Raw genomic sequence first — 115,343 nt, forward strand, 5'->3', positions numbered from 1 at the left:
AGATAACAATTCATCATCTATTGGCTTGGATAACCCACCTATTACAAGACGCGCTGCGCGTGTACCTGACGTTGCTCAAAATCATGATTCCGGCGTTGCTTATCGTCAAAGGATTAGAGCTCTTGGGTGTTATCGGCTGGCTGGGAATGGTATTAGCGCCATTAATGAGCATACTCGGCTTGCCCGAGCAGTTGGGCGTTGTGTGGGCGGCGGCGATCTTTACCAACTTGTACACCGCCATTGTGGTATTTCTTCAAGTAGCCGGTGATATGCACTTGAGTACCGAGCAAGTAACGGTGCTGGGTGCGTTGATGCTGGTAGGGCACTCGATTCCTGTTGAAGGGGCCGTCGCCAAGCGCGCTGGCGTACCGTGGTGGGCTACGTTAGTCCTGCGCGTAGGTGGCGCTTTGCTGCTTGCTTGGCTCTTGCACTGCTTCTATTCGTATTTTGGTTTGTTGCAAGCGCCAGTAGCATTGGTATGGCAACCAAGCTTGTCGACAGCTCCAACGCTAAGCAGTTGGGCTATTGCACAGCTTGAAACGCTAGCGCTTATCTTTGTGATTATTTTAGCGCTGATTGTGCTCCTAAAACTTCTGAAAGAGCTCGGCCTGGAGCGCTGGATTCATCTTGGTTTGCTACCGCTACTCAAGCTATTAGGTATTGGCCGTTCGGCAGCTAATGTAACGGTGATTGGTTTTACGTTGGGATTAAGCTACGGCGCAGGGCTGCTGATTCGGGATGTGCAAAACGGAGTTTTGAGTAAGCGTGATAGCACGCTTACACTGTGCTTTCTCGGCCTTTGCCATAGCGTTATAGAAGACACGCTGCTGATTTTGATGCTCGGGGCCGATATAGTGGGCATTTTATGGGCAAGGCTACTCTTTGCCGTTATTGTCACCGCTATGATTGCCCGCTGGCCTGGGCTAGTAGCTCAACTAGGTGAGCCGAGTTCCCAGTAAGCCCCACGCTTTGCTCTACGGGAAATTTGTGATTCTGTAATGGTGTTTTTGTCGGTTTTAAGTGGCGTGCTGAAAAAAAAATCATACATAGCCACTATCAAAGCGGTCTTTTATAAAGTTAATAAAAGCTTTTAGTTGGCTCGTCATATATTTTGACTGGGCGTATTGCGCAATTATTTTTCCTTGATAACTGCCGCTAATATGCCAGTCTTTCAAAAGCTCTGTGACTTCGTTTGACGCTAGATGTGCCGATATGACAAAGTCTGGAAATATAGATACCCCCCTGCCTTTTAATACAGCCTCTCTTCTTATTTCGCTATGATTAACGGTCAGCGTACCTTTGATATTTATAGGAATTTTTTGATTGTTGTTCTTAAAAACCCATACTCTGTCACGAGGAGTCTCTCCAAGGCTTAAACAGTTATGATTCAAGAGGTCTTCGGGTTGACTTGGTACACCAAATTCCTGGATGTAGCTAGTGCTGGCACATAATATGAGACGACAATTTCCAAGGTTTTTGGAAATAAGCCCTTCAATTGGGTTTTCTGTGATATGTATAAATACATCAACGTCATCTCCAACCGGGTCAACTGGATGATCTGTAACTTTAAGCTGAAATGATACCTTGGGATTTGCCTGAGTAAACTCTAGAATCATAGGCATCAATACTTGTTTAGAGAGCGCTTTTGGGGCAGCTACCCTTAAAGATCCCGATATCTCGTTTTTATCAGAATGGGCGGCGGAAACTGCCATTTGGGCTGACTCCAACATATTTCGACAGAGTATGAACACCTTTTGGCCTATAGGTGTTAAACGCATTTTCCTTGTGGTTCTTTCTAAGAGCTTTTCTTCTAAGGCGGCCTCTAGGCGAGTGATGGAACGGCTGATAGATGAGGGCGCTACGCCAAGCACTTTGGCCGTTTTTGAAAAACTGCCAGATTCGACTGTTTTTACGAATACTGCCATCTCAGTCAGTAGCGGTAGTAACTTATTCGTGTCCACAGCGCAATTTTCCTTTGCATTTTTCACGTATTGTTGTTTTTAAGTTACGTACGGATACTTGTCTTGTCAATGGATGAGGTCGGGAAGGGGTCAAAAATGAAAAAAATACAAAGCCTTGGTGATTTGTATGAGATGTCAAATAAAGTTCAGCATATTTTGACTTTGTTTAGTGGCGGTTTAGATAGTACATATGTTTTAGAGTCCTTAAAAGGAGTTAGTGCGAAAGTAACGGCTTTGGTGGTTGATGTTGGCGATACTGTTGATGAAGACGAGTTATATATGATAGCTCGTCATTATGATGTTGAATTGAAAATAGTTGATGCGAAAAAAGATTTTGCTGAACAGAGTTTGGTGCGAGCGATTCAATCACAAGCTTATTACTTTGGGGATTATCCAGTCAGCTCTTCATTGTCCAGGCCTATTTTAATTCAAAAAGCTGTAGAGCTTGCCAATGAATTAGGTTGCGATGCAATCATTCATACAGCTAACCAATCTCAAAACAGCTTGCGACGTTTGAATGGAGCCTTGGGTAAAAGTGATTTTAAAGGCTTTTATGGTTCACCATATCAGTTTAGTGCTTTGTCTAGAGAGAGTAAAAAAAGCGCACTTGTGAAATCAGGATTGAAGGGTTTTGAAAGTAGAGTTGCTAGTGGTGACTCAAACTTATGGTGCAGAGAATTTGAATCGGGAGTTTTGGATGATCCTGAAAATTTTGATGTGCCAGAGTCTTTGTTTATATGGTCTATATGGAATCCAGAGTTTCATTTGTTGAATAATGAAATTAAAGTTTCTTTTGAAAATGGCTGTCCAAAAAGTATAAATGGATTGCCTTTTGATATAGTAGATATGGTTGATTTTATTAACACTCATGTAGGATCTTATGAAATTGGTCGTTACATAGGGTTTGATCATCTTGAAGAAGATGAAAAAGTGCTAGAAGTTCGTGAAGCTCCTGCGGCAACTATTTTAATGAAAGCTTATAAGTTGCTAGAAATTTCTATTCTTCCTACTGATCTTTTGAAAATTAAAGCGATGCATAATGACTTATGGACTCAGGAAGCTGTCGAAGGTCGGTGGGATAGTATGTTGCAAAAAGCTAGTTACGCTTTTATTTCTAGTGCCGCTAAAGAAATAACGGGAAGTGTGAAGTTTAAACTTTCTCGAGGGCAAGCTTTAGCTAATAGTATTGTTGCCGAAAACCCTAAGTATATAAGGGATAGAGATGGTTGGGAGATTATGACTACGGAAGAACGTTGTGTGAATTTTAGTAATAGTGGTTTTAAGTTAACTGATTTTGCCTAAGGTAAATAGCATGCATTTCCTTGAAAATGATAAGAAAGTTGTTGCTGAATTGGCTGGAAGTCTTTCAAATAAAAATTATTCTTTTGTTTCAGGCGGGCAGATAGCTAAAATTGTCGATGCCAAAGAAAAAGAGGTTTTTGAGTTTAAAAGACACTGGGACTACTTAGTCCGTGATCGTTATATGGCGGATGGAGGTCAATATCGCTATCGCCGTTATGGACAATTTTCAAAATTAGCTAATAAAAATTTTCTTTTTAAGTTGCCACATGAAGCTTACGTTCAATCATCAGATGTTAATTCCTTAAATGGTGATGTTGAGCGTAATTTTGAACCATTACAAGATGATTTTATTAACTGTCCTTTGTTGGTTAATATCCTGATTTTATTGGCAGATATTTACGATGCAGTAGAAAAAGAATCTCGAAATTGGAATGTACGTTTGCACCCTTACCGAATCATTGCAAATGAACTTGAGACAGGGCAGCCAACTCCTGAAGGGCTGCATCGAGATGGTGTTACCTTTATTGCATCCTTGATGGTATGTAGACACAACATATCCGGTGGAACTACTAAGATTACCGACCAAAATAAAATTTTTCTCGAAGAGGTTTTGTTAAGTGAGTCATTAGATATTGTTATGGCCGATGATGAAAAAACAATGCATCAAGTTTCATCTATAAAGCCTATTGATTTAGAGGATGTCGCATATCGAGATGTTCTTGTGATCGCATTTAAACGTGAGGAGTAATAGAATGACTACGGTTGTGAGTGCTTTGAATAAGAAATTATTAAAAATTCCATTGACAGAGGTAATGTTGTTGATGGTTGCAATTTTCTGGGGAACCAGTTATGGGTTGACAAAAGATGCATTGATTTATACAAGTGTATTGCTTTTTATATCGATTCGATTTTCGATTACATTTTTATGTATGTTGCCAGTCATTATTAGAGACTTTCGCTGCGGGTTAAACGATGACTGGAAAGTTGCTATTCCGACAGGTACTGTACTATCGGCAATTTTTTTCTGCGAAGTTTATGGTGTCTTCCATACGTCTGCGTCTAATGCCGCTTTTCTAATCAGTTTGTCAGTGATTTTGACTGCTTTTGCGGAGCTAATTATTAACAAGAGACGGATAACGAACGCTCTGTTAGTAATGACACTAGTAAGCGTATTAGGTGTTCTTTTGCTAACAAGTTCAGAGGGATCCACTCTGGATTTAAATAAAGGGGACTACTTTATTTTAATGGCGGCGCTACTGCGGGCTTTGATGGTTACATTGACCAAGCGCATTGTGGRAGGGAAAGCAATAACAACATCCACCTTAACTGCCATTCAGTCATTGGTGGTTGCCACTGTCTCAATTTTGTTAGTGTTTATTTCTCGGCCTTTTTCAGATTTTGCGATACCTACTTCTCTAAGCTTCTGGTTGATAATGGCGTATTTAGTGGTATTTTGTACTCTTTTTGCTTTCTATGTGCAAAATTATGCAGTGCGTAAGACGTCTCCCACAAGAGTATCTCTGTTAATGGGGAGTGAGCCTTTATTCGGAGCTATATTTGCAGTTATATGGCTCAATGAATCTCTCTCAGCGGTACAGATGATTGGTGGTGGATTGATTTTAGTTAGCGTAGTCATCACATCCTTAAAGAAAGAGGGAGAAACGGTTAATCATATAAAGTCAACTATACCGGCTGCCGTAAACGCAAAATAGAGACACCCAATCCGATAAAAGCACTGCCCATAATGCGATTAACCCACTTCACCCGTGATGCACTGCTTAGCCAACGGGAGAGGTGTTTCGCTAGCCCACCATATAGCATTAAAACGGCGAAGGAGAGCGCCATAAAGGTGCCCACCATAATCGAGAATTGGGGAAGCAAGGCACGCTGTTTATCCAAGAATTGCGGAAACAGGGCGGTAAAAAACAGGATCGCTTTTGGGTTGCTCACGGCTACCAATGCGCCTTCACTAACGGTACGCCACCTGGGGGTTGGTTTAGTCGCTATGGTAGCGACCGCAAGGGAGGTCTTGCTCCGCCACTGACGAATGCCCAGGTAGATCAAGTAGGCTGCGCCGCCCAGTTTAAGCAGGTTGAACAGCACTTCCGAGGCGTTCAACACCACCCCCAGCCCCAAGACTGCTGCACTGGCCAGTATGAGTAGGCCAGTAATATTTCCCAGCGACGAAAGCGCTACGCGCTTGGCTCCTCCTGCCATGCCGTTGCGCACCGCGACTAGAAAAGCGGGCCCGGGGCTGGCAATGCTGACCAGTGCCACGGCAACAAAAAGCAACCAGGTGGAAAGCTGCATGGGCGCATCTCCGGACGGGGTTGAAATGACTCATCGCATTAATCCTAATGGATAACACCCGTGTAGACGACTCCTTATCAACCATTGGTAAGTTTATTGCCTCTCATTGCCTACCTGCTCTGCCATCAAACACAGCAGCTCGTACATAACGGTAGCGCCAAGCAGGGCCGTGTTACCGCTGGGGTCGAAGGGTGGGGAGACTTCCACTACATCGGCGCCGATAAGCGGTAAACCTCGAAAGCCGCGCACTAGTTGAAGTGCTTGCAGGCTGGTGAGGCCACCTACTTCAGGGGTGCCGGTGCCAGGGGCGAAGGCGGGGTCGATGCTGTCGATATCGAAGGATAGATATACTGGGCCACTGCCTACAACGCGGCGTGCTTCGGCGACCGTCGCTTCAATGCCAAGCGTATCCACTTCCTCCATAAACATCACCCGCATGCCACTGGCATCGGAGTAGTCCCAGCCTTGGGTGGTGTTTTGGGCGCCGCGAATGCCAATTTGCACCGTGCGTTTGGGGTCGATAAGGCCCTCTTCGCAGGCGAGCCGGAAGGGGCCGCCGTGGTGAAATTTGGAGCCCTGAAACTCGTCCCAGGTGTCGGTATGAGCATCGATATGAATCAAGCCTACCGGGCCATCGGCTGCCAAGCCGCGCAGGATGGGGTAGGTGATGGAGTGGTCGCCCCCGGCGCTTAGCGGAATAATGCCTGCTCGGTGAATGGCTGAGTAATAAGCGGCAATATCATCAGAGACCTGCTTAAGGTCGTAGATCGACGAAAAGCGCACATCCCCAATGTCGGCAATACGTGCCTGGGCAAACGGGTCCAGCCGGGTGACATGGTGCAGGCTGCGCATCATGCTTGACTGGTTGCGAATCTCCCGCGGGCCGTGGCGGGTACCGGGGCGATTACTCACGCCGCCATCAAACGGAATGCCGACCAGGGCAATATCAAGTTCCGCTAAGGAGTCGGCGAGCGGCGCACGCAAAAAGCTGGCTATTTCGCGATAGCGTGGTTCTTGGTGCGGTAGGTAGCTTTCGCCAGTGGCGGCATTGTGGCGAGTGCCGTCGGTGCCCTTGGTCATGTTGCTCTCCTTATCGGGTTAGGCTGGCCAAACTGGCGGCTAACAGTTGCGTGCCTGCCACGGCATCGGCGAGCTCGGTATGCTCATCTGGATGGTGGCTAAGACCGTCGCGGCAGGGCACAAACAGCATCGCCGTTGGGCAGTGGTTGGCAAGGTGAATAGCGTCGTGAAAGGCACCGGATACCAAGTGCGGTGCGCTAATGTCTAACTCCTGGGCGGCGTCATCTAGTAGGGCGGTAAGTGTTTCGGGAAACGCGACCGGCTCAACCCGCGAGAGCGGTGTCAGCGTTGCACGGCAACCTGCCCAGTTCTGCTGAGCGAGCTTATTGAATTCGGCTTCCAGCGCTTTGAGCGTTAGCGCTTCTGGGTGGCGTAAATCAATGCTGAAGGAGACGTGGTCAGGAATGGTGTTCACCGAGCCAGGACTAACGGTGAACTTGCCGATGGTAAAGCGCACCCGGTCTTCGTCATCTCTCGCGGCTTCCCTGAGCGCTGTTGCTAACGCGCAGGCGCCTTCAAATGCATCGCGACGCATGGCACGCGGGGTAGTGCCTGCGTGGTTGGCGCTGCCCGTTATCGTGACTTCAAACCAACTAACGCCCTGAATACCTTCAACCACGCCCACTGCAGCACCTGCACGCTCCAATATTGGGCCTTGCTCAATATGTAGTTCCAGGAAGGCGTGCATGGGCGTTGCCAATGGGCGGCGTGGCACACCTGCGGCGTCAAGCTCCGCCAAGCAGGTGTCTAATGCACTTCCCAGGCTGACGCCGTCGCTATCTTCAATCAAGCGCGTTTCATCCAGGCTGCGTACACCACAAAAGACCGCTGAGCCTGAAGTGCCCGGCGAGAAGCGTGCGCCTTCTTCATTTGTCCAGCTGACCAGTGATAACGGTCGGCGTGGGGTAAAACCAATGTCGTTAAGCGCGCGCAGCGCTTCAAGGCCTGCCAGCACACCCAGCGCACCATCGTACTTTCCCCCCGCGGGTTGGCTATCCAAATGGCTGCCGGTGACGACGGGCTCAAGCTCAGGGTCGCTGCCGGGAATGTCGAGAAACACGTTGCCGATGGCATCAACGCTCGCCTTTGCACCTAAGGCACTGGCCTGCTCAATCAGCCATAGCCTCGCGCGGGTATCGCTGTCATCAAGCGCGAGGCGTGCCACACCGCCATCCGAGCGAGCGCCAAATTGGGCTGCCGTTGCCAAGTCATTAGCTAAACGCGCCGGTTTTACCGCAGCGGCGATTGACGCCAGATCTGTGGGGGATCCATCGGTAGGGTGATTGGTGTGGCTCTGCATCAGGCTCTCCACAGGTGTTTGTTATTCGTAAACTTCGAAATGCAACTCGACAGGCACACAGTCCGCTCCGTTGATAGGGATTATGTCCTGTGGGCAGGCGGACATGACCACAATACAGTCCATCTCGGCGCGTAGTTCAACATAGTCGCCAGCGTTAGACACCGGCGGGCACCAGTCGACTTTCATCTGCTCATTAACGGGAATATTCATCCATAGATTGAGCGGCTGGGGCACCTCGGGGGTGTCAACGCCAATCGCCTTCATGGCTAAGCGCAGGTTGTCGGCGCAGCTATCATGATAGCCCTCGACACCCAGGGTCATATATCGGAACAGGTCGCAGGCCGCCATTAACGTGTCGTGAATACCCGGCGAGGTATCAGCTGTGAGGGTCATGATCGGGCGGCGGCGGTTACTGATTAGCGGATCGCCTACCTGGGGAATCAGCGCGCTCAACCAGGCGCGCCCGTGTTCCCAGGACATGAACTCGTTGGTGTTATCGGTGCTAAACGCCCAGGTGTCGCACACTTGAGTGCCATGGGTGTTAATAATGCGGATGGTTTGCCCTGCTTTTAAGCGTACCGCTCGCCCGCCACGGGCAGCAACTTCGTAGCGCTCGCCGAGCACTGGCGTGCCATCAGGGGAGATGGGGTTGTCTAAGCTGTGGTTGTGACCGCAGGGCTCGCTGTTACTGCGCGGCAGTTGCTCAATGCGAGCGTGGTCAAAGCGTGTGTCAGTACTCATTTGAATCTCCAGGTGTGTTGTCGTGGTGTTAGCTAATCGGTACATGTAAGTCGAATCAGTCAATATGGCGCTCGCGCCAGGTATTCAAAAACTGTTGCAGGCGCTCGCTTTTCGGCTGGCGAAACAGCGTGGCGGGCGGGCCGCTTTCGACTACCCGGCCTTGATCCATAAAGATCACTCGGTCGGCCACTTTGGCGGCGAAGCCCATTTCGTGGGTAACGATCACCATGGTCATGCCGTCGCTGGCCAGCGTTTTCATTACATCAAGCACTTCGCCCACTAGTTCTGGGTCAAGCGCCGAGGTGGGTTCATCAAAGAACATCACTCGGGGTTTCATAGCGAGCGCCCGGGCGATGGCCACACGTTGTTTCTGGCCACCGGAAAGGCTCTCAGGAAAGTGACCCGCGCGATCGGCAAGCCCAACCTGCTCGAGCATAGCCATGCCTTCAATGTCTGCATCTTGGCGTGACAGGCCATTCACCAAGCGCAGCGCTTCGGTGACGTTCTCCAGCGCGGTACGATGGGGCCAGAGATGAAAGTGTTGGAACACCATGCCCACCGGGGCGCGCACTTCATCGACGCGCTTTTCACTGGTACGAACGCGTTTACCGCCGCGGTCTTCATAGCCCAACAGCTGGCCGTCGATGTAGACGCTGCCGTGATCGTAGGGCTCTAAAAATGCCAGGCAGCGCAGCAGCGTTGATTTGCCGGAACCGGAAGGGCCAATGACGCAGACCACCTCGGACGGCGTAAGGCTGAAGTCGATGTTGGTCAGCACTTCCAAGTCGCCGAACTGTTTGCTGATGCCGTGTGCTTCAACCATCGCTTTTTGACGGGAAGAGGATGCGGGCAAGTGTGTTTCAGCCGTTGGCATGGGTCGCTCCTGGTTGGGCAGCTTGGCGCGGTTGACGATTGGCTAAGCGTTTTTCCAGCGCATAGCCTCCCCGGGCGATGAGTTCGATCATTAACCAATAGAGTAGGGCGACCGCCAGATAGGGCTCGATCACCTGAAAGGTTTGGTTAACGATGGTGGTAGCGTTTTTGGTGAGGTCGTCCACTGAGATGATTGAGATCAGGGCGGACTCTTTCACCAAAATAATCAGCTGGTTGGTACTCGGAGGAATGATTAAACGAGCCATTTGGGGAATCTGAATACGAATTAGCGTGTGCCAAGGGGAGATCCCCAGCATGCGTGCTGCCTCAAGTTGGCCTTTAGCAATCGACTTGAAGCCACCACGATAAATTTCCGCAAAGTATCCTGCGCCATACAAGCCAATGCCGGCGACTCCAGCAATCTCGGCATCCAACCGCAGGCCAATACTGGGGCCACCGTAATAAAGTAAAAACAGCAGGATCAGCAGCGGCGTGCCGCGGCAAACCTCCACATAACAGGCCACCGGGTAACCGAAAAGGCGTGGGTTAGCTAAGCGTAGCGCTGCGAGTACCAGACCGAGCGAAAGTGCCAGCAGGCAGCCTAAAAAACAGATCCATAGCGTATTCCACAAGCCTTGCAGAATCAGGCCACGTGCTTCCCATAGCAGGGCAATATCTAACATAGCGGACACTCCCCTATTCGGTGGCTAGGCCGCCGGCCATGCGGCGTTCTAAGTAAGCGCTGATTCGTGCCAGCACAAGATTGACGGCAAGATAAAGCACGGCAGCGGCAAGATAGGTTTCCAGTGGCTGAAAAGKGCGCGAAGCGATTTGCTCGCTCACCCGCATTAGCTCAGTAACCGCAATCACCGAGATCAGCGATGAATTTTTGAGAATGGTAATGATCTCGTTGGTTAACGGCGGCAAGGTAAGACGAAACACCTGGGGCATGATAATGCGCCTGCGGGTTTGCCATGCGGAGATACCCGCCATACGCGCTGCTTCGATTTGCCCAGCGGGAATATGGCTGATGCCACTGCGGAAAATTTCTGCCTGAAAGGCGGTGGTATTCAGCGTTAAGGTCAAAATGGCGGCTGAAATAGGCGCGATCTCAATGCCTATCTCGGGCAGCAAATAGTAGACCAGCAGTAGTTGCAGCAAGATGGGGGTGCCACGCCAAAAGCTGCGGTAAAGCCCACAGGGCCAGCGCACCAGGCGGTAGCGACTGGTTAAGCCAAAGGCCAGCAACACGCCTAATACCAAGCCCAGTGCGATGGCGCAAAGCGAGACCACCAAGGTGGTGGTCAAGCCCTTAAGCAGCACAGGGTAGTGGTTGAGTAAAATCTCAAACATGGTGCACCCTTAGAGAGAAGAGAATCGTCTTAGCGAACTGCGCGGCGTGTTACTCGGCCGCTGGCAGTTCTAAAGGCAGATCCATCGGGCCGCCGAACCATTTCTCTTGTAGCTCTTCCAGAGTGCCGTCTTCATTGAGGCGTTGAATTTGCTCATCCATAAAGGCATTTAGCGAGGCGCTCTCTTCGTCATTACGCCCTGCCCAACTAAAGTAAACCGGGTCACCAAAGGTGCCGACCACTTCAAATACCTCGGGGCGGGTGCGCTCGGCTTCGAGCAAATTGGGCAGGCTGTTAATCACCACATCAACGCGGCCGGTACCCAGCTCGGCGTAGGCTTCGTCAACGCCTGTGTAAGTGCGGATATCTTCAACGGGGGTGCCCGCTTCCTCAAGCTCGGCGGCCAATGCTTCTAGCGCCTCAAGTTGAGCAGAACCCGCTTGAGCGGCGGCTACCTTGCCGGCGATATCCTCAGGTGAGTTGATACCCTCTTCGCCCGCGCGTTTTAGAATTGCCATAGTGGCATCGGCAATCGGTGCGCTGAGGTGATACCGCTCCATGCGCTCAGGTGTGGCGGTGACCGAGGTGATCACGTAATCAAAGCGCTCGCGCTCAAGGCCCGGCAGAATACCTTGCCAGGGAAGATCCATACGGATCAGCTCGACCCCCTCAAGCTCGGGCATGATGTATTCCATGATATCGGCGGAGTAGCCGACAATCTCACCCTCTTCAATGTATTCAAACGGGGCGAAGCGCGCTTCAGTGCCGACAGTAAAAGTGCCGTCTGAGCGAATATCGTCAAGCAAATCACTGTGCGCAGTAGAGGCGAAGCTAACGCCAAGTAAGAGGCCTGCGGTAATCGTCGGGATGCGTTGCATGGGGATGCTCCTCGGGGTGGTGATACTCGAATCAAAAGGCGAAGGCCCGTTGAACAACAACCCCTTGAGTAAAGCAGGCGTTATGCAACAATAAAACTGCTATCTTTCGATGTTCGTACCCGTTTTATTGATGTGAATTGCACTAACGTAGAGCACTCTAATGAAACTCTCAGCTGCTGATCTTAAAAGCCTCTCTGTATTCCTTGCCGTGACTGAGCATCGCGGTTTTGCGGGCGCGCAAACGGCGCTGCATATGAGCCAGTCCGCTGTGAGCTTTCATATCCGGGCACTTGAAGAGCGGGTAGGCTTCACTGTATGCCGACGAGGGCGGCAGGGGTTTGAGCTCACTGAGCGGGGCACAATGGTGTATGAGCGTGCCAAGGTGTTGCTTGCCTCCGTTGATGATTTTGATAGCGAGATGAGCGAGCTGCGCAGCTCCGTTTACGGCACGCTGCGTTTAGGTGTTGTCGATAACACCATTATGGATGTGGATCTTGATCTGCAGGGGGTGATTGGCGAATTTCTGCGCAAGAACCCTAAAGCGCGTCTCAACATTACGGTAGGCAGTCCTGATCGCCTGATTGGTGAGATTGCCAATGGTGAAGTACAGCTCGGCATCTTACCGGAAATGGCACAAATTGAAGGCCTGCAGCATCGTCAGGTTTACACCGAAGTGCATGGAATCTATTGCGCAAAACGGCATCCGTTGTTTGCCCGTGATAGCGATCAGCTAACGATAGAAGAAGTGATCAATCACCCCTTTGTGGTGCGGCCCTATGCCAACCTGCAAGAGCTTAAGAGTTTTCCCAATGCCCAGGTGGGCGCCCATGCCTCCAATATGGAAGCCCAGGCTCTGCTGATATTGAGCGGCCACTTTATCGGTAATTTGCCCCGCTACTATGCCAACCACTGGGTGGAGCGGGGCGAGCTCAAAGCGCTGCTGCCAGATCAGGTCGAAATCGCGTCGCCGTTTTGTGTCGTTACTCGGGCGGGGCGCAGGCCATCCCTTATCGTGCGAACCTTTATTCAGGAACTGGTAGCAAGGCTTTGGCAGCAGTCACATTTGGTTGATGCGTACCAAGGAGATGAGTTGTTAGCAGTGGGTAAATCAATCAACGATAGCTGATAGGCACAGAGTAAGCTATCCCCGGTGCGCATGGCGAGAAAATTGGATTTTGTAAGACATTCGCTATTGGTTTTGTAAGAGATCTCTTAAAAACCGCTGACTGAATTGATTTTGCTAGGAAATACTGTAGGTTTTCTTGGCTTCGCTAACCGCGCTAAAGTCCCGAGCAATAAATAGCGTCGGGTGAAGACTTTTTTTTATATAAGAGCCCTTTCTCAGCAAAATGAAAAAAGGGTGATGACTCATGGCGGCATTCACTATTGATGGCGCTTATGTTTAGCCTTACTGGGTTTCAGGCGCATGCCTCTATTTATTTCGATTATTGCCAGCTTTCCTACCGTCATCTTTACAGTACTGCTAAGTGTCGCCGTTCTTTACTGGTTAGTTTCGCTATCGGGTTTAGTCGATAGCGACGTAGTCGAGGGTGATGTTGGCGAAGGAGGTTCGCTGGCATTGGGCGGTTTACTGGCAACGCTGGGCTTGCACGGCGTTCCCCTGCCGCTAGTGATTACGCTGCTGGCATTAACCGGCTGGCTGTTTAGCTATTTCGCAATGCTGTTGCTAGGAACACACCTAAACCCAGGCCTGTTGCTGTGGGTGTTTAATGGCGTCGTGCTGATATTAGGTTTTGTTGTCGCCACTATTATCACGTCCTTGCTGATTCGCCCTATGCGGCCCCTTTTTCGCCCCGCTCAGCACCTGCCTATTGAACAGCGTTTGACAGGTAAGCAATGCACGGTTCGCTCGGGAGAGGTGACAAAAGAGAAAGGCCGCGCCGATGCGCATATCGATGGTGACCATCTTATTTTGCAAGTGCGAAGCGACTCAGCGCTGGTGCGTGGTGAGCGCGCCATCATTATTCAGTACCTGTTGACTGAAGATGCGTACTGGGTGGTATCTGAAAAAGATTTTGAAGCCGGCTTAGCCGATTAATTGCCTTGGTGCAGGAGATAAAGATGGATTTGTCGTGGATCATGCCACTACTGGTTAGTGTCAGTGTGATTGTTATTGCACTGCTTGCAATACTGGCACTGTTTAAAGCCTTTTATCGAAAAATAGATCAAGGCCAGGCATTAATCGTCAATGACCTTTCCGCAACGCCCAAGGTTTACTTTACCGGGGCTATGGTGCTGCCCGTTGTTCACCGTTCCGAAACCATGAAGGTATCGGTGATCACCCTGGAGCTCAATCGTACCGGGAAAGAGGGGCTGATTTGCCGCGATAATTTGCGTGCCGACATTAGCGTAGCATTCTACCTACGCGTCAATGCCACTGCCGAAGACGTCTTGCGCGTTGCTAAATCCGTTGGCGTAGGCCGCGCCTCCGATCGCGATGCCGTTAATGAGTTATTTAACGCCAAGTTCAGCGAAGCATTGAAGACCGTCGGTAAAAAGATGGACTTCATGCAGCTCTTCGAAGAGCGCCAGCAGTTCCGCGACGCCATTGTTGAGACCATTGGCCAGGATCTTAATGGCTACATTCTCGAAGACGTTGCCATTGATTATTTAGAGCAAACGCCGAAAAGCTCGCTGGATCCGAACAACATCCTGGATTCAGAAGGTATCAAATGTATCACCGAGATTACCGCCCGGCACAATGTTGAGACCAACCGCCTGGAGCGCGACCAAGAGCTGGAAATTCAGCGCAAGAATGTATCCGCACGTGAAGCCGCATTAGAGCTTGAGCGAACTCAGGCCGATGCCGAGGCGCGTCAGCGTCGTGAAATCGAAAGCCTGGAGTCTCGTGAGCAGTCCGAAGCCGAGCAGGTGCTTCAGCAAGAACGTGCGAAAAGCGAAGCCGCGCGGATTAAAACCGATGAAGAGCTGGCGATTGCCGAAGAGAACAAGCAGCGCCAGATTGAAATGGCCACCAAGGCCCGCGAGCGTGCCGTCCAGATCGAAGAGGTGCGCATTCGTCAGGCGAAAGAGCTTGAGGATGTAACCCGTGAGCGTGCGGTAGAAATTGAACGAATCGGTATGGAAAAAGCGCTGGAAGAAGAGCGCAAAGAGATTGCCGACATTACCAGCCAGCGTATTGCGGTTGAACGCAGCGTGGCGGAAGAAGAAGAGAATATTAACGATGTGCGCAACCGCGCCGAGGCGGAGCGCCAGAAGGTCACTCGCTTGACCGCCGCACAAGCCGAAGCGGAAGAGCGCAAGCTCAAAGAGGTGCGCGCCGCGGAAGCTGTCTTCGAGCGCTCCAAGCTGGAAGCGGAAGAGGCGGTTATTCGCGCCCAAGCCGATTTGGATGCGGCTGAGAAGAAATCCGCCGCAGAAGAGAAACAGGCACGTGGCCAGCAGGCGCTTGCCGCGGCAGACGGGCTGGCAGAAGCGCAAGTGCTGGAAGCGCGTGCTCACGCCCAGCGCAGCGAAGGCTTTGCCCTTGCCGAGGTTAAAACGGCCAATGCGAAAGCTGATGAAGATGCCGGACTAGCGGAAGTGCGTATTCTTGAACAGCGCCTTGAAGCCGAGGCCATGGGCGAGGAGAAACTGGGCACCGCAAAAGCACAGGCCCGGGAAGCAATGGCCAAAGCCGAAGCCAATGGCTTGGTCGAGAAGCTGCGCGCTTACGACAATATGTCCGAAGAGGCTCGCCACTTCGAAGAGTTCCGTATGAACCTGGAAGTCCACGAGAAAGAAGTCATGGCGCAAATCGAAGCTCAGCGCATCGGTATGCTCGAAAATGGCAAGGTAATGGCTGCCGCGATGCACAATGCCAAGTTCGAGCTAATTGGTGGCGACAGCGATGTGTTTGAAAAACTCACCGCCGGGCTAGGCTACGGTAAAGCAGTACAAGGTGTGCTCGATAAGTCACCAGCGCTGCAAGCTACCCTGGCGGGCTTGGCGAATCGTGCCCTGAACGCTGACGCTGGCAAAGCCTCCGAATCTGCCTAAAGGGTAGGGTGACTCTCTATGCAGAGAGTCTCGGCCTACGTCGTTACAAGCGGCCGGTGACACCTTTCCAAGACCGCAATCGTCACCCCATTGCGGTCTTTGCTATTTCTAGTGAGCACTTTTCAGGATGAATACCTATGTCGAAGGAGCATGCTTCGGTTGAAAATATCGTCAGAGAAAGCACCGCGTTCGAGACGATACAGCGGCGGTTGAGAACCCAGGGCGGCGAACTGGGCGCGTCGATCAGTAAACTGAATGACGCCCGCGCTGACGTTTTCGGTAGCAGTAGCATGGCGCTTTTGGGTAGGGCCCGTGTTCGAACCGAAAATAACGCCATTGCTCGCGATATGGTACGCATTGGCGAGCAAATTTTGTTTGGCTTTAATGTTCAATTAGGGCTGCGCAAAGAACTGGAAGCGAGCGATATTTTTGCGCTCTACCACCTCAAAGATGATGAAGAGGGGCTTGAGTTAAGTGAAGCGCCAACGGCGAATAGCTTCCTCACCGAGAGCCGCTTTGTTCAGGATTTCAAAGAACTCCAGAAATACTACAGCCATGCCACGCTGGTTCAACTGGTCACCCTTAACAATAAGCTGCTAATTGCTTTTCAAATCGGTGAAAAACTTAGCGACCTGCGCGTCTTCCGTTGGGATTTAGCCGCCAGCGGTGAGGTGAGCCGCTATATCGATAATCGCGGCGAGCGCGACCTGATCTTTCCTGACCGCTTTGCTTTCTCCTGGCAAACCGCAGGCCGGGATATGCAGGAGCAGGGTCGCGCGCCCCATCTGAATATCCTTGATACCGTCTTCGTGGACAACCTGCGCGGACACATTACCTTCAAGATTGAGAACAACACCAGCAGCGGCGAAGGTGTCTTTAGCGACCCAGTGGAGTCAGACTCCCAGTCGCTGGACGATGCCAGCTTTGAATATGCTGATCTTGGTGCGGTGGTGCTGATTCGTATTTTGCCCTTCAATGAGCAACAGTGGCGCTACTACCTTTTCAACCGTGCTGAGCAGCACGTTAAACGTGTCGATGCCATGGCGGGCTCCGTCGTTGAGCTGCCGGAAAACCACGGCCTGATTTTTCCCTCAGGCTACTACTTAAATACGGGTGAGTTGACCACCTACGAAGTACCCGAGGAAGACCTGCGCTTCAAACGTATGGTGCGCTCGCCAAACGGCGAAGATGTTCTCTACACTTTTTATGCGCCGCAAACCGGGCAGGTAGTGCTTTATCGCTACAACTTGATCCGCAAGCAGGTCGATACCCCCATGGTGGGGCACGGGGCGGCGATACTTGAAAACGGTCACCTAGCGATTTTTTACGCTGAAGACGAGCCTACGCTGGTTCATCCTATCCAGGTATGGGCGACGCCCTTTATGTCGGAGCGCTTCCATGCCCAGGATGCGGTGCGTAACGACACGCCACTAGGCCGAATTGGTAACCCGGATCTAGTACGCGGCATTGCCGAGCTCAATAGCATCGTGCAGCTCGCTAACGAGCAGCAGGCATCAGAACGCCACTTTAACGCCATCATCCGGCGGGTTGACCGCACGCTGAACCAGTTCCACTGGATTGGTGAAGCTGACTTTGAAACCATTCACGCCGCGCTTGAACAGCTAAAGCACACCGCTGAACTGATGCTCGATGAGTATGAGAAAGTCCAGGCGATTCGTGCCCAGACAGCCCAGGCGCTAGACGAGGTTGAAAAACAGCAGGCGACGCTGCTGCGGGAGCTCAAGCCCAGTAGTTGGAAAACCCCCGACCTATTCGTTACCTACCTGAAACATTTACGCGACCATCGTGGGCGGCTAATGGCGCTGCGTGAGCGACGCTATCTGGATGAAGAGCGCCTGCAAACGTTAGAGCAAGCGCTGGATAAAGCGGAACAATCGCTGACCCAGCAGACCTTTAGCTTTCTTGCTCAGCCAGAAGCGCTGGATGGCTACCGGGAAACCCTGGCGACGTTGAAAGAGCAGGTGGGTGAGGCAGAGAATCGCCAGCAGTTGGCGGAGTGCGTGGAGCGTTATCGCGAATTAACCGCGGGCCTGGATATGATTCAAGGGCTGCTGTCGTCGATGTCCGGCGGCGATGCTATTGAGCAGACGCGGATTACCGAGAACATCTCCAGCATCTACGCCTCGATTAATCAGCAGCGCTCCGAAGCGGAGATCCGTTTAAGAGAGCAGGGGAGCGCAGAGGCTCAGGCGCAGTTTGCGGCCCAGATTCGCTTGTTTGAGCAGAGCCTGGCTAATGGTGTTGGCGCGCTGCGGGAACCTGATGACTGCGACCAGCTGATGACGCGTATCCTCGATCAACTCCAGGAACTGGAGAGTCAGTTCGGCGAATTTGATGAATTTTTAACCACCATTCTTGAGCAGCGTGAAAGTGCCCACGAGAGCATCGAAGCACGCCGCCAGCAGCTGCAGGATGAGCGTCAACGTCGCGTCTCTACCCTAACGGACGCCAGCCAGCGGATTCTGGCCAATGTGGAGCGCCGCACAGAGCGCTTTGAAACCCTCGAAGAGCTGCATAGCTTCTTCGCGGCGGATGCCATGGTCGGCAAAGTGCGCAGCATGATCGATGAGCTGCGCAATATGGGCGGCAATCTTGAGGCGGACGATATCGCCGGACGCCTGCGCTCCTCCCAAGACGCCGCCATGCGTAGCGTGCGTGACCGTTCCGATATTTATGAATCCGGTGGTGATGTTATACGCCTGGGGCCACGCCACCGCTTCAGCGTCAACCAGCAGCATCTCGACTTAACCCTGGTGCCTCGCCAAGAGCGCATCATGCTGCATCTGACGGGCACGCAGTATTACGAGCCGCTTGAGGATGAGAGGCTGACCGAGCTGCAAGACTACTGGAGTATGCTGCTGCCTTCGGAAAGCCCCGCAGTCTATCGCGCCGAGTATCTTGCTTATCGCTTTATGGACGAGTTGGCGAAGCCCGGTGCTAAGCCGATTAATGTGGAAGATTTCAGCGAGCTTCAGCGTCAGATTGCCAATTTTGCCTCGCCGCGCTACCGCGAAAGCTACGAAAAAGGCATTCACGATCACGACGCTGCACTGATCGTACGCACCTTGTGGCCAGCCCGCCAAAGTGCTGGTTTGCTAGGGTTTGGGCCGCTGCCCCGGGCGCTGGCGATGCTGTTCTGGGCCGATCGCATTCACGATGAAGACGCGACCCGTAACCTGCGCGCTCGCTGTCTATCGGCAGGCATTCTATGCCGCATTATKAATAACGACGATCTGCTAAACGCCTTGATCCAGGAAGTACAGCCGCAGCTTGATGCTTTTGTATCGGCCCAACAGATCAAGTGCTCGGTGAGTCAGATAAGCAGTGCCACTGACTTTCTGGTGCGCCAGTTGGCTGAAGAGGGCGAACGTTTTCCGGTCACCCAGTACGCCGCCAGCCTGGTGGAGAGCTTTACCACCTCCATGCAGCAGCAGGGCCACTACGTACACTTTCAAGAGGCCTTGGCGGTGGTTGCGGGTAACCCCGGCGCCCGCTGGGTGATCACTTCCCACTGGCTGCAGGCCCACGCGGGGCAGGCCAAGCAAGAGGCGCTGCTGCACTACCTGCCTGAAGCGATTGCCATGCTCAACACGGCTGACCGGCTAAGCACCGCCACCCATAATGTTGAGCTAGCCTTCATCATTATCGGCTTGCTGGGCCAGCACGGACGTCTTGAACAGCAAGAGCTCACGCTTCAGCTCGACGACTTTCAGGAGCGGCTGCGCCACCACGAGCAGGTCGTTATACGCGACTGGACGGCGTTACAAGAGCGTCGCCAGCTGATTTTACGCGAGCAGCGGGAGCGGTTGCGGCTCGAAGAGTACCTGCCGAAGCCACTCAACTCGTTTGTGCGCAATAAGCTGATTACCGAAAGCTACTTACCCATCATTGGCGATAACCTAGCCAAACAGATGGGCACGGTAGGTGATACGCGGCGCACGGATAATAGCGGTTTGCTGATGATGATCTCCCCGCCCGGCTACGGTAAAACCACGCTTATGGAGTATGTGGCGAACCGCTTGGGGCTGATCTTTATGAAGATTAACTGCCCCAGCCTTGGTCACGATGTGACCTCGCTGGATCCTGAGGCCGCCACGCACTCCACTGCCCGGGCCGAACTGATCAAGCTGAATCTGGCGTTTGAAATGGGCAACAACGTCATGCTCTATCTGGATGATATCCAGCATACGCATCCGGAGTTTTTGCAGAAGTTTATCTCGCTATGCGACGGCAGCCGGCGGGTTGACGGTATCTGGAACGGGCGCACCAAGACCTACGATATGCGCGGTAAGCGCTTCTGCATCGCCATGGCGGGTAACCCCTACACCGAAAGCGGCGACGTGTTCAAAGTGCCCGATATGCTGGCCAACCGCGCCGATGTTTATAACCTGGGCGATGTGTTGAGTGGCATGGAGGAGGTATTTGCGCTCTCCTACATCGAGAATGCCATGAGTGCCAATACGGTGCTCGCCTCTTTGGCCACACGCGGCATGGACGATTTCTACCGCTTTGTGGATATCGCCATGGGCCGCGAGGTGCCAAGCACCGACTTTGAACACGACTATAGCGCCGCAGAGCGTGAAGAGATCGTCGCGGTGCTGAAGAATATGTTTAAAGCCCGAGAAGTGGTGCTGCGCGTGAATCAGCAGTATATCGCCTCCAGCGCCCAGGCTGACGAGTACCGCACCGAGCCGCCGTTCCGCCTACAGGGCAGCTACCGCAATATGAATCGGTTGGCTGAAAAAATGTCGCCGATACTTAGCAACGACGAGCTTGAAGCCATTATTGACGACCACTATGTCGGCGAAGCGCAACTACTCACCCAGGGTGCCGAAGAGAATCTACTCAAGCTGAAAGAGCTTAGAGGCACCTTGAGCGAGGAAGAAAAACAGCGCTGGGAAGCGATTAAGCGTGAGTTCCAACGTCGGCAACTAACCGGAGGCAATGAAGAGACCGGTGCCCTAGTGGTGCGTCAATTAAGCTTAATTGCGGAGGGGGTTGGTCAATGGGGGAAGGTAAGGTCGGAGGATGGTTAATGTTGCTGGAAGAACTACCCGAACATTAATCATGAGTTATTGATTGGAGATACTTAATTGTTAAAAATCAGCCGCTGGTTATCAGCGGCTGACTAATCATTTATCTAAAAGCACTCACTCAACAGCCGAGTAAGGGTTTTCTGCCATTAAGAAAGCGCGTAAGTCGGCTTTTTGAGAGTGGTTGTGCAGCCACTCACGCACGTCACAGGCCTTTTGGTAGTCAGCATCACCAAACTTGCTGCGATAGAGCTGCTCAAAGGTGTCACTGGTTTTTTCCTGACGTATCCGCTTTTGCCAGGAGTCTGTCAGTATGCTGTTAAGGTTACCCGCAAGCCCTTCGGCGATCAGCATTTCCCACTCGCCTTTATTCAGCCACACACCGCCTACACGAGCGCTATAGTCGATCCGATGAGCATTATCTTTGGCGATTCGAAACTTGCTCATAATGCCGCCGGTCACCGGGCAAATCAGTGCGCCTACCGTATCTTCCGCCTCAACGCTCTCGACACCAGTATCATCAAATACATGTTCGGGGTGACGTTCTTTCCAGCTAATGTAATCTTCAATCAAGATCCAGTTGCCGCCGCAGTTATTGCAAGTATGACTACGGAAAAGGGCATCAAGAAAGCTGGGGACTAAGTTCCCTTGCTGGCATGCGGTACATTTCATCGGCGCGTTCCTAGTGTTAAGTTCATGATATCTTTCTCATATATAAAAGTTGTCACAAAGATTAATTAAGAGCAAGTTGTTGCGCCGAGAAAATAATACTTAAAACCTTACCGACGCTAGAAGGCTAACTTCCAGCGGGTCGCCGACCACTACCCGCGTACTGCCTCCGCTGGAGGGATAGTAAGTAGTGTCGAACAGGTTCTTGGCGTTGAGCTGCAGGTGTAAGTTGTCGCCCAGCCAGGGGGTATCCCAGCCGATAAAGGTATCGGCGACGGTGTAGGCGTCTAACTGGAAGCTGTTGTCAGCGTCGCCTTCGCGCTCACCCACATAACGAACCCCGCCGCCCAGGCGCCAGTTGCCCAGTGCCGGGCTGGTATTCAGGTCGTGAGCCAAATAAAGGCTTGCGGTATGCCGTGCGGCGTTGGTCAGCCGGTTGCCCTGGGTGCCTTCGGTATCTTTGAGCACTTCGGTGTCTGTGTAGGCGTAAGCACCCAGTAGCGAAAGCTGATCGGTCAACTGGCCGGAAACCGTTAGCTCCACACCCTGTGAGCCCGCTTCGCCTACTGTGCGGGTGACGCCGTTGTCGGAAACAGCGACATTCTCTTTACGGATATCAAATAGCGCAGCGGCTAACGAGAACTGGTCGTTCCACAGGTGCTTCACACCAATTTCGCTGCCCATACTGTGCTCGGGATCCAACGTCTTACCGGTATCACTGTCGGCGCCATTGGGCACAAAAGCCTCGCTATAGCTGGCATAAACCGACGTATTCGGAGTCAGGCGATGCAGCAAACTGACCGAAGGCAGAAAAATATCGTCGCTGATATCGGTGGCGGTTACGAAGGGTCGGCCACGGCCACCAAACTGCTCGTAGTGGGTGTAGCGCCCGCCTAGCCCCAGCGTCCAGCGGTCATTGAAGTGCCAGCGGTCATTGAGATAAACGCCGGTCGTATTAATCTCATCCAAGCGGTTGCTTCGCGAGGTGTTAAGGCTATCGCTATCCAGATTTAGACCGCCGTAGCTCATCTCGTATACATTTTGGTCGGTGACCGCTGTACCGCGATACACCTCGGCCAGATAATCCCGCTGGCGTTCATGATCCACACCGATAGTGAGATCGTGGCGCATGCCTGCCAGGGTGGCGGTGCCGGTAGTATCCCAGGCGGTATATTGCACGCGGCGGTCAAAGCCGTAGTTAGCATCGGCACGGCGGGTTAGCGCGCCGGTGTCTTCATTCACACGCAGTACCCGCGGCTGACCATCGCTGTACTGGCGGCGGTTCCAGCCGTAGGTCAATCTTGTTGACCAGTCGTCGTTGATATCCYGTTCCCACCAGGCGGTGACGGCTTCGTCGTGACCGAATACCCGTGACCAGGATTCATCAAGGCGCTGCTTACGGGATATATTGGCGGGTTCGCCGTCAATGATCACCGTGCCGCGATCCAAGTCTAAGTCGTAGTCGCGATACTCATAGGAGATCTGCGCACGACTGTCGCTACCTTCCCAGCGCAGCGAAGGGGCAATAATCGTACGTCGATCATTGCCAAAAGCGCGTGAGGAGTCTTCATCTTCATGATGGACGATAAACCGGAAGGCCAGCCCGGTATCGGCAAGCGGGCCGGTGACATCCACGCTGGCATTGCCGCCGCCCAAGGAGGTGGCTTCGGCGCTGATTTCGCGCTGCCACTCGTACTCAGGGCGTTTGGTGACCAGATTGATCACCCCGCCAGGATCCTGCTGGCCTTGAAAGAGCGAGGCTGGCCCCTTGAGTACTTCGACATGGTCCACCGTTGCCATGGAGAAGGTGCCCCGGGGCTGGCGAATGCCGTCGATCAACGTCGAACCATCGCTGTTGCTGCCGAAACCGCGTTTGATAAAGCCGTCTTCGGTGCCACCCATATTGTTGCCTTCGGTGACCCCTGCGACCATCGCCATCGCCTCAGTGAGGCTGTCGATATTATGATCGGCCATCACCTGGGCGGTGACTGTCTCTACGGTGCGGGCTTCTTCCAGAAACGACACCGGCTGTTTGCTGGCCAAACTAGAACGCTGGGCACGATAACTCTGCGGGGCCACGTCAGTGAGGCGATCCGAAGTGACGATCAGTGTTTCTGAAACTGTTTCTGAAGTGATCTCGTTGGCTTGTTGCGCGAAGGCATAGGGCAGCGGGTTCAGCAGTAGCAGCGGCGAAAACAGKGCAATGGTTCGAGAGCGGAGCATGGGCGGTATCGATCCTTTTTGTCGTCAGTGGGTGGAATGAGCAAGCGTTATTGCGCGTTGAGTGCGCCCCAGAAATGTCCCTCGCGGCTTAGCGCTGGTGGGGCGGGCAGCAGCGCGTCGAAGGTAGCGGCCGGGTCGAGGTCGGCGAAGCGTTCGGGGTAGAGCCATTGGGCAATGCGTTCTAGTGCCACAATGGCAAAGGGGCCTTGGTGGAAGCCGTGCCAGAGCGCGTAGAACTGACCTTGCTGAACGGCGTCGAGATGCTGCCAGCCGGGCAGTTCGTGGCTAAGCGAGCGCAGGTCTTGGGCAATCTCCGCATCGCTAATCCCAAGTCCCACGCTGATGCCATCTCCTGCTGTCCATTGCCCCGCGGTATTGATCACGACCTCGGGCGGGTGGCTCAGTACCCACTCGTTGCTTAGCGTCGCCGATGCGCCAGGGGCTAAGGCATCGGCAATATTATCGCCGCCCGCCCGGGCCACTAAGTCGGCAAGTCCGTTGCGTAGATTGGTGCGGCAGCAGTCAACTTTCACCCCAGGGGCGACATTGATGAGGACGGTGGGTGGGGATGCAGGAAGGTCTGCCAAGCGCCGGTCGATACGCGCCAAGCGCTGCTCAATCAGGGCAATCATCGCGCTGGCCCTGGGCGTTGCGTTTAATACCTGGCCTAAAAGGGCAAGGCTTTTGGGCGTGTTCTCCAGCGGATGACGGTTAAAGTCGATAAACAGGTAGGCAATGCCCAATTCGTCCAGTAACTGCGCCAGGGGCGAGCCTTCCACGCTGCTAGCGCGTGAGAGATCAAACAGCACCAGGTCCGGGGCCAGATTCAGTAACGCTTCGCTATCGAGCAGAGGTGTCGGTGCGCTTGAGAGCGCTGGCAGTCGGTCTAGCGCAGGCCACTGGGAGGCAAAGCGTTGTGCCATGGCGGGGTCAAACACGGTAAGGGGATAAGCCCAGCCCGCCAAGCGTGGGGTCGGGTCATCCAGTAGCGTTGCCAAGGCATACAGCTGGCGCGGTTGGGTAAGAAATAGGCGAGTTGGCGGGGCTGAGAGCGTCACCTGACGGCCTGCTAAATCGGTGACGTGTTTAGGGAAGTTCCCCGGAGGCTCACCTGCCGGGCATGTGGCAGCGCTTAACAAACTCATCCAACACAGCAAATTAATAGCCAAGCGGCGCATGTCGGTCTCCTAGGGGGTGTTCGCAGAGAGATGACTGACGCGATCGCTTAGTACCACCGGACGCCCCAGCGAGCAGCGTTCGACCCGCGCCTCTACGCCATAGGCGGCGTGCAGTACGTCGGGGGTAATCACCGTGTGAGGGTCGCCGGCAGCCAGCAGACCGCCGTTGCCAAACAGCAGCACCTGGTCGCAGAAGCGCAGTGCCAGATTGATATCGTGGATAGCCATCAGGCATACCGCCTGACGCTCTGCAATCACTGCGCGCACGGTATCGATCAGTGCCAGCTGCCAGCGCAGATCCAGCGCGCTGGTGGGCTCATCCAACAGTAATAGCGCGGGCTGGCGGGCAATCGCCTGGGCCAGGCCCMCCATCTGGCGCTGGCCACCGGAGAGKTCGCTCAACGGGCGCAGGGCGAGTGAACGAATGGCCAGGGCATCGAAAACGCGCTCGATTAATGCGTCTATTTCTGTACGGCTTAGGTCGGGGCGTACGGCACGGCAGGCGCTTAGCACAGCTTCGTAGGCCACTAACGTGGTGGCCTGAGGGAGCGTTTGCGGTAGATAGCTCACATGGCGCATCCGCGCGGCGCCGCTGAGGGTGGCGAGGTCGATATCATTAAGCTGCATTTGTCCGGTGGCTGGCTGTAAGCCCGCGATGGCCTTTAGCAGGGTCGATTTACCCACCGCATTGGGCCCCAGCACCGCGACCAGCGAACCGGGTGGCAGGGTGGGTAGATTTAGCTGCTCGAAGACGCGTCGTTTGCGGTAGCCCGTCGTGACGTTGCTGAGTGTAAAACCTGCCTTCATCGTGCTCGCCCCTGCAGCATGATCAACGCCATAAAGAAGGGAATGCCCACCAGCGAGGTCACCAGCCCCACCGGCAACACCAGCCCATCGACCAGCGTTTTACTGGCGATAGAAGCAAGTGAAAGCACCAGTGCACCGGCCAGGGCGCTGCCCGGCAGGKAGAAACGGTGATCTTCACCCAGCGCCAGCCGGGCCATATGTGGGCCCACCAGCCCAATAAAGCCAATGGTGCCCACAAACGCCACCGCGGCAGCAGCAAGTAGGCTCACTCTAAGCAGCGAGATAAGGCGCAACCGCTCAACCGCAATGCCGAAGCTGCGGGCGTGTTCATCGCCCGAACGCAGTGCCGTCATTGCCCAGGCGCTGCGCAGCGAGAAGGGCAGGCAAACGGCCAGCACCGCCGCCACAATGGCTACCGTCTCCCAGGAAGCGCGGGATAGGCTGCCCATCGTCCAGAAGACTAGTTGTTGTAAAGCATCAGGGCTGGCGATGAGCTGCAAAAGCGCGACCAGAGCGTTTAGTACAAAGACCAGCGCAATACCGAATAGCACGATAATCTCGCGGCTGGCCCCATAAAGGCGCGACAGCGCATTGATGGTCAAAATCGMCGCCGCCGCAAACACAAACGCCATTAAGGCGGTGGCGTAGTGGGCATTTAAACCAAACAGGGTGAGGTTAAAAACAATCACCAGCGATGCCCCGAGCGTGGCCGCTGCGCCAACGCCCAGGGTAAATGGGCTGGCCAAGGGGTTATTCAGTACCGTTTGCATTTCCGCACCGGCCAGGCCCAGGGTGGCGCCTACTAGCACTGCCATTAGCGCCGCAGGCATACGGATTTCCCAGACAATGGCCTGCTGAATGGGCTCTTGGGCATGGGCATCCAACAGCAGCGCGATTAAATCAGTAAGCGGAATATGCGCTGGGCCGCTGGCGATATCAGCGAGCAGCGATATCGCTAACGCTATGGCTAACCCTGCGACAATCAGCAAACGGGTAACAATAAAGCGCCGATAGGTGGATGCCAACGGAGCAGCAAGCGGCGAAGAGGCGGGCATTGTGAAGGTATTTCCAGGTGAGAACGCAAAGTTAACAGGCTTAGTCTTGTTTGCGACTAAAACTCATTCGTGATTGTATTTTCATCCTTTAGTCGTAGTTTTGTCAACCGCAGTGAAACCTAGCGTCGCCTGATTGCTGTGCTGCTTCCTCTATGTTCTATTGAAGGAATAGGGTTCTATTGAAGGGCTAGGGTTCTGCTGAAGGAATAGGTTTTATTTAAGCGATAGACGCTATTGACGCAGTATTTGGCCTACACTTACCTTTTGTTACAGACAAGTATCAAGGAGTTCACCATGACCGATATAGCCGCTCTGCTAGGCAGTGACGCTGATAGTTTGCTTAACCACACTTGCCAGGGTGTTAGTCGTGAGGACTTGCATCTGCCGGGCCCGGATTTTATCGACCGTGTCATGGCTGATAGCGACCGCAGTCCAGCGGTATTACGCAATATGCAGAGCTTTTTTAACCATGGTCGCTTAGCGGGTACTGGCTATCTCAGCCTGTTGCCGGTGGATCAGGGGATTGAGCACTCGGCGGGCGCCTCCTTCGCGCCTAACCCGCGCTACTTCGACCCAGCTAATATCGTTGAACTGGCCCTCGAAGGGGGTTGCAACGGCGTCGCCTCGACGCTTGGAGTTCTCTCTTCCGTGGCGCGACGCTACGCCCACAAAATCCCGATGATGTTGAAGCTGAATCATAACGAGACCCTGAGTTACCCGGCGATATACGACCAGACGCTATTTGCCGATGTGGAGCAAGCCCACGATATGGGCTGCGTGGCGGTGGGGGCGACGATTTACTTTGGCTCCCATGAAAGTCGTCGGCAAATCATGGAGATCAGCGAGGCCTTTGAGCGGGCCCACCAGTTGGGTATGGTCACAGTGCTGTGGGCCTATCTGCGCAACCCGGCCTTCAAGCAGGATGGTACCGATTATCATGCCTCCGCCGACCTCACCAGCCAAGCCAACCACATGGCTGCAACCCTTAAAGCGGATATCGTCAAACAGAAACTGCCTGAGAATAACGGCGGCTACAAAGCGGTCGGTTTCGGGCATACCCACGATAACGTCTATAGCAAGCTGACGACGGATCACCCCATCGATCTGGCCCGCTACCAGGTCGCTAACTGCTTTATGGGTCGCGCGGGTTTGATTAACTCCGGCGGTGGCTCCAAAGGGCACTCCGATCTTGGCGAAGCGGTTCGCACGGCGGTGATCAATAAACGGGCTGGTGGTATGGGCTTGATCTCGGGGCGTAAGGCGTTCCAGAAACCGATACAGGAAGGCGTGGAGCTGCTGCATGCGATTCAGGATGTCTATCTCTCTACCGACGTTACGGTTGCTTGACCGCTGTGAGCATCGGTTTTTAAAGCGGCCTTAATGTGCTGTCCTTGGCAGGTTAAAAAGCCCAAAAAATTTGCCATCCAGGCCCTTGAAAATTGATTGACCGCTCCTATTTTGCAAACTGTAGAGGCTGCTTCGGTGGAGTGGATAAGAGGCCGCCTCTTATCTCAAGTCTCACAGTCTGCTTAACGTAGGAGTGTTCGATATGTTCGATGATCTCAAGCGTTTTGAAACCGGTTCGCCTCGACAGTTTGACTGGTTTAGTCAACTGCTGGACGGCTTCTTCCCCGACGGCAATGCGATGGATATTCGCGCGGTGCCGCGAGGTAGTTTCCCCATGATCAACGTGGCGCGTAGCGATGACACCGTGCGTGTCTACGTGTTTGCGGCAGGGCTGGCACCTTCGGATCTCACTATTGATGTTCAAGATAATGTGCTGACGCTGCGTGGCAAGCGTGATGCTGTAACGGGAAGCAATGAGGATGGCAGCTCGCGCCCGATATTTCGCCGTGAGCGCGCCAGCGGTGAGTTCGTAAGGGCGATTGCGCTCCCCGACGGTTTAGATGCCGAGCGGGCTGAGGCCCGCCATGCCCATGGGGTGTTTGAGATCGTGCTGCCTAAGCGTGAAGAGCTCAAGCCGCGACGTATTGATGTTCAGGCGGCGTAAATCATGTTTGTTAACCTTGAATAAGGAGGAATAAATCATGAATAACGTTGTTCGTTCATCCAACCACTCCCCGCTTTTACAGCGTGGTGAGGAGCAACATTCTCAAGAAACCCTGCTGCCAGCGGTGGATATTATTGAGGAGTCTAACGCGCTCAAACTGGTGGCGGATATGCCCGGCGTGACTAATGAAACGCTGAAAATAGAGCTCGACAACAATGTGCTGAGCTTGGAGGGTGAGATAGCGCTGAGTATGCCCGAAGGGCTGAGCGCGCTGCACGCCGAGGTTCGCGGCCAGCGTTTTGCGCGGCGTTTTAACCTCAGTCACGAAGTGGACAGCGATGCCATTAGCGCCACTCTCGTCAACGGCGTATTGACGCTAACGCTGCCCAAGAAAGATAGCCACCGCACACGCCGTATCGAAGTGCAGGCGGCCTGAGGCCTGGCCTCCGAGTAAAAACTGAGCAAAAAGCCGAGTGTCCGCAAAATGGCGGGCACTCTTTTTTGTGAGGCGGTTGGCTATCGTTCCAGGTAAAACTCGCCTTTGCCCACCACTTTTGCATTACCGCCCACCGTCACAAGGCCGGGCTTGATCTCGCCATTGGCGGCGGTATGGATAACGCTGGGCCGCCCCATTTCAACACCCTGATGAATCTTGCAGTGCAAGGCGTCTGGCTGCAGTGACGCCAGGTAGCCCGTCAACGCTGCGGCGGCGCTACCGGTAGCGGGGTCTTCGCAGATACTGGCGTGCATACAGAACATGCGACTGCGAACCACCGTCTCTGCCCCGTCGTGTTGTTCAATCACATACAGGTAAATCTGCTCTGCACTGCTAGGCACAACAGCACTCGCCCAGGTGGTGGTTGAGATGTGTACGCTCTCTAACGCTGCCACGTCAGTTAATTCAATTAAATGAAAGGGCAGTCCGAAGGAAGCAATTACCGGATCACCCATTACCTGGTGAATGTCTAGTCCAAGTAGTTCAACGGCAGTGATACGGTCAATCGTGCTGTCTTTCAATATTGCGGGCTGGGCGGTGGTAAACGTCGCTCTTCCGTGGTCATAACTAACCGCCAGTTCGCCGATAGGGGGTTGTAGCACAACGCCTTGTTCGCGGTTTACTAGTCTCAGTTCCGCGAGCAAATGCGCGGTACCTACCGTGGGGTGGCCTGCAAAAGGCAGCTCGCGTGTCGGCGTGAAAATCCGCATCGAGTAGTGATTTGGGCCAGTGGCGGCGCTCAAAAACACCGTTTCGGCCAGGTTAAGCTCATTAGCCAGCGCTTGCATGGTACTGGCTGCCAACCCATCAGCCTCTAGAAAAACGGCCAATGGGTTGCCAGTAAACGGCTGGTCGGTAAAGACGTCGAGTAGGTAATACTCAGCGGTTTTCATAAGGCCCCTTATCTAGTGGTGTATGCTTCCAAAACGCTTTATGTCCCTCTTTGAGCGCCTGTGTACGGTCAATGCCGATATCGTCAAGTAGCCTGTCATCAAGCGCCAGTAACTGGCGGCGACTACGGCGGTAGTGACGGTACTGACGCAGTTGAGATCTTAGCTGATAGCGAAGCTGGGTGAGGCTGAAGCGTGGCATGGCTAATCCTCCGTGTTATATGCCCAACCAGATTACTCAGTGCTATCATTTGAATACAGATATAGAGTTTAATGTTTTTAGAATACAGAAGGGCGTGTTATGCCTCTGTATGGCCGATGTGGAGGTCATCTGTATCGTTATCAGGCTGCATTAGGATGAGTGTCATGACGCGCTATGAAGAAGTCGCCAGCATTTTGCGGGAGCGTATCGAGCACGGTATTTACCGTGTGGGCGATCGCCTGCCGTCTATTCGCGCGGTGTGCCAGGAACTGGACGTTAGCATTTCGACGGCCCAGGAGGCTTACCGCCAACTGATGGACGTGGCGTTGATCGAGTCTCGACCAAAATCGGGCTACTTCGTGCTACCTAGCCGCGTACCATCGGTGCTGCCGTCGGTCTCACGCCCCGCACAGCGCCCGCTGGATATTTCCCAATGGGATCAAGTGTTGGAGCTGGTAGCGACACACCGCGATGAGAGTCGACTTCTTTTAGGGCGTGGCGCGCCAAATGTAGAGTATGAATCGCTACGTCCGCTGTCGAAAATTCTTGCAGGCCTACATCGCAGTCATGACCTTGTTGGGTTTAATTACGACAAACTGAGTGGTCGACTTGAGCTTCGTCAACAGGTAGCCCGGTTGGCCATCGCTTCCGGCTGTTTGCTGCACCCAGACGACATCATGGTAACTACGGGCTGCCAGGAAGCGCTATCCATCTCGCTGCGCACGCTAACCCAGCCAGGTGATGTAGTCGCCATTGATTCGCCGAGCTTTTACGGCACCATGCAAATCCTTAAAGCCAACGGCTTAAAAGCACTGGAAATTCCCACCGACCCGCAAACGGGCATCAGCCTGGAAGCCCTGGAACTAGCGTTAGAGCAGTGGCCAATCCGTGCGATACAGGTCACGCCTACCTACAACAATCCGCTAGGCTATACCATGCCAGAAGCGCGCAAGCGGGCGCTGTTTCAGCTCGCCCAACGCTTCGATGTGGCCATTATCGAAGACGATATCTACGGCGATTTATCATTTACCCTGCCCAGGCCGCGCACCATTAAATCCTTCGATGACGATGGGCGCGTGATGCTGTGCAGTGGCTTTTCCAAAACGGTGGGGCCAGGTCTTCGGGTGGGCTGGCTGGCCCCGGGCCGCTATCGTGATCAGGCAATGCATATGAAGTACGTCTCCACCGGCGCCTCGGCGACGTTGCCGCAGCTAGCAGTAGCGGAGTTCGTCGCMAAAGGGCACTACGAGCGTCACCTTCGCTACGCCACCCGCCAGTATCAGCGCCAAAGGGATATCATGATCAGTTGGGTACAGCGCTACTTCCCCAAGGGTGCAGGCATTAGCTACCCACAAGGCAGTTTTTTGCTATGGGTGGAGCTCCCCGCCGCCGTGGACTGTGTGCGCCTCAATGAGCGCTTGGTCCTGCATGCCATTCATGTGGCACCGGGCTCGCTGTTTTCAGCCTCGGGCAAGTTCCGTCAGTGCCTGCGTCTGAGCTATGCCTTTACGTTAACGCCCGCGATTGAAGCGGCTGTACGTACGGTGGGTGAGCTGGCTACTGAGATGGTAGAGGAAGCGCAGGCGCATGAGGTGGGTATCACCTAGTTCATTCTTCATTCGAGGTACTCATGCGTCGTCATGCTCTCACCTATCGATCGTTCGGAAAGCCGCTTGAAAAATTGAGCATGGAGACAACTGACGTTCCAAGCAGGGCCAAAGGCAAGCTCAGGGTGAGGATGTTGTGTGCCCCAGTTAATCCGTCTGATTTGATTCCCATCACAGGTGCCTACTCTCATCGTATAAAGCTCCCCGCTGTCGCTGGGTACGAAGGGGTTGGCCGGGTCATTGAGGCCCCGCGAAAATACGCCTACTTGATCGGAAAGCGAGTTCTCCCATTACGAGGCGATGGCACTTGGCAGACCATTTTGGATTGTGATCCTGCTCTCGCAGTGCCCGTCCCAGATGCCATTCCTGATGTGGTCGCAGCACGTGCCTACATTAACCCTTTAGCTGCCCTAACAATACTTGAGACTTGGCCTGTAAAGGGGAAGCGTGTTCTTCTAAGTGGAGCTGGGTCGAATTGCGCTGATTATCTTGGAGCATGGGCATATCAGCACGGCGCCAGGGAAGTTGCTGGCATATACCGCTCCGAGAGTCGAGTTGCCCGCCTGGAACAGCTCGGTATCAAACCGGTGTCGATTCGAGATGCGTCGAAGATCTCGGATGTTGCGCGGGAGYCTGAGTTGGTATTTGATTCTTTGGGCGGCCCAGTGGCATCGAATATCCTGCAGTTAATGGCGCCTAACGCGATGTTTATTGCCTATGGATTATTGACCGGGCAGGCCATTCAGTTGGATACCAAACCTAGGGCTCACTATAGAAGGTTTCATCTACGCGACAGTTTAGCCAGGATGTCTGCCGAGGCTTGGCAGCATAAGTTCTCCCATATCTGGCGACTTTTGAGCCAGGCAGGTATGCCTAATTATCAAGTATTTCCTAGCCAAGGCTGGCGGCAAGCTGTCGAAAGGGCGCTTTGCCCAAGCGGCCAGAAGGTGCTTCTGGACTTCACTCTACACTTGCATGATTAGCGTCCAACCTTAGCGTTCGCCTTAAAGAGGGTGGGCGCGTCTTTATAGCGTGAGGTTGTCTGGACGCACATCCAACTGCTCTAGACGCTGCTGTAATAGACCTGGGAAACGAGCATACCAGTTCTGGTTGAGCGGAGAGGGGTGAGGAAGCGGATAAAGGGTAAAGGTCTCTGCCTCGCCCCGATCATCCTCCAGCGTCACTTCGATACTGCTTTCAAAGCGATCCTCGCGCTTCCAGAAGGTTTCCAGGCGTGCGCGTTCCTCTTTTGAGCGGCCGATACCAAACCACAGGAAGGCTTCGCGTCCTAACGTAATGAGGGTTCGTCCTTCCCAGCGGGAGATCAGAACCTCGTTCACCAGGCCGTGGAAGTGGCGTTTGACCTTCATCGACCACGCCTTGTTGCCGACGGGCTTGTAGGGCACGGTATTGATCCAGAAAAAGTGCTCGCCTACGGCTTTTGATGCTACGAAATCCGGCATTTTCTCATCATAAAGGTGCTCATACAGCGCCTTTCTGACCAATTGCCCACCAGCGCCGATAAAGGGTTCGCCATGGCGTACCTCATCGCGCCCTGGGTCGCGCCCGAAAAAGCCAATGCGCAGATTGCGTTGCCCAAGACCGATGATCGGCTCTAGGGGACCGCGCTCAAAGCGCTTGTAGACCTCGACATCGATTCCTTCGATTTCTGCCGCCAGTGCTCTGAATTTTTCCTGTTGCCTTGGGGTCAGTGACATCTTCCATGCTCCTTGCTGCAGCCGTTCGGCTGGTTCAATCAAACCACTCTTGCGCCGTACGCCATAGACACATGCCGGCGAAGTAAGCAGAGGCAATGCCCCATCCCCATAGTGCCCAGGCGGCGTGCTCAGGACTGGAAAGTATCAGTGATGCAGCACACACGCACCATAGCAGTGTGACTGCGATATTGAGTGGCATGAACAGGCGCACGCGAAAGGGGTGCAGGAACTTCATTTTAGTCACGGTGAGAATGGCTAAAACGACGATAGCGGCAAAGGTGATAAAAGGCGGTAAATCAAGAATATAAAAATAAGCGGCGGTGATGTTCCAAGCAGCAGGAAAGCCAACGAAGTAGTTGTCTTGGCTTTTCATATCGACGTTGCAGAAACAGAACATTGATGACAGCAGAACAATGAACACTGATGGCAGTGCTAAATAGGGCGGTAGTTCAATAAAGTAGTAGATAAAAAGGGCGGGAATAAAGGCCCAGGTCAGGTAATCAATCMCCATATCAAGGGTCGAACCATCGAAATGGGGCAGTATCATTTTTACTTCATACTTGCGCGCCAGCGTGCCATCGATACCATCAATCATCATCGCAGCACCCAGCCATAGGAGGCAGGCGACAGGATTATTGTCGACCAGTGCAAGCAGCGCCATTGTACCGAGCAGCACACCGCTGGCGGTGAATATATGCACACTCCAAGCTTTACATCGTGAGGCGCGGGATTCTGTAGGTGAAGAGAACGATTGAACCACGTTGACCCCATTGGGAACGTGTTGTCCCCTTGCTGTTCGGTTTATTGATAAGTGCTTAAAGAACCATACCTTACTACAGGAAGATGCCCAGATAATACGCAGGTAGGTCATCTGTCTATGGCGTCTTTTGCCAAGCATGCAAGAAGTATAGTGCCTTACCCCTTTTTTGTTACACCGGTCGCTGAAACCGCTGTCTTGCCTGTTCGACCCGATCGCGGGTGATGCAACTTAGCGAGTGATCATTAAGTAGCCCCATTGCCTGCATAAAGGCAAAAGCGGTCGTTGGGCCAACGAATTTCCAGCCGCGCTTTTTCAACTCTTTGGAAAGTGCGATGGATTCAGGCGAGGTGGTCTGGGTTTGCGGCGCGGCGATTGAATCGGCGCCTGGCTCGTAACGCCAGAAGAAGGCGGCCAGCGAGCCTTCCTGTTCCACCATTGCTTGCGCCCGCTGGGCATTATTAATGACGGCTTCGATTTTACCCCGGTGGCGAATAATACCCGCGTCGTGTAGCAAGCGTTGCACGTCATCTTCGCTAAAGTGGGCAACCTGATGAAAATCGAAGTGGTGAAATGCAGTGCGGAAGTTCTCGCGTTTATTGAGAATAGTGCGCCAGCTCAAGCCCGACTGAAAACTCTCTAAGCAAAGCTTCTCAAATAGCCGCTGATCATTGTCTACTGGAAAGCCCCACTCGTTATCGTGGTAGGGAAGAAACTCAGGCGCGCCGCCACACCATTGGCAGCGAGGGTGACTATCGGGGGCAATAAAATCGGGCATTGAGCGCTCCTAAATGTGTGGTCTGAGATGTTGGTGGCTTAAGCTTAACCATGTATCGCAAAGCCACTCGCCTGCAGCTAAAAGCTCGGTTTCTGTTGAGCCCGCATAGCCGAGCACTAACCCTGGGCGCTTGTTCTCGGAAAGGTAATAGCGTGAAAGTGGAGAAAGCGTGATGCCCGCTTCACTGGCGTGTTTAACGAGCATCCCCTCTTCCTCAATAGTATCGAGTTCAGCTAAAAGATGCATACCCGCATGGCCGTCAGAAAGCTTAAGCCCGTTGGCTACCGCAGGTGTTAACGCGGTGCGTAAGCAGGCTTGGCGCTGGCGATAAGCGGCCCGCATACGGGTGATGTGGCGAGTAAAATGCCCGCTGGTAATAAATTCTGCAAGCGCCGATTGGACGGGATAGTTACCTTCACGGTGCAGTCGGGCATGGGCACGTCTGAAGTCGTGGGCAAGTGTATCAGGCAGCACCAAATAGCCTAAGCGTAAGCCGGGATAGAGCACTTTACTAAAGGTACCGACATAAATAACCGATGCCTGTTCGGCAAGACCCTGTAGAGACGGCGTTGGTGGCGTGTCGTAACGAAATTCGCTGTCGTAATCGTCTTCAATGATCCAACTACCAGCGTAAGAAGCATACTCAAGTAACGCCAGTCGCCTGGGGACTGGCATGGTAACGCCGCTGGGATATTGGTGGGAGGGTGTCACGTAAATTAGCCGAGGTGCTGGCGCCTTCTCAGGGGCAAGTGACGGGTTTAACCCTTCTTTATCGACGGGGATGGGCGTTACCGTTAATCCTGMCGCCMGAAAACAGGCCTGGGCGCCGCCGTAACCCGGCTCCTCCATCCAAACCGAATCCCCATGATCGGTGAGTAGTTGAGTAATCAGTTCAAACGCCTGCTGGGCGCCTTGGGTAATCACAATCTGTTCTGGTTGGCAGCGCACCGCGCGGGAGAGTCTTAGATAGTCACAAAGAGCCGCTTTGAGTACAGGTAGACCACCGCTGGTTTGATAATCCATCCATGCCATTTCCGCGTGATAATAGTGACGCCGTAAAAGGCGCTGCCACTGCTCGCGGGGAAACAGGTCGAGCGCCGGGACGCCTGGGGCAAAGGCGCGATGGTCGTGGCTCAACGTTCCGCTTAGTGTTAATAGCTTGTTACCCCGGCTTGAGTAGCGAACAGGCAAAGGTGGCGGAAGCTCTGCTCGGGTTAACAGCGCGGGGAGGTTCGCCACATAGAGTCCTGCTCCCTGGCGGGCAATCAGTAACCCTTCCGCCAGTAGCCGATCCATGGTGGCCAGCACCGTATTACGGCTGATACCCAAAGCGCGAGCCAAGTAGCGGGAAGAGGGAAGCGCATCGCCAGCCGTCAGCTCACCGTGCTGAATCCACTCCTTAAGCGAGCAGTAAAGCTGCTGAACCAGCGTGGTGGCATCATGTGGGTTTAGCCTTAGCGCTAGCGCCTCCGCAATCCAGTCGCTGGCAGCGTCACGTCTTTTCACTGGTTCCCTCAATTTGGCGATAAGTGGCTCTTTATCATAGACCACTATAGCGGCAAGCTTTGTTGAATCACCACCCAAATGGAGCAGTCCTTATGGTTAACGTTCGTTCGGCAGTACTCAATGACTTGGAACCACTTAGTGGTTTACTCGATGGCTATCGTCAGTTTTATAAGCAACCGAGTGATATTCAGGCGGCGCGTGATTTTTTCGAGCAGCGCATGGGGCTAGGGGATTCATTCATTCTGGTTAGCGAGAGCAGTGAAGGTGCGCTCACTGGGTTTGTGCAGCTCTACCCTGGGGTTTCCACGGTGGGGTTAAATGCGCGCTGGACGCTAAACGATCTCTTCGTGTTGCCGGAGTGTCGCGATAAAGGCACCGGAAGGGCATTGATGGAAGCCGCCACCCAGCTTGCCCATGATCACGGCGTTGCACGTTTGATATTAATGACGCAGGTAGAGAACGAACGCGCCCAACACCTTTATGAATCACTGGGCTGGCAGCGTAACACCGCTTTTTACGGCTATTTACTGGACGTTAAATAATAAAAGGTTATAGATGCGTGCTTAAGTGGCATTTTCTGGCAACTTACACACATCCACCCACTCGGCATTGACCAGTTCGGCTAGGCGCTTTGGGCTTAGGCGCACGGCGCTGGTGGGTGAGCCTGCGGCGGGTAGCACTTCGTCATAGGCGTGGAGCGATTCATCGCAGTAAACCGGCAGGTCGGTGGCGAGGCCAAAGGGACAAACGCCGCCGATGGGGTGGCTGGTGAGTTCCATCACCGTCTCGGCGTCGAGCATTTTGGCCTTGCCGCCGAAGGTATCGCGAATTTTGCGATTGTCGATACGCGCATCGCCGCTGGCCACAATGAGTAGCGGCTTTTCACCGACTTTGAATGCCAGGGTTTTGGCAATTTGCCCTGGTGCTACGCCATGGGCATCAGCGGCCAATTGCACCGTTGCGGTGCTGGTTTCAAGCTTCTCAATTTTCACATCCGGTGCATGCTCGGCAAAAAACTGGCGAACGGTTTCGATGCCCATCGTGGCCTTCCTTAGTCGGTAACTTTGGTCGATTAAATGATTAATCTAACGTGCTTTTAGTGCTTTAGCCAAGCCACTGTGGCGTAGTGATCTTGCTCGGCTCACGCTGCATGATGATCTCGCCGTGGCGTACGGAAAGCAGCACTTCGCCCTGATTGCGCAGCACGCTGTAATCATCCTCGCCCTCCAACAGGTTGAAGCTGGCGGGTTTGCCGACCTCAATGCCATAACGCTCTTCAATATTGAGCGTGCGGGCGCTGTTATCGGTAATTAGTGAAAGCGCCTGGCTGAAATCTTGGTAGCCCATCATTTGGCAGATATGCAGGCCAAAATCCAGCGTGCGCAGCAGCTTGCCGTTACCCAAGGAGTACCAGGGATCGAAGATGGAGTCCTCGGCAAAGCAGACGTTAATGCCTGCTGCATTTAGCTCCTTAACACGCGTCACGCCGCGCCGCTTGGGGTAAGTGTCAAAGCGCCCCTGCAGGTGGATGCTTTCGGTAGGGCAGGAGACAAAGTTAATACCCGAGCGTTTTAGCAGCAGAAACAGCTTGGAGCAGTAGGCGTTGTCGTAGGAGKGCATCGCCGTGGTGTGGCTGGCGGTAACGCGACTGCCCAGATCGTTGAACAGTGCTTCACAGGCCAACACTTCGAGAAAGCGCGAGTTGGGATCGTCGATTTCATCGCAGTGTACGTCCACCAAACGGTCATACTTGATCGCCAGCTCGATCACCCGCTTCATGGAGGCCACGCCCAGCTCGCGGGTGTATTCAAAGTGAGGAATGCCACCGACCACGTCGGCGCCGATTTCCAGTGCTTCTTCCAGTAGTTTATCGCCACCTGGGTAGGAGAGCAGGCCATCCTGAGGGAAGGCGACCACCTGAATATCTATTTTATCCTTCAATTCATCGCGCAAGGCGCACAGGGTTTTGATGCCGATGAGGCTGGGGTCGCTGGTATCGGCGTGGGTGCGCACAAACTGAACGCCGTTGCCGATTAGCAGGTTTAGGGTTTTAAGCGTGCGCTCGCGAATATCCGCTTCGGTGAGCATGGACTTGCGTTCACCCCAGCGCTCAATGCCTTCAAACAGCGTGCCACTCTGGTTCCAGCTTGGCTCACCTGCCGTAAGGGCGGCGTCCAAATGGATATGGGGCTCAATAAACGGCGCACAAACGAGCTTGGCGCCCGCATCAATCTGGCCATTGCTCGCGGTTAGCGGCGCGTCCTGGGCGGTAATCGCTGTAAATTCGCCGTTCTCAATCTCAATACGGTAAAGCTCGGGGCGTTGGCGTAGGCGGGCGTTGATAATTTGCATGCTCATATAAAACAGGGGCTCACTTATTGTTTGGCAGTTGATGGGAGGCTATCACCCAGCGTAGCGTGCTTTAGGCGCAGCAGCACGGCGTAGCTGCCCGCGGCCACCGCCACGCCCACCAGCGGGGGCAATAACGGTGAAAAATAGGCGGCTCCGGCGCCCAGCGCATAGGCAGCTAAGCCTCGGCGGTTGAAGTCTGGTAGCTGGGCGGTCGCTAGCGCGGGATAACGGCCTTTATGCTTAAGCCAAAAGTCTGCCATGATCACCCCGCCCATGGGGGGTATAAAGGTGCCCAGCAGCACCAGAAAGGGAATCAGTAAGTTATACATGCCACCGACCGCCAGTACGGTACCTATCGCCGCACCACCTACCGTGACTAAACGGCGTTTTTCGGTACGTAGCAAATTGCAGCCCGCCACGGCGAAGTTGTAAATGGTGTTGTCCTGGGTGGTCCAGATGTTTAGAAACAGCATCAGCACGGCGATGGTGACAAAGCCCTGTGCGATCAATACATCAACAATATCCGCCTGCTGGTAGATCATGGTGCCCAGGGCACCGGTAAGCACCATTAAGCCGTTACCCACAAAGAAGGCCGCCATCGTGGCGATCACAGCAATTTTGGGTGACTGGGCGAAGCGACTCCAGTTAGTCGCTTGGGTGCCGCCGCTGATAAAGGTGCCGATAATGACGGTAATCGCCGCTGCCACGCTCATGCTCTCCGTGGGCGTTTGCTGGCTCAACCCCGCAAAGCCGCGCGCATCCACCAGCCCGGTGAAAAGGCTGATCAGGATAAACAGCATCATGGCGGGGACGGCAAAGCGTGAAAGCCAGTCCATTCCCTTGTAGCCGATCATGGCGGTGATGCAGAAACCAAAGCCAAACAGCACCATTAAGGGGATTTCCAGCCATTCAGGCATCCCGGTGGTGCGTACCAATACCAGGGCGATAGTCGCCGTGCCCCAGGCGTACCAGCCGATTTGGGTAAAGCCGAGAATAAAATCGGAGAGCTTGCTGCCTTTTTCGCCGAAGCAAAAGCGCCCCATCAGCACTGAATTGAGTCCGCTTTTACAAGCGATATAAGCAAGTGCTGCCGCGTAAGCCCCCAGTAGCAGGTTGCCAATCAGTATGATCCACAGCAGTTGGCCAATCGAGAAGGCCTGACCCAGCGTGCCGCCCGCCCACATGGTGGCGGTGAAAAACGTAAACCCAAGCAGTACTGCCGAGGTAGAAAGCAGGCCCTTGCGGGCGCTGGTAGGGACTTCACTTAAGGGATAGTCAGAGTGGTGCATGGCAAGCTCCAGGTAATATTCTCCTGTTGATATAAGCAACCCGCGTGCCAAGTCATACTCAACGTTTCACAGCGTGTTTTCCACCAATAAACCACGCATTAACGTTTCCACGATGCCGCTACTCTCATCCGCAAGAGAATGCTGCTGAGGATCCKGCAGCCAGTCGAAACAGACGCCAATCAAAAAGCCGTGAAATTGGCGTCGAGCGCTGGCCGGGGTAAGGTCGGCGCGTAGATTGCCTTCTTGTTGGGCCTGTTCAAACAATTGCTCTACTCGTGCCTCGGCGTTCTCAGAGAGTCGAGTGATCATGCAAATCCGTGGGTGCTCCTCTTCCAGTTTCTCGCAGCGGTGCAGCACGATGGTGGCTGCCCTCTGCAGTGGCAGGTCGTGGGAAATGGCTGCCAGCGAGCGTAGAGCAATCTCGCGTAAGCAGTCTGCCGGTGCTGAGCCTAGGCGTTCCACCACCTCATCGACAATTTCATCCAGAGGGACACGCACGCGTTCCAAGAGTGCATCGAACAATGCAGCTTTGTCTTCAAAGTGCCAATAAATGGCCCCACGTGTCACGCCTGCTGCCTGGGCGATGTGCGCCAAGGTGGTACGCGAAACGCCTTGGGCTAAAAAGGTGGTCTCTGCCGCGTCCAGAATGATTTCTCGGGTACGTTCGGCGTCGGCCTTACGACGGGACATAGCGGCTCCTATTATTAAAATAAGCGGTATTTTGGCAGTGATGGATAGCAAAGTCGCCAGTTGGTGATTATTATACACTTCACTGACATTCATGAATGTCAGTGAAGTGACTATATTATTCAACTCGTGTTCTGAATGCAGGTTTAAAAATCCTCACTGACCGCCATCAAGGAGCCTCTCGTGGCCGTTACTCTTCTACGTTCATTGCCCGTCATACTGGCCCTGCTCGTGCTAACGGGCTGCGAGCAACCCCAGGCGCAGTCAACTGATGCAACTCGGCCAGTAAAGTTGATCACCTTGCAGTCAGCCAATGCCGCCGCCTTGCGGCAGTTTCCGGCGCGGGTGGAAGCCTCTACGCGCAGCAATTTGTCATTTCGTATGGCCGGGGAGCTGCTAGAGCTCAATGTGAGTCCTGGCCAGCGAGTGAGCGAAGGCGAAGTGATCGCACGCATTGATGATCGCAATGTCCAGAGCGAGCTCGATAGCGCTCGCTCGCGCTTGGAGCTAGCTGAGGCAACGCTGGAACGCATGCGCTATACCCTGCAACGCGGGGCGGTGAGTCAATCCCAGTTTGATGAGTCGGAGAGTGAGTGGCGGGCCGCCCGGGCCACTTTTGAGCAGGCCCAAGAACAGGTAGAGCATACCCAACTGCGCGCCCCTTACGATGGCGTGATTGCCCAAGTCCCGGTGGATAACCGCCAGATTGTTCAGGTGCAGGAAACGGTTGCGGTGATCCAGCAGCCAGGGCAGCTAGACGTGGTATTTCATCTTCCCGAGCAGATCGTGCAGCGCATGCCACGCAGCAATGGAGCGCCCTTCGGGGATGCGTTGGCGTTCGAAGTGCGCTTTGGTAATAGCGACAAGCCTTACCTCGCCCAGTTGTCTTCCTACACCACCCAGGCAAGTGCGCAGAGCTTGGCTTACGAAGTCACGCTCACGCTGCCCCAGCCGGACGATATCACTCTGCTAGATGGCATGAGCGCCAATGTACGCTTGGATTTAAGCGCGCTGCAAACCGATCAAGCTGTCCCGCTATGGCGCCTTCCTCCGGACGCCGTAAGCTATTCGGGTGACAACCCCGAACAGGCCCAAGTCTGGCGCTTTATTGAACCCCAAAGCGTAGAGGCGGTGCCGGTTGAGGTAGGCACCTTAACCTCTCAGGGGCTTGAAGTTACGGGTAATTTATCAGCGGGGAACCGTATTGTGGCGGCGGGTGCTCACCGTTTAACCGCGGACACCAAGGTGACGCCGTGGGAAAAAGAGCAGGGGCTTTAATATGGTCGACTACTTCTTACGCCACCGCGCCGCCAGCTATTTAATGACCGTGGTGCTGCTAGCGGGCGGCGCGCTATCGTTTTTAGGCATGGGCCAGCTGGAGTTCCCCGAATTTACCATTCGCAATGCCATTATCACTACACAGTACCCCGGCGCAACGCCTGAAGAAGTCGAGCAGGAAGTCACCTCGACGCTGGAAGAGTCGATCCAGGCGATGTCATCAATCAAGCGTATTAGTTCGGTAAGCTCTGATGGCCTCTCGCAGATTACCGTCGAACTTGAAAGCACGGTACAAAACGAAGAATTGCAGCAACTGTGGGATTCGCTGCGCCGTAAAGTGCAGGATGCCCAGGCCTCGCTACCACCAGGGGCGAGTCAATCCCGCGTTAACGACGACTTTGGCGATGTATTTGGCTTTATGGTCAACCTGACCGGCGATGGTTATAGCATGCCGGATCTGGCTGACCACGCTGACTTTCTCAAGCGCGAACTTGCCCTGGTTAATGGGGTCGCGAAGGTATCGCTGAGCGGGGAGCACGAAGAGCGCATCTATATCGAAGTTGATCGCGAACGCCTGCGTGCGCTCAATATTCCGCTTTCTCGCCTACAGCAACTGCTTGAGACTCAAAATGCAGTGGCGGACTCAGGGCACCTTAAACAGGATGGCCGTCGTTTTCGCATCACGCCCACGGGCAGTGCAGCGAATATTGAAGATCTGCGCGCCCTGATTGTCAGCGAGGGCGATGGCGAGTTGGTACGGCTGAGCGATATTGCCGATGTGAGCCGTGAGCTGGCGGAGCAGCCCCAGCAGCTTTACCGCGATATGGGTCGACCGGCGATCTCGCTGGGTGTCTCTTTTGAAAGTGGTGTAAATGTGGTCGAGGTGGGCGAACGGCTAGAGCAGCGTTTGGATGAACTGCAAAACCGCACACCACTGGGCATGGAGCTAAACGTCGTTTACAACCAACCCCAGGTGGTCGATGACGCGGTATCCGGTTTCCTGGTCAGCTTGATCCAGGCGGTGGCCATCGTCATCGTGGTGCTGATGCTGTTTATGGGATGGCGCAGTGGGCTGTTAATGGGCTTTATCCTACTGATCACCATTATCGGCACCTTTATGTTGATGCGCTTTCACGGGTTACAGCTGGAAAAGATCTCGCTGGGGGCGCTGATTATCGCCCTCGGGATGCTGGTGGATAACGCCATTGTGGTCACCGAAGGTATGCTGGTGGGGTTAAAGCGCGGCAGCACTATTCGTGATTCGGCACACCAAGTGATTCGCCAAAACGCCTGGCCCTTGCTGGCGGCCACGCTAATCGCGATTGCCGCCTTTGCGCCCATCGGTTTATCGCCCGACACCACCGGTGAGTTCATCGGCTCGCTATTTTTCGTGCTGCTCTACTCTCTGCTGCTGAGCTGGATTACGGCGCTGACGTTAACACCCTTCTACTTCAAGCTGTTTTTCCGCAACGTTGCCCCCGGCGATGGTCAGGAGGATCCCTACAAAGGCGTGGTTTACCGTTTCGTAGGCCGCGTCATTATCGCCGGTATTCGTTGGCGCTGGCTAACCTTGGCGCTGATGGTAGCGGTGTTGGCGGGTGCGGTGGTCGGCTTTGGTTCGGTTAAAAATGCCTTTTTCCCGGCCTCGAATACACCGATCTTTTTTGTCGATTACCGCACACCGGAAGGTAGCGATATTCTCGAAACCCAGCGCCGCGTTAGCGAGTTGGAAGAGAGCGTGATGGAGATGCCGGGGGTTCGCCACCTGACCACCACCGTGGGCGGCGGGGCACAGCGCTTTACCCTCACCTATTCGCCGGAAGACCGCTACGCAAGCTATGCGCAGTTGATAGTCGAAACTGATGATAAAGCGACCCAGCATGACCGCATGGCCGACGTTGAGAAAGTGCTTGAGCGCGACCATAGCGATATTGACTATAAAATCGCTCCGTTGGAAGTGGGCCCCGCACCGAAAGCCAAACTAGAGGCACGCTTCTACGGCAGCGACCCGGTGGTGCTACGCCAGTTGGGCGACCAGGTGGAGGCCATGTTCCGCGATACGCCGAATATGACCAGCGTGCGCACCAGTTGGCGTAACCGCGTGCAGGCGATTGAGCCTGTCTTTCTTGAGGATACCGCGCGTAGGCTGGGTGTCTCCCGTGAAGACCTGGCCAGCACCCTTGCGCTGAGTACCAGTGGCAGTCAGGTGGGTGTTTACCGCGACGGCAGCGATCTGATTCCGATAGTGGCGCGGGCAATTCCTGAGCAGCGCCACGATGTGGATAACCTTGGCTCACTTAACGTATGGAGCGCAGAGCAAAGCCGCTACATTACCGCCGATCAAGTCATCAGCGATATCACCACACAGGTGGCGGATCCGCTGATTATGCGCCGCAATCGCGAACGCATGCTGGCGGTATACGGCGAGCCTGATCCGTTAAGCGGGGTGACCGCCGCCAGCGTATTGGCCGAGATTCGCCCAAGGGTGGAAGCGTTAGATCTGCCCTCGGGTTATCGGCTGGAATGGGGCGGTGAGTACGAGACCGCTGGTGAAGCGCAAAGTGGGCTGTTTGCTTCGCTGCCGCTGGGGATAGTGATGATGTTTATTCTCACTGTGGTGCTGTTCAATAACTTCCGTCAGCCGCTGGCTATTTGGTCGCTGGTGCCATTAACCATTATTGGCGTAGTCGGCGCGTTGTTGCTCACCGGTATGCCTTTCTCGTTTATGGCGTTGCTGGGCACACTTAGCTTGATCGGCATGGTGATCAAAAATGCTATCGTGCTGGTGGAAGAGATCAACGTGCAATTGCCGCTGCATCAGGATCGCTACCATGCGGTAGTGCGGGCAGCGGTCAGCAGAGTGAGACCGGTGTCGATGGCCGCGTTGACCACCATGCTGGGAATGATTCCGCTGATTGGCGACGCCTTCTTCGCCAGCATGGCGGTAGCGCTGATTGGTGGTTTGGGTGTGGCCACGCTGTTAACCCTGGTCGTGTTGCCGGTGGTCTACTGCGTGCTTTATCGGATTCGCGTACACCCCGATAAATAATCCTGAGAAGATTCTCTGCATCTTAGCCGTGGGCTTGATCAAGCCACGGCTAAGATATTCTTTTTACCGATATATTTTGCATGATCTCGTTGCTATATCTGCCGATGTTCAATGCTTCCGCCATTTACTCCCGCTCGCAAATAGTTTCTATTCTCATTAGTGAAAATAATTCTCAAATTAGACTAAAGTATATGTCTTTCAGGCCGATAGCAGTATCTCTTAAAAAATAATGGTCGATTTAAGTTAATCTAAAGCCGCTGGAAGTGCTCTAGCTAGATTATATAAATTGCCAAAAGCTAATGGATCTGGCCTGGAGGCATTCCGCACATGAATCGTTTACTTAGTAATCTATCAGTCAAATTGGGTCTAACCCTTGTTTTAGCCATATTTGCATTATTAATAATAATTATTGCGTTTCTCGGTCATCGAGGCGGAGAAGAAGGAAGCTCATCCCTTAGAGAGGTCGACCGTGCAGCAGACCAAATGCGGTCAGTTAGCCGAGGGCAGCTATCAATTGCGAACGCTCAACTTTTTTACTTGAATAGCTATGTCGCGGCTTATGAAGGTGATACTCGCGCAGCGCGTGATTACCTGACTGAAGCACAGAGCATGCAACAGGATGCTCAGGAGTACTTTTCGAGATTTGAGTCAATCGCTATTCAGACGCCCTTTGTAGAAACTTTAATAGCCAATTTCCAGAGCTTGACGGAACAGGGGTTGAGGCCCCAAGAAGTGGCGTTGGCAGCAGGTGATGAAGCACAGTTTCGCAACGCCAGAGAGACTGCCAGTGATTTAAATCAGCAGTTTATCGATGCGAGCATTGCCTATAACGATTACATGGCTGAACAAAATAAATTAATGGTTGCCGATTATGAAAACGATATGCAATTGATTGCCTATATTGATATCGCCGTACTCATAATTGCAGCATTAATGGTGCTGTTTGTGCGCATCGCTATGGTGGGGTCGATTGTAAAACCACTGAACGAGGCGGTAGGGCACTTCGAACGTATCGCCCAAAATGATCTTTCCGGCAAGGTCAACGCGCGGGGCCGGAATGAAATTGGCAAACTGTTTAGTGCCATGCAACATATGCAGGGCAATTTAGTTAAAACGGTTTCGGAAGTACGTAATAGTAGCGGCTCGATTCATATCGGCGCGCGTGAAATTGCCAGTGGCAATGCCGATCTATCGTCGCGTACCGAGCAGCAGGCCTCGTCGTTGCAGGAGACAGCCGCCAGCATGGAGCAGTTAACCGCGACCGTTAAACAAAACGCCGATAATGCCCGTCAGGCCAGTCAGCTGGCGAACGACGCCTCAAGCACCGCAAGTAACGGTGGCGAAGTGGTTGAGAAAGTTATTACCACCATGCACGGTATTACTGATAGTTCGCAAAAAGTGGCGGATATTATTACCGTTATCGACTCTATCGCCTTCCAAACCAATATCCTGGCGCTTAACGCCTCCGTGGAAGCTGCGCGGGCAGGCGAACAGGGTCGTGGTTTTGCCGTGGTGGCGAGTGAAGTGCGTAACCTGGCAAGCCGCAGTGCCGATGCCGCCAAAGAGATCAAAGCACTGATTGAGGCGTCATCAACCCAGGTGAAAGAGGGCTCGGTATTAGTCGAAAGCGCCGGTGTGACAATGCGAGATGTGGTCTCCTCGGTGCGCCGCGTGACCGATATTATGGATGAAATCTCAGCAGCGTCCCAAGAGCAGAGTTCGGGGATTGAGCAGGTCAACCAAGCGGTTGCCCAGATGGACGAGGTCACCCAGCAGAACGCGGCCCTGGTTCAAGAAGCTTCTTCGGCGGCGAGCTCACTTGAAGATCAGGCAGCGCGACTTGAAAGCGTTGTGTCGGCCTTCCGTTTAGCCGAAGGGGAGAGTCATACGCAGCATGCTCCACTAACCTCGCCGCGTTTATCCTCACAACACTCTTCACAACAGCCTGCGCTTATGCGGCCAGCACTGAGTAGCCAAAAAACGAATAGCGCTGACCAGGATTGGGAAGCTTTTTAAGCCCCAGGCTTTATTTAGCTTTCAATAGCTCAACGGCCGTTCTGCGCAAGAAAAACTGCCAGTCATAAAGATTCGCGCGGGAGAGATATCTCCCGCGCGAATCTTTATAAGTGCTTAATTTATTTAGACAGTAGTCCGCTGGCAAAAAAGTCAATTGTTAAAAAGTATGAACTCTATGTTGTAGGTTAGGTAGGGGTTGTAATATCAGCCAACCCAAAAGGCCGCTGACTCTTACTGGTTAAATAGGTTTAGGTCGGTCTCCTTTATTACCTTAAAGCAAGCCGAGGCATTGACGCATCGGTATCGAGGCTACTTATCTATGAATCGACTACTTAGTAATATCTCAGTGAAAATGAGTTTGACGCTCATACTCGCTATTTTCTCAATAATAATATTAATAATTGCTTTTCTCAGTCACCAATCGGGGAAACAGGGGGGAGAGTCCCTTGACGAACTAGATAATGTCGCCATGCATCAAATGCTGCCTCTCAACCGTACACAACGATCAGTTTCCTATACGCAGCTATTTTATTTGAATAGTTTAGACGCAGAACATGAAGGTAATACTGGCGTAGCGAGTGATTACCTCACTCAAGCGGTAACTTTTCAAACGGCTGCCCAAGAATTCTTTGCAACTTTTGAATCATACGATCCTCATGCAACTCAGCCAGAGCTGGCTGACGCGGTGATCACTGCCTTTAATAACCTTATGCAGCAAGGTCTAATCCCTCAAGGCGAAGCATTACAGGCAGGCAATGAGGCTCGCTTTCGCACTGCACAAGAACTAACCAGTGATTTGAATCAGCAGTTTATGGAGGCGAGTATAGCCTTTAATGAGTACTTGGTTGAGCGCGGCGACCAATTGATTACCAGTTATGAAAGTGAAATGCAGCTCTTTGGTTACATTGAGTTGGCAGCCCTTATTATCGCTGCATTAATGGTTCTATTTGTGCGCATCGCCATGGTCGGCTCAATTGTAAAACCGTTGAACGAGGCGGTAGCGCACTTTGAACGTATTGCCCAAAATGATCTTTCAGGGAAGGTCAGTGATCGTGGACGTAATGAGATTGGTAAGCTGTTTATCGCCATGCAGCATATGCAGAGCGGCTTKGCCAAAACGGTTTCTGAAGTGCGTGATAGCAGCGGATCGATTCATATCGGCGCGCGTGAAATTGCCAGTGGCAACGCMGATCTGTCGTCGCGTACCGAGCAGCAGGCTGCCTCGCTGCAAGAAACCGCCGCGAGCATGGAGCAGTTAACCGCTACCGTTAAACAGAATGCCGATAATGCCCGTCAGGCTAGCCAGTTAGCTAATGATGCATCGAGCACGGCCAGTAACGGCGGTGAAGTGGTTGAGCGAGTGATTTCCACTATGCATGGCATTTCAGGAAGCTCGCAGAAAGTCGCTGATATTATCAGTGTTATTGACTCTATCGCCTTTCAAACCAATATTCTGGCACTCAATGCCTCGGTGGAAGCGGCGCGGGCGGGTGAGCAGGGGCGTGGCTTTGCGGTAGTGGCCAGCGAAGTGCGTAATCTTGCGAGCCGGAGTGCGGATGCCGCCAAAGAGATCAAAGCACTGATTGAGGCGTCATCAACCCAGGTGAAAGAGGGCTCGGCATTAGTCGAAAGCGCCGGTGCAACGATGCGAGAAGTGGTCTCTTCGGTACGCCGCGTGACCGATATTATGGATGAAATTTCTGCGGCGTCTCAGGAGCAGAGCTCGGGCATTGAGCAGGTCAATCAAGCGGTCGCCCAGATGGACGAAGTGACCCAGCAGAATGCGGCCCTGGTTCAGGAGGCCTCTTCGGCGGCGAGTTCACTTGAAGATCAGGCTGCGCGGCTTGAAAGCGTTGTCTCTGCCTTCCGTTTAGCGGAAGGGGACGCGGTTGCCCATCCAGCCCCTTTGGCACCGGCCAAGCCGCAACAAGCATTGCTTCGGCCAGCACCCCGGGTAGCGCAGTCGAAAAGCGCTGCGGATAACGAGTGGGAAGAGTTTTAGGTCAACAATTCTTTCTTGTCTGACTGCTCCCCCTCTTTAGCGGCTGTTGTGAGAGGGGGAGTTTCGCGAAGTCTTAGTTATCTGATGAGCTCAGCGCCGCTGATACTTCATCGATTTGCAAGGCTAAGCTTTGCAAACCGCCCCCGGAGAGATACCACAACGCGGGTGTTAGCATGACAACCCGCGCTTTCTCGGCACCCGCTTCTAAAAGCATTTGCGCTAAGGCATCCGCGTCGGCAGGTTCATCGCCAATCGCAGCGCTGCGGTCGATCACCAGCACGATCTCTGGATTAATTTCGGCAACGGCGTCAGCAGAAAGCGGCGTAAAGGTGCGGGTACCGCGGGTTTCTGATGTCACGCTATCAGGCATCTCAAGTGCAGCTACACCCAGCACACCGTGAACCACCGCGTGCTGGTTTAACATCAGGTTGCCGCCATTATGAGTCACTACCAGAGTGCTGGGAGCGTTGCTCAGAGCTTCTCGCTGGGTTTCAATCCTGTTGTGTAGGATTTCAAGGGCTTCTTCTGCTGCAGCTTCTGCGCCAGTCTGACTGGCTAGTTCGCGCACATTAGCGTCAAAAGCGGCAAGGTAATCGTCGCCTTGCAGGCTAGTGTTTAGTAGAGGGGCGATATCGCCGAGTTCGTCTTCCCAGTCGCCCTGGCGGCCGGTGTAGAGAATCAAGCTGGGCTCGCTTTCGCTTAGGGCCTCCATATCCGGCGAGCGAAGGCCGCCGATATCGCTGTATGTTTCTTCTAAGTACTGTTCCAGATAGTCCGGCAAGCTGGATTTGGGCACACCCACCACCTGCTCGCTTAAACCTAATGCATCTAATGTATCCAGGCTGCCTAAATCAAAGGTGGCGATACGCTGGTCGGCGCTCGCGGCGGCGCTGGCCAGAAGTAGCGTTGCAGTGAGGGTTGTGAGAGCGGTTGTGGTGATAGCAGCGTGCTTCATTGGGCTTCCTTTTATGAGAATATATTCTATATGAGATGACTTCTCATATTGCCAAGGAAGTTGCCTTTTGTCGCTATTGGATCATGGAACAGCATGTTGCGCAGGACGCGACCGCCCTCATTGATTGAGGGCGGAGCACTGTGAGTGATTGTTTAAAATGACGCTTAAGAGGCGACACGGAAAGGGTTACGCGGGTCGTTATCCCAGGCTAGGAAGGGTTGGCCAGTCTCTTGAGGCACCATGGTGATGCAGTTTTCCACTGGGCAGGTGATCTGGCACAAGTTGCAACCCACGCACTCCTCTTCAATCACTTCATAGCGGCGCGCGCCGTCCTGCTCGGTGAGTTTGGCAATCGACTGGTGGGAGGTATCCTCGCAGGCGATATAACAGCGGCCGCACTCGATGCACAAATCCTGGTCGATCTTGGCGATGGTCTTGAAGTTGATATCCAGGTGTTTCCAGTCGGTGGTTTGCGATATCGCCTTGCGGGAAAACGCCTCAATGGAGTCGTAGCCTTTTTCCGCCATCCAACGAGAAAGACCATCTTTCATCTCTTCCACAATGCGGAAGCCGTTGAGCATTGCTGCAGTGCATACCTGCACACTGCCGGAACCGAGTGCGATAAACTCCGCCGCATCCCGCCAGGTGGAGATGCCGCCAATACCGGAAATAGGCAGCGTAGGCGTCGCCGGGTCGCGGGCGATTTCCGCCACCATGTTCATCGCGATGGGTTTGACGGCGCTGCCGCAGTAGCCGCCGTGAGTACTCTGGTGGCCCACCGTGGGTTTGGCAACCATATTATCCAGGTCGATACTGGTGATCGAGTTGATGGTGTTGATCAACGAGACCGCATCGGCGCCACCCCGCAGCGCTGCCTGTGCGCCTACACGGATATCAGTGATATTGGGCGTCAGTTTCACGATAACCGGCTTGGAGTAGTGCTTTTTACACCAGTAGGTGACTTTTTCTATCAGATCAGGGTTTTGGCCCACTGCTGCGCCCATGCCGCGCTCCGGCATGCCGTGGGGGCAGCCCAGGTTGAGTTCGATGCCGTCCGCTCCGGTGGCTTCCACCAGTGGCAGAATGTACGCCCAAGCCTCTTCATTACAGGGCACCATGATGGAGACGATCAGCGCACGGTCGGGCCAATCCTTCTTCACCTGGGTGATCTCTTTCAGATTGATTTCCAGCGAACGGTCGGTAATCAGCTCAATGTTGTTAAAGCCGATCACCTCGCGGTTCTTACCGTAGTGGGCCGAATAGCGCGACGAAACGTTCACCGCAGGTGGCTCTTCGCCAAGAGTTTTCCATACCACGCCGCCCCAGCCAGCTTCATAGGCGCGTATCACGTTGTAGGCTTTATCGGTGGGCGGCGCTGAGGCTAGCCAGAACGGATTGGGCGCTTTGATTCCGGCAAAGTTAACCGACAGATCAACGCCGTTGACGACGCTGTCGCCGCTGTTTTTCTTACCTGGGAAAGAGAGAGGGGTGGTCTTCATGCGGCCTCCTGCTTAGCGGCGAGCGCTTGATGAATGGCGTGGGCCGCCAACTTGCCGTGTTGCACGGCTTGTACGGTGAGATCCTGGCCGGGTTTTACGCAGTCGCCGCCAGCGTAAACATTGGGTAGTGACGTTTGGAACATCTCATCGACGTGAATGCGTTCGCCGTCGCGAGCCAGCTCGGCGGCGGTAGTGTCGCGGAGGCTTTCGCCCTCGAAGCCTTGGCCGATAGCGGTGAAAATGGCGTCGGCGGCGATCTCGAAGGTTTCCCCGGTGGGCGTTAATCGTCCTGCTTGATCGGCGGTCTTGGCAAAGCGCATACCTGCGACACGGCCCTGATTATCCAGCAGAATCTCGTCGGGCTGCGCCCAAGTGATCATACGCACGCCGTTGGCTTTGGCGATCTCCTGCTCGTGGTCGGTGGCCGACATCGCCTCAACGCCACGGCGATAGACCAGCGTTACCTCGCTCGACCCCAAGCGCGCCATTTGGGTGGCCATATCAATGGCGGTATTGCCCGCGCCAATCACAATGCAGCGCTTAGCCACGGCGAGGTTGCCCAGGTCATCGGCTTGGCGCAGGGTTTTGATGTAGTCCACTGCGGGCATAAGACCTGGCGCATCGTCACCCGTTAGCCCCAACGCGCGGCTGGCACCCAGGCCCAAACCGAGGAATACGCTGTCGTACTGCGTGTGCAGGGTAGCGAGTTCAAGGTTGTCGCCAAGGCGCTGCCCGTACTGGATGTCGATACCGCCAATCTCCAGTAGAAATTCCACCTCTTTATGGGCGAAATCATCGGTCATCTTGTAGCGGGCAATGCCGTACTCATTGAGCCCTCCAGGCTTTTGCTCCGCTTCAAAAATGGTCACCTGGTGGCCGAACATCGCCAACCGATGCGCGCAGGAGAGCCCCGCTGGCCCAGCGCCGACGACGGCTATATGGCGGCCAGTGCTGGCAGCGCGCTTAAAGGGGTGGCTATCGAACTGCATATTGTCGGTGGCGTGACGCTGTAACAGTCCGATTAGCACTGGTTGGCACTCGGCGTCGTGATTACGTACGCAGCTGCGCTCGCAAAGAATTTCGGTGGGGCACACCCGGGCACAGCTACCGCCGAGGATATTGGCTTCCAGAATGGTTTCTGCCGCACCGTTGATATTGTTGTCGCTGATTTGGCGAATAAAGCTCGGAATATCGATATCCGAGGGGCAGGCCTCCACGCAGGGCGCGTCATAGCAGTAAAGGCAGCGCTGGCTTTCGATAATTGCCTGGCGCGAGGTTAATGGCGGGTGAAGATCGCTAAAGTTGCTTTCCAGCGTGTGCGGGTCGTAAGTGCCGACCTCTTTTGCGCTGGGTAGGTGGTTCAGTTGGCTAGTCACGGTAGAGACTCCGCTATTTTTATAGAAACAACAGTTATTAAGCGCCAGTTATCGTTTGACGGCGACGGGGGCATTAAGCTCGGCACGCTTGGCCAGCAGCTCGAACACGCCGGGGTAGGCGGGGCGTTCTAAATAGCGGCCTGCACCGCGCTCGGCGCGTAGGTCTCCGTCACGCCATACCCACTTGCCCTTGCTGATGGTGTGGCGAGCGATACCGCGCACGGTTTTACCCTCGAAGATATTGAAATCGACGTTTTGATGATGGGTTTTGGCAGAAATCGTCCGGGTGCCGTTGGGATCCCAGACCACAATATCGGCATCAGAACCGACCTGAATCGCACCCTTGCGTGGGTAGAGATTAAAAATCTTGGCGGTATTGGTAGATGTAATGGCAACAAATTCCTGGGCCGAGAGCTTGCCGGTATTGACGCCTTCGTCCCAGATGACGGCTAGGCGGTCTTCTACCCCTGCGGTGCCGTTGGGGATCTTGGTAAAGTCATCTTTACCGGCGGSTTTTTGCTCCTCACAAAAGCAGCAGTGGTCGGTGGCGGTGGTCTGCAAGTTGCCGGACTGCAGGCCCTGCCACAGCGCTTCCTGATGGCCTTTGGGGCGAAAGGGGGGGCTCATTACGTGGGCCGCTGCCGTTGCCCAGTCAGGGTGTTGATAGACACTGTCGTCAATCACCAAATGCCCAGCCAAGCACTCGCCAAACACCGGGTGGCCCTGCTGGCGGGCGTAGGCGATCTCATCCACTGCGTCTTTGGTGGAAACATGCACCAGATACACCGGCGCGCCTAGGGTCGTGGCAATGCGAATGGCACGGCTGGCCGCTTCGCCTTCCACCTGGGGCGGACGGGAGAGCGGGTGTGCTTCCGGTCCGGTAATGCCTTGGGCGAGCAGTTTCTGCTGCATGTGGTAGACCAGTTCGCCGTTTTCCGCGTGTACCGTGGGCACCGCGCCCAGCTCCAGGCAGCGCGAAAAGCTCTCCACCAGAATGTCATCGGTGGCCATGATGGCGCCTTTGTAGGCCATAAAGTGCTTAAAGCTGTTAACGCCGTGGTCGCGTACCAGGGTGCCCATCTCCTCTTTAACGCTTTCGTCCCACCAGGTAATGGCCACGTGGAAGGCGAAGTCAGTGGCGGCTTTTTCCGCCCAGCCCTGCCAGGTTTCAAATGCTTCCAGCAACGACTGGCCGGGGCTGGGGATCACGAAGTCGATAATCGTGGTAGTGCCACCCGCCATGGCGGCGGCAGTGCCGGTGTAGAAATCTTCGCTGGCTACTGCGCCCATAAAGGGCATCTGCATATGAGTATGCGGGTCGATGCCGCCGGGCATTACCAGCTGGTCGCTGGCATCGACGATCTCGCAATCAGTGGGGACATCTAAGTCGGTGCCAATAGCGTGAATTTTACCGTCGATACACAGCACGTCAGCGCGATAGGTATCTGCGTGGGTTACCACCGTGCCGCCCTTGATCAATAGGCTCATGGTTCGCTCCTGTTAGCTTGTTTCGTCAACGGAATTATTCKCCGTCTGTCAGGCGGGTGTAGGTTTCCGGACGACGGTCGCGGAAGAACTGCCAGTTGTTGCGTACCTCGCGGACCATATCCAAGTCGATCTCGTGGACCAGTAGCTCGTCTTCGGTCTCGCTGGCCTGGGCTTCGATTTTTCCGCGGGGGTTAACGATGTAACTGGAGCCGTAGAAATCGCCGATATTCCACGGTGCCTCGGTGCCCACGCGGTTGATGGCAGCGATAAAACAGCCGTTGGCGGCGGCCGAGGCGGGCTGTTCAAGTTCCCATAAATATTGGGAAAGCCCTGCCACGGTGGCGGAGGGGTTGAAAATCACCTCGGCACCGTTAAGCGCCAGTGCCCGCCAGCCTTCAGGAAAGTGGCGGTCGTAGCAGATATACACGCCGATTTTGCCGTAGGCGGTATCGAATACCGGCCAGTTGGATTGCCCCGGTTTAAAGAAGAATTTTTCCCAAAAACCGGCCACTTGCGGGATATGGGTTTTATGGTATTTGCCCAGGTAGCTGCCGTCAGCGTCGAACACCGCTGCGGTGTTGTAATAAACACCGGTTTCGGTCTCTTCATACACCGGCACGATAATCACCATGCGATGCTCAGCGGCGAGTTTTTGCATCATCTGACAGGTAGGACCTTCCGGCACCCGCTCCGCGGCGGCGTACCATTTGCCGTCCTGGCTGGGGCAAAAGTAGGGTTGGTTAAACACTTCCTGGAAACACAGTACCTGTACGCCTTGATCAGCTGCTTGCTGAATCATCGGCAGATGCGCTTCGTTCATCGCATCGCGGATGGCTTCGGGTTCCAAATCGGTGCTGGTTTTCAGACCCATTTGAATCAAGCCTATTTTCATCTTCTGCATGAGACACTCCCTCTGATGTTTGATTCTGATTGTTGATTTAAAGCGTGTTCAGGCGTTGAGAATTAATATTATAAAGCTGACTAATCTGACAGCTTTTGTTGAAAGTATCGCTGGCTTGATGGTTTTAGCAAGTCTTAAAATGCGATTTTTACAATCACGTTTAACTCTTTGAGTTTGTTTGTTTTTATTGTTCTGTGCAGGAGTATTCACTTTTTTGGTGAACCCTTGCACCGTTTTGATTGATCTGTTTTTTTATTTTAAATCATGTGGTTAATATATTTTTAATGAATGAATGTCGTGTTTTTTTGTTTAATATTGGTGCAAATATTTTTTTTGACCTAGCTTTGTTTAATTGGTTTTTGTTTGAGGTGGGAAAGACGAAAAGGTAACAAGCTAACAATAATATTGTTGTCTATAAAGACAGCTTTTTAATCAACGAGTTAGTCGCCCTGCTTTTATGGGTAGGCACACTTATTGCTTCGCTTCTAAGAGCCATGATTTCTAAGCGTCTTTTCGAACAGCTCCACTGACCGTGGGAGTGATGGACAACGCAATGCTGAGGAGATAAAAAATGACCGAAACAACCTCTCAGATGGTGGATCGAGACGGACTGATAGAGCTTGATGTAGGGGACGACGTGCGCAGTAGTTCACGTTTTAATGAGGATATTGCCCCTACCCAGGCCAGCGAGCGTACCTGGAGTAAGTGGAATATTGCGGCGCTATGGGTAGGTATGTCGATCTGTGTGCCCACCTATACCTTGGGTGGGGTATTAACCGCTTACTTTGGGTTGAGCGTGAGGGAGGCCCTATTCGCCATTCTGTTAGCCAACGTGATCGTGCTGATTCCTCTCACCTTAAACGCCTTCCCCGGTACTAAGTTTGGGATCCCGTTTCCCGTGGTACTGCGCTCATCGTTCGGTATTTTAGGCTCCAACGTGCCTTGTCTGGTACGCGCCTTAGTCGGTTGCGGTTGGTTTGGTATTCAAACCATGTTTGGCGGGCTGGCCATTCATCTGCTGCTCTCTGAGTTAATTCCCGCTTGGGCTGCGCTTGGCGGCGTGGGCGAAGTGATCGGCTTTTTTGTCTTTGGCGCGATGAACCTCTATGTGGTCATTCGCGGGGCGGAGTCGATCAAGTGGCTGGAAACCCTGGCCGCACCGCTGCTGTTAGCCGTTGGGGTTGGGCTGATGATTTGGGCGTGGCCCAACATGTCAATGACCGAGCTATTAGCTCAGCCGCCGTCGCGGCCTGAAGGGGCATCGGTGTACGGTTATTTCTTCGCAGGCTTAACCGCCATGGTGGGTTTTTGGGCCACGCTATCGCTTAATATTCCCGATTTCAGTCGCTTTGCCAAAAGCCAAAAAGATCAGATCGTCGGCCAGGTTATCGGTCTGCCGCTGACGATGTTTTTCTTTGCCGCGCTGGGGGTGGTGTTAACTGCTGCATCCGAGACGCTGGTGGGCCAGACGGTTGCTGATCCAGTACGTTTGATTGGCTATATCGACAGCCCCTTCTGGGTGGTATTAGCGATGCTATTGATCATTATCGCCACGATTTCTACCAACACTGCCTCTAATATCGTCTCGCCGACCAATGATTTTCAGAATATCGCGCCTAAATTGATTAATCAGACCCGCGGTGTACTCATGACCGGTGCGGTAGGCGTGTTGCTGATGGGCTACGATCTGCTGCAAAAAGCGGGTGTTATCCCGCCTGGGGTTTCCCTTGAGCAGATGTACTCCAACTGGCTGCTGGGCTATTCAAGCCTACTCGGGCCCATCGCGGGGATTATGGCGGTGGATTACTTCCTGATTAAAAAGCAGCGTTTGGATATACCGAGCCTGTATATGGACAGCCATGCCTATCCTGCGGTCAACATCGCGGGTTTTATCGCTTTTGGCGTCCCGGTGTTGCTCACCTTAATTTCGCTGTTAACCGGCACGATGAACTGGTTCTATGATTACGGCTGGTTTACCGGTTCGGCGCTGGGGGCCATTGTTTACTATGTGGCAAGCCAAGTGCTGGCATCGTCGCCTCAGGCGGGGCCCGCGCCAATAATGGCGAGCGAGGCGACAGAGCAGAGTTAAACAACGAAACCCGGCTTCGTGCCGGGTTTTGCTTTAGCTGCTCTTGATTAAGCGCAGAAAAGCATCAACGACGCGGTTGGGGCGTCGGTCGTGGCGGGTAATCAGTACAAACGGAATGCGGTAGTGCTGGGTAGCGGCATGCAGTGCCCGCATCTTACCTGCGGCCACCCACTGTGCAGCGACATGCTCAGGCAGAAAGCCGATAAAGCGCCCGGTAAGAATCAAAAAAGCGGCGCCCTCGCGGTCAGAGGCCGAAGCGCGCAGGCTTAGCGCATCATGCGCTTGGCGTGCCTCAACCGGTAGCGGATAGCGAGGCGAAATAGCGGCCTGCTCGGTGATATCCGCAAAGCTGAGTGTATCATCGTGTTCGGCAAATAGCGGATGGCCAGCCGCGCAGTAAAGATACGATGGCTCATCATAGAGGTGGCGCGCTTCTAAACTGGTGGGCAAGTTAACCGCTGGCACTACACCTACATGCAAGTGGCCATCCATCACGCCGCGAATAACCGCATCCGAAGGCTCCATATGAATATGCAGTGTGACCTCATGCTCTGGCGCGCTAAGCTCAGCCAGCGCATTGGTCACGTGCATGGCGGGCAGCGTCACCAGGTTGTCGGTGATGCCGATATTCAGCTCACCTTTAATCGTTTGATGCAGGGCGTTAACGTCACTTTTGAAGGTTTCAAGCGCGGTCAATAATGTTAGTCCCGCTTGATAAATCTCTTTGCCCTCTTCGGTTAAACTAAACCCGCCACGCCCGCGCTGGCAGAGCGAAAAGCCCAGCCGTCCTTCCAGGTCGTTCATATGCTGGCTAATCGCCGAACGGCTAATCCCCAGCGTGGTTTCCGCCGCGGTAAAGCCGCCGCACTCAACGACCGTCTTAAAAATACGGATGAGGCGTATCTCGTAGTCGCTCATTTGGCCCAGTGATGCCATAACAATTCCCTGGTAGTCGGCTATCAACGCATAACGTCACGCTTTTCAGTGCATTAACGGTGATAAAAACTGATATACATCCTAAAAGCGCCGCGGCACTATCGGTCAAAGCGACGTGTCAACGCGCGCTATGTGTTGTTTATGGTTACTTTTTACACTGTATCAGGTGTCCCGATGGGTTACCTGAATAAGGCTTCTATGCGATGTCCGTGACTCCCATTAATGTAAATGATGATGTTTTGAAGGCTACCAAGACCTACCGCCAGCAGCGACGTCATGTGATTGCGTTATATCTGTTAGCTCTGTTCGTCATGGTGGTGCTGTTCGGTTGGTTGCTGAGTGAACAGCATAAGCAGGAAATTGAGGCCGCCGAATCACGTATTACCGCCCGCGCTAATGTGGTCACTGAGTGGGCGAAAGGCGTGTTCGCACAAAGCGGGCAAGCGCTGTTTGGGCTTGCGGAACTGCTAGCACTACAAGGGATGCCTGAGGGTGACAATATCCAGGCGTTTCAGCGCGCATTAGAAAACTTGACCCTGTATGTCCCTATGGTGGATGCAATCGCTGTTGTGGACTCTGAAGGGCGTTTAGTGGCGAGCGGTCGCGTCAACCGAAGAGCGAATGCTGATGTCAGCGAGTCAGCGTTTTTTAATGCCTTTAAGCAAGCAGGGCAGGAGGAGCTGATTACCCCGCTTTACTGGTCTGACATTGATCAGCGCTACTATCTGTACCATGGCCGACGATTAGAGACCTCGGCCGGAGAATTTGCAGGGGTGGCCATTTCTAGCATTGTTCCTGAAGTATTTGCCGACTCGCTTGAGCAGATGAGTGTCTACGACGGCGAGAGTATTGCCCTGGKCGMCCCCGGTTTGAAATTTATTGCTCGGTACCCGATACCGGAAGAGCAATTTACCACCGGCAGCCAAATTGTAAGCCCCGAAACGACCGAGTGGCTAGCCCGTGGCGAGTCTACTTGGTCAATCAATATTGACTCACCTATTGATGGCCGAAAACGGCTGTTTCGCATGCTGAGAGTAGGCGAGTATCCCATGCTGGCCGTGGTCGGTGTTGACCTTCACGAATTGCTATCGGCCTGGCGGCAGCGTGCTCTGATTTTAACGCTAGTGATGGTCGTCATTGCTTTGCTGGGCGCTTGGGGGGCACGCCACTACCTGAACCGTTTAGCGTTAGCGCATCAATTACGCCAGCGTATTGAAGAGCGTGAGCAAGCGCGTGCCGAGGCGCAAATCGCCGCTGCCGCTTTCCAAACGCACTTAGGCATCCTGATTACCGATCCCCAGGGCATCATTCTCAAGGTTAACGAGACCTTCAGCCGGATTACCGGCTACAGCGAAGCCGAGATAGTCGGTAACAACCCGCGTATGTTTAGTTCTGGCTTACAAAACTCAGCCTTTTATCGCCGTTTATGGAAGCGTGTTATCAAAACCGGTAATTGGGAAGGTGAGATATGGAACCAGCGTAAGAACGGTGAACTGTTCCCCGAGTGGCTAACTATCAGCGCGGTGTACAGCGTAGAGGGCGCATTGACTCATTACGTGGCCACCATGAGTGACATCAGCGAGCGTAAAGCCGCTGAGCAGGAGATCCATCAACTGGCGTTTTATGACACCTTAACCGGCTTGGCGAATCGGCGCCTGTTTATGGATCGCATCGGTACCGCCCTTAAAGAGCTTCAGCGCCATCAGCGTTGCGGTGCGCTGTTATTTATCGACATCGATAATTTCAAGCAAATCAATGACACTCTGGGGCACTATGCGGGAGACCAGGTGTTACAGAGCGTTGCTCGGCGGCTCGGGCAGATGCTGCGCGATACCGATACCTTGGCCCGCCTGGGTAGCGATGAGTTTGCGGTGTTGATTGAAGGCGTTGATAGCAATTACGCCCAAACTACACGGCTTGCGGAGCGTATCGCGCATAAATTGCTGGCAACCCTTAATGCGCCAATCACTCTTGCCGAAGAGAGCATCACGGTGACCGGTAGTATCGGCATCGCGATTATGGCGAGCAATGAGTACGGCGTAGATGATTATTTGCAGCAGGTGGATATGGCGCTCTTTCAGGCTAAGAGCGGTGGCCGCCATGGCGTGTGCTTTTTTAATCCTTCAATGCAGGCCGCGCTACTCGCCCATGTAAAATTAGAGGCGGATCTGCGCCAAGCCCAGGCTAGCCAGCAGTGGCAGCTTTATTACCAGCCCCAGGTGGATCATCACGGCGCGATCAATGGCGTGGAAGCGCTGCTGCGCTGGCATCATCCCGAGCGTGGCATGGTTTCTCCAGGTGATTTTATTCCGCTGTTGGAAAGCTCTGGGCTGATCAACGATGTGGGCGAATGGGTATTGGAAGATGCCTGCAATCAGCTAGCACGCTGGGCGCAGCACCCCCAGCTAAGCAAGTTGACTATCTCCGTGAATATCAGCCCGCTGCAGTTTCGCGATGAGAACTTTTTGCAGCGTGTGGAAGGCGTATTTGCACGGACTCAGGCGCCACTTCAACGGCTAAAGCTTGAAGTGACCGAGTCACTGTTTGTGGAAGCGCGTGATGACGCTCGTGATAAAATGCTGAGTCTGAAAGCCAAAGGGGTGCGCTTCTCGCTGGATGATTTCGGCACTGGCTACTCGTCACTGGCCTACTTGGCTCAGTTGCCGCTTGATCAGTTAAAGATCGATCAATCCTTTGTTCAGCAGGTGCTTGAAAGCCAAGCCAACGCGGCGATTGTTGAGAGTACCATTGTCCTGGCAGAGAGCCTCAATCTCGAGGTCATCGCGGAAGGGGTTGAAACCAAAGCGCAGCAGGCATGGCTGCTGGCCCATAACTGCCACGCTTATCAAGGCTATCTGTTTGGACGCCCGGTCACCGCCGAGGAGATTGAACGGCTAATGATGGGCCATTAGCCATCGTGGCGGGCGAGCCGACATTGCTCGATATCCAGGCTCTCTACCGTCAAGGTGTCGGGAAGAATGACTTCCAACCGGGAGTCTTGCCGCCATGCGCTGGTTTCGATGCTTAAGGTGCCAGCAGCGCGATTAAGGCGTTTCCAGCCGCTATCGGTATGAAACACGCCTTTAATGCGCGCCTCCTTGGGGAGTTCGCCCAAACATTTGGCTAAACTATCCAGCTCGAAGCGCTCGCTTGGGTGCCAGCGTAACCCGGTGCTGGTGTAGCCCAGCGAGGTGCCGGTTTCCCGTTGGGGCTTGCCGGGCGGGGGCGGAAAATCGAAGAATGACCCTTGTAAGCTGGGAGCTGCAGCCAACTGTTGATGACTGGCGGGTACGCTGATATCGAGCGCTTCAGCGCTTCCGCTTTGGGTCAGCAGCGCTATCGGTAGTTCGCCTTGCGGGACTTCCTGCACCCATTTTCGCGGTGGCCAGTGGTCAGCCACAAAAGCGTGGGCGGCGCTGAGCTGTTCGTGGGTGCTGTGGTCGAGCATGGTCAATGCCACGGCATCGGCCATATTGAGCTGATCGCGGAAGGTGTCGTGCTGTAGGGCGCGGGTGTCGTCCATTCGGCGTGGGTCGAGCGTGGCAATAATGTCGCGCACTTCCACCACCTCTTGAAAGGCTTCGCCGCGCAGTAGGTCCAGTAGGCCTGCCGGGTGGCCAAGACCAGAGGGTTCGATGATGACCCGGTCGGGCTTGCTGCGGGCGAGTAGATTGACCAGTGCCGCCTGGAGTACAAAGGCGAGCTGGCAGCACAAACAGCCGCCGGGCAGGCCTTTCACCACCACATCATCGCGGGCGTCAAACATGGCTTKGTCGATACCGATTTGGCCAAACTCGTTGACCAGAATGGCCCACTTTTCATCCACAGGCTTCTGTTCGATTAGACTGTGGATAAGCGTAGTTTTGCCGCTACCCAGAAAGCCGGTAATGATATGTACTGGCACTTTTCGTTTGGCGCTTTCTTCTGACCGAGCCAACGCCTAGCCCCCTGTCATATTCATAAAGCGTACCACCTGCACATCGCCATCGGTGGTGAAGTGGTGGCGCTCCGGCTTAAGCGGCAGGGCGTTGATAATCGCTTCTTTCAGCACCTGCATATTGCCGGGGTGGCGGCGCAGCACGGCGCGCAAATCCACCGAGTGTTCGTTGCCTAAGCAAAGCAGCAAACGGCCTTCCACGGTCACTCGAACCCGGTTGCAGGTGTCACAAAAGTTGTGGCTATGGGGGGAGATAAACCCAACGCGGCTGTCGCTATCGGCCATTTTGAAGTAGCGCGAGGGACCCGGTGTGGTTTCGGTGGTGGGGATCAGCGGGTAGCGGGTTTCGATCAACTCTTGAACATCGTCGCTGGAGTAGAAGGTTTCCGCCCGTGAGTGGTCGGAGACATCGCCCAGCGGCATCTCTTCGATAAAGCTGATGTCTAGACCTTGCTGGCGGGCAAAGGTGACCAGGTCGATGACTTCGTCGTCGTTGCGACCTTTTAAAATCACCGCGKTGAGCTTGATACGCTTAAAGCCCGCTTCCTGAGCGGCGTGAATACCGTCGATCACTTTGGCCAGATCACCGGTGCGGGTAAGCTGCTTAAAGCGCGCCGCATCCAGCGAATCCAGGCTGATGTTCAGTCGCCGCAGGCCGCTGGCGTAGAGCTGCTTGGCGTGCTTGCGCAGACTGGCGCCATTGGTGGTCATGGTGAAGKCGTTAAGCCCTGGCATGGCGCCGATCTCATCCACCAGTTGCTCTATGCCACGGCGCACCAGTGGCTCGCCTCCGGTAAGACGAATTTTCTCAACCCCAAGCTCGGTAAAGGCGCGGGCAACCATGGCGATTTCTTCCAACGTGAGTACCTGGGCGCGGGGCAGAAACGTCATCTCCTCGCTCATACAGTACACGCAGCGGAAATCGCATCGATCGGTGACCGAGATTCGCACGTAGCTAATGCGCCGCCCAAAGTCATCAATCAACTGCTGATCAGCGCGTGTTTGAGACGGTTGTTGTAAGGATCGTTGCTCGGTCATAGCCATCCCGTTAGTGGTTGTATGCTGACTACCTCGCCTGGTTGCGCGCCGTCTTGGTCGTCGGCAAGCTCAATCAAGCAATTTGCAGCCACCATCGAGGTTAAAATGCCCGAACCTTGGGCGCCGGTGCTGCGCACGTGTAGCTGCCCTTGCTCATCAGTATGGTAGATGCCGCGAATAAAATCAGTACGCCTCAAGCGGCTTTTTATAACGTCATCGGCTATCGCATTGAGGCGATGGGGCGGCCTTGTCGGCTGCCCACAAAGCTGATCCAGCAGCGGCGCCACAAACTGTAGAAAGGTTACCATGACGGCTACCGGATTGCCGGGCAGGCCAACAAACGGCGTACGTTTTGCGCCCAGCCAGCCACAGGCCATAGGGCGGCCAGGGCGCAGCGCCACGCGCCAGAAGGCCAGGCGGCCCAATTGTTCCAGCGCCGCACGGGTAAAATCAGCTTGGCCGACGGAAACGCCGCCGCTGGAGATCACCAAATCGCTCTGGTCGGCGGCCTGTTCAAGGGCTTCTGTGGTGGCTGCTAAGTCGTCCGGCAGAATGCCCAGGTCGATGACGTCGGCACCCTGTTCGGTAAGTAATCCGATCAGCGTAAAGCGATTGGCGTCATAAATGCCTGCTTTAGGTAACGGATCGCCGGGGGCAGTGACTTCATTGCCGGTGGAGAAGATCGCTACCTTCGGGCGTCGGCACACCGTTATTTCGGCATAGCCCAAGGAGGCTAAAAGTCCTAGGGATGCCGCATCAAGCCGTGCCCCCTCAGGCAGTGCCGTGTCACCTATGGCAATATCTTCACCGGCCTGGCGAACATGCTGGCCGTGTTTGAGGCGCTCAGGCGACTCAATGATCACATGCTCAGGCTGCTCATCTAGCGGTTCGCTCAGTTGTTCACTCATCACTACTGTGTCTGTGCCCGGCGGTAATGGCGCGCCGGTGGTGATGCGCACGCAGTGACCGGCTGGTACCAGTTCCCGGCGGTACTGCCCGGCCAACACCTCACCGGCAAGCGGCCAATGGGTTTGTTTGGCCCCAACACCTTCCCTAGGTAAGGCTAACGCGACGCCATCCATGGCCGCATTAGTGTTTTGTGGCACGTTAATGGGTGCCTGAATGGTCCCCGCCAAGCGGCGGCCGTGTGCCCGTGCCAAAGGGATATTTTCGCTGCCTAGCGGGCGCTCAATCAGGGTGGCAAGCGCATGGCGTGCTTCTTCCACGCTAAGCATCTGCTCGCCAAGATCAAAACAGGAGAGCGTCATCGAACCTCCTTCGCTGAGGTATTCAGCAGCGTTGCTTCCAAGTGAAGCTTCTCCTCCTCGGTATTCAGATTGGCAAACGCATCAGGGCAGTCCGACATATCGACCCGGCACCAGTCGTGACGCGCGTACCAGCGGTCAATTTTACGTTCACCTTCGGCAAGGGTGGCAGCCAAATCATCGGCGAGCGAGGTGCGTATTAACGCAACGACGGGGTGCAGTCGTTCACCGTCAAAGGCTACGGCGATGTCATGCTCGCCGTGCTCAGACGCAATACCTTCTACCATGCGCGCCACTAAATCATCGGGTAGGGCGGGAGAATCACAGGGGGTCACCAGTAACCAGGGGGTTTTTGCCGCCCTTAAGCCACTATAGATGCCCATCAACGGGCCTTTAAAGCCGCCTTCCTCATCGTCCATTACTTGATCAGCAATCACACGATCAGCAAAAAACTGGTAGGCGTCGGCATTTCGGTTGGCATTAATCAGCAGCTCGGCTACCTGGTCTTTAAGGCGTTTCACTACATGGCCGACGAGTGGCAGGCCCGCGAACGGCTCAAGCCCTTTGTCGCGACCGCCCATCCGGCGACCTTCGCCGCCTGCGAGAATCATGCCGGTGAGTTCGTGGGTAGGAATCATGGGCTTGTCTCTTTTGTTAAGCTTGCTTGGCTAGATGACCGGGCATGCGATGGCTTCGCTGGAATAGCGTCCAGCGTTAAGCGGTTGTGGGTATTGATCGCCTGGAAGTGGCGGCCTTTGGCGCGGGCGATCAGCATCMCCCCAAAGCGCTCGGCCAGCTCAACGCCTTTTTGAGTAACGCCGGAGCGCGATACCAGCACGCTAATACCCATTTGCGCCACTTTCAGCACCATCTCGGAGGTTAGTCGTCCGGTGGTGTAGAAGATATCTGCGCTGGCGCTGTCCGCCTGCTGCAACCACTGGCGTCCCGCTAAGGTATCCACCGCGTTATGCCGCCCCACGTCCTCTACAAAATCAAGCACGTTGGCTTGATGGCAGAGCGCGCAGCCGTGAACGGCCCCGGCGCTGCGATACGTCTCATTGTAGGCGTTAAGGTTTTGCAGCAGTTGATTGAGCGTGGATTGAGCCAGTTGGGTATCAGGCAGCGCCGTCAGCGCGGTTTGGTCGAGCAGTTTGCCAAATACCGTGCCCTGACCGCAGCCGGTGGTGACCGTGCGGGTGCTTAAGCGTGCTTCTAAATCTTCGGGCAGGTGACGAGTAATCACTACCGCCGCTTCGACGTCCCAGTCGACCTGCACTGCCTGTAAATCGTTGGCTGCACGCAATAGCCCTTGATTGCGCAGATAGCCCACGACTAAGGCTTCCGGATCGTCGCCCAGTGTCATCAGCGTGACAATTTCACGTTTGTTGAGGTACACCGTCAGCGCTCTTTCAGCGGCGATCGCCTGCTGGCGTGCATAGCCATACTCGTCAACGATACTAATCTCGGTGGTGGCCGGTAAGCGGGCTCGGCTTATCTGCAGGGTGGGCTGAAGGGCAGGCATGGGTAATCCTCGCGAAATGGTTCTCGCAAAACGACAGGGTTGACGATGATGGCGCTGGAGATGCTTACTTGTCTACCCATTCAAGCGCTATCCTAATAAGTACCATCCTCATAAGTACTATCCAAATAAGTACTATGCTAACAAGTATTGGTCTTTCAAATGCCATCCATTCAAGGTTCAGGGTTTTTAAATATATGAGTGATAACCTACGCCCAATCAGTATTACCTTGGTGGCCGAGCCCAAGCAGGTGAAAAGTTTTACGCTGACCCAGTGGCGTATTGTTGAGCTTACACTGGGCGACCAGGGCGAGAATGTACTTAATCTGCAGCTGTCGATGACAGAGCGTGCAGCCTACCGTTTCAACCTAACCTCTAAGACGCCACGGCTATTTGTGCGTGCGGGCTTTACCGGCCAAACGCCCAAGCCGGATGCGATCACCGCCAGCCAGGACGTCGCGGCGGGCTGGATGGATGGCGAACAGCAGGTGCTGGAATCGCCAATGCCCATGGCTATTCAGGTATGGATTGAGAGCTACCTTGCCCGTCATGGCGAGGCGCCGCTGGAGATGCGCAAGAAAAAGCGTAAAGGGGCAGGGCGCGCCAAAGAGATGCCCACTAAGGAGCAGCCAGAATGAGTCGTTTAGAGCGCTGGTCGCGGCTGAAGCGTAATATACCAACGCAAAAGGMCGAGCCAACCGCGGGCGCACCCAGTGATGAAGCGTCSGTGGAGTCGGATGCTGCGGCTTATCATGAGGCCGAGCAGCCGCAACCCGCATCTGAAACACCGCAAGAACCAAAACGAGCGCCAGAACCAGGCAGCCTCGATCATACCTTGCCTGACCCGGATACATTGGCCGCGGGCAGTGACTTCAGCGCCTTTATGGCACCGGGAGTCAGTGGCCCTTTACGCAGGCAAGCATTGAAACGGCTATGGGCAACCGGCAACTACAACGTCCGAGACGGCCTGGATGACTACGACGCCGACTATAATAAACTGTTGAAGCCCATGGGATCCGAGCTCGCCAGTAAACTGCGCCGTTGGACCCACAAAGTGGAAGAGGCGGTTGATAAAACATTAGACGAATCCGAACCCCCAAAAGAGGTAGCCGCCGACAAGCGGGCCGAACCCTCAACACTCACTGATAGTGACAACACTGAAAAAAATGCTTCGCTAGACGACCAGTCTGATTATTTATCTAGCCCTAAGACGAAAACATGAGAATGGCGTTAAACTTATAAAAATCAATATTTTGAGCATGCGATATGTCGCCAGCGTTGGCAGCGTTGACGGTAATCAGGTTGGCAAATATCGAATTTCGCCATACGCTGAACTTAGCTTCAACGCATTGTTATGCCACAATAGTTAAATAATATAACTCAAAATTATAATAAGAATTATTCACTGACCGTGAGAACGCATGAACCAACGAATCCAACTGGCGTCGATAGACGACCAGCGTAATGCTGAGGCTCGGGAATCGGTACGCCAGCGTATCTCCTGGCCCGCTAATTTAACGCCTGCCAATGTGACCTATCACAGCCGCGGTCATGCGCTGTTGATAGGGTCAGCAGACGACGTTTATCCAGCCGCTCGCGCGCTCCAGGGGCGCGGCTTGGCATCGTTGACGCTGCTAGTCACCGATAAAGGGAGTGACGCTGTCGATGCCCTCGGGTCTAGCGAGCCTCTGATTAGCCAAACATTGACCCGCGACCAGCTCAGCCAGCTGCGTATTAACGGTTATCTGGGAGCCTTTAGTGTCCAGCTTGATGACGGCGATTCAGTGCTGAATCTTGCTCGCGCGCTGATAGAGCGCGACGGTTTTGACCTCATCCTCGACCTTGCTGCGGCTACCCATACCCAGCGCTGGGAACTGCCACCGCCAGGTTATGTGGTGATGCAGTGGCAGAGCGTTGAGCAACGCAGCGACACCCTCGACGATTTTGTCGGGCTGGTGGGCGAATTCGACAAGCCACGCTACTTTCAAGTTAATAGTGACTTATGTGCCCACTCCACTAGCGGCAATATTGGCTGTACCCGCTGTTTGGATGTTTGCCCCGCGGATGCCATCTCCAGCATTAAGGGGCGGATTGAGTCGCATATCGAAATTGACCCCTTTCTTTGCCAAGGCGTGGGCAGTTGCACCAGCGCCTGCCCCACTGGGGCTATCGAATTCCGCCTGCCTGAAACCCGCCGCCAGCAGGATACCCTCTCCGCTTGGCTGGGCGCCTACCGCGAAGCGGGTGGTCAAGCGCCGGTGCTGCGTTTTATTACCCATGATTCCCAAGATGCTGAGCGAGCAGCGGGTGTTGTCACCGCAGGCCATATCATCGACGCTCCGCTAGAAGAGCTGGGCGCAGCGGGCCATGACCAGTGGCTAACCGCTCTGGCCGCCGGTGCCGCCGAAGTGCGTATCCAGCTGCACCCCAATATGCCTGCCCGCTTAAGCGCTTTTTTGACCGACCAGGTTGCCCAAGCCCACGCGTTGCTGGATGCCTTGGGCCATGATCGCGCGCGCGTCAAGCTGATTGAGATAGCCGATAGTACAGGCCGGGATGCGCTACCGGCGCTAACGCCGTTGACAGAGTCACCGCTTAGCCTGCCAGAGCCAGAAAAGCGTGCGCGTTTGAACCGCGTGCTGTCTCGGCTGGCCGAACTGGGTAACCCCAGCGGCGAGCGGGTTGCCGTGCCGACAGGCGCTGCCTACGGCGCCATTCAAGTCGATAGCGATGCCTGCACGCTCTGCCACGCCTGTGTCAGCAACTGCCCGACTCCGGCATTAAAGTCAGGCGGCAACACGCCCGCGCTGAGCTTCCTTGAAGCGGACTGCGTGCAGTGTGGTTTGTGTGAGCAGGCTTGCCCGGAAAATGCGATTACTTTGCTGCCCGGCTTCCTGGCATCCGATGCCCGCGAAACGCGCCACATCTGCCACGAAGAAGCTGCTTTCGAGTGCATTAACTGCGGTAAGCCGTTTGCCACCGTCAGCACGGTCGCTACTATTAAACAGAAGCTGGCTAACCACCCCTACTTTGCTGGTGAAGCGATGATCCGCCTGGAAATGTGCGAAGACTGCCGGGTAAAAGATGTTTGGAAAACCATGATTCGCGATCCCGACGCGCAACTGAAGGTATAAGCCGATGACGGATGCACTGCCCACGCTTAAAGAAGCGGATTCGCTACGCGCCGATATCTACCGGCTGTTAGCCACGCTGCTGCGCCAACCGCCGGATACTGAGTTGCTCAACTGGCTGGCAGAGCTGACAATCGAGCAGGACGGCAGCCGCTTGGCAGAGTGTTGGCAGGCACTGGCGGCAGCCGCTGCCGGTACTGAACAGAGTGATGCTGACGTTGAGCGACTTCAGCGGGCACACTTTCGCCACTTGGTGGGGGTGATTCAAGGTGATGTAGTGCCTTATGCCTCCTGGTACCGCAACGGCGAACTGATGGAAGCGGCGCTGGTGGCGCTGCGCCAGGATCTAAAAGTACTCGGCTTTGAACGCAGTGAGCATACCCGTGATCCTGAAGATCATCTGGCTGCCCTGTGTGAAGTGATGGCGATGTTGATTGATGCCGAAAGCGCAGAGCAGGGCTACTTCTTTAGCCAACATTTAGCCCCTTGGGCGGCCAACTGTTTTGCCGACCTGGGGCAGGTAGACACCGCTTTCTATGCAGCGCTGGGGCAGTTGGGTAGCGCTTTTATGGAGAGTGAGCAGGCTCGCTTGAGGGTTGATGCGGGCCATACGCCAGTGCGTATTCTTGAGCCTTAACGCAGGCTTCATAAAAGAAACAGCAAAAAAAGCAAAAAACAGCATAAAAAGACCCGCACAAAAAAGCATGCAAGAGGAGAAMCCCATGCAACCGTCACACAATGCTGAGCGCCGCCGGTTTATGAAAACCGTTGGGTTGGGAACCGCCGCTGCTGGCGCCGCGGCGGCAGTCGGTCATGTCACTCTGGCACAGGCTGACACTGCCCCGGTGAAAGACGAAAAACCAACGGTTAACTACCGTGAGACTGATCACGTCCGTGCTTACTACGCCTCGCTGCGTGACTGACGGCGGAATGCCAGGAGATTTGCCATGCGCTTAACTCGCAAAACAGACACCCCCAAGGCCTCCGGGCTGGGTATTTCCCGTCGCCAGTTCCTCAAACGCAGCGGTGCAGCCACCGGCGGTGTGGCCGCCGTTGGCTTTATGGGTGCGCCCATGATGCAGCGCTCAGAAGCAGCCGACAAAACCCCCGTGCTGGACTCGCCGGTCGAGACCAAACGCACCATCTGCTCCCACTGTTCAGTGGGTTGTGGCGTTTATGCCGAAGTTCAAGAGGGCATTTGGACCAAGCAAGAACCCGCTTTTGATCACCCCATCAACCGTGGTGCGCACTGCGCGAAGGGCGCTTCGCTGCGCCAGCACGGCCACTCCACGCGGCGTCTTAAGTATCCGATGAAGCTGGTGGCCGGCGAGTGGGAACGCATGAACTGGGATGACGCCATTAACGAAATTGGCGACAAACTGCTTGAGCTGCGCGAAGAGCACGGCCCGGACAGCGTTTACTGGCTAGGCTCGGCGAAGTTCAGCAACGAGCAGGCGTATTTAATGCGCAAGCTTGCTTCGCTATGGGGCACCAACAATACCGACCACCAGGCGCGTATCTGCCACTCCACCACCGTGGCGGGCGTGGCGAACACCTGGGGTTACGGTGCGATGACCAACTCGCTCAACGATATGCATAACAGCAAGGCGATTCTGTTCATTGGCTCTAACCCCAGCGAAGCACATCCGGTGGCGATGCAGCACATTTTGATCGCCAAAGAGCGCAATAATTGCGACATCATTGTCGCCGACCCGCGCTTTACCCGCACCGCCGCCAAGGCCAACAAATATGTGCGTCTACGTCCCGGTTCAGATGTTGCCTATATTTGGGGTCTGTTGTGGCACATTTTCGAAAACGGTTGGGAAGATAACGAGTACATCAATCAGCGCGTTTACGGTATGGATGAAGTGCGCGCTGAAGTCGCTAACTTTCCGCCCAGCGTTGTAGAAGAAGTCACCGGCGTCCCTGAAGCCGAGATGTTTGATGTCGCCAAGCGCCTCTCCGACAATCGGCCTGGTTGTGTGGTCTGGTGTATGGGCGGCACCCAGCACACTACTGGCAACAACAATACCCGGGCTTACTGCATTCTTGAGCTAGCGCTGGGGAATATTGGTGTGGCGGGCGGCGGCGCTAACATCCTGCGCGGCCACGATAACGTACAGGGCGCAACTGACCTTGGCCTTGGCTGCGATTCCTTGCCGGGTTACTACGGTTTGGCGGAAGGTGCCTGGCAGCACTGGGCGCAGGTGTGGGATCTCGACTACGAGTGGCTTAAAGGCCGCTATGACGATACCGAGTACGCTGATGGTAAGCCCATGTACACCGCCGGTATTACCGTGTCGCGCTGGGTCGATGGCGTGCTCGAGGAGGACGAGAACATCTCCCAGCGTACCGCGCTGAAAGCGATGTTCTACTGGGGCCACGCGGTTAACTCCCAGACCCGCGGCGTGGAAATGCAAAAAGCGATGCAGAAGCTTGAGATGATGGTCATCGTTGACCCTTATCCCACCGTTGCCGCTGTAATGCACGACCGCAGCGACGGCGTTTATCTGCTGCCAGCGGCCACCCAGTTCGAAACCACGGGCAGTGTCACCGCGACTAACCGTTCGATTCAGTGGCGTGACCGGGTGATTGAACCGCTGTTTGAGTCCAAGCCCGACCACGAGATCATGTACCTGTTTGCTCGTAAGCTGGGCTTCGGTAATGAACTGGTCAAGAACTACCAGATGAACGGTGATGAGCCGCTCATCGACGACATTCTGCGCGAAATCAACAGCGGTATGTGGACGGTCGGCTACACCGGGCAAAGCCCCGAGCGCCTTAAAGAGCACCAGAAAAACTGGCACACGTTCAGCTTCGAGAACCTGCGCGCAGAGGGTGGCCCGGCGGACGGTGATTACTACGGCTTGCCGTGGCCCTGCTGGGGTACACCAGAGTTTAAGCACCCGGGCTCGCCCAATCTTTACGACACCAGCGTACCGGTGATGGAAGGTGGTATGGGCTTCCGCGCCCGTTTTGGTATCGAGCGTGATGGTGTCAACCTTCTTGCGGAAGGGTCAGCGCCGGTGGGCGGCGATATCGACGACGGCTACCCGGAGTTCAACGACCAACTGCTTAAAGATCTGGGCTGGTGGGACGACCTGACTGCCGAAGAGAAACAGGCGGCGGAAGGCAAAAACTGGAAAACCGACCTCTCTGGCGGTATCCAGCGTGTCACCATTGAGCATGGCTGCGCGCCTTACGGCAACGCCAAGGCACGCGCTGTAGTCTGGACTTTCCCCGACCAAGTGCCGAAGCACCGTGAGCCGCTCTACACCACGCGTCGCGATTTGGTTGAACGCTTCCCTACTTGGGACGACTTCGACTCCATCATGCGCCTGCCGACCATGTACAAAACCATTCAGGATCGCGACAACACTGGCGAGTATCCAATGATTCTCACCTCTGGGCGACTGGTTGAGTATGAAGGCGGCGGTGAAGAGACGCGCTCCATGTCGTGGCTTGCCGAGCTGCAGCAGGAGATGTTTGTCGAAATTAACCCGGCGGACGCCAACGACCTCAGCATCAAAGATGGTGACGATGTTTGGGTGGAAGGGGCAGAAGGGGGCCGTGTGAAGGTCAAAGCCCTGGTCACTCCTCGCGTCGATCGTAACGTAGCGTTTATGCCGTTCCACTTTGGCGGCATGTTCCAGGGCGAAAGCCTGCGTGACCGTTACCCGGATGGGTCTGATCCGTACATCATTGGTGAGGCGGCCAATACCGCCACCACCTATGGCTACGACCCGGTGACACTGATGCAAGAGACCAAGTGCMCCATCTGCCGCATTGAGCGGGCTTAAGCTTCGACCGACCTGACAGCACGACGGTGCGGGAGCCATCCCGCACCGGCATGAGGAGAACACCATGGCTCAAATGAAATTTATGTGTGACGCAGAACGCTGCATCGAATGCAACGGCTGCGTTACCGCGTGTAAAAATGCCAACGACGTCGAGTGGGGCATTCAGCGCCGCCGCGTGGTCACGCTCAACGACGGTGAAGCGAGTGAAATGTCGATCTCAGTGGCCTGTATGCACTGCGACGACGCACCCTGTATGGCGGTTTGCCCGACCGACTGCTTCTACAAAACCGATGACGGCATCGTGCTTCACGATAAAGACCTCTGCATCGGCTGTGGCTACTGCCTTTACGCCTGCCCGTTTGGCGCTCCGCAGTTTCCCCAGCAGGATGCCTTTGGCGAACGCGGCAAGATGGACAAATGCACCTTCTGCGCGGGCGGCCCTGCCGAGAGTAAAGAAGAGGAGTACGAGAAATACGGTTCTAACCGTATTGCCGAAGGCAAGCTGCCGCTATGTGCCGAGATGTGCTCCACCAAAGCGCTGCTGGCCGGTGATGCTCAAGACGTGGCTGATATCTTCCGCCAGCGCGTTGTCCATCGCGGCCACAAAGATGGCGCCTGGTCCAATAACCCTCAGGCCAGTGCCGACAACCTAGCCTATGATGCTGCCCATAAAGGGTAAGGAGGCGTGTCATGAACCTGTTGACTGCACAGGCACCCGGTGGGGTGCCGCGCTCAGGTAAAGGGCTCGCCCTGGGCATTTGGCGTTTTATGTTGGTGGCGCTTGCTTTGGTGCTAAGCCTCGGCTTCACGCAAGTGGCGGTGGCCCAAGCAGATCCTGACCGCGAAATGACCMCTGCCGCTCCTGGCATTACCGCCGACCAGTGGCGTCAGGTACGTAGTGGAGAGACCGGGCCTAACTACCGTGACTCGCGTTATGAAAGCGACTACAGCTTGATCAATGCAAGCGGTGAAACCTGGCGGCAGATTCGTAACCGCTGGGTGTCGCCGTTTGGTTTGATTGCGGTATTTGGCATGGCGGCGCTGATTGCGCTGTTCTACTTCATTGTCGGCCGCAAGGATCTGGAGGCGCCGCGCACGGGGCGTCTGCTATTGCGCTGGACGTTAATGAAGCGCGCACTGCACTGGACGGTAGCGACGCTGTTTATCATTCTGGCGCTGACGGGCATGACGCTGCTGTTTGGCAAGTTTGTGTTCCGCCCGTTGTTTGGTGATGGAATTTGGGCCTGGATGATTGCGGCGACAAAAGTGCTGCATAACTACCTGGGGCCTATCTTCGGCATTCTGCTTGTCATACTGCTGGTCAGCTTGATTAAAGAGAATATTCCCAAAAAGCACGACTGGGTATGGTTCAAGAAAGGCGGCGGTATGATTGGCAAAAAGCATGTGGATGCAGGTTTTGCCAACGGTGGGGAGAAGGCTTGGTACTGGATATTGGCTACGGTAGGTATTCTCGTTATCGCCAGTGGCTTTGTTCTCGACTTCCCCAACTTCAACCAGGGCCGTGACACCATGCAGTGGGCCAACATTATCCACGCAGTGGGTGCGTTAGGGCTCACCGCCATCTCCTTAGGGCATATTTATATCGGCACGCTGGGTACCGAAGGCGCGCTTGAAGGTATGACCACGGGCTACGTGGATGAGACCTGGGCCAAAGAGCACCATAATCTTTGGTACGAAGAGGTCAAAGACCAAACGCTATCGGAACAAGAGGTGGCGGCTCGCAAGTCAGGTGGTGATAGTAGCGAACCATCGGCAACGCGGACCAGCTGATAAGTGCTTAATAAAGTGCTTACAAAGTAGCCTAAGACACCGCCTTCTGGCGGTGTCTTTTGTTATGCTGCCTGTTAAGTTAGTGAGKAACCCAAAGGCATTTTTTTGAGAGGAACGGTTATGTCAGCGTTTAATGAGTTTGACCCGTCCACGCGCACCGAGCTCGAAGCCGCTGCGTTTCGGCGTTTGCTACAGCATCTGGACGATAACAAAGATGTACAGAATATCGATCTGATGATTCTGGCGGACTTTTGCCGTAACTGCTTATCAAAATGGCTGGTAAGCGCCGCCGAAGCGCGGGATGAAAGCCTCAACTATGAAGAGGCCCGTGAGTACGTTTATGGGATGCCTTACAGCGAGTGGAAGGAACTCTACCAGCCGCCTGCCACCCCAGAGCAGATGGCCGCTTGGGAAGCGCATCACGCCAAAAAGAAAGCTGCCAAACAAAGGTGACGTCAATGAGTGAGCCAATGGTGCCCCTCAACATCGCAGTCTTGACGGTCTCCGATACCCGCACAGAAGAGACGGATCGCAGCGGCCAGGCGCTGGTAGAACGATTAACCAGCGCCGGGCATACACTCGTTGAAAAGCGCATCGTGCCAGACGACGTCTACCGCATTCGCGCGGTGGTAGCCAACTGGATCGCCGATACGGAAGTACAGGTGGTGATCACCACCGGCGGCACCGGCTTTACCGGCCGCGACTCCACGCCGGAAGCTATCTCGGTGCTGCTGGATAAGCGCATTGAAGGCTTTGGCGAACGCTTCCGCCAGCTAAGCGGTGAAGAGATCGGCAGCTCCMCCATCCAGAGCCGCTGCCTCGGCGGCTTAGCCAATGCCACGGTAGTGTTCTGCCTACCGGGCTCGACCGGCGCCTGCCGCACCGGCTGGGACGGCATTCTGGCCGAGCAGTTGGATAGCCGCCACAAACCCTGCAACTTCGCCAACCTGGTTATCCCAGGCCGGGGGCAACATGGCTGATTTGCAGCCGATATCCGCCGCGCTCAAAGCGCTACTGGCCGACGTAAGCCCCGTTGGTGCTGAAAGCGTCCCGCTGGAAGCCGCGGCTGGGCGTGTGTTGGCCGAAGCTGTTACCGCGCAGTTAGATGTACCGCCGTTTGATAATAGCGCGATGGATGGCTATGGGCTGCGCGCTGCCGATGCGGGAAAGTGGCTACCGGTGAGTCAGCGTATTGCGGCGGGCACTCCCGCCCAAGCGCTTGAGCCAAATAGCTGCGCGCGTATTTTTACCGGCGGTGAGATTCCACCTGGCGCTGACTGTGTCGTTATGCAGGAGCGGGTAGAGGTTGACGGTGAATGTGCGCTGATGCCTGCGGATATCCCTGCGGGGGATAATGTTCGTCGTCAGGGCCGGGACGTCAGGCGTGGCTCTGTGCTGCTCGATGCCGGTGAACGGCTCGAGGCAGCAGCTCTTGGCCACTTGGCAGGCCAGGGCATTACCCAGGTCAGCGTGCGCCGTCGGCCACGGGTTGCGCTGCTCTCAACCGGCGATGAAATCATCGACCCCGGTACGCCGCTTAAGGCGGGGCAGCTCTACAACTCCAACCGACCCATGCTTAAACGGCTGCTGGAGAATTTTGGCGCCGAAGTGGTGAGTACCGTTAGCGTACCGGATGATTACACCCGCACGGTGGCACTGTTAACGGCGGCCGCTGCTGAGTCGGATTTAGTGGTCACCACCGGTGGCGTGAGCGTCGGCGAAGAGGATCACGTCAAAGCCGCGCTGGAAGCGATCGGCCAGTTGGATATGTGGAAGCTGGCGATTCGCCCTGGTAAGCCGTTAGCACTTGGCCGCTTACCCCGTGACGATGGCAGTCATGCGCGGTTTGTGGGGTTGCCAGGTAATCCGGTCTCGGGGTTTGTCGGCGCCTGGCTGTTTTTACGCCCCTTACTGGGCGCAATGCTGGGCTGTCCGGCGCTAACATCACTGCCCGCTGTGACCGCGAAAGCTGGGTTTGCTACCTCCACCGGCCCACGTGAGCACTATATGCGTGTGACGCTTGAATTCACGCCCAGCGGCGTAACGGCGACGGCTTTTGATGACCAGAATTCCGGGGTGCTCTCATCCTGTATTAACGCCGATGCATTTGCGGTGATTCCGGCCAATAGTGAAATAGCCAAGGGCGATGCCATTAGCTGCTTGTGGTTGGCGGGCTAAGAAGCAGGGGCTTGAGAAAGCTAAGGGCTAAGCTTGCGTGCATCCAGCAGCAGCACCAACTGCTGCTGATCAAAGGTACAACCGCATAGCGCGGTTGAAAATCGGCGAGAAAGCAGCAGTTTAGGCAGCGGGTGGAGCGTGTCGGCGGGTAGTTGCCGAAGCGTAATGTCTCCGCTTACGCCCAGTTGCCAAGTGTTGTGGCTGTCATTAGTGGTCGTTTGAGCGTCGCGCAGAGTGAGCCAGCGGCTAGGCGGGGAGTCATGGTCGCCCCCGGCGTAGAGCAGCGAGTGAGCATTGGCGGTGCGCAAAGCCGTTGGGTGATCGGTCATGGCGAGTACGTGACACGCTTCCAGGGCTGCATGGTAAGGACCAATGCGAAACAGCACCAAGGCAACTTGGGCTTGTTCATGCAGGCCGTGACGCTGGGGCATTTTAACCCAGACCCTGCTGGTAGGCGTCGAACAGTGCTTCGGGGTCAAGCAGGGCAAGCGCTTGGCGCTCGTCTACCTGCCACAGCGCGCTAACATAAGGGCGTAACGCGGCAGGAAGCGTTTCGGGGGGAGCTTGCAGCAGGCTCTGGGTGACCTCGCAGACATCGTCAAGCTGCTCGATACGCACACCGCTACTAATTCCCGCGGCGTTGACTAGCAACATCATCCCGCTAGGAGGACCTTCCGGCGTGGGTAAATTGAGTAACTGATGCAGGCTAATGACGGACTCAATTTTACCACGCAGGTGCAGCACGCCTTCGGKGGAGGCGGGTAGCCCCGGTACGTAATAGACGGGCTGGTCGCTGGGTAGAATTTCGCTCACCGCGCTGCCGGGTAGCGCAAAACGTTGTCCGTTGAGTCGGAACAGCACTAGCTGCTGGGTCGGCTCATCAACATCGACTACCCTCTCTGCATCGTCGTGTGTCGCTAATGCCTCTTCCAAGGTCTGAGTGGCGAACGGCAGGTCATTCGCTGGGTTGTCGTGGGGCTGTTCAGGGCTCATCGGCTAGCTCCGTCGATATCACTACTTGGTTGCGCCCTTGGTGTTTGGCGCGGTAGAGCGCCTGGTCGGCGCTTAAACGCAGCGACTCGGTAGAGGGATGCGCGGGGAAACTGCTTATCCCCACGCTGAAGGTGCAGCGAAAACGAACGTCGCCTGCGTGAAAATCAACCAGTGCAAAATCCTCCCGCAAGCTGCCGATTAACGTAGCAGCTTTCTCGGCATGAATGCCTTTGAGCAGTACGACAAACTCTTCACCGCCGTAGCGGCCAATAATGTCGGAGAGCCGCAGACGGCTTTTTAGCAGTCTTGCCAAGGTGATGATTACTTGATCGCCCGCCAAATGGCCGTGGGTATCGTTAACCTGTTTAAAGTGATCGATATCGATCATTGCCAGGGCATGGGGGCTATTATCACGGTGGGCCTGGGCAAGGGTTTTATTGATCAGCTCGGTGGTAGTGCTGTGGTTATACAGCCCGGTCATGCTGTCGCGGGTCATTAATGAGCGCAGCAGACGTAGTCGTTCGGCGCGCAGCCTGACGGCAGAGACCAGTTCTTCAGGCTGTACGGGTTTGGTAAGAAAGGCTTCGACTCCCGCGGACATGGCGGAAATCTGCTTTTTGCTGTCGGTTTCACTGGAGAGATAGATAATCGGTAGCCCCAGGTATTCCGGCTGCTGACGAATAATCGTTGCCAGTTCTTCACCCGAACATACCGGCATATACACATCGACCAGCAGTAAGTCGGGGCTAAAGCGTTCCATGGCCGTGAGTGCATCGGCGGGATGGTGCACCTGATGTGCAATCATACCGCCTTCTTCAATCAGCAAGGCGTGATAAGCAGCCACCTCGGGCTCATCATCCACCACCAGTACCTTCAGCGGCTCTTCCACCGCCGGAGCGGTGAGCTCATCCACCGCCAGCATAAGATCCAGCGGTTTAACCGGTTTGGTAAAGTAGCCGCCACAGCCTGCACGAACGGCGCTCAGGCGCGAGTGAAAATCGCTGTGGGCCGACAAAACGATGGCGGGTAGTGGTTGGCCGGTTAGCTTGTTCAAGCTGGTTAGGGTTTCGGTGCCTGCGGTTTGGCCTTGGGGAAACTGCACATCCATGATCACTGCGTCAGGGCGACGCGTGAGTACGGCGTTAAAGAACGTCTCCGTATCAATAAAGTGTACGACGTCATGACCAAAGCAGCGGAGATGATGGATCAGTTGGTCGACCTGCTCGGGCTCATCGTCGCATAGGTAAATCAGCCGCTGGCGCTTATTGCGCAGCGGCTCCACCTGGCTGTTAAGTTCGAAGCTGTTGACGGCCGCCAACGCTTGCTGTTGACCGTGGTGGGAACGTAGATGCTGCTGCTCGTGACCCAGCTGGCGTAGTAGTTGGCTGATATAAGCGTCGATGTCGGGTCGGGTGGGCGTGGTAGTGAGCGCCTCCTCTGCCTGATCAGCAAGCACGGCAAGCCGCTCGAAGCCCAGTGATCTCCCGGTGCCTTTCAAACTATGAAAAAAGCGGTGTAGCTCCGGTGCTAGTCGCGTCTGTTCTTCACTCGATGTGCGGCTCTGCTGCCACAGCTCGGCGGTTTGCGCTAAGCGGGTCGGCAACTGCTCAATAAAACGCTCACGCAGCTGATTTAGCTTATCGTGCAGCGAGGGGGCTGGCTTAGACATCAAACTACCTACGTAAGTGATCGAAAGCGGCGATCCATTCCATCCATTATCCATTCCAGCGCATGTAGCACTGCTTAGCTGGCGAGTGCCTGTTTCACAGCAGTTTCCAGGTTGTCAGCCAGCTCGGCATCTTTACGCAAACAGGCATCCAGGCCCGGTGTCTGCTGTAGCGTTGCATCCGGAGTGTCCCCAGTGAGTAAAATAAACGGCAGGTGATTGTCTTGCTCACGCAGCATTGCCAATAGTGCTAGACCGCTGACAAGGGGCATGTGCATATCGCTGACAATCAGCTTGATATCACCGTGAGTGTCTAGTTGCTCGACGGCTTCCATGGCGKCTAAGGCCATCAAGGTGGCATGGCCCTGAGACTCTAGCAGTGCCGCCGTCATTTCCCCGGCAAGCGGGTCGTCGTCTACGACCAGGATAGGCATTCGCGACCTCATGGCTGTTGTGTTATTGACGCTCGTTATTAGCCCAGTAGGGCTTGTAGCGTTTCTACTAAATTATTTTGATCGAAACTGCCCTTGACGATATAGGCGTCGGCTCCGACCTCAATGCCGCGTCGACGATCAGCCTCTTTTTCCCGCGAGGTGATAATAATAATTGGCCGATCACGATAAGCCTCATTTTCGCGCAGTCGAGCAGTCAGCGCAAAGCCATCCATTACCGGCATCTCAACGTCGGTCAGTACCGCATCAAACGGCTCCGCCAGAGCTTTGGCTAATCCGTCGCGGCCATTTTCGGCCAGGGTGACGTGATAGCCCCATGCTTCGAGTACGTCTTTTTCTATTTCGCGGGTATTCAGTGAGTCGTCAACCACCAAAATTCGCTTCGCGAGAGTGGAGGATGTGCGCTCATGGCTAGGACGCTGAGCAGTGTGCCGGGTGGATTCCAGCAAAGCGGGTACATGGAGCAGGCTTACCAGCGCATTGCGCCCCATGGACACCATGCCTGAGACCAGCGGTAAATGGCGTAGATGCACCGGCAGCGGCTTKATCMCCCTATCGCGTTCATCAATCAGTGAATCAATAATCAGGGCGAGCTTTTGGTGCCGCTGGTGGACGACCAACAACAGGGTGGTGTCTGTGACGGCGCTCGTCTCAGGTAGTTCAAGCAGTTGGGCAAGCGATACCACGGGCACAAATTCGTTGCGTAAAATCAGCGTGCGCTGTCCTGCGGCATCAATGAATGATTGCGATGAGCACTCTACTAACTCCGATACGTAAGGCGCGGTTACCCCGATGTTGACACCGCCAACGCTAACCAGCAGCACCCGCATCATGGCCAGCGAGAGCGGCAGGCGCAGGGTGAAGCGCGTACCGCTACCGCGTTCGCTGGCCAGCTGCAGGTCACCGTTGAGATCATCCACCACGGTGCGCTTGACCACATCCATGCCCACACCGCGCCCTGAGAAGTCGGTAATCATGCTTTTGGTCGAGAAGCCGGGCAGGAAGATCAGCTCCAGGGTCTCCTGCTCGCTCAGAGCGTTAAGCTGCTCTTCGCTGATTAGCTGCTTGGCGAGCGCTTTCTGACGCACGGCGTCAAGCGCAATGCCCGCGCCGTCATCACGCATCTCCACGACTACCCAGTCAGCGTCCTGCCAGGCTTCTATCACCAACTGTCCACGCGGTGATTTACCCGCCGCCTGGCGCTCTGCAGGCGGCTCTAAACCGTGGTCCAAGGCATTACGCAGAAGGTGAATAAGCGGATCTGACAGCCGATCAATCATCTGACGATCAAGTTCGATTTCGCTGCCGCGCACGCGGCAGTCGACCTGTTTGCCGAGTGACTGAGCCAGTTCACGGGACATATGCGCGAGAGGGKCAAACACGACGCTGAGCGGCAGCATGCGCATTTGCAGTGCTCGGTCGTGTAGGTCGCTCATCAGCGAGTCATGGCTTAAAACGCTATCTTTCAGCTCACGGTGAAAGCTGTGAAAGGGCGCTTGCTGCTCGGCAGGCAGCGTGGTACTTAGCGCTCGGGCTTGGTCAACGAGGGTATGTAAGTGGTGGTGCCCGGATAGCACTTCACCCATCAAACGAATAACATCGTCCAGCCGATCCAAGCGAACCCGCACGGTATCGCTGAGGCGTAACTCGCTCTCGGTCGCCAGCGCCGTTGAGGGAACTGGCACCGAGGTCAGCGGTGGGGGAGTGCTGGGCTGGCTTGGGGCCTGACCGTGAGCGGCATTTTCAAGGGCGCTACAGAGTGCCTCATCAGCCGCAGGTAAGTCGTCACCTGTTGCCCCTTCAGCGAGCCGACTAACGAAGTCTGCCAACCCGTCAACCGCTTGGCTGAGCAGGCTGGTAACCGTCGGCGTCGCGGTTAAGGTGCCATCGCGCAGCGCGCTGAGCAGCTCTTCAGTGCTATGTGCCAGCGCCGTGATTGGCACCAGCTTAAGCATCCGCGACGAGCCTTTCAGCGTATGCGCTGCGCGAAACAGTTCGTTGATCTGCTCGCGATCAGCGTGGCCCTGCTCCAGTGCGCGGATCCCTTCGCGCAAGCGGGGCAGGTGGTCGGCGGCCTCTTCCACGAAGCGCTGTATAAAGCGGCGAATATCCAGCGCCATATTAACCCACTCCCTGTGTGGTACTGGTTGATGCCAGCGTGGTGTTGACCGCGGCTAGGTAGCGTTCGGCTAGAAAGCGTGCATCGCCAGGCGGTAGCGGCGGGGCGATAGTGTCTAGACCGCCATTAGAGGTCGGCGCGGCGGTCAGCAGCCGGACAACGGCAGCATAGCTACGCTGGCGTTGAGCAGGCTTATCGGTCAACTCACCCTGGCGATAAAGTTCAGCTAAATAGAAGTGCGCAGGCCAACACTCCGGCACTACGTAAATGGCCCGCTTAAAATAGTCGTAGGCCTGATGGGGCTGCTGCTGCCAACGGGCGACTAATCCGGCCAAAATCAGCGCATCAATTGACCACGGCTGCTGCTTAAGCAGCGTCTTTAGTAGCTTAGCGGCCTCGGCAAAGGCATTTTGATTGAGCAAGCGATGGGCGGTGTGTAGCTGTTGGGTGATGTTGTCTGTTTGTGTGTTTTCTATTGCTGTGTTTTCCGTTTCTTGCTCAGACGGCGCATCGGGCGCTAAATCAGCGCTACTGGCTAGCTCTAACTCTTTGCTCGCGCTATCACCGACGCCAACACTGTCATCTGACTTGTCGCCCTGGGCGACGGAGTGATGGGTAGCTGTTGGCACTGCCATGGGTTGCTCTGCACGGCGAAAGTAAAAGACGCTCTGGTCTTCGACCAGTTCAAATACGCCGAGATCGTTACCCAGGGTTTCGGTGACGCCGCAGAGTAAAATACCATTCGGGGCTAGCAACTGGCCAAGCTGTTGATGAATGCGGCGCCGCGTCTGCTGGTCAAAGTAGATCGACACATTGCGAAATAGAATCACATCAAAGGGGCCGCCGGGGTTGCTCTCATCGGCATTCAATAGGTTGAATGGGCAAAAGGTTACCCACTGGCGCAATGATTCTTGAAGCTTAAAGCGCCCCTGGTAAGGGCTAAAGTAACGCGCTTTGAAGTCGGGAGAGAGGGCGCGAAACGCCATGCCGCCATAAACCGCTTGGCGTGCTTTGGCGAGGACTTGATGGTCCAGGTCGCCACCGGTGAGGGTAAACAGCGCTTTGGCCCGTTCGCCAAAGCGCTCAAACAGCATCATCGCCACGCTATAGGGCTCTTCTCCGGAGGAACAGCCCGCACTGAAGATGGATAGCGGCGGGCCACCTGCCGCTAAACGCGCAGGTAAATAGCTGTTGACCAGCCAGTTCAGGGCATCTGGCTCGCGATAAAAATAGGTTTCGTTAACCGTTAACTGACTGACAAACTGATCGAATAGCGCAGCGTCGCTGGTTAATTGTGTGAGGAGCGCAGTGGTGTCGGTGAGCCCCGTTGATGCTTGTAAGCTGGCGACCGCTCGGAATAACCGCGCTTCGGCCAAGCCTTCCAGGTGTAAGCCGCAGCGCTGATGCACCAGGGTTTTAAAGGGGGCAAAGGCGCTCATGCCAAGGGCTCCGGTCGGCTATCTAAGTAGCCGCGCACATCGCGCAGCAGCCGATCCGGAAGGCTATCAAGCGGTAATTCATACTGAATGACCCCAGCTTTAACGGCTTCCTGGTTCATGCCGTAAATCACCGAGCTGGCTTCATCTTGGGCGAAAGTGGTGCCGCCTGCTTGGTAAATAGCCCGCATGCCATTAACGCCATCTCGGCCCATGCCGGTCAAAATAATGCCCATCGCATCACTGCCATACACTTCCGCAACACTCTGCAGCAGTACATCGCAACTGGGGTGGTAAAGGGACTTCTCGGGGCTGGGTTGAAGCTGGAAACGGTGGCGGGGAGTGACACATAAATCACGCTCGGAAGGTGACAAATAGATATGCCCTGGGCGTAGCAGCTCGCCCTCTTGGCCAACACTGACCGGCATGGCACATAGCGACCCAAGCCATTGTGCCATGCCATCGATAAACCCATGACTGATGTGCTGGGCGATCACAATAGGCGCCGGAAACCCGGCGGGTAGTCTGCGTAGTACCCGTACGAGTGCTTGCGGGCCACCGGTAGAGCATGCAATCGCGACCACGTGTTGAAAGTTGCGTGGTACCCCCCTGGGCGCGTCGGGAAGTGTCGGCAAAGAAGGCATAGGCGTCAGTGTTGTACCGCGGCGGCGCAGGCGAGTGATTACCGCCACGCCGGAAAGCAGGCGTATACGCGCCAGCAAGCGCTCGGCATCGGCTCCTTCCAGGGTGGGTTTAGGCATCACCTCTAACGCGCCTACTTCAAGGGCTTGATAAGCCGTTTGAGCATCGGAACGGTCGCTGACCACCAGGATGGGCACCCCTTTGTTATACATGATCTCTTCGATAGCGCTCAAGCCGTCCATCACCGGCATGTTGAGATCCATGGTGATCAGCTGCGGCGCATGGCGTTTGGCCAGTTCCACCGCTTCGCGGCCGTTAGTGGCTTCACCCACGATCTCAATATCACCGTCTCGGCTGAGGATGTCGCGTAACACGTCGCGGGCTACTTGGCTGTCGTCGGCAATGACTACCCGAATTACGCTCATTCGGTATCCTTATCAGCGATCTTTATTTGTTAGGGTGAACTCCTGCACTAGCGCGTTTAGCTCAGCCGACATATGGATCATATCCTGGCTGATGTCGGTAATGCTGCGCACCGAGTGTGCGTTGCGTGAACTGGCCGTATCGATATCGCGCAGCGCCATTACCACCTGACTGCTGGCGGTTTTTTGCTGCTGAGTAGACAGCGATATCTGCTGGGCCGCACTGCTGGTTTGACTCGCTGCCTTAAGCAGCGCCTCCAGATCCTGGGCGGTGCTCATGCTTGCGTCAACGCCCTGCTCAATTGAGGAGGCGCCTTTTTCAGAGGCGACCACTAAGCGATTAATCGCTGTCTGAATATCATCAGTATGCGCTTCAATCTCTTGGGTAGAGTCGGTCACGCTGTCAGCTAAGCGGCGTATCTCGCTGGCAACGACCGAAAAGCGTCGGCCCGACTCTCCCGCGCTTGAGGCTTCCAGCGCGGCATTAAAGGCAATCAGCTTGGTCTGGGCGGCCAGGGTATTGATCAGCTCCATTACCTTATTAATCTGTTTGGATTTCGCCCCTAGCGTCATGATCTCTGCCAAACTCTGCTCGCTGTCGCTGCGGATATCCTGCATTTTTGACTGTAGCAGTTGCATGGCCGCGCTGCCTTTGCGGCTGCGCTCCAGGGTTTGGTTGGCAACGTCGACCACTGACTGTGAGTGGTCGGCGATTTGGGTTGACGAGGTAGAGAGCTCTTCCATGGTGGAGGTGATTTCCGCTACCGAAGAGGCCATCTCCTCGACTGCGGCGGCCATGGTTTGGCTTGCTTCATGATCGATATCGCTACCGTGCACACCGGAAAGCCCGGCGGTTTTCGCCAGCCGGTCGGCGACTTGCGTTAGTGCCTGAGCGTTCTTGGCCACTGCCGCAATCGCGCGGGAGAGACGCTCAAGGAGCTCGTTGGTTTGATCGGCTAAATCGCCAAGCTCGGCTTTGTCATCGGTGCTGACCCGCCGCGAAAGATCCAGGCTGTGGGTGATGTCCTTGAGCTGGCGCTGGAAATTAACCAGCGGACGGATCAGGCTCCCAGTCAGTGGGTAGAGCACCAGTAATCCGACAAGCAGAATGAGCAGGCCTATACCGCTGGACTCCAGAAAGCGCTCGTGGGTGGACGCCAAGTAGGCTTCTTTATCGACTTCGACCATTAGGTAGCGCTGCAGCTCGGGTAGCCAGCGCGTGCTAATCAGCAGGGCGTGGCCGTCGCGCTCAATCTCTTGTACCTGCAGCTGTTCATCACGCAGCAGGCGCTGCGACGCTTGATCTGGTAAGGACTCCGCTGCGGTTTCACTACTCGGATCGTTCTCCCCACTACGAACGAGCAACTCACCTTCGGCGCTGAGCAGCGAAGCGTGAGCGGTGTCACCTAAGCGAAAGTCGTCAATCAAGCTGGCCATTTGGGAAAGGTCCAGCCCTGCGCCGGCGACTACTAGCGGTCGACCGTTGGTGGCATTTACCGCGCTGCGGTAATTGACGTAGACAAAGGCATCATCGGGAGAAAAGGTGTCGCTATCTAAATTCAGTTCGTAAGTGTTATCGCTGTCGGTGAAATCGTAGTACCAGTCATCTTCGCTGCCAGGCGGCTGGATTGTTCGCTGAAGAAAATCACCGTTGCGAAGTTGAAAGTAGTAGCCTCGCCCCTGGTATTGAGTGGCAATAAAAACCAGCTCGGTATCTAACTGCGCCATAAGGCGCGCTAAATAGTTGGCGATATCGTTTTGTCGCTCTTCAGGCAGACCGTCGCGAACCCACTGCTCAATAAAGTAGCTATTGGCCAGACTTTCGGAAATGGCGAGATCTTGGCTGAGGCTTAGGTTCACATGAGCGGCCAGCCCTTCTACCTGTGCCGGTAGCTCTTGATTAAGCAGGTTATTCAGCCGCGCTTGGCTGTGGGAGCGCGCTTGAAGATAGAGCGCCAGGAGCATTGCGAGTGCTAAGACCGTCCCAAAAGAGAGAAATAGCCGAAGCCGTAAAGGTAGGGATTTCCAGCGCGCCATCATGTTCGCCGTTGCTCCAAAGTAAACGTGGCCCTAACGACGCTGCTCAGTAGCGCTCAGGGTGAGAAGTAGAGTGATACTTACCACTCTACTTAGGGTAGTAGCAACGATTTCAGCTTTTTTTGTGAGGGCTGTCCAGCCTATATCAGCGTGTTTTGGTACTTGCGTTTACACGATCGCGTGGGGCACGAAGCACGAGGAGTCTTTGGTAATGCGGCCAACGTCTTCGCGGATGCCCATACCGCAAGCGCGGTCACCCACCACCCAACTTCCAATTAAGGCGTGATTATTACCAAAGCGGGGCATCGGGTGGTAGGCCTGCCGAATCCATGGGCTGTCGGTGTAGGGGCCGTCCACGGCCTCGCGCTGACCGGCGGGGGTAATGAGTTCCACGTTACTGCCTTCCCGGGAGAAGAATGGCTTACGCACCCAGCCTGCTGGCAGCGGTGGGCTTTTGGCATTCTCGAAAAACGCCGGTAGCAGATTGGGATGGCCCTCAAAGTGCTCCCATAGCAGGGGCAGAATACCCTTGTTAGACAAAATCGCTTTCCAGGGCGGTTCGAACCAGTGCGTGTTTAACTGCGGGATATATTCACCGAAGGCGTCGTCGGCCATCTCCTCCCAGGGATAGAGTTTGAACAGGGCATGGATAGGCTGGTTATCCAGGTCAACAAAGTGCTCTGTCCCAGGATGCAGGCCAATATCTTCGGTGTAGATAAACGGCGCCTTGAGACCTGCTTGCACCGCCACATCCTGCAGGTAGTGCACGGTGGCGCGTTCTTCGGCATTATCTTTGATGCAGGAGAAATACAGCGTGCGCGCTTCAATGCGGTCGCCAAGGTGGGCCATGGCGTTGATCAGGCGCTCTTGAATTGAGTTGTACTGATCCGCGTGGCGGGGCAGGATGCCCTGCGCAATGGCTTKTTCAAGCCATACCCACTGAAAAAAACCCGCTTCGTAAAGCGACGTGGGCGTGTCGTAGTTGAGTTCCAGCAGTTTCGCCGGGCCGTCACCGGAATAGGCAAAGTCCATTCGCCCGTAGAGGTGCGGCTGCCCTGATTTCCACGAGTTATGGATGCTATCCCACATATGCTCGGGAAGTGCCAAACGCTGCATAAGCGCATTGGAGTGGCAGACCTTATCCACCAGTTCCATGCACATCTCATGCACCGCCTCGGTAGGCGCTTCAATATCCCGCTCTACCTGCTCCATCGTGAACTGGTAGKAGGCGTCCTCTTTCCAGTAGGGCTCCCCGTCGATGGTATGAAAATGAAAGCCCAGTTCGTGGGCCAGGGCCTTCCAATTGCTTCTTTCAGGGATATCGATTCGCAGCATGGTGATCTTTGCTGGTGGCTTAGGAGCCCCAGCCACCCCGCGCCGAGGAGCGCGAGCCAAAGCCCCGGCGTTGAGACGTGGCTTGGCGATTCTGCGCCACCGAGCTGCGCATCGCATCGTTACGCTGGGTGACGCGCTGGGTGGCCTGGTTCGAGGCGGTGTTCCAGTTGCCCTGATTTTGACGGTTGCGATACACCGGTTCCTGATACACCCGCTCAAAGGAGCGTCCCCGGTTGGTATTGGACATCATGTTGCCCATCATATAGCCCATCATAGCGGGCATAAACCAACTGCCGCCGGTGCTTCCGGTTGCGGCTTGGGACTGCTCATCGGTTGGGGCAGTACACGCGTCTTCACCATTCTCAGCTTCACACTCTTCAAGCGTGCTATAGCGCGGCACCTCTTTTAAAGAGGCTTCGTAGGCGTCTTCGCAGGCGCTGCGGGTATAGACATTCTCTGCGACGCAATCCTCAACGCTTTGAAAGCTGCGCGGCTGGTCGAACTCTATATCGGTGATCTGCTCTTCCTGGGGTGGTTGGCCACAGGCGGTAAGACCAAAAGCGCTGGCGCCCATCATTGCCAATGACAAGCGCCCGCTGCGCTTGCGGCGTGGCAAATGTGGGGTGTGATCGTGTTTAGACATGCAGGCTCTCCTTTACCACGTCGTCGTTACCAAGTCATCGAAGCGGCGTTGAGTAAGCCGACTGCCACGGCCACGCTGGCCATCAAAATGCCGTAGGCCTGGTGGCCTTCGGTGATGTGCTGCGAGAGGCTTTCGCCCTGCTTGCGCAGAAACAGCTTCACCGCGAAGAAGGTCGCCAACTGGACGATAAAGGCCACTACGCCCCAGAGCACAAAATCGATAAAGTTGATCGAGTGCGCCATCGCGCTATATAGCGGAATAGTAAAGCCTAAAATCGAGCCGCCGTAGGCAGAGGCAGCCGCTGCGTTACCTTCACGAATCAGTGTCCACTCGTGGTGCGGGGTAAGACGGCTGTAGCAGTACATAAAGGCGGCAAGTAGCACAATCGCCGTCACTAGATAGGCGATAAATGACGGCAGGCCGTAGAGATAATTCACCATGGTGGCAGTTTCCTTTTATAGCTCTTAAGTTTTGCGTTTAAAAAAACAGCTGACTGATTACATTGCGTCGATATCAACGGAGGCCACGTCCACCCCAACGTTGTGCACCACCATAAAGCTGCCTTCGCCATCACTTTCAGCGCTGAGCAGCAAGTACTCCATGCGCTCAGCGCCTTCAATGGTGCGCTCATAAAGCATCGCGTGATGAGKCACCTGCCTGGCAGCCACGCTCTCGGTGGTCATTACCTGCTCATCGAAAATCACCGGTGGCGACCACAGGCTGTCGCCGTTACCCCATACCCGCTGGAAGGAACAGCTGCGTGCCTCGTCAGTGGTCGAGGTAATCGCGACGGTTTGCGCACCGATGCTGTCGGGCAGTTTGTCGTCACCGTTGATCAACTTATCAAACTCAGCATCCGAGAGATGGGCGACACGGTAAAAGTCGAACAGCTTATATTCAAGCACCTGGCCATGCTCAATGTTGGCCTGCAGCCAGGTGTCGTTATCCAGATAGAAGCGCACCAGCTGCGCCCCTTGGCCTAGATCCACGTGGCCCACGGCGGCAATATGGTGGTAGGCGTCGTCATCCCAGCGAAACAGCGCATCAGGGTGGGCGCGCAGACCGATCAGCTTGATATTGACGCGCCCATCCAGGCGTAGGCCCTCAAGGTCCTCCTGGCTGATGCCCATGGGCAGGCCTGCGGCTACCGGGCGGCCGGTGTTTGGCTCGGGTGGCTTCTCCGTGGTAGCGCGAAAAAGTGCCTTGAGGGTATTAAACATGGCCTGACTCCCAAATCGATTTAAGCACTGACTTGCTCTTAACGCTTATTCCTGTGCGGCGTTTTTCTTCGCTTTCAGGCGCGCTAACACATCGTCTGCTTTGCGATTCTGGCCACCCACACCGGCTGCTTTCAAGCGGGCTTCCAGCGAGCTGCCGCTCTCTTCTGCGGCCATATCGTCAGCAGCCTGCATTTGCGCTGAGTTAAGCTGTTGGCGCTCTTTAATGCGCTCCAGGGATTCCATGGCGCTGCTCATGGCGCTGTTCTGACCCGAGTGGCGAGCGGCCACGGCGGATTGGGCTTTCTGCGCCGACTCGGTGGCTTTGACCACGCTCACTTGTTGCTTGAGTTGGCGAAGCTGGTTGTCGGTACCGCGAATAGCGCCGCGCAGTTTTTCGATGCTGGCGTCGTACTCGCTAATAATGGCACGTTCCGCCTCCAGGTCATCCTGTAGCGCCACCATGCGCTCGGCGACTTCCACGGCCAGCGCTTCCTCGCCTTTATCCAAAGCGGCTTCAGCGCTTTTTTCCAGCTCGGCAATTTTGCTTTCCAGCGTGTCGGCTTTATTGCTGTTCAACTGGCGCTGGCCCATCAGGCGGGTAAGCTCAGTTTTAGACTGGCTCAGGCTATTTTCTGAGTCGCGGATTTCCTGGKCTAAAATGCGCAGCGCCTGGGAGTCCACCACCGCTTGACCGGTTTCATTTGCTTTGCCACGTAGCGCCGTCATGATTTTGCTTAACATAAGAAATTTCTCTTAAAAAAGGACTGTAAAGTGCCACCGTGCAAGTGACATTGACCAATTAACTAACGTTAGGCGAAATGGGTCTGAATCAGTTCGGCAACATCCATGGCCGCACTGGCCGTGGCGTGGAGCTCGGCGCAAATTGATTCAAGTTTTGAGTCGCCAAACAATTGCCCGTAAGCCACATAGAAGTCGTGACCGTCGATCTCGACAATCCCCACGGAGGCCAGCGGTAACGCAATGCCCTGGCGCAGCAGTACTTCGTTGAGCTCAGCGGTGTTTTTAACGCTCTCCACGGCAACGATAGGTGCCATGGCGACCCACTCATTTTCGCTGCGCGACAGGGTAATCGGCAAGTTGCCGTAATCGTTAAGCTCCCAGATCAGGGTCTGATTCGTCTCATCCAGGCTGATAGTGCCCTCAGGCCACTCAAGGGGCGCATCTCCAGCGCTGTTGTGCGCTGGCTGACTGGCTAACTTATATAGCTCGGTGGCGGTGATGCCGTTGGTAACGGTAGGCGTAGTCAAGGCAATCTGCTCCATCGTTTGTTAAGTGACCTTACCTTAACATTTAGTAGAGCAAATGGTTCCTTTTCGCAAAAAAACGCCCCGCCTCTTTGCCGTATCGTGCCGGGCTAAAGAGTTGGGGCAAACGTTCAGGGATGGGTAGCGCCTAGAAGACGCGACTAAGGCGTTTGATAGGTGTCGTTGAACCGCTTGCGCAGTTCATTTTTCTGTACTTTGCCCATCGTATTGCGCGGCAGTTCATCGACAAAGAAGACCCGCTTGGGCTGCTTATACTTAGCTAGCCGACCATCTAAATGGGTGATTACTTCCTCCTCTTCAAGCTGGTTTTCTCCAAGATCAGCGCCTTGCTGGCGTACGACCACGGCGGTCACGCCCTCGCCAAAGTCGGGATGCGGCAGGCCGATTACCGCGGATTCGGCGACTTGATCGAGCTCGTCGATCACCTGCTCTACCTCTTTGGGGTAGACGTTATAGCCGCCGGAAATCACCAGGTCTTTGTCGCGGCCAACAATATGTACATAGCCCTGATCGTCGACCATGGCGAGATCGCCGGTAATGAAAAAGCCGTCGTCTAACAGCTCCTCACGGGTTTTTTCAGGCATCCGCCAKTAGCCGATAAACACATTTGGGCCGCGGATCTGCAGCATGCCAATTTCGCCAAACGGCACCTCATCGCCGCTTTCCCGGTTGGTAATGCGCATCTCCACGCCGGGTAGCGGCATGCCCACAGTGCCTGCTCGGCGGGCGCCGTCATAGGGGTTGGAGAGGTTCATATTGGTTTCGGTCATACCGTAGCGCTCAAGAATCGCATGGCCCGTTTTGGCTTCAAACGCCTCGTGGGTCTCGGCGGTGAGCGGAGCAGAGCCGGAAACGAACAGCCGCATGTTGGCAGTCGCTTCTGGGGTCAGTCGTTCGTCCTGAACCAAGCGCGTATAGAAGGTAGGAACGCCCATCATCACAGTGCCACGGGGCAACTCTTCAAAAATGACATCGGCATCGAACTTAGGCAGGAAGAGCATGCTGGCGCCCGCTATCAAGGTGACGTTGCAGGCGACGAATAAGCCGTGAGTGTGGAAAATCGGCAGTGCATGGATCAGCCGATCATCAGCGCTGAAATGCCACGCTTTGGCCAGTGTCTCGGCGTTAGAGGCGAGGTTTTTGTGCGTTAGCATGGCGCCTTTGGAACGCCCGGTGGTGCCGGATGTGTAAAGAATAGCGGCCAGGTCGCGCTCGCCAAGTGCCACGATATTCTCCCGCGGCGCTGCCGTGCGAGCGGTTTCCATTAGGCTGCCATCACTGGCGCTACCCAAGGTAGCCACCGCAGGGCAGCCGGTTTCAGCGGCAAGCGCCTGTGCCTCATCGAGTAATTTAGGGCGGCAAACAAACAGCGCGGGCTCGGCGTCATTTAAAAAGTAGCGAATCTCATCGCCGGTATAGCCCGTATTGAGGGGCAGATAGACGCCACCGATGCGCAGGCAGGCCAGGTAAAGCAAAATAGCTTCAGGGCTTTTATCTACCTGCACGGCAACGCGGTCGCCTTGCTTAACGCCTAGCTCGGTTAGCGCTCCGGCAAGCTGCGCACTGATGGTCAGCGCATCGGTATAGCTATAGCGGCGGCCATCGCGGGTAGTAATAAAATCGGCCTCTGCGCGCTCACGCATTTTGGCCGCAAAGGTTTCAAATAGGTTGTGGCTCATTTGGTGGTCTCTCCCTTGGCCAGCTTGCGGGCGCGTTTGGCGAGGTCACGCACCTCACTTGAGCAAGCAACGGTCGCCTTGGCGGTATAGTTTTCGTGGTTGCGTTCGATATCGTCCAGCACATAGAGGTAGTTGACCATCAGGCCGGCGGCCTGTTTAAAGCCCTTCTCAGAGATATCGCCCAGCCAGTTAATGCGATGAAGTTCGGCGCCGTTGCCGAGGTGAAAGCGGGCCACCGGGTTGAGCGGCAGGCCGTGACGGTTCTTCTCTTCAATCAGGTAACGGGCGGCCAGCGGGCGAATGGCGGCTTTGAGCTGCTCTTCGCGGGTTTTGTCCTGATGCCACCCCGGTGTTTCAAGCCCTTTGAGTGATTGACGCAGCGACGCGGGAAGCTGCTCATCATCACGCTGCTCCTGAAGCCACTGGGAGAAGCCAGGCACCGGCGAGAGGGTGACAAAGTATTTAAGCTGCGGTAGCTCCTGAGAGAGCTCTTGCACTACTTGCTTGATCAAAAAGTTACCAAAGGAGATCCCGCGCAGCCCGGTCTGGCAGTTGCTAATGCCGAAGAACGCTGCGGTATCGGCATCCTCGGGCTCATCGATGGCTTTTCGACTTCCAGAACTATTTCCAGAACTTTCGCCCGATAAGATCGGTTGGATACGGCTTGGCAGACCCTTGTGCAGGGCGACTTCGACAAAGATCAGCGGCTCGTCGCCAATCGCCGGGTGGAAAAAGGCGAAACAGCGACGGTCGCGGGCGTCTAGGCGTCGGCGCAGGTCGTCCCAATCCTGAATCTCGTGGACCGCTTCGTAGCGGATGATCTTTTCTAAAATTGAAGCGGGTGTGTTCCAGTCAATGCGCTTAAGCATCAAAAAGCCGCGGTTGAACCAGGAGCCGAACAGGTGGGCGAAGTCGTCGTCAATGGCCGCCAGTTCGGGCTGTTCGCGCAGTAATCCCAGCAGATCTTCACGCATTTTGACCAGCTCATAGGTACCGTCGCTGGCCAGGTTTAGGCGCCGGAAAAGCTCTTGGCGCCGCGGCTCGCAGGCTTCAAACAGGCGCTGTAGCGATGGGTTGTCGCGAACCTCCTGATAGGCCAGGTAGGCTGCGTCAATGGGGCCGGGTTCGGCCGCAAAGTCGGCCGTTAGGCGGGCAAAGAAGCGACTCTTTTCCGCCGCCGAAAGGCGCTGGTAAATCGCCAAGGCACGGCTTGCCAGTGCGATGCTAGAAGCTTCGCCATCACTTTCCAACAGCTTGTGGCAGGCGTTAACCAGCTGCCCATGGTCGGGCGTTAATGTCTCTGGATGGCGGCGGCGCAACAGCGCATCACGCTGGGTGATGTTGTTGAACAGCTCCTGCAAAAACAGCATGTTCATGGTCGAACTCCTTAACCCATGATCAAGTTAGGTAGCCAAAGCGCGATGCCTGGGAAAAGACACAGCAGCAAGATACCCAGCACCATGCACAGCGCGTAGGGCAAGCTCCCCATCAGAATATCGCGCAGCGAAATATCCGGCGCGATGCCTTTAATAATGAACAGGTTGAGGCCCACCGGTGGGGTAATCAGGCCGATCTCCAGGTTGATAGTCAAAATCACCGCAAACCAGTAGGGGTCGAAGTTAGCTGCCAGGATAATGGGTAACAGAATCGGCGCGGTCATCACGATCACAGCCACGGGGGGCAGGAAGAAACCCGCCACCAGAAGAAAGAGGTTAATGACCCCCATAAGTGCCCAGCGGTTGATCTCAAGATCAGCAATCGCGGCGGCCACAGTTTGGGTGATAAACATGGAGGAGAGCGCATAGGCGAACACTTCGGCGGTGGCGATCACCAGCATGATCATCACGCTTTCACGCAGCGAGTCGCGCATAATCAGTTTGATCGGCCCCAGCTGCCACATGCGGTAGATCAGAATAGCCAGCGCCAAGCACAAAAATGCGCCTACACCTGCTGCTTCTGAAGGTGTTGCCACCCCGCCATACAGGGCAAACAGGATACCCGCCACCACACCCAGGAAAGGTAGAACGCGCACTAGCGCTTTCAGGTTGGTATCAACATTCTGCTTAACGTTCTGTTTTAGCCGTTCGACGGACTCAGCCATGGGGTTGTTATAGCCACCGGCCATCTTGCAGGCGATCATCGTCCAGATCATAAACAGGCCCGCAAGCATAAAGCCTGGCACCACCCCGGCAATAAACAGCCGACCAATAGAGGTTTCGGTGGAAATGCCGTAGATAATCATGGTGACCGACGGTGGAATTAGAATGCCCAAGGTGCCGCCCGCGGCAATACAGCCCGCCGCCACGCCATCCGGGTAGCCGCGCATGCGCATTTCGGGAATGCCCATTTTACCAATCGCCGCACAGGTGGCCGGTGACGAACCCGAGAGCGCAGCAAAGATAGAGCAAGCGCCGATGTTGGAAACTGCCAAGCCGCCGGGCAGCTTACCCATCCATAAGTCCAGCGAGCGATAAAGATCACGCCCAGTGGGGGAGGAGGCCACCGCGGCCCCCATCAGAATAAACATTGGAATGGCGACAAAACCAAACTCGGCGATGCGGTCAAAAAAGGTTTCACCGAAGTAGGTGAGCTCGGAAAGGCCGCGATCATAGAGCAACGCCAGCAGCGATACACCGCCCAGGGCAAAAGCGATAGGGGTGCCAATGGCCATCAGCGCAATCAGCGCGATGGCGACAATAATGCCTAACGTAATGGGATCCATGCTTAGCTCTCCCCGCGCAAAATTTCAGCCACATACTGCAACGACAGCAGGGTGGCGCCGACGGCCATGGGCAGCAGGGCAGGCCAGAGCGGTGGATTCCAGACGGAACCCGTGGTCCAGCCGCCGTGGAGCGCCTCAAATACATATACCCAGCTGGCATATGCCAGGGCGGCACAAAAACCCAACCCAAACAGCGAAGCGATCAGCCGCATAATGGTGCGGGTAATACCGCCCAGGGCATCGGGAACAATAGTGATGGCGACATGGCCGCCGGTCATCAGTACATAGGGGCTGCCCATTAACATCGCCGCCGTCACCGAGAAGATGGTGAATTCGGTCTGCCAGCTGGTGCTCATCCCCAGTAAGTAGCGAATAAAGACCATCTGGCAGATCACTAATACGCCAGCGATAAACATGGCACAGGCCAAATAGGCGGAAAGCCGCGAGAGCTTATCCATAACGCGAATGTAGCCGCCGATGATGCCCCCTCGCACGGGGGCTTCGTGAGTCGTTGTGGTTGCCATAATTCCCTCATCCAGCACAGTAAGCATCAGTGTTAAGCGACCATCCAAAGGGATGGTCGCGCGCGCCGTTAGGCGTTGCTTACTCGACGGCCAGTGCCGCATCAATGATGGCTTGGCCGTTGGGAACATTGTCGGCAAAGTTTTTGTAGGAGGTTTCGCGAGCGATCTCGAGCCAGGCGTTATAATCGTCCTCGCTCATGCTGACCACCTCCACGCCATTCTCTTCGTAGAGGTCGACCATCTCCTGATCAATGGCGGCGGCCTCTTCAGCGAAGAAGGCTTCTGCTGCTTCACCGGCTTCCATCAGCGCGGCTTGCTGCTCTTCGTTAAGGCCTTGCCACACCTGCTCGGAGATCAGAATCGGCTCGTACATAAACCACAGCGCGAAGTCGCCCGGTTCGGTTAAGCATTCGACCTGTTCGTAGAGGCGGAAGGAGATAAACGACATCGACGAAGTGTTAGCGGCGTCCAACACACCGGTCTGCATGGCGGTGTAAACCTCCGAGGAGGGCATTGAGGCGATGGAAGCACCGGCGGCTTCCAACATTTCTTCAAAGGCAGGCCCTGCGGCGCGCAAGTTTTGTCCCTCGACGGTATCGGGAGAAGTAATGCACTGCTCGCTAGAGGCAAACCCGCCCGACAGCCACGCATCTGAAAGCACCCGCGCGCCACCGTCCAGAATCACCGCTTTGATCATCTCCATGTATTCGGAGTCATTCAGGCGCTGCGCGTGGGCTTGGTTGCGCACCAAGCCCGGCATTAGGGTGGCAGAGAACTCAGGGTGCCGACCACTGGCATAATCCAGCGGCAGTGAGGTGATATCCAGGCGCCCCCGGGCGATAGCGCCCCACTGTTCGCGGGCTTTAAACAGCGATTGGCCAGGATAGACTTCGATGGTCAGGCCAACGTCTGCATCAGCTACGTGGCGGGCCATCATTTGGACCATTTCATCGCGAACATCCCCCTGGCCACCGGGGAATTGATGCGACGCGCGGAGTACGGTATCCGCAGAGGCGTGGGATGCCGCTATAGCGAGACTTAGGGCGGCAGCAGTTGAGATCAAATAGCGTTGCATGTGGCGTCTCCAACGGTTGTTGTTGTGGTCTTGGATTGGCTTTTTGTATCTATCAGGCGAGCTGATATATATATCAATAGGCGCTACGTATGCTAATGTCAACTATATGACAACACTCAATGGTTAAGATCAGTCGCGATCCAAGGAGGTAAAACATGACGGGCACCAAGCGATCCAACGCTCAGCGCTTAAGGGACTCCCTTGAAGATGACATCATCAATGGCCGCCGTTTACCGGGAGAACGCCTGGATCCAGAAGCCTTGGGCCGTGAGTTTCAGGTTTCGCGAACACCGGTGCGCGAAGCCTTTCAACAGCTGGTTGCCAGCGGCCTGGTGACGGTTTCGCCCAAAAAAGGCACCTTTGTGGCGAAGGTGGGGATTGATCAACTGATCGAGATGTTTGAGGTGATGGCGGAACTTGAAGGCATGTGTGGCCGCCTGGCGGCACGCCGGATCACCGAGCAGGAACTGGCCGCATTAAAAGACGCCCACCAGCGTTGCGAAGCGGCGGCCCAGGCGGGCGACAGCGACGAGTATTACTATGAAAACGAAGGTTTTCACGACTGTATCTACACCGCGAGCCACAACGCTTTTCTGGCCAGTGAAGCGCGCCAGTTGAAGCAGCGCTTAAAGCCCTATCGGCGGCTGCAGTTGCAGGTGCGCCAGCGGGTAAATAACTCCCTCAGTGAGCACCAAACCATCGTGGAAGCCATTGAGCGTGGCGATCCTGCAGAAGCGCAGCGAGCACTGAGCGACCATGTGTTGATTCAGGGCGAGCGCTTTAGCGATTTCGTTTCCAGCGTACGCAGGATGGAGGCACCGTTAGAGAGAACGGGCTGATTCATCTTATAGCTTATTGATTGATATGCCTGTATCGGTTGAGTCGCGGTTGTCTTCACGGAGCATGGTTTTTCACAAAGGTTTTTTGAGAAAAGCTATTCAGAAAAACAGGGCGGCAAACGATGTTTCCAACTGGGTAAGATTGATTGGTAGGCTTGACCAAGTTGCAATAGCGCTAGTTCGGCTCGATGGGGTGCGATTACCTGAATGCCCATCGGTAGGTCGTTATCATTAAAGCCCGCAGGTACGTTTAATACAGGGCAGCCTGAGAGAGAGCCAGGTATGACAATTTGCATCCATCGGTGATAGGTATCCATAGGTTTGCCAGCGATTTCATTTGGCCACTGCGTTGTCACAGGAAAGGGGAAGCATTGTGCGCTGGGCAGCATGACATAGTCGTAATGCAAGAACAGTTTATTTAGCTCTGTATACCACTGGCTGCGCGTCACATTGGCTTTATGGACATCCAGGGCAGACAAGGCAAGCCCTTGTTCTATTTCCCACTGCGCTTCTGGTTTCAATAAACGGCGCTTTTCAGGGGCTTGATAAGTGCCTAACAAGTTACCGGAAATAGCCCATTGCCGCAGTGTCAGCCAGCTTTCCCAAAGTGATTCCATCGACATCGGCATATCAGGTTGCTCAATGGTGCAGCCAATCTGTTCAAACTGTTTAACTGCGTTTTCGCATAGCTCAAGTACACCGGATTCGAGCGGCAACTCTCCCTGCCAATCGCCAAGCCATGCAATACGTTTACCACGCTGGCAAGCGTTCAAAGAGCCAGAAAGGTTGGTTAAGGAGTCGGTCATAGAGAGTGGAGCACGTGGATCGTGACCAGATTGCGTGACCAGTAGGCGTTGAAGGTCTTCGATATTTCTGGCCATAGGGCCTTCGGTACTCAACTGATGCCCAAAAAGATCGGGTGCTGATGCTGAAGGAATGCGCCCAAATGTAGGTCTAAGGCCGTATAAATTTTGATAAGCAGCCGGGTTACGTAAAGAGCCCATCATATCGCTACCGTCGGCGACCGGTAACATGCGAAGTGCCAGGGCTACCGCGCCTCCACCGCTTGAGCCACCGGCGGTTAGATGTGGGTGATAGGCATTGCGCGTCGCACCGAAAACAGTGTTGAAGGTTTGGGAGCCAAAGCCGAATTCAGGGGTATTGGTTTTTCCTATGATAATGGCGCCATCGCGCTTAATCCGTGACACCATAATCGTATCAGTGTCAGGTATTTGGTTGGCCATAAGGGGAGAACCAAGCGTCGTCCTTATACCTGCTGTAGAAGATAAATCCTTGATGGCTTGAGGAATCCCGTGTAACCAACCGCGAGATTGCCCTTTAGCAAGTTCCTTATCTAATTGCGTGGCTTCAGCAAGCAGATCATCAGTGTCGCGCAATGAGACAATCGCGTTAACAATAGGATTGAGTAGTGAAATATGGGCGAGATAATCCGCGATTACCTCTTTGCAACTAATATCACGTGAGTGAATCGCATTCGATAGTTCTATCGCATTCATCCCAACGGTAGGAGGCATGCTATAGGCCTTGGGCCAAGGAAGAGGTTCGGGTAGTGAAAGCGGGGAAGGTGAAAGTATATTCATCGGTGAGAAATATCCATTTTTTGCTAAGTTATATACTTCATAAGCTATAATGGATATTTAAGGGGCTGGCAAGCTGTAAGCTGTCATGGTGGCCCCGTTAGATAAAACAGGCTAATGAATACTCTTCGAATAGCGTATCTAGCGAAATGTCCATATCGGTGGGGTAATCGTCCTTGCCGACATAGGGCGCAGCGCTGACACTCTCTCTAATGCTTCGATTCCCCGTTAGCGGAGAGAGACTGTGACTCGCCATGTTGCTCTATTTGCCTACCCCGACTGCCAACTGCTGGATGTCAGCGGCCCCTGGCAGGTGTTTGCCAGCGCCAATGCGCTAAGCCCCCAGCCGTTGTATCAGTTGACCCTGGTCGCCGATGCCGTTGGCCCGGTTGTCACCAACGGCGGCCTAGCCGTGCMCGCTACGCACACCTACCATCAACTTACCCATTTACTGCCCCTGGATACGCTGTTGGTGGCGGGCGGCAGCGGCGTGATACAGCAGCGTGAAATAACCGCAGTGAAGCAGGTACTTTGTGAAGTGGCCCCAGAGGTACGACGGCTTGGGTCGATCTGCTCCGGGGCATTTTTGTTAGCCGCTGCAGGGTTGCTGGATGGCTGCCGCGTCACCMCCCACTGGCGTCATGCACCTCAACTGGCGGATGAGTACCCCGCGTTAAGCGTCGAACCCGATGCGCTGTATATCGAAAACAACGGCCGCTACACCAGCGCCGGTGTAACGGCGGGGATTGATTTGGCGCTTTCGCTGGTAGAGGCAGATCACGGTGCTGATCTGGCTGGCCGAGTGGCCCGTGAGCTAGTGGTGTTTTTACAGCGCCCAGGAGGGCAGTCGCAGTTCAGCGAGATACTGCGACACCAACAAGAGGCGGGGCCGCTGCGCCGTTTGCTGGATCAGCTCCACGCCGACCCCAGCGTAGATCACGGGCTTGAGAGCATGGCCGACCTGATGGCGGTCTCCCCGCGCCATTTAACCCGGCTATTTAGGCGCTACTTAAATACCACCCCCGGCGCTTACCTGACCCAGCTACGCCTTGAACAAGCGCGTTTGGCGCTGCTCAACGGGCGCGAAAACGTATCCCTCGAGCGCCTGGCACAACGCTGGCGGCTGGGCGGCGCGGAGCAGCTGCGCCGCCAGTTTCAGCGTTACTACGGCGTATCACCCTCGGTATATCGCCAGCGCTTTGCGTCTTCCCATACAGATGATTCTATTCAGGAGAGCGTTTCATGCCTTTAACCGTCACCCTATTGTCGCTCTGCCAGGCGCTACTGGTTACCGGTAATGTCTTACTGATTGCCGTTTCGCCGCTGATTGGGGCGTCTTTGGCGCCAAGTGCGTCCTGGTCGACCGCGCCGGTCGCCACCCAGTGGCTGGGGCTGATGTGTGCCACCATTCCCGCCTCGTTAATTATGGCCAGGCTGGGCCGGAAGCGCGGCTTTATACTGGGCAACCTTGTGGGACTGGTGGGCGCACTGCTCGCCGTGCAGGCGCTGATCGGCGAGCGCTTTGGGCTGTTCTTGCTGGCAACCTGGCTGATTGGTATCGGCATTGGCTTTGGTCAGCTCTATCGCTTTGCCGCGGTGGAAGCTGCCCCTACGCCGATGCGTGACCGGGCGATTGGTTTGGTGATGGGGGGCGGTGTGCTGGCTGCATTTGCCGGGCCGTGGTTGGCCAGAGTGAGCCGTGAGCTGGGGGAGGTGCCGTTTCTGGGCAGTTTTGTGGGCTTGGCAGCGCTTTACGCACTGGCGCTGGTGGTGCTGATGCTGACGCAACTGCCGCCTGCATCCCGCACCCACGGTGAAGGCACCGCACTGCCGCTGGGTAAGATACTCTGCCAGCCTGGATTTATTGTGGCGGTGAGCGCGGCAATGGTCGGGTACGGCGTAATGAATCTGGCCATGACCGCCACACCGCTCGCCATGGCGGGGGCGGGGCACCACTTTAACCACGTTTCAATGACCATTCAGTGGCACGTGGTGGCGATGTTTCTGCCCTCGTTCTTTACTGGCCATTTGGCCACCCGCTTCGGCGCTAAGCAAGTCATTGTGGCCGGCTGCCTGCTGCTGGTGGCCAGTGCCTTGGTCGCTCAGTTGGGTATCGGTTTAGCCGGTTTCAACGTGGCGCTGATTTTGCTGGGCTTGGGCTGGAACTTTACCTTTTTGCCCGCCACCGGGCTGCTTACCGAGAGCTACCGTCCGGTGGATAAAGCGCGTACCCAGGCCGCCAACGAGTTTTTAGTCTTTGGCACCGCCGCGATCACTGCGTTGCTCGCTGGGCCCTTGGTCAGCGGTTTAGGCTGGGCGACGCTTAACCTAGTGTTGATCCCCGTTGCGTTGGTGCCCCTGGCAGTGCTGTTGAGGCAGCGAAAAAGCAGCATGGCAGCATCGAAAACTTGAAACAGTATCGAAGCACTATGCAGATAGGCCCTTCAATTAGACTTAATTGTTTGAGTTAAACGGCAAAAGGTTATAGTAAGTCACTTGGCTCGGTTTAATGTCTCTCGGCTTTAACTTTTTGGCAGATGCTTTGATAGCAAGGTGGCACTATGACTACCCACGCTTTATCACCGGGCTTGTCCAGCCGAGATGGCGCTCGCTCTTCTCATGTTGGCACACTTACCTCTGCTGGCAGAGCGCCTGCCTCGCGCTCGTTGGAAACGCCCGCTTATGTTAAGCACTACGATCGCCAGTTATCTCATTTGGATGATTGGTTAGCCATTATTGCCCTGGTGGGTAAGGTGGCCAGTCGCAGTGGGGGTAACGGCGTTTTGGATCGTGTGACGGAAGTCCAAGACCGGTTTCGTCTCTTGCGCGTTCAACTTGCCGAGGCATTGATCGAAGAGCATGCCCGGGAATACGAGATGGTGCTGGGAGGTAGGGCGGCGATCGCCGTCGATATGCTGGTGCGCAATCTATTTGAGCGTTCCGCTGATATTGGTTTTTTGTCAACGGATAGCACCCTGTGCGCTTACATGGAGAGCCAGCCAGGAGAAATCGATATTCAACAGCACTTAGCCCGCTATATTGCTAAATATTCAGTTTATGATGACGTCATGCTGCTCGATATAGAGGGCACCCTCCGTACCAGTCTAAACTTCCCAGAAGGTAACTCATTGTGTGACGCCGCCTTGCAGCAAACACTGCTGGAACTGGGTAGCGGTTACATTGAATATTTTGCGCCAATCTCTTTAGCGCCCCACCTGAAACAGGCCCTGCTGTTTATTGCCCCTATCGTTCAAGGGGAATCGAACAAGCGTTTGGGTTATCTTGCGCTGAGCTTTCACCTTGATGAAGAGGTGCGCGGTATTTTCGAAGAGGTAGCGGATGGAGCGTTCGAACTTGCGCTGTTAGATAGCCATGGCCGAGTGGTTGCTTCCAGCTTGCCCTCGTTAGCGCTCAATGCGTCGCTCTATGAAATAGGCGCCAGTGGCGTAGACGTCATGATGTTAGATGGAAAACACTACGCCTGTCGTCAGGTGACGGGGTCTCCTTACCAGGGGTATGCGGGATTGGGTTGGCGCTGCCTCGCACTCACTGAGCTATCAAAAGATGCGCTGGTAAAGCGCAACGCACATACCGTTTCAGCCGAAGTCGAGGTGGTAAAAGGTAAGTTAAGCAGTATTCGCTATCAGGCGAGTATGATTGCGCAGCAGCTTAATCTGGCAGTTATCAATGGCCATATTGTGTCGGTTCGCCATAAGGCATTAGAGCTGGTACCTGTGTTAAATCAGATTCGTGAAGTTGGCATCTTAACGGATCGGTTATTTGAAGAGTCGATTTCCACCCTGAGTCAAGGCATGAGTTTAACGGCCATAGCAGATGCCTCCATGCGCGCTTTTAGCATGGTGAGCATTATGGATCGCAACCTTTATGAGCGTGCAAATGATGTGCGCTGGTGGGCACTGGATGAGCGAATTCGCAGGCAATTAAGCCCAGCCTCAACAGGCGATGAGCAAGCGCGCAGGAAGCTATCAGAGGTGATTGGCTCTATTAACCKCCTCTATACCGTTTACACCAATATTTTAGTGTTTGATCAGCAGGGCGTTATTATCGCTGTTTCTGACAGTAACGTTTCAAGCTTGGTGGGAACGCACGTGCCTGAAGCCCTGCCGCTGGCAGCGTGCTTAACGACTGATTCTGACCAGGGTTATGTCGTGTCAGCATTGCTAGAGAGCGTGCTATATGCCGGTGGCGCCACTTACCTTTACTGTGCACCGGTGATGGACTTTACTAGCCACACCATCGTCGGTGGCATTGTCACCGTATTTGATGCGACCCCAGAGTTTCGCCAGATCCTAGCGGACAATCTCCCCGCTGGCGGGGCACCGTTGCCGCCTCCTTTTGCTCTTTTTGTCGACGCTGAAGGCCAACTGATCTCTTCTACACTGCCCGATATTTCATTGCCTCTACTGCTGGGTGACAGCTATGCAGAAGTGCTTAGTTTACGCAATGGAGAGCGCTGCTTTAAGCAATTAGAGTTTGAGGGCAACCGCTATTTATCCGCTATGGTCGCATCGACAGGCTACCGCGAATACAAGCGCAGCGATCATTATCGCAACGATGTCATCGCTATCGCCTGCCTACCTATTATCTGATTATTATCCGCTTAAAAATCCCCCGGCGCGCACTGCAGGCAAGTAAGCCCGAGCGCGCGCCACTGGGCGACCACAGCGTCACGGTCATCCAGCACTAGCCAAGGCACAAAGCCGTCGCTGCGCATGCGCTCCAGTAACGCCTCTTTTACCGCTTCATCATCCACATGGTCATCGCCCTCAGGGCGCAGGTACATGGCATCAAAGGGGATGGTGTGGCGCTCTAGCCAGCGCTGGGTATGCTCACGATGGCTATCCGGGCGGCCGCTGCAAATCACGATCTGCTGGCCTTGGGCCTTCAGTATCTTGACCAGCTTGGCCACCGCTTCGATCACCGGTGCTTCGGCCATATGGGCAAAGAAGGGCTCCCACTGTTTCTGGCTGCCCAGCACCCAGTCACTGACCTGGTGGGGGTGAAACTCGGCTAAGGTGCCGTCAACATCAACAATTACTGCGGACATGCAAAACTCCCTAAACTGGAACGGGTGACTAGACGTGAAGGAGCATATAAACGCTGGGCAGTGCAGAGACGCTCGCCTAGCAGTCCATGCCACGCGCTTAATGCGTTATCGCTAAAAGGGGTAAATAGCGGCACCACTTGAGTGGCGCCCAACTGATCGGCGAGCGCCACCAGGTGCGACGCACGTAGGTGAACATTCCAGCGCTGCCAGCTGATTTGGCCTGCCGCTAGCTCGGCGCGGCGGTCAGGGGTCAGATAACCTGTGTGAAGTAGGTGGTGGTCGGGCCACTGTTCCGGCGTATCGCTGCGATCGCACATCAACTGAAGGGTTGGCGGGCAAGCGTTTTGCCGCGCTAACAGCGAGCGAATCGAGTGGTCGAGCCCAGGCCGACGCAGTGTTGCAGGCAGAGCCAAGAGCGCGGCCAGGTTGTCGCGAATCACCGGGTCGATGGCGAGCGTTAACTGCCGCCGGTCAGCCTCTTTCGCCAGCCAGAGTGCCATCTCCAGAGCGCGGCCGGTTTCCGGCACCGGAAATGCCAGCGGCTGATCAAGGCGCTCACTAATAGCCTGAACACAGTACGCTTGGGGCTGGTCGTAACTGCCGTAGGAGGCATCCAGTAGTGCAATAGCCGCTTTCGGCGGGGTATCAAAAGGAAACACAGACGACTCAAAGCAGGCGTCGCCGCTATAGAGTACGCCGTTGCCAACGGCTAAATGTAACCATACACCACCTAGCGAGTGCCCCGCCTGGCCGGTGGTAACGGTGATGCCTTCCACCTCTAGCGTGCCGCGTTCGGGCAGTGGGTGCCAGGGGCGGTTGTGAGGCAAGGCCTTGGCTACCAGCGGTGTGCAATAAAGTGGCACGTTCTCCGCTAGCTCGGCCACGCCGCCGATATGGTCGATATGGTCATGGCTGATCAGTACGGCATCCACATCCAGGTTGTTCGCCCAAGTAATGGTGTCATCCGGGTGGAGTGCACCGCCTGCATCCAGCAGTAGGCGTTTTCCCTGGGCTTCTACCACTATCGCAGCAGGCCCTTTGGCGCCTAAACCACTGAGAATCTCGATAGTGACACTCATTGGTCGGGCTCCAGGCACCAGCCCTGCTGAAGGTCGACGGCAACCTGGCTACCCAGGTCAGGCGCGGTGTGGTGGTAGGCCAGCAGTGTTTCCCCACTGGACAGGCGCAGTGTGAGCTCATAGCGCTCGCCGCGGAAAATCACGTTTTCCACCTGTGCGGCAAGCTGGTTATGAGTGGGAGTTGCGGGGGAAGCGATTGCTGCGCTGATCTGAATATGTTCCGGGCGCACCAGCACGCTTTGGGTTCGTTCGGACTCGATGGTGTTCAGCCCGCGCATCAGGGCCGCGCCCTCAAGGAGCTTCCCTGGATGTCCGGCGGCGACCTTTAATTGGCTGCCCTGGCCGATAAAGCCCGCTACCCAGGCGGTTCTCGGTTGCTGGTAAAGCGTTTCGGGGGCGCCCCACTGAACCAGCTTGCCCGCTTTCATCACGGCGATTTTGTCCGCCAGTGCCATGGCTTCGGTTTGGTCGTGGGTGACATAGACCAGCGTGGCGCCAGTGCGCTGGTGAAAATCGCGGAAGCTGTGCTCCATGGTGGCGCGCAGGTGCCGATCAAGGTTGGCCAATGGCTCATCCAGCAGTACCACCGAAGGGTCGCTGACCAGGCAGCGCGCGAGAGCGACGCGTTGGCGCTGGCCGCCACTGAGGGCCTGGGGCATGCGATCGGCGTAGGCATCGAGCTCCACCAGGGCCAGGGCCTGCTGCACCTTTTGGTGATACGCCGCCCCGCGCAGGCCACGCAGTTTGACCGGGTAGCCGACGTTGTCCGCCACGCTCATATGCGGCCAAAGCGCATAGGACTGGAACACCATGGCCATATTGCGCTGCTCGGGAGGCACATGGGTATCGGCGCTGGCCAGGGTGCGATTGGCTAATTGGATCGTGCCGTCGTTGACGGTTTCAAACCCCGCCAACATGCGTAGCATGGTGGTTTTGCCGCAGCCACTGGGGCCGAGCAGGGCGACAAACTCGCCTGGATTGATCGTCAGCGACAGCGCATCAACGGCCGTCTGTTCGCCAAAGCGCTTGGTAACACGATCGATCGATAGCCCTGCACTAGATGGCACTGCCATGCCTAACTCTGCCATGGAATGACTCCTTTAGGTAAACGCGGCGCCAGTAAACTGAGTGTCAGCATCAGCGAGGCGACCATGATCACCACCAGCACTGACACCGCAGAGGCCAGCACGCTTTCGCCGCCTTCGTCGAGGTTGAAAATCAGCACGCCGAGGGTTTCGTTACCGGCGCTCCAGAGCAGCGCGGAAACGGTCAGTTCGTTGACCGCCAGCAGAAACACCAGCAGGCCGCCTGCGAACAGCGCGGGCGCGACCAGGGGTAAAATAATGCTGCCCAGGCGCCGCCAGGGGCCTGCACCCGCGAGCTGTGCCGCCTCTTCAAGGGAAGGATCCAACTGCGCCAGGCTGGCGGCGACAGGCTTAACGCAAACCACCAGAAAGCGCGCCAGGTAAGCGATAAAAATCAGCCCCAGGGTGCCGTAGAGCGCCACATTGATAATCGGCAGCGGGCGAACAAAGAGCAGGATGCAGGCAATGGCCAATACCACGCCGGGAAGCGCATAGGGAATCTCGATGGCACTGAGTACCACACCCCGCCAACGTTCCGGCAGGCGCTGTAGCCGGTAAGCCAATGGCAGACTGAGCAGCATCAGCACCACCGCCGCGCYGCCCGCCAGCCACAGGCTGTTGTTCACCGCTCGCCATGTGGCGCCTTGGCGACCCATCACTTCGGCGTAAGCGTTCAGAGTGGCGGTCTCAGCGTTTAACGGCACGCCCATGGCGGGTACCAGCGAGCTGATAATGAGCGCAAGCAGCGGTGCGACCAGAATAATCAGTAAGATACCAACGAGCGTGGCGGTCACCAGAGAGCGCCAACTTCCCAGGGTGAAATCGTGTGAACGCCCACTATGGCCGCCCAGCCCGAAGCGGCTGCGATTCATCAACTGCTGCTGCAAGGCCACCCCGGCCAGTGCCAGTAACCCAATCAGCAAGGAGAGCGCAGCCATCTCTGCCAACACCCCGGTGCCGAAGTTGGCCATACGCTGGTAGATCAGTGTGGGCAGCACGTAATAGCCTGCGGGAATACCCAGCATGGCGGGGATGCCAAAGTTGCCCAGGCTGGAGATAAACGCCATCGCGCCCCCGGCGATCAAGCCGCTACGGGTCACGGGTAGAATAATGTGACCCCACACCTGGGTCTGTTTGGCACCGCTAATGCGGGCGGCTTCAATAAGCTCTCGGGGTAGCGAAAGCAGGCTGGTGCGCAGGGCTAAAAACACCAGCGGTGCGCTCTGGATACCCAGCAGTAAGGCGATACCTTCAGCGGAGTAGAGTGGTTGCGGGCTGCCCAGTGGTGGCGCCAAGCCAATGCTTTTCAGTAGCGGGCTGGCCGGGCCAAAGAGCTGCAGCCAGCTCAAGGCGGTAACCTGGGGCGGAATCATCATCGGCAGCATAAAGCAGAACACCAGCCACGCTTTGCCGCGCACATTGGTGAGCGTGATGGCAAAGGCGAACAGGCTACCCAGGATCAGGGCGATCAGCATGCCGAGCCCCGAGGTATACAGGCTATGCCAGAGTGCTCGCCAAGTGCTGGCACTGTTGAGTACCTGCCATAGCGGCGACTGGCGGCCTTGGGTAAGGTCGCTCAACGCTTCGAACAGCAGGCGCAGGCTGGGTGCCAGGCTCAGCAGTACAATGGCGATCAGCAGGCTTGAAAGCAGCCAGCGGTGCTGGCTGCCGTACTTATCATAGTTGAGAGCGGGCGTCATGATTACCCGCCGAAGAGGTCGCTAAAACGCTGTTTGAGTTCTTCTTCCTGCGCCAATGCCTGCTCGGTATCAACCGGCATCAGGGTAATGCTATCGCGCTCGGGAAAGCCTTCCGGTGGGGCGACGTCGTTGTGGGCAGGCAGGTAGCCCTGCTGGCTGACCAGKTCCTGGCCCTGCTGGGAAAGCACGAAATCAACAAACTTTTGCGCGGCATCGACATTCTCTGCGCCCTGCATAATAGCGACCGGCTCGGTTACCGCGCTCACGCCCTCTTCCGGAAACACGAATTCGACCGGCGAGCCTTTGGCGGCTTCACGAATCGGCAGGAAGTCCACCACGATGCCGTAGGGCTTGGTGCCCGCGGCCACGGCGTTAAATACGCCACCATTGCCACCTTGTGCTTCGGTGCGATTGTCGTGCAGGGCGTCGTAGTATTCGGCGCCTAATTCTGGGTTGGCACTAATCGCCGCCATATGGATCAGAGCCGCGCCGGAGTAGAGCGGGCTGGGCATAGTGACCAACCCTTCGTAGTCAGGCCCCAGCAGGTCTTGCCAACTTTGCGGCTGATGCTCGGCGCCGATGTTATAGACAATCCCGGTGGTGATCAGCTTAGTGCCGTAGTAGTAGCCTTCTGGGTCATACAGGTCAGCGTCATAGGCTTGGCGCTCATCGCTTAGGTAAGGCTGTAAATGGCCTTCTTGCTTGAGTGATTCCATGGTCATGCTGTCGGCAATCAGCAGCACGTCAGGGTTGCTCACCCCGGCTGAAAGCTCCGAGCGCAGCCGTGTCATCAAGCGCGTGGTACCGTCGCGTACCCACTCCACTTCAATATCGGGATAGGCTGCTTCAAAGGCGTCAACGGTTTGCTGTGCATCGCTATTGGGCTGGCTGGTGTAGAGCGTTAGCGTTTCGTTCGCCGCTACCTGAGCCGAAAGGGAAAAGCTGGCTACCGCGACGGCAGTAGTAAGGGCAGATGTCGGAATAGATAACAGGGGGCGCTTCAACATGGGTAAACCTCCAGTGAGTGAACCCCACCTAAGCTACTGTCATCTGCTTACAACAAAGTGACACTATGCTTTCGTTCAACATTTTGTGGCTTTCGTTTGCTGCACTTTTTGCTTTCGTTGTGCCGAGAGGGGTTATGCGCCAGTTCGAACGKCGACAACAGCTGTTACAGCGAATCCACTCACAAGGGCGCCAGTCGGTAGACAGCCTGGCAGGCGAGTTTGGGGTTTCTGTGCAAACCCTGCGTGGGGATATTCGACACCTGGCCGATAAAGGTCTGGTGCTGCGCCGCCAAGGTGAGGTGCTGCCGTTTCCCGAGCAGGAAAATATCGGCTACGACCAGCGTCAGATTGTGAACGTGGCGGGTAAACGTCAGATTGCGGCGCGGGCAGCGAGCTTGGTACAGGATCATCAAGCACTGTTCTTAGGCACGGGCACCACGGTTGAGCAGCTGGCCGATGCGCTGAGTGATAAGCAAGGCCTGCATATCATGACCAATAACCTGCATGCGCTGATTAAGCTGTGCCAGTTGAAGTGTGAGTTAGTGGTGGCGGGTGGACGAGTGCGTCGTCGTGATCAGGATGTGATTGGCGGCGATGCCTGGCGCTTTTTTCAACGCTACCGTGCCGATGTGGGGATTGTGTCGGTGGGGGGAATGGATAGCCATGGCCAGCTTTATGACTACAACGACGACGAAGTGATGGCCCGAGAGGCGCTGTTGGCCCATGCCGGTTATCGCGTGTTAGTGCTGGATAAAACCAAGTTCGACCTGCCACTACGCTGCGCCGCGGGTCAACTGGGTGATTATGATGCCGTGGTGACCGATGTGCCGCTGCCAGATAAGCTTCGCAGCCCGTTGGCCGCCCAAGGCGTTCGGTTTCTGGGTTAGGGCGAACGCTAACTGTGCCAGTATGGGGCTAACGGCAGCTTTTAAAAACGACAGCATACAAAAGAGGAGCGTTATTAATGTTAGACAACCTAAGCCATAGTGCCCTGGCTGGTCAGCTCTGTGGTTTGGTGGCTCTGGTGATATGCGTAGTGGCCTTTGCCAGTAAAAACGACGATCGCCTCTTGGTGTTACTGATTTCCGCCAATGTGGCTTTTGCGCTGCAGTTCGTATTCTTCGAGAGCTGGACAGCGGCCGCGCTAACGGTTTTGGTGATAGTGCGGATTGTTCTGGCTCGCCGTTATTTGGGAAGTAAGGCCGTGATGACTGGCGTCTTGCTGGCCAGCGGTATCGCTGCAGCCTTCACGTGGCAAAGCTGGGTAGATATTCTGCCGGTGGCGGCCATGGTACTGGGAACCGTTGGCATGTTTCTAATGCGCGGCATTGCCATGCGGTTTTTTTTGGGGCTGGCTGCCTTCGCCTGGATGCTGAACAACCTGCTAATTGGCACGATCGGCGGTACTGTTGCAGAAGGGCTGATCGTCGTCACCAACATCATCACCATTATTCGCTTAGTGCGGGCCAAGCGAAAATATCCTGATGTGTTTGAGGGGGGAGAGGAGCCTGGTGCTATAACCAAAGACGGTCAGGCCTAACACCTTAGCTCTGTGCATTCTGCGTTAACCACTGGCGTTACTGCTATGCTTTAAGATTGTCTTTGAACATTTGTTTTTGAGCAATTTTTTGAACATAAGGGAGATAGGTGACCATGGCAGGTGGATGGGCGAAAGATGGCGCCGAACAAGAGCAGATGGAGAGCACACTGGAAGATGCGGTGCAGCGTGCTCGTAGCCAACTACCTCGTGGCGAAAGTCTTGAGACTTGTGAGGAGTGTGGCGACCCCATTCCGGAGCCGCGCCGTAAAGCGATTCCGGGCGTTCGKCTGTGCGTGGTGTGTCAGGGTGAGCTAGACAAAAAACAGTCGGCCTTTAGTGGCTATAACCGTCGTGGTAGTAAAGATAGCCAGCTACGGTGAACGGGCTTGTATTTCACGGATTTAATGCGCCTCGTTAATACAGGCATTACTGAAAAAGTGATGTCTCTTCAAACGTTAGCTGAAGCTGCCAATGCTAAGCCTTGTACGTCTAAGCATCCTGGTCTGTGTCCGGCAACTGCTTAAAATAGACATAGCGGTGAAGACGAATCGCCGGACGAATCAGCAGTTGGATGCTGCCAATCACAAATAACCACACGCCGACGGTTTGTACGGCACCCTGGTAAAAAAAGCAGATACTGCCGATCGTAAACCAAATGCCCAGCATGAAATCGTTGATCATGCTCAACACTTCATAGCGTTGATGCACTACTAACTCACGATGCCCAATGATGAAAGTCCAGTCGTTAGTCACCGGATTCTGTTGGCGCTGCATCGTAAGCCTCCTTTTTTGAATGGTCATTTAATGAAAGTTTGGGTAAGTTTTTGTTTAAAATTTACACCAAGATTCATTTTAACTAAATGTTATTGTGGCACACTATCGTCGTACTCGAACATGATGGTTGGCTTCTGGTGTTTATTAATGATGCATGAAAGCCGTGAGTAATTGGGTAAGGCATTGAGGGCGAGTAATGGTCAATGACACGCTGCTGACAGCGGTGGAAAGCGAGTTGGGAAGAGGGTTTGGGCGGTTACGTTTTGCTGATCAAGTGGAAGCGCGTTTTGAAGCTGATACTCAGCGCCAGCGCAGTCGTCAGATGGTAGTGTCGGGGCTGATATCGGTGGTCATCTACTGCTTGTTTTTGATTAACGACTACAGCTTCCGACCGGATACTTTCACCACGGCGCTTATGTTAAGGGTTGGGGTGATGCTGCCTTTTGGTTTGCCGATCCTGTGGTGGGTTTCCCGTGGGGTGTCAGCAGCGCAACGTGAAACATTAATGGCGAGTACAGTAATCGTTGCAACGGTGATTTCATGTTTGATAGTTGCGGAATCCACCGTTCCTTACTCTTACCTGGATGTTTTCTCTTTCGGCCTTATTTTATTGGTGGGTAATATTGTTTACTCATTACGGTTTAGCTATGCCTGTGTGTCATCCGCTATTAGCATATTAATAATATTGGTTTTTGTTTTACCTTATGAACCAATGCCGCCAGAGGTGAAACGGCTAGCGATGTTTACTATCATCGCTCAGGCGCTATTTACCTTGGTGGCAAACTATCGCTTCGAGCAGAGCGAGCGAACCTCTTACCTGCATGTGTTGAAAGAAAAGCTCCGGGCGGGCTATTACTTACAAGACAATCAAAAGTTGACGCGGATGTCGGTCACCGATTCCTTAACGAATCTTGCCAATCGACGCCAGTTCGACGCAGTTTTGCCTATCCGGTGGCAGGAGGCTGCCGATAAAGGCCTCTGTTTAGGGCTGATGGTTATCGATATCGACCATTTCAAAGCTTACAACGACTACTATGGACATCCCCAAGGTGATGTCTGTTTACGGCAAGTGGCAAAAGCTATGCAGGCCAATAGCCGTGATTCCGATTTAGTCGTACGCTTTGGCGGCGAAGAGTTTTTAGTTCTGATGACCAATGCAACACCTGAGGCGGCAAAACCAGCGGCAGAGCGAATACGGTGCAGTGTGGAAGCCTTAGGGATTCCTAACCACGGTGTCTCGGCGCATAGCATTGTTACCATTAGTGTTGGTGTTGCGGTGCTACGCCCCACAGTAGGCCTTACACCCGCCGACTTGCTGTTAAAAGCGGATGAAGCGCTTTATGAAGCTAAACGGCAGGGCCGCAACCGTATCAGAGAGGCTAGTTTGGTTGATTCACCCTYCTCTGATGACGCTGTTGGTGGCTTAGGTGTATCAGCACGATAGTTGCGGGCAGTGCGGCCAATAATACATTTAAACATTCTGTGAGGGATGACCTTTGGAGATTGATCAACATTACCGCGCACTCAGCGTCGACACCCTATCCGAGCGATTGGGTGGTATTGAGGCGGTGGCTAGTCGAGTGGGCGGTGAACCCGCCAACTGGGAGATTCGCGAAGTAGGTGACGGCAATCTCAACCTGGTGTTTATTGTTTCCGGTGACGTGGGCAGTGTAGTGGTTAAGCAGGCGCTTCCCTATGTTCGCATGGTGGGCGAAAGCTGGCCGCTACCGATCTATCGCGCCCACTTTGAATACTACGCTTTGATTCGCCAAGCCAAGCGGGCGCCGGGAATAGCCCCTGAGGTCTACTACTTCGATAAACCCCAGGCGCTGTTTGTGATGGAGTATTTGCACCCCCACACTATTTTGCGCCGCAAGTTAATCAACGGAGAGCGAGTCGCTCAACTTGGCGAAACCATCGGCCAATTCTGCGCACGCACGGCATTTAGAGGCTCGGAGCTTTCGCTGAGCAGCCCTGAGAAAAAAGCGGATGTGGGGCTGTTCTCCGGCAACGTAGCAATTCCTGCCATCACCGAATCGCTGGTGTTTACCGACCCCTATTACGGCGCCGAAATGAACCATCACACGCCGGAGCTTTCGCCGGTGGTAGATGAGCTGCGTCGTAATGCGCGGTTAAAAGCCAAAGTGCAGCGGCTGTTGATGAAGTTCACCGCGAACACGGAAACCATGCTGCACGGTGATTTGCACTCCGGCTCGATTATGGCCACTGATACCGACGTGCGGGTCATTGACCCCGAGTTTTCTCAGTACGGGCCGATGGCTTTTGACCTGGGTATGGCGGTGGCCAACTTTCTGATGGCCTMCTTCAGCCAGCCTGCTCACCGACAAGAAGGTGAGCTTGATGAGTATCAGGCGTGGATTCTTGATGTGATCGAGGCGTGCTTTAGCCACTTTGATGCCGAGTTCCGCAACCTGTGGCAAACCGAGCGGACGGGCATTCTATTTCCCAAATCGCTGTTTGAAGAGCAGGGCAATAGCGCCGACGACGCTTGTGATGCGCTGCTTGAAGAGATCCGCCTGGATGCGCTGGCCTACTGCGGCATCGAAATGCACCGCCGTGTTTTATCACTGGCCCACAACGCCGACTTTGAAGAGATAGAAGACACTGGACTGCGCGCCAAGCTTGAAGCGCGCAATGTGCTGATGGGTCAAACGCTGATTATGGAGCCGGAAGCCTACAGCGATCTTGCCGCGCTGGCGGATTTAGCCAGGGCTTATAACCAGCAAGAGGTGCTGTAAGCGGTTTACAGGAGAGTTAGAACGAGCAGGCAGGGCCGGAACAAGCCGTAGCGGGGGTCTTTCGCCATGGATGGCGAAAGTAGCGCCCAGGGATGGGTTTACAGCGCCCCCGCGTAGGTTTGTTCCGGCCCTGCCTAGGCTTACAGCAGAACTATTTAAAGCTGATCCAGGCGATCAAACTTCCCGGCGATATCGCTTTCGGTCCAGTGGGGCACCCAGCCTTCCACGTTGTCGAAGAAACGTAGCGCGGTGAATTCTGGCGCTGGGCCCATATCGAACCAGTGAGGGGTGTTAGCCGG

At 55.1% G+C, this 115,343-nt stretch carries 103 protein-coding genes (2 of these 103 only partly in view); 40 read left to right on the top strand and 63 right to left on the bottom strand.

All coding sequences use genetic code 11. The annotated features are described in order from the left end of the window. Positions 1-959, top strand: partial view of a membrane protein gene (locus HALO_RS03400; RefSeq protein WP_035580955.1) — the 3' portion only. Its footprint begins 4 nt before the window's first position; the window shows 959 of its 963 coding nt (coding positions 5-963); the start codon falls outside the window, past its left edge; its stop codon occupies positions 957-959. An 81-nt stretch (positions 960-1,040) separates the two neighbouring features. Here HALO_RS03400 and HALO_RS03405 read toward each other — a convergent pair whose 3' ends face one another. Further along, entirely contained in the window at positions 1,041-1,961 is a 921-nt protein-coding gene (locus HALO_RS03405; protein WP_035580954.1) for a LysR family transcriptional regulator, read from the bottom strand. Positions 1,962-2,057: 96 nt separating this feature from the next. Between HALO_RS03405 and HALO_RS03410 the strand changes: the two genes are divergently transcribed. Genes HALO_RS03410 through HALO_RS03420 form a run of 3 tightly spaced genes read left to right on the top strand, consistent with a single transcriptional unit; the run spans position 2,058 to position 4,975 of the window. Beyond that, positions 2,058-3,263, top strand: coding sequence for an argininosuccinate synthase-related protein (locus HALO_RS03410; RefSeq protein ID WP_035580952.1), 1,206 nt, complete (start codon positions 2,058-2,060; stop codon positions 3,261-3,263). Between the two features lie 10 nt (positions 3,264-3,273). Continuing rightward, positions 3,274-4,011, top strand: coding sequence for a 2OG-Fe dioxygenase family protein (locus HALO_RS03415; protein ID WP_050713037.1), 738 nt, complete (start codon positions 3,274-3,276; stop codon positions 4,009-4,011). 4 nt (positions 4,012-4,015) lie between these two features. Further along, the gene (locus HALO_RS03420) at positions 4,016-4,975 is read left to right on the top strand and encodes a DMT family transporter (RefSeq protein WP_050713038.1); all 960 of its coding nucleotides are present in this window, start codon (positions 4,016-4,018) and stop codon (positions 4,973-4,975) included. Here HALO_RS03420 and HALO_RS03425 read toward each other — a convergent pair. From HALO_RS03425 to HALO_RS03460, 8 genes are all read right to left on the bottom strand, one after another. Continuing rightward, the gene (locus HALO_RS03425) at positions 4,947-5,573 is read right to left on the bottom strand and encodes a LysE family translocator (protein WP_035580946.1); all 627 of its coding nucleotides are present in this window, start codon (positions 5,571-5,573) and stop codon (positions 4,947-4,949) included. The genes HALO_RS03420 and HALO_RS03425 overlap by 29 nt on opposite strands. Before the next feature lie 93 nt (positions 5,574-5,666). Continuing rightward, on the bottom strand, positions 5,667-6,653 hold the full coding sequence (gene speB, locus HALO_RS03430; protein ID WP_035580944.1) for an agmatinase: 987 nt from the start codon (positions 6,651-6,653) through the stop codon (positions 5,667-5,669). Between the two features lie 10 nt (positions 6,654-6,663). Continuing rightward, positions 6,664-7,953, bottom strand: coding sequence for a M20 family metallo-hydrolase (locus HALO_RS03435; protein WP_035580942.1), 1,290 nt, complete (start codon positions 7,951-7,953; stop codon positions 6,664-6,666). Between the two features lie 21 nt (positions 7,954-7,974). Beyond that, positions 7,975-8,694 (bottom strand): DUF1989 domain-containing protein, encoded by a 720-nt coding sequence (locus HALO_RS03440; protein ID WP_050713039.1) that lies wholly within the window; start codon positions 8,692-8,694, stop codon positions 7,975-7,977. 55 nt (positions 8,695-8,749) lie between these two features. Continuing rightward, positions 8,750-9,568, bottom strand: coding sequence for an amino acid ABC transporter ATP-binding protein (locus HALO_RS03445; protein ID WP_269449322.1), 819 nt, complete (start codon positions 9,566-9,568; stop codon positions 8,750-8,752). Further along, positions 9,555-10,250 carry an amino acid ABC transporter permease gene (locus tag HALO_RS03450; protein WP_035580940.1) on the bottom strand — a complete coding sequence of 232 codons (696 nt, stop codon included), beginning with the start codon at positions 10,248-10,250 and terminating at the stop codon, positions 9,555-9,557. The genes HALO_RS03445 and HALO_RS03450 overlap by 14 nt, the downstream gene beginning before the upstream one ends. 13 nt (positions 10,251-10,263) lie before the next feature. Then, a complete protein-coding gene (locus tag HALO_RS03455) occupies positions 10,264-10,920 on the bottom strand; it encodes an amino acid ABC transporter permease (protein WP_050713040.1) in 657 nt (218 codons plus the stop codon). A gap of 49 nt (positions 10,921-10,969) precedes the next feature. Beyond that, positions 10,970-11,797 (bottom strand): transporter substrate-binding domain-containing protein, encoded by an 828-nt coding sequence (locus tag HALO_RS03460; protein ID WP_035580936.1) that lies wholly within the window; start codon positions 11,795-11,797, stop codon positions 10,970-10,972. 160 nt (positions 11,798-11,957) lie between these two features. Here HALO_RS03460 and HALO_RS03465 point away from each other — a divergent pair, with 160 nt between their 5' ends. The 4 genes from HALO_RS03465 (at position 11,958) to HALO_RS03480 (ending at position 20,874) form a co-directional block, all read left to right on the top strand. Then, a complete protein-coding gene (locus tag HALO_RS03465; protein WP_050713041.1) occupies positions 11,958-12,923 on the top strand; it encodes a LysR family transcriptional regulator in 966 nt (321 codons plus the stop codon). Positions 12,924-13,223: 300 nt separating this feature from the next. Further along, positions 13,224-13,856, top strand: coding sequence for a hypothetical protein (locus HALO_RS03470; protein WP_035580933.1), 633 nt, complete (start codon positions 13,224-13,226; stop codon positions 13,854-13,856). Between the two features lie 23 nt (positions 13,857-13,879). Beyond that, positions 13,880-15,817 (top strand): hypothetical protein, encoded by a 1,938-nt coding sequence (locus HALO_RS03475; RefSeq protein WP_035580930.1) that lies wholly within the window; start codon positions 13,880-13,882, stop codon positions 15,815-15,817. Between the two features lie 137 nt (positions 15,818-15,954). Next, on the top strand, positions 15,955-20,874 hold the full coding sequence (locus HALO_RS03480; RefSeq protein WP_050713042.1) for a DNA repair ATPase: 4,920 nt from the start codon (positions 15,955-15,957) through the stop codon (positions 20,872-20,874). 114 nt (positions 20,875-20,988) lie between these two features. On the opposite strand, the gene HALO_RS03485 is transcribed toward HALO_RS03480, so the two are convergent. From HALO_RS03485 to HALO_RS03505, 5 genes are all read right to left on the bottom strand, one after another. Beyond that, positions 20,989-21,543 carry a zf-TFIIB domain-containing protein gene (locus HALO_RS03485; RefSeq protein ID WP_035580924.1) on the bottom strand — a complete coding sequence of 185 codons (555 nt, stop codon included), beginning with the start codon at positions 21,541-21,543 and terminating at the stop codon, positions 20,989-20,991. A 99-nt stretch (positions 21,544-21,642) separates the two neighbouring features. Beyond that, entirely contained in the window at positions 21,643-23,763 is a 2,121-nt protein-coding gene (locus tag HALO_RS03490) for a TonB-dependent siderophore receptor (protein WP_050713043.1), read from the bottom strand. A gap of 47 nt (positions 23,764-23,810) precedes the next feature. Beyond that, on the bottom strand, positions 23,811-24,941 hold the full coding sequence (locus HALO_RS03495) for an ABC transporter substrate-binding protein (protein ID WP_035580918.1): 1,131 nt from the start codon (positions 24,939-24,941) through the stop codon (positions 23,811-23,813). A gap of 9 nt (positions 24,942-24,950) precedes the next feature. Beyond that, positions 24,951-25,748 (bottom strand): ABC transporter ATP-binding protein, encoded by a 798-nt coding sequence (locus tag HALO_RS03500; RefSeq protein ID WP_050713044.1) that lies wholly within the window; start codon positions 25,746-25,748, stop codon positions 24,951-24,953. Further along, complete coding sequence (locus tag HALO_RS03505; RefSeq protein WP_050713045.1) at positions 25,745-26,803, bottom strand: FecCD family ABC transporter permease; 1,059 nt, start codon at positions 26,801-26,803, stop codon at positions 25,745-25,747. The genes HALO_RS03500 and HALO_RS03505 overlap by 4 nt, the downstream gene beginning before the upstream one ends. Positions 26,804-27,097: 294 nt before the next feature. Between HALO_RS03505 and HALO_RS03510 the strand changes: the two genes are divergently transcribed. The 3 genes from HALO_RS03510 to HALO_RS03520 all read left to right on the top strand — a co-directional run bounded on the left by HALO_RS03510 (position 27,098) and on the right by HALO_RS03520 (position 29,250). Then, positions 27,098-28,150 carry a class I fructose-bisphosphate aldolase gene (locus HALO_RS03510; protein ID WP_035580910.1) on the top strand — a complete coding sequence of 351 codons (1,053 nt, stop codon included), beginning with the start codon at positions 27,098-27,100 and terminating at the stop codon, positions 28,148-28,150. 202 nt (positions 28,151-28,352) lie between these two features. Then, the gene (locus tag HALO_RS03515; RefSeq protein WP_035580907.1) at positions 28,353-28,814 is read left to right on the top strand and encodes an Hsp20/alpha crystallin family protein; all 462 of its coding nucleotides are present in this window, start codon (positions 28,353-28,355) and stop codon (positions 28,812-28,814) included. A 37-nt stretch (positions 28,815-28,851) separates the two neighbouring features. Beyond that, positions 28,852-29,250, top strand: coding sequence for an Hsp20/alpha crystallin family protein (locus HALO_RS03520; protein ID WP_035580904.1), 399 nt, complete (start codon positions 28,852-28,854; stop codon positions 29,248-29,250). A gap of 80 nt (positions 29,251-29,330) precedes the next feature. Here HALO_RS03520 and HALO_RS03525 read toward each other — a convergent pair whose 3' ends face one another. Then, positions 29,331-30,203, bottom strand: coding sequence for a PhzF family phenazine biosynthesis protein (locus HALO_RS03525; RefSeq protein ID WP_035580900.1), 873 nt, complete (start codon positions 30,201-30,203; stop codon positions 29,331-29,333). After that, complete coding sequence (locus tag HALO_RS03530) at positions 30,190-30,402, bottom strand: DUF1127 domain-containing protein (RefSeq protein WP_035580898.1); 213 nt, start codon at positions 30,400-30,402, stop codon at positions 30,190-30,192. The genes HALO_RS03525 and HALO_RS03530 overlap by 14 nt, the downstream gene beginning before the upstream one ends. A 164-nt stretch (positions 30,403-30,566) precedes the next feature. Between HALO_RS03530 and HALO_RS03535 the strand changes: the two genes are divergently transcribed. After that, positions 30,567-32,009 carry an aminotransferase-like domain-containing protein gene (locus HALO_RS03535; protein WP_035580895.1) on the top strand — a complete coding sequence of 481 codons (1,443 nt, stop codon included), beginning with the start codon at positions 30,567-30,569 and terminating at the stop codon, positions 32,007-32,009. Positions 32,010-32,032: 23 nt separating this feature from the next. Beyond that, positions 32,033-32,992, top strand: a complete 960-nt coding sequence (locus HALO_RS03540; protein WP_050713046.1) for a zinc-dependent alcohol dehydrogenase family protein — start codon at positions 32,033-32,035, stop codon at positions 32,990-32,992. A 42-nt stretch (positions 32,993-33,034) separates the two neighbouring features. Here the strand turns inward: HALO_RS03540 and HALO_RS03545 are convergent, their stop codons facing one another. From HALO_RS03545 to pdxR, 4 genes are all read right to left on the bottom strand, one after another. After that, positions 33,035-33,727 carry a uracil-DNA glycosylase family protein gene (locus tag HALO_RS03545; RefSeq protein ID WP_035580890.1) on the bottom strand — a complete coding sequence of 231 codons (693 nt, stop codon included), beginning with the start codon at positions 33,725-33,727 and terminating at the stop codon, positions 33,035-33,037. A 34-nt stretch (positions 33,728-33,761) separates the two neighbouring features. Then, positions 33,762-34,487, bottom strand: a complete 726-nt coding sequence (pcsA, locus tag HALO_RS03550) for a phosphatidylcholine synthase (RefSeq protein ID WP_442906051.1) — start codon at positions 34,485-34,487, stop codon at positions 33,762-33,764. 169 nt (positions 34,488-34,656) lie between these two features. Then, positions 34,657-35,262, bottom strand: coding sequence for a DNA-3-methyladenine glycosylase I (locus HALO_RS03555; RefSeq protein WP_035580885.1), 606 nt, complete (start codon positions 35,260-35,262; stop codon positions 34,657-34,659). Between the two features lie 9 nt (positions 35,263-35,271). After that, a complete protein-coding gene (gene pdxR, locus HALO_RS03560; RefSeq protein ID WP_050714119.1) occupies positions 35,272-36,768 on the bottom strand; it encodes a MocR-like pyridoxine biosynthesis transcription factor PdxR in 1,497 nt (498 codons plus the stop codon). Positions 36,769-36,860: 92 nt separating this feature from the next. Between pdxR and HALO_RS03565 the strand changes: the two genes are divergently transcribed. Further along, a complete protein-coding gene (locus HALO_RS03565; protein ID WP_035580883.1) occupies positions 36,861-37,310 on the top strand; it encodes a GNAT family N-acetyltransferase in 450 nt (149 codons plus the stop codon). A 21-nt stretch (positions 37,311-37,331) separates the two neighbouring features. Here HALO_RS03565 and HALO_RS03570 read toward each other — a convergent pair whose 3' ends face one another. From HALO_RS03570 to HALO_RS03585, 4 genes are all read right to left on the bottom strand, one after another. After that, complete coding sequence (locus HALO_RS03570) at positions 37,332-37,808, bottom strand: YbaK/EbsC family protein (protein WP_035580882.1); 477 nt, start codon at positions 37,806-37,808, stop codon at positions 37,332-37,334. A gap of 64 nt (positions 37,809-37,872) precedes the next feature. Next, positions 37,873-39,126, bottom strand: coding sequence for a cytosine deaminase (gene codA / locus HALO_RS03575; RefSeq protein WP_050713048.1), 1,254 nt, complete (start codon positions 39,124-39,126; stop codon positions 37,873-37,875). A 17-nt stretch (positions 39,127-39,143) separates the two neighbouring features. Further along, the gene (gene codB / locus HALO_RS03580; RefSeq protein WP_035580877.1) at positions 39,144-40,409 is read right to left on the bottom strand and encodes a cytosine permease; all 1,266 of its coding nucleotides are present in this window, start codon (positions 40,407-40,409) and stop codon (positions 39,144-39,146) included. Positions 40,410-40,475: 66 nt separating this feature from the next. Next, complete coding sequence (locus tag HALO_RS03585) at positions 40,476-41,099, bottom strand: TetR family transcriptional regulator (protein WP_050713049.1); 624 nt, start codon at positions 41,097-41,099, stop codon at positions 40,476-40,478. A 180-nt stretch (positions 41,100-41,279) separates the two neighbouring features. Here HALO_RS03585 and HALO_RS03590 point away from each other — a divergent pair, with 180 nt between their 5' ends. The 4 genes from HALO_RS03590 (at position 41,280) to HALO_RS03605 (ending at position 49,441) form a co-directional block, all read left to right on the top strand. Then, the gene (locus tag HALO_RS03590; protein WP_050713050.1) at positions 41,280-42,374 is read left to right on the top strand and encodes an efflux RND transporter periplasmic adaptor subunit; all 1,095 of its coding nucleotides are present in this window, start codon (positions 41,280-41,282) and stop codon (positions 42,372-42,374) included. 1 nt (position 42,375) lies between these two features. After that, positions 42,376-45,423, top strand: a complete 3,048-nt coding sequence (locus tag HALO_RS03595; protein ID WP_035580870.1) for an efflux RND transporter permease subunit — start codon at positions 42,376-42,378, stop codon at positions 45,421-45,423. A 327-nt stretch (positions 45,424-45,750) separates the two neighbouring features. Continuing rightward, complete coding sequence (locus HALO_RS03600) at positions 45,751-47,439, top strand: methyl-accepting chemotaxis protein (protein WP_050713051.1); 1,689 nt, start codon at positions 45,751-45,753, stop codon at positions 47,437-47,439. 319 nt (positions 47,440-47,758) lie between these two features. After that, positions 47,759-49,441: a methyl-accepting chemotaxis protein gene (locus tag HALO_RS03605; protein WP_050713052.1), complete on the top strand. Its 1,683-nt coding sequence runs from the start codon at positions 47,759-47,761 to the stop codon at positions 49,439-49,441. 73 nt (positions 49,442-49,514) lie between these two features. On the opposite strand, the gene HALO_RS03610 is transcribed toward HALO_RS03605, so the two are convergent. The 5 genes from HALO_RS03610 to HALO_RS03630 form a co-directional block, all read right to left on the bottom strand. Further along, positions 49,515-50,396 (bottom strand): ABC transporter substrate-binding protein, encoded by an 882-nt coding sequence (locus HALO_RS03610; protein WP_035580860.1) that lies wholly within the window; start codon positions 50,394-50,396, stop codon positions 49,515-49,517. A 164-nt stretch (positions 50,397-50,560) separates the two neighbouring features. Beyond that, a complete protein-coding gene (preA, locus tag HALO_RS03615) occupies positions 50,561-51,895 on the bottom strand; it encodes an NAD-dependent dihydropyrimidine dehydrogenase subunit PreA (protein WP_050713053.1) in 1,335 nt (444 codons plus the stop codon). Continuing rightward, on the bottom strand, positions 51,892-53,271 hold the full coding sequence (locus tag HALO_RS03620; protein WP_035580856.1) for an NAD(P)-dependent oxidoreductase: 1,380 nt from the start codon (positions 53,269-53,271) through the stop codon (positions 51,892-51,894). The genes preA and HALO_RS03620 overlap by 4 nt, the downstream gene beginning before the upstream one ends. Positions 53,272-53,319: 48 nt before the next feature. Beyond that, complete coding sequence (gene hydA, locus HALO_RS03625; protein WP_050713054.1) at positions 53,320-54,759, bottom strand: dihydropyrimidinase; 1,440 nt, start codon at positions 54,757-54,759, stop codon at positions 53,320-53,322. Positions 54,760-54,793: 34 nt separating this feature from the next. Continuing rightward, positions 54,794-55,660 (bottom strand): nitrilase-related carbon-nitrogen hydrolase, encoded by an 867-nt coding sequence (locus tag HALO_RS03630; protein ID WP_035580851.1) that lies wholly within the window; start codon positions 55,658-55,660, stop codon positions 54,794-54,796. Between the two features lie 571 nt (positions 55,661-56,231). Here HALO_RS03630 and HALO_RS03635 point away from each other — a divergent pair. After that, positions 56,232-57,749, top strand: a complete 1,518-nt coding sequence (locus HALO_RS03635) for an NCS1 family nucleobase:cation symporter-1 (RefSeq protein WP_035580849.1) — start codon at positions 56,232-56,234, stop codon at positions 57,747-57,749. Between the two features lie 33 nt (positions 57,750-57,782). Here HALO_RS03635 and HALO_RS03640 read toward each other — a convergent pair whose 3' ends face one another. Beyond that, positions 57,783-58,685 (bottom strand): LysR family transcriptional regulator, encoded by a 903-nt coding sequence (locus HALO_RS03640; RefSeq protein ID WP_035580846.1) that lies wholly within the window; start codon positions 58,683-58,685, stop codon positions 57,783-57,785. Between the two features lie 203 nt (positions 58,686-58,888). Between HALO_RS03640 and HALO_RS03645 the strand changes: the two genes are divergently transcribed. Then, positions 58,889-61,597, top strand: coding sequence for a bifunctional diguanylate cyclase/phosphodiesterase (locus tag HALO_RS03645; protein ID WP_050713055.1), 2,709 nt, complete (start codon positions 58,889-58,891; stop codon positions 61,595-61,597). On the opposite strand, the gene HALO_RS03650 is transcribed toward HALO_RS03645, so the two are convergent. Genes HALO_RS03650 through HALO_RS03670 form a run of 5 tightly spaced genes read right to left on the bottom strand, consistent with a single transcriptional unit; the run spans position 61,594 to position 66,447 of the window. Continuing rightward, positions 61,594-62,622 (bottom strand): CobW family GTP-binding protein, encoded by a 1,029-nt coding sequence (locus tag HALO_RS03650; RefSeq protein WP_050713056.1) that lies wholly within the window; start codon positions 62,620-62,622, stop codon positions 61,594-61,596. The two genes, HALO_RS03645 and HALO_RS03650, sit on opposite strands and share 4 nt — an antisense overlap. A gap of 3 nt (positions 62,623-62,625) precedes the next feature. Further along, a complete protein-coding gene (gene moaA / locus HALO_RS03655) occupies positions 62,626-63,660 on the bottom strand; it encodes a GTP 3',8-cyclase MoaA (protein WP_050714120.1) in 1,035 nt (344 codons plus the stop codon). Further along, entirely contained in the window at positions 63,657-64,928 is a 1,272-nt protein-coding gene (gene moeA, locus HALO_RS03660; protein WP_035580837.1) for a molybdopterin molybdotransferase MoeA, read from the bottom strand. Before moeA ends, moaA begins: the two co-directional genes overlap by 4 nt. Next, entirely contained in the window at positions 64,925-65,563 is a 639-nt protein-coding gene (gene mobA, locus HALO_RS03665; RefSeq protein ID WP_035580835.1) for a molybdenum cofactor guanylyltransferase MobA, read from the bottom strand. Before mobA ends, moeA begins: the two co-directional genes overlap by 4 nt. Continuing rightward, positions 65,560-66,447: a formate dehydrogenase accessory sulfurtransferase FdhD gene (locus HALO_RS03670; protein ID WP_050713057.1), complete on the bottom strand. Its 888-nt coding sequence runs from the start codon at positions 66,445-66,447 to the stop codon at positions 65,560-65,562. Before HALO_RS03670 ends, mobA begins: the two co-directional genes overlap by 4 nt. A 194-nt stretch (positions 66,448-66,641) precedes the next feature. Between HALO_RS03670 and HALO_RS03675 the strand changes: the two genes are divergently transcribed. The 11 genes from HALO_RS03675 to HALO_RS03725 all read left to right on the top strand — a co-directional run bounded on the left by HALO_RS03675 (position 66,642) and on the right by HALO_RS03725 (position 77,344). After that, positions 66,642-67,082, top strand: coding sequence for a DUF3305 domain-containing protein (locus tag HALO_RS03675; RefSeq protein WP_050713058.1), 441 nt, complete (start codon positions 66,642-66,644; stop codon positions 67,080-67,082). Then, entirely contained in the window at positions 67,079-67,666 is a 588-nt protein-coding gene (locus HALO_RS03680) for a DUF3306 domain-containing protein (RefSeq protein WP_050713059.1), read from the top strand. The genes HALO_RS03675 and HALO_RS03680 overlap by 4 nt, the downstream gene beginning before the upstream one ends. A 199-nt stretch (positions 67,667-67,865) precedes the next feature. After that, positions 67,866-69,578: a 4Fe-4S dicluster domain-containing protein gene (locus HALO_RS03685; protein WP_035580826.1), complete on the top strand. Its 1,713-nt coding sequence runs from the start codon at positions 67,866-67,868 to the stop codon at positions 69,576-69,578. 4 nt (positions 69,579-69,582) lie between these two features. Next, on the top strand, positions 69,583-70,212 hold the full coding sequence (locus HALO_RS03690; RefSeq protein WP_035580825.1) for a TorD/DmsD family molecular chaperone: 630 nt from the start codon (positions 69,583-69,585) through the stop codon (positions 70,210-70,212). A gap of 85 nt (positions 70,213-70,297) precedes the next feature. After that, the gene (locus HALO_RS03695) at positions 70,298-70,498 is read left to right on the top strand and encodes a twin-arginine translocation signal domain-containing protein (protein WP_050713060.1); all 201 of its coding nucleotides are present in this window, start codon (positions 70,298-70,300) and stop codon (positions 70,496-70,498) included. Positions 70,499-70,522: 24 nt separating this feature from the next. Beyond that, a complete protein-coding gene (locus HALO_RS03700) occupies positions 70,523-73,375 on the top strand; it encodes a molybdopterin-dependent oxidoreductase (protein ID WP_050713061.1) in 2,853 nt (950 codons plus the stop codon). Between the two features lie 64 nt (positions 73,376-73,439). Further along, entirely contained in the window at positions 73,440-74,054 is a 615-nt protein-coding gene (gene fdh3B / locus HALO_RS03705; protein WP_035580821.1) for a formate dehydrogenase FDH3 subunit beta, read from the top strand. 11 nt (positions 74,055-74,065) lie between these two features. Further along, positions 74,066-75,166 (top strand): formate dehydrogenase subunit gamma, encoded by a 1,101-nt coding sequence (locus HALO_RS03710; protein WP_050713062.1) that lies wholly within the window; start codon positions 74,066-74,068, stop codon positions 75,164-75,166. 120 nt (positions 75,167-75,286) lie between these two features. Continuing rightward, complete coding sequence (locus HALO_RS03715) at positions 75,287-75,619, top strand: DUF1244 domain-containing protein (protein ID WP_035580816.1); 333 nt, start codon at positions 75,287-75,289, stop codon at positions 75,617-75,619. 5 nt (positions 75,620-75,624) lie between these two features. After that, a complete protein-coding gene (moaB, locus tag HALO_RS03720; RefSeq protein WP_050713063.1) occupies positions 75,625-76,146 on the top strand; it encodes a molybdenum cofactor biosynthesis protein B in 522 nt (173 codons plus the stop codon). Continuing rightward, the gene (locus HALO_RS03725) at positions 76,139-77,344 is read left to right on the top strand and encodes a molybdopterin molybdotransferase MoeA (RefSeq protein WP_035580811.1); all 1,206 of its coding nucleotides are present in this window, start codon (positions 76,139-76,141) and stop codon (positions 77,342-77,344) included. The genes moaB and HALO_RS03725 overlap by 8 nt, the downstream gene beginning before the upstream one ends. Positions 77,345-77,364: 20 nt before the next feature. Here the strand turns inward: HALO_RS03725 and HALO_RS03730 are convergent, their stop codons facing one another. The 19 genes from HALO_RS03730 to dctP form a co-directional block, all read right to left on the bottom strand. Further along, positions 77,365-77,775: a hypothetical protein gene (locus HALO_RS03730; RefSeq protein WP_035580809.1), complete on the bottom strand. Its 411-nt coding sequence runs from the start codon at positions 77,773-77,775 to the stop codon at positions 77,365-77,367. Position 77,776: 1 nt separating this feature from the next. Further along, on the bottom strand, positions 77,777-78,337 hold the full coding sequence (locus HALO_RS03735; protein WP_050713064.1) for a chemotaxis protein CheW: 561 nt from the start codon (positions 78,335-78,337) through the stop codon (positions 77,777-77,779). Beyond that, positions 78,327-80,006, bottom strand: a complete 1,680-nt coding sequence (locus tag HALO_RS03740) for a diguanylate cyclase (protein WP_035580804.1) — start codon at positions 80,004-80,006, stop codon at positions 78,327-78,329. Before HALO_RS03740 ends, HALO_RS03735 begins: the two co-directional genes overlap by 11 nt. A gap of 74 nt (positions 80,007-80,080) precedes the next feature. After that, complete coding sequence (locus HALO_RS03745; RefSeq protein WP_050713065.1) at positions 80,081-80,437, bottom strand: response regulator; 357 nt, start codon at positions 80,435-80,437, stop codon at positions 80,081-80,083. A gap of 38 nt (positions 80,438-80,475) precedes the next feature. Continuing rightward, positions 80,476-82,575, bottom strand: a complete 2,100-nt coding sequence (locus tag HALO_RS03750; protein ID WP_050713066.1) for a hybrid sensor histidine kinase/response regulator — start codon at positions 82,573-82,575, stop codon at positions 80,476-80,478. Between the two features lies 1 nt (position 82,576). Next, positions 82,577-84,013 (bottom strand): CheR family methyltransferase, encoded by a 1,437-nt coding sequence (locus HALO_RS03755; RefSeq protein ID WP_035580796.1) that lies wholly within the window; start codon positions 84,011-84,013, stop codon positions 82,577-82,579. Then, a complete protein-coding gene (cheB, locus tag HALO_RS03760) occupies positions 84,010-85,077 on the bottom strand; it encodes a chemotaxis-specific protein-glutamate methyltransferase CheB (protein ID WP_035580794.1) in 1,068 nt (355 codons plus the stop codon). Before cheB ends, HALO_RS03755 begins: the two co-directional genes overlap by 4 nt. Before the next feature lie 12 nt (positions 85,078-85,089). After that, positions 85,090-87,114 carry a methyl-accepting chemotaxis protein gene (locus HALO_RS03765; protein ID WP_035580792.1) on the bottom strand — a complete coding sequence of 675 codons (2,025 nt, stop codon included), beginning with the start codon at positions 87,112-87,114 and terminating at the stop codon, positions 85,090-85,092. A gap of 165 nt (positions 87,115-87,279) precedes the next feature. Next, a complete protein-coding gene (locus HALO_RS03770) occupies positions 87,280-88,446 on the bottom strand; it encodes a glutathionylspermidine synthase family protein (RefSeq protein ID WP_050713067.1) in 1,167 nt (388 codons plus the stop codon). 19 nt (positions 88,447-88,465) lie between these two features. Continuing rightward, positions 88,466-89,089 carry a DUF1190 domain-containing protein gene (locus HALO_RS03775; RefSeq protein ID WP_035580786.1) on the bottom strand — a complete coding sequence of 208 codons (624 nt, stop codon included), beginning with the start codon at positions 89,087-89,089 and terminating at the stop codon, positions 88,466-88,468. Positions 89,090-89,115: 26 nt separating this feature from the next. Beyond that, positions 89,116-89,529 (bottom strand): DUF350 domain-containing protein, encoded by a 414-nt coding sequence (locus HALO_RS03780; protein ID WP_035580785.1) that lies wholly within the window; start codon positions 89,527-89,529, stop codon positions 89,116-89,118. A 57-nt stretch (positions 89,530-89,586) separates the two neighbouring features. Then, positions 89,587-90,309 carry a DUF2491 family protein gene (locus HALO_RS03785; protein ID WP_050713068.1) on the bottom strand — a complete coding sequence of 241 codons (723 nt, stop codon included), beginning with the start codon at positions 90,307-90,309 and terminating at the stop codon, positions 89,587-89,589. Between the two features lie 45 nt (positions 90,310-90,354). Continuing rightward, positions 90,355-91,050, bottom strand: a complete 696-nt coding sequence (locus HALO_RS03790; RefSeq protein WP_050713069.1) for a PspA/IM30 family protein — start codon at positions 91,048-91,050, stop codon at positions 90,355-90,357. A 68-nt stretch (positions 91,051-91,118) separates the two neighbouring features. Then, on the bottom strand, positions 91,119-91,577 hold the full coding sequence (locus tag HALO_RS03795; RefSeq protein ID WP_231896802.1) for a DUF2170 family protein: 459 nt from the start codon (positions 91,575-91,577) through the stop codon (positions 91,119-91,121). 158 nt (positions 91,578-91,735) lie between these two features. Continuing rightward, on the bottom strand, positions 91,736-93,274 hold the full coding sequence (locus tag HALO_RS03800; protein WP_050713070.1) for a malonate--CoA ligase: 1,539 nt from the start codon (positions 93,272-93,274) through the stop codon (positions 91,736-91,738). Beyond that, positions 93,271-94,650: a malonyl-CoA decarboxylase gene (locus tag HALO_RS03805; RefSeq protein WP_035580770.1), complete on the bottom strand. Its 1,380-nt coding sequence runs from the start codon at positions 94,648-94,650 to the stop codon at positions 93,271-93,273. Before HALO_RS03805 ends, HALO_RS03800 begins: the two co-directional genes overlap by 4 nt. An 11-nt stretch (positions 94,651-94,661) precedes the next feature. After that, the gene (locus tag HALO_RS03810; RefSeq protein WP_035580767.1) at positions 94,662-95,996 is read right to left on the bottom strand and encodes a TRAP transporter large permease; all 1,335 of its coding nucleotides are present in this window, start codon (positions 95,994-95,996) and stop codon (positions 94,662-94,664) included. A gap of 2 nt (positions 95,997-95,998) precedes the next feature. Then, positions 95,999-96,520: a TRAP transporter small permease subunit gene (locus tag HALO_RS03815; RefSeq protein WP_035583517.1), complete on the bottom strand. Its 522-nt coding sequence runs from the start codon at positions 96,518-96,520 to the stop codon at positions 95,999-96,001. Between the two features lie 79 nt (positions 96,521-96,599). Continuing rightward, complete coding sequence (dctP, locus tag HALO_RS03820; protein WP_035580764.1) at positions 96,600-97,595, bottom strand: TRAP transporter substrate-binding protein DctP; 996 nt, start codon at positions 97,593-97,595, stop codon at positions 96,600-96,602. Positions 97,596-97,750: 155 nt separating this feature from the next. Between dctP and HALO_RS03825 the strand changes: the two genes are divergently transcribed. Further along, positions 97,751-98,434, top strand: a complete 684-nt coding sequence (locus tag HALO_RS03825) for a GntR family transcriptional regulator (RefSeq protein WP_035580761.1) — start codon at positions 97,751-97,753, stop codon at positions 98,432-98,434. Between the two features lie 95 nt (positions 98,435-98,529). Here HALO_RS03825 and HALO_RS03830 read toward each other — a convergent pair whose 3' ends face one another. Together HALO_RS03830 and HALO_RS23035 are read right to left on the bottom strand one after the other, a co-directional pair. Further along, entirely contained in the window at positions 98,530-99,969 is a 1,440-nt protein-coding gene (locus tag HALO_RS03830) for an amidase (protein WP_035580759.1), read from the bottom strand. A gap of 163 nt (positions 99,970-100,132) precedes the next feature. After that, positions 100,133-100,288 carry a hypothetical protein gene (locus HALO_RS23035; protein ID WP_157693152.1) on the bottom strand — a complete coding sequence of 52 codons (156 nt, stop codon included), beginning with the start codon at positions 100,286-100,288 and terminating at the stop codon, positions 100,133-100,135. Here HALO_RS23035 and HALO_RS03835 point away from each other — a divergent pair. The 3 genes from HALO_RS03835 (at position 100,277) to HALO_RS03845 (ending at position 104,642) form a co-directional block, all read left to right on the top strand. After that, positions 100,277-101,284 carry a GlxA family transcriptional regulator gene (locus HALO_RS03835; RefSeq protein WP_050713071.1) on the top strand — a complete coding sequence of 336 codons (1,008 nt, stop codon included), beginning with the start codon at positions 100,277-100,279 and terminating at the stop codon, positions 101,282-101,284. The genes HALO_RS23035 and HALO_RS03835 overlap by 12 nt on opposite strands. Continuing rightward, positions 101,275-102,444 carry an MFS transporter gene (locus tag HALO_RS03840; protein WP_035580753.1) on the top strand — a complete coding sequence of 390 codons (1,170 nt, stop codon included), beginning with the start codon at positions 101,275-101,277 and terminating at the stop codon, positions 102,442-102,444. Before HALO_RS03835 ends, HALO_RS03840 begins: the two co-directional genes overlap by 10 nt. A 149-nt stretch (positions 102,445-102,593) precedes the next feature. Continuing rightward, positions 102,594-104,642 (top strand): cache domain-containing protein, encoded by a 2,049-nt coding sequence (locus HALO_RS03845; RefSeq protein ID WP_050713072.1) that lies wholly within the window; start codon positions 102,594-102,596, stop codon positions 104,640-104,642. 11 nt (positions 104,643-104,653) lie between these two features. Here HALO_RS03845 and HALO_RS03850 read toward each other — a convergent pair whose 3' ends face one another. From HALO_RS03850 to HALO_RS03870, 5 genes are read right to left on the bottom strand one after another with little or no spacing between them, the layout of a single operon-like run. After that, the gene (locus tag HALO_RS03850; protein WP_035580748.1) at positions 104,654-105,100 is read right to left on the bottom strand and encodes a phosphatase domain-containing protein; all 447 of its coding nucleotides are present in this window, start codon (positions 105,098-105,100) and stop codon (positions 104,654-104,656) included. Continuing rightward, positions 105,088-106,179 (bottom strand): MBL fold metallo-hydrolase, encoded by a 1,092-nt coding sequence (locus HALO_RS03855; protein WP_035580746.1) that lies wholly within the window; start codon positions 106,177-106,179, stop codon positions 105,088-105,090. Before HALO_RS03855 ends, HALO_RS03850 begins: the two co-directional genes overlap by 13 nt. Then, the gene (locus HALO_RS03860; protein ID WP_035580743.1) at positions 106,176-107,267 is read right to left on the bottom strand and encodes an ABC transporter ATP-binding protein; all 1,092 of its coding nucleotides are present in this window, start codon (positions 107,265-107,267) and stop codon (positions 106,176-106,178) included. Before HALO_RS03860 ends, HALO_RS03855 begins: the two co-directional genes overlap by 4 nt. Beyond that, the gene (locus HALO_RS03865; protein WP_050713073.1) at positions 107,255-108,964 is read right to left on the bottom strand and encodes an ABC transporter permease; all 1,710 of its coding nucleotides are present in this window, start codon (positions 108,962-108,964) and stop codon (positions 107,255-107,257) included. Before HALO_RS03865 ends, HALO_RS03860 begins: the two co-directional genes overlap by 13 nt. 2 nt (positions 108,965-108,966) lie before the next feature. Continuing rightward, positions 108,967-109,971: an ABC transporter substrate-binding protein gene (locus HALO_RS03870; RefSeq protein WP_050713074.1), complete on the bottom strand. Its 1,005-nt coding sequence runs from the start codon at positions 109,969-109,971 to the stop codon at positions 108,967-108,969. Positions 109,972-110,105: 134 nt separating this feature from the next. Between HALO_RS03870 and HALO_RS03875 the strand changes: the two genes are divergently transcribed. The 3 genes from HALO_RS03875 (at position 110,106) to HALO_RS03885 (ending at position 111,891) form a co-directional block, all read left to right on the top strand. After that, a complete protein-coding gene (locus HALO_RS03875; protein WP_035538847.1) occupies positions 110,106-110,858 on the top strand; it encodes a DeoR/GlpR family DNA-binding transcription regulator in 753 nt (250 codons plus the stop codon). Positions 110,859-110,935: 77 nt separating this feature from the next. Beyond that, the gene (locus tag HALO_RS03880; protein ID WP_035580734.1) at positions 110,936-111,511 is read left to right on the top strand and encodes a YgjV family protein; all 576 of its coding nucleotides are present in this window, start codon (positions 110,936-110,938) and stop codon (positions 111,509-111,511) included. 113 nt (positions 111,512-111,624) lie between these two features. Beyond that, a complete protein-coding gene (locus HALO_RS03885) occupies positions 111,625-111,891 on the top strand; it encodes a DksA/TraR family C4-type zinc finger protein (RefSeq protein ID WP_035580731.1) in 267 nt (88 codons plus the stop codon). 109 nt (positions 111,892-112,000) lie between these two features. Here the strand turns inward: HALO_RS03885 and HALO_RS03890 are convergent, their stop codons facing one another. Further along, complete coding sequence (locus HALO_RS03890) at positions 112,001-112,285, bottom strand: YrhK family protein (protein WP_050713075.1); 285 nt, start codon at positions 112,283-112,285, stop codon at positions 112,001-112,003. A 223-nt stretch (positions 112,286-112,508) separates the two neighbouring features. Between HALO_RS03890 and HALO_RS03895 the strand changes: the two genes are divergently transcribed. Both HALO_RS03895 and mtnK read left to right on the top strand, forming a co-directional pair. Then, positions 112,509-113,729: a GGDEF domain-containing protein gene (locus HALO_RS03895; protein WP_231896803.1), complete on the top strand. Its 1,221-nt coding sequence runs from the start codon at positions 112,509-112,511 to the stop codon at positions 113,727-113,729. 52 nt (positions 113,730-113,781) lie between these two features. After that, a complete protein-coding gene (gene mtnK, locus HALO_RS03900) occupies positions 113,782-115,044 on the top strand; it encodes an S-methyl-5-thioribose kinase (RefSeq protein WP_050713077.1) in 1,263 nt (420 codons plus the stop codon). Between the two features lie 155 nt (positions 115,045-115,199). Here mtnK and HALO_RS03905 read toward each other — a convergent pair whose 3' ends face one another. After that, on the bottom strand, positions 115,200-115,343 hold the 3' end of the coding sequence (locus HALO_RS03905) for a 1,2-dihydroxy-3-keto-5-methylthiopentene dioxygenase (protein ID WP_035580722.1). 405 nt of this gene lie beyond the right edge of the window; only the last 144 of its 549 coding nucleotides appear in the window; its start codon lies off the right edge, out of view; its stop codon occupies positions 115,200-115,202.

Origin of the sequence: Halomonas sp. R57-5 (assembly GCF_900070345.1) — a bacterium.
In the GTDB taxonomy this organism is placed as follows: Bacteria; Pseudomonadota; Gammaproteobacteria; order Pseudomonadales; family Halomonadaceae; genus Vreelandella; species Vreelandella ventosae_B.

Coding starts and splice junctions, on each gene's coding strand:
- HALO_RS03675 (WP_050713058.1), top strand. CDS start 66,642: ATGAGTGATAACCTACGCCCAATCAGTATTACCTTGGTGGCCGAGCCC.
- HALO_RS03810 (WP_035580767.1), bottom strand. CDS start 95,996: ATGGATCCCATTACGTTAGGCATTATTGTCGCCATCGCGCTGATTGCG.
- codB (WP_035580877.1), bottom strand. CDS start 40,409: ATGCACCACTCTGACTATCCCTTAAGTGAAGTCCCTACCAGCGCCCGC.
- HALO_RS03690 (WP_035580825.1), top strand. CDS start 69,583: ATGACGGATGCACTGCCCACGCTTAAAGAAGCGGATTCGCTACGCGCC.
- HALO_RS03825 (WP_035580761.1), top strand. CDS start 97,751: ATGACGGGCACCAAGCGATCCAACGCTCAGCGCTTAAGGGACTCCCTT.
- HALO_RS03815 (WP_035583517.1), bottom strand. CDS start 96,520: ATGGCAACCACAACGACTCACGAAGCCCCCGTGCGAGGGGGCATCATC.
- HALO_RS03610 (WP_035580860.1), bottom strand. CDS start 50,396: ATGAAGCACGCTGCTATCACCACAACCGCTCTCACAACCCTCACTGCA.
- HALO_RS03445 (WP_269449322.1), bottom strand. CDS start 9,568: ATGCCAACGGCTGAAACACACTTGCCCGCATCCTCTTCCCGTCAAAAA.
- HALO_RS03435 (WP_035580942.1), bottom strand. CDS start 7,953: ATGCAGAGCCACACCAATCACCCTACCGATGGATCCCCCACAGATCTG.
- HALO_RS03685 (WP_035580826.1), top strand. CDS start 67,866: ATGAACCAACGAATCCAACTGGCGTCGATAGACGACCAGCGTAATGCT.
- HALO_RS23035 (WP_157693152.1), bottom strand. CDS start 100,288: ATGGCGAGTCACAGTCTCTCTCCGCTAACGGGGAATCGAAGCATTAGA.
- mobA (WP_035580835.1), bottom strand. CDS start 65,563: ATGATTCCTACCCACGAACTCACCGGCATGATTCTCGCAGGCGGCGAA.
- HALO_RS03890 (WP_050713075.1), bottom strand. CDS start 112,285: ATGCAGCGCCAACAGAATCCGGTGACTAACGACTGGACTTTCATCATT.
- HALO_RS03830 (WP_035580759.1), bottom strand. CDS start 99,969: ATGCCTCCTACCGTTGGGATGAATGCGATAGAACTATCGAATGCGATT.
- HALO_RS03725 (WP_035580811.1), top strand. CDS start 76,139: ATGGCTGATTTGCAGCCGATATCCGCCGCGCTCAAAGCGCTACTGGCC.
- HALO_RS03450 (WP_035580940.1), bottom strand. CDS start 10,250: ATGTTAGATATTGCCCTGCTATGGGAAGCACGTGGCCTGATTCTGCAA.
- HALO_RS03640 (WP_035580846.1), bottom strand. CDS start 58,685: ATGGCATCACTGGGCCAAATGAGCGACTACGAGATACGCCTCATCCGT.
- HALO_RS03485 (WP_035580924.1), bottom strand. CDS start 21,543: ATGAAATGTACCGCATGCCAGCAAGGGAACTTAGTCCCCAGCTTTCTT.
- HALO_RS03805 (WP_035580770.1), bottom strand. CDS start 94,650: ATGAACATGCTGTTTTTGCAGGAGCTGTTCAACAACATCACCCAGCGT.
- HALO_RS03855 (WP_035580746.1), bottom strand. CDS start 106,179: ATGAGTGTCACTATCGAGATTCTCAGTGGTTTAGGCGCCAAAGGGCCT.
- HALO_RS03850 (WP_035580748.1), bottom strand. CDS start 105,100: ATGTCCGCAGTAATTGTTGATGTTGACGGCACCTTAGCCGAGTTTCAC.
- HALO_RS03635 (WP_035580849.1), top strand. CDS start 56,232: ATGACCGAAACAACCTCTCAGATGGTGGATCGAGACGGACTGATAGAG.
- HALO_RS03410 (WP_035580952.1), top strand. CDS start 2,058: ATGAAAAAAATACAAAGCCTTGGTGATTTGTATGAGATGTCAAATAAA.
- HALO_RS03470 (WP_035580933.1), top strand. CDS start 13,224: ATGCCTCTATTTATTTCGATTATTGCCAGCTTTCCTACCGTCATCTTT.
- HALO_RS03600 (WP_050713051.1), top strand. CDS start 45,751: ATGAATCGTTTACTTAGTAATCTATCAGTCAAATTGGGTCTAACCCTT.
- dctP (WP_035580764.1), bottom strand. CDS start 97,595: ATGCAACGCTATTTGATCTCAACTGCTGCCGCCCTAAGTCTCGCTATA.
- HALO_RS03740 (WP_035580804.1), bottom strand. CDS start 80,006: ATGTCTAAGCCAGCCCCCTCGCTGCACGATAAGCTAAATCAGCTGCGT.
- HALO_RS03530 (WP_035580898.1), bottom strand. CDS start 30,402: ATGCCACGCTTCAGCCTCACCCAGCTTCGCTATCAGCTAAGATCTCAA.
- HALO_RS03730 (WP_035580809.1), bottom strand. CDS start 77,775: ATGCCCCAGCGTCACGGCCTGCATGAACAAGCCCAAGTTGCCTTGGTG.
- HALO_RS03460 (WP_035580936.1), bottom strand. CDS start 11,797: ATGCAACGCATCCCGACGATTACCGCAGGCCTCTTACTTGGCGTTAGC.
- fdh3B (WP_035580821.1), top strand. CDS start 73,440: ATGGCTCAAATGAAATTTATGTGTGACGCAGAACGCTGCATCGAATGC.
- HALO_RS03595 (WP_035580870.1), top strand. CDS start 42,376: ATGGTCGACTACTTCTTACGCCACCGCGCCGCCAGCTATTTAATGACC.
- HALO_RS03555 (WP_035580885.1), bottom strand. CDS start 35,262: ATGCCCGATTTTATTGCCCCCGATAGTCACCCTCGCTGCCAATGGTGT.
- HALO_RS03515 (WP_035580907.1), top strand. CDS start 28,353: ATGTTCGATGATCTCAAGCGTTTTGAAACCGGTTCGCCTCGACAGTTT.
- preA (WP_050713053.1), bottom strand. CDS start 51,895: ATGAAGACCACCCCTCTCTCTTTCCCAGGTAAGAAAAACAGCGGCGAC.
- HALO_RS03545 (WP_035580890.1), bottom strand. CDS start 33,727: ATGTCACTGACCCCAAGGCAACAGGAAAAATTCAGAGCACTGGCGGCA.
- moeA (WP_035580837.1), bottom strand. CDS start 64,928: ATGACGCTCTCCTGTTTTGATCTTGGCGAGCAGATGCTTAGCGTGGAA.
- HALO_RS03775 (WP_035580786.1), bottom strand. CDS start 89,089: ATGTCTAAACACGATCACACCCCACATTTGCCACGCCGCAAGCGCAGC.
- HALO_RS03755 (WP_035580796.1), bottom strand. CDS start 84,013: ATGAGCGCCTTTGCCCCCTTTAAAACCCTGGTGCATCAGCGCTGCGGC.
- HALO_RS03440 (WP_050713039.1), bottom strand. CDS start 8,694: ATGAGTACTGACACACGCTTTGACCACGCTCGCATTGAGCAACTGCCG.
- HALO_RS03840 (WP_035580753.1), top strand. CDS start 101,275: ATGCCTTTAACCGTCACCCTATTGTCGCTCTGCCAGGCGCTACTGGTT.
- HALO_RS03525 (WP_035580900.1), bottom strand. CDS start 30,203: ATGAAAACCGCTGAGTATTACCTACTCGACGTCTTTACCGACCAGCCG.
- HALO_RS03565 (WP_035580883.1), top strand. CDS start 36,861: ATGGTTAACGTTCGTTCGGCAGTACTCAATGACTTGGAACCACTTAGT.
- speB (WP_035580944.1), bottom strand. CDS start 6,653: ATGACCAAGGGCACCGACGGCACTCGCCACAATGCCGCCACTGGCGAA.
- HALO_RS03520 (WP_035580904.1), top strand. CDS start 28,852: ATGAATAACGTTGTTCGTTCATCCAACCACTCCCCGCTTTTACAGCGT.
- HALO_RS03880 (WP_035580734.1), top strand. CDS start 110,936: ATGTTAGACAACCTAAGCCATAGTGCCCTGGCTGGTCAGCTCTGTGGT.
- HALO_RS03570 (WP_035580882.1), bottom strand. CDS start 37,808: ATGGGCATCGAAACCGTTCGCCAGTTTTTTGCCGAGCATGCACCGGAT.
- HALO_RS03475 (WP_035580930.1), top strand. CDS start 13,880: ATGGATTTGTCGTGGATCATGCCACTACTGGTTAGTGTCAGTGTGATT.
- HALO_RS03765 (WP_035580792.1), bottom strand. CDS start 87,114: ATGATGGCGCGCTGGAAATCCCTACCTTTACGGCTTCGGCTATTTCTC.
- HALO_RS03495 (WP_035580918.1), bottom strand. CDS start 24,941: ATGCGCCGCTTGGCTATTAATTTGCTGTGTTGGATGAGTTTGTTAAGC.
- HALO_RS03780 (WP_035580785.1), bottom strand. CDS start 89,529: ATGGTGAATTATCTCTACGGCCTGCCGTCATTTATCGCCTATCTAGTG.
- HALO_RS03510 (WP_035580910.1), top strand. CDS start 27,098: ATGACCGATATAGCCGCTCTGCTAGGCAGTGACGCTGATAGTTTGCTT.
- HALO_RS03715 (WP_035580816.1), top strand. CDS start 75,287: ATGTCAGCGTTTAATGAGTTTGACCCGTCCACGCGCACCGAGCTCGAA.
- HALO_RS03465 (WP_050713041.1), top strand. CDS start 11,958: ATGAAACTCTCAGCTGCTGATCTTAAAAGCCTCTCTGTATTCCTTGCC.
- HALO_RS03415 (WP_050713037.1), top strand. CDS start 3,274: ATGCATTTCCTTGAAAATGATAAGAAAGTTGTTGCTGAATTGGCTGGA.
- cheB (WP_035580794.1), bottom strand. CDS start 85,077: ATGAGCGTAATTCGGGTAGTCATTGCCGACGACAGCCAAGTAGCCCGC.
- HALO_RS03860 (WP_035580743.1), bottom strand. CDS start 107,267: ATGGCAGAGTTAGGCATGGCAGTGCCATCTAGTGCAGGGCTATCGATC.
- HALO_RS03695 (WP_050713060.1), top strand. CDS start 70,298: ATGCAACCGTCACACAATGCTGAGCGCCGCCGGTTTATGAAAACCGTT.
- HALO_RS03425 (WP_035580946.1), bottom strand. CDS start 5,573: ATGCAGCTTTCCACCTGGTTGCTTTTTGTTGCCGTGGCACTGGTCAGC.